Raw genomic sequence first — 115343 nt, 5'->3', positions numbered from 1 at the left:
TCGCGCTGCGCGACCTTCTCGTACAGCTCGCGCAGCGCGGTCAACGCAGCAGCGGCCACGTCGTCGTCGATCCCCCGCTTGTAGCGGGCCAACCTCGGCCGGTAGGCGTCGAAGTCGCCGTTGTTGGCGAACACGAACACCCACAGCTCGGCGAGCGGATCCAGCGCGGCGCCGAGCATGATGACGCGGGCGGCGTTGCTCTTGCCCTGCCCCATGAGGCCGCCGTAGACGAGGTTAGCGCCGGGCAACGCGACAGCGATGATCTCGCCGCGCTGGGACACACCGAGCGGGATGCCGGCGAACACGTCGGCCTTCCCGTTGTTCAGCAGCGGGTAGGGCGGGGCGGGCTTCTCGGTGGAACCCGGGTCCGCCACCCACAGGTCGACGTAGCCGGCCCGTTCCCCTGCAGACGGCCACACCTCCAGCGGGGCGCGCATCAGATTGCGGGCCAACACGTCCCGCCGATCGGCGATCATCGTCGGGGTCACGCCCCAGGGCAGGGAGAACACCGCGTGATAGCCGCAGTTGTTCACCCGCACCGGCGGAGTCAGGAACTCCACCTCCCAGCCCTTCTTGATCGCCTCGTTGAGCTTGCTGATGCCCAGATGCGCCAGTGCCGTCGCGATCCCGCCGGGGGTGACGATCACGTTCTCGTGCTCCTGCGAGCGGACCGGCGCTGCCCAGGCAGGGACGCGGCCGTGGGCCCGGCCGAGTTGCCACAGCACCGCCAGCGCCAACCATGGGGCCGCCAGCATCAGCGGCAGCCATACCACGGTGACCAGCCACACCACCCAGGCGATCAGGTCCACCGCCGCCTGCAACGGCGCAAGCACCCATGAGATGTCGCTGTAGCCGACGGCGAGGGTGATCCCCAACGCCAGCAGCATCCCCGTGACTGTCATCGCCGCGACGGCAACGGCCCTGGCGAGGGCGAATGGGGCGTAGATCCAGTCCATCCGCCGCTTGTGCCGCATGGCGCGCGCCCGCTCCGCGCGCTGTTCCCAGTCGATCAGGCGTTGCATATCGCCCGCCAGTTCGGCCTGGCGCATCATCCGCTCGTAGCGGGACTGGGTGCGTGCCTCCCACACCCGCCGCGCCGCCACCCACATGCCGGTGGCGATGTAGACGATGCCGTTGCGGACCGCCCACCGCAGCGTCGTGCGGGTCCGCTCGTGCGTGGCCGCCACCCGCGCCGTCGTGACCAGGTAGACGGTCGCCCGTCCGGTGCCGCGGCGTACCGACCGTGAGGAGCAGTTCGAGCGGCTGTACCTGTTGCTCGTCGACTCCAACCAGTTCGCGCCCAAGATCACCTGCTACGAGGTAAACGATCGGTATACCGAGGTTGATCTGGAGACTGCGTTTGACGAGATCGTTGAGTTGGCCGCCGAGCGCAATTTTGATACGTACGAATCTGTCGGGGACGGCACAATTCGCAAGATCAAGCGTTCGCCGGGCGAGGACTGACACGTCGTCAGGATGCAGCCGAGGGCCAGATCGGGAGCGCCGCCAACTCAGATCTTCCAGGCCATTAGCCGACGAGCGAGTCGACTGCAGGAGCGAACCACGGATCTACGACCAATCCGACGGATGACGGTCGAGCCTGTGGTCGACGCCGGCGCGAGGCCCAAGAGCCGCCGCCTCGTGGACGCATCATTGTCCTGCTGTCTCCCTAAGTTGGTCCGGGTCCGTTCCAACTTCCCGAGGTGCCGGATGCCGCCCGCTGAGCGGAATCGCCGACGCAGCTGAGCCTGCGTGAGGTCAAGTCCACGGGCGTGGTGTTTGGCGGTTGTCGCGTATCTTCCTGTGGGTTAGGCGCTGAGCGCCGGGATGGTGTCGGTCGTGACCTCCTCGGTGCTGGTGCTGGTACTGGTGCTGGTGTCGGGAACGGGGTGTGAGGCGGGCGCGGGCCAGGACGTCGAGGCCGAGGTAGCGGCAGCCTTCGGCCCATTCGTCGTGTTGCTCGGCCAGGACGGCGCCGACGAGGCGGATCAGGGCGTCGCGGTCGGGGAAGACGCCGACCACGTCGGTGCGGCGGCGGATCTCCCGGTTCAGCCGCTCGGAGGGGTTGTTGGACCAGATCTGGCGCCAGACCTCTCTCGGGGATCCGGTGAAGGCCAACACGTCCGTGCGGGCGGTGTCGAGGTGCTCGGCCACCTTGGGGAGCTTGTGGGCCACCGCGTCCAACACGAACTGCGCGTGGACCGAGGTGGCGTCGGGCTGGTCATAAACCGAGTGCAGCAACGCCCGCACCCACGGCCAGGACGCCTTCGGGGTCGCGGCCATCAGGTTCGCCGCATAGTGCGTGCGGCATCTCTGCCAGCTCGCGCCGGGCAGGGTGGCGCCGATGGCCTCGACCAGCCCGCAGTGCGCATCGGAGGTCACGAGCCGGACCCCGGTCAGGCCGCGGGCGGTCAGGTCACGGAAGAACCCCAGCCAGCCGGCGCCGTCCTCGGCCGAGGTGACCTGCAGACCGAGGATCTCCCGATGTCCATCGGCGTTGACGCCGGTGACGAGCAGGGCGTGCACGCTGACCACCCGCTCGCCCTCGCGGACCTTGAGCACGAGGGCGTCGGCGACGAAGGTGTAAGGGCCTTGGTCGAGTGGGCGGGTGCGGAAGTCTGCGACGTGGGCGTCGAACTCAGCGGCTATGGTTGAGACCTGCGACTTGGACAGCCGGGTGATCCCCAACGAGTCGACCAGCTTCTCCATCCGTCGCGTGGACACGCCGAGCAGGTAGCAGGTGGCCACCACGGTGGTGAGGGCGCGTTCGGCGCGGCGGCGGCGCTCGAGCAACCACTCGGGGAAGTAGGACCCCGAGCGCAGCTTGGGGATCGCGATGTCGAGGGTGCCGGCGCGGGTGTCGAACTCGCGGTGTCGGTAGCCGTTGCGCACGTTGGTCCGGTCCGGACTCGATTCGCCGTAGCTGGCGCCGCAGACGGCGTCGGCCTCGGCGGACATCAGGGTTTTGATGAAGGTGGTCAGCATCTGGCGCAGCAGGTCCGGCAAGGCGGAGGCCAGGTGCTCGCGCAGGAAACGGGCAGGATCGACACTGCTCGGTGCAGTCATCGCGTGAGTCGCTTTTCTGAAGCACCGTGAGAGGTCTTCAGAAGATCACGCGATGGCCGCCCTACACGACGTCTCGCCCGTCACCGGGCCTGCCGCACACCACTCTGGTGGACGCCACTGCCAAGGACGCCCGGCCGCACGAGGTGCTGCTGTGCGTGCAGACCGGCAAGACCCTCGCCGACTCAGCTCTTGGTTCCCACCGGAGGCCGGAGTGGATCGACGGCCGCATCTGGCGGTGAAGGGGTCAGGCTTCGGTCTCCACGATCTGGGCGCCCTCGGCGGCGCGCTGCACCGACCAGCTTCTCCAACCGCCACGTGCCGACGCCGAGCAGGTGGCAGGTGGCGACCACGGTGGTCAGCGCGCGTTCGGCGCGACGACGGCGCTCAAGCGGCGGCCTCCACTGGTCCGGGGTCTGGTCGCCTTGGCCTGGTTCATCGAATGCGCCCGTCACTCTGCTTACTGGAAGATCACAATACGCACAACTGCGCATGGTCCGACGCACTCATTTGTGTGATAATCGTACAACGGCTGCATTTCTATAATGCACCGAGAGGATCCGAAAGGAGCCGCATCGCGAAAGTTGGGTCATGTCAAGCTAGCAAGGGCCAAGGACAATGCCGAGAAGACCATGGGTCAGCCCGGCCATCATCCTGCTGATTCTGTTCGCTTTCGAAATCGGAGTGGCCATCGTGTTCAATCCGGCTTCAAGATCTCCGGACGACCTGCTGTCGAAGTTGTCTGACGCAGGCTTGTCTGTCGCAGTCGTTACTGTCGCAGGCGCTTTCGCCACGGGGTTCTTCAAGGTTCTGGACGAGCGCCAGTTGCGAGACCAGGAGCGCCGCAAGGTTTTTCACGAGCTTATCGACGAGTATAACCAGGTTAAGGGTGTGCGTCGCGGCCTGGCGGCACTCGGCGTTCACAAACAGCGAACACGCTCCCTTAGTTCCGATGAGACCAAAGAGCTGCGCGCAGCGATGGCGAAACTGAATGATGCGCAGCTGAGATTCGAGGCCATCAAGCGCGAAGTGGAGCAATCCAATCTATTCAGAAGGAACGCCGACGTTGCCCGGGAGCTTAGAGAGGTTGAACACTTCATCAACAGATGCGTTCTGGACAAGTGGGAGAACTATGGCGGCGACATCTGGGAGGATGCATCGCCATCAGTGCTCGGAAACCTTGGACTTGCGACCTCCATGACTGCGGGATTCAAGTCTCACGTCAAGCAACCGTTAGACAGATTGACAAATATTCTGCATGAGGAGCTATTCGGCCGCCCAGGCGTCTGGCGCCGACTGGTGGAGCGTCGCCAACACACGGCCGGGTTCAACATCGCTCAACAGACCGGCAATGCACAAGACCAGTGTGATGAAGAGTAAGCAGTCTCGTCCTACTTGACAATCCGGGCAGGCGACACTTTTCTCCAATCAATCGGTCATTTCAATCCATGTCGATGAAGGGGTGCGCTCAAATGCCGCAGTAGCATATTGGCGTAACGTCCACGCAGGTAGCCGAATCATCGTTCGCTGCGCGTCGACGAGGATGGGGGGCGATGGCCGACAAGGAGTCAGGGAAGTTCCAAGTGTCGTTGCCAGGTGCACGTGGGGTCGTAGTCGGCGATCGCAACGTCGTGGTTCAGAACGTCACGGCCGGGCTCGCGGCCTTGGCCACCCACTACGCGATCCGGCAGGCTGGGCAGACGAGCTCGTGGCCGCAGTTCGGACCCTCGTGATCACAAGCCTTGATCAGGTTGGGCACGGCTCAATTTGCCGGCATTCCCGGCGAGGCGTGCCGCGTAGGCTGAGCGCCTTATATCGCTGACCTCGTCCGAGCGATCCACAATCGAGCAGCTCAGAAAGAGCCGGCCTCGCCATAGTTGTGGACATGCGATGGGAGACCAAGCGTGGTAGACATTGTGACCGGCCTGTCGGTCGATCGGGAGCGCCTCTGTCCTCACCAGGAGGCAACCGTCACCGCCCAGACGTCTCCGCCGGATACTCTCGTCACCTGGAAGGTTGACGGCGAGGAGGTGGAGTCGGCTAGTAATACGATCGAGATCGGCGGGCTGGTGCATCCCGTCGGTCCCGGCCATACGGTCATGGTCGAGGCAGTCCTCGCTAATACGCAAAGTGTGCAGATCCGACGAGTCGAGACTCGCGTCGATATCATATTGGATCCCCCTCCGGCGGCGATCGGGCCGTTCCAGAGCGATGCGTACGTGATCACCTCAGAGCCGGCGATGCCGGCGATCCGAGCGATTGCCAGTGGTGGCATTTCAGGAAACTGGACAGTTCGAGTGAATATCGATGCCACGCTCGTCTTCGAGATCTGCCGGAGCATTCCGCCGTCGATGATCAAGTCCATCGAGTTCCCGGCGCCGGCCGGTGGCTCGGCCATCGATATCGATTTTGGCGGTGCGATCGTCGGGGGCAAGCTGGCGGTCGGTGTCAACGGGGTCGTGAACGGCTGCCCGGCAAGCGGAGGTGATGGTGCCTGGGTCATGGGCACCAACCCGAGCCGCAGCGACATACGGGAGAGCTTCCCGAATGACACGATTCGCCGCATCGCCTGTCGCGAGAGCGGCCAACGCCAGTTCGAGGCGCCAGCCGACGGCGGCATCGGCTCCTGTCCGCTCTTTGGCCGCGCGGACCGGGTGGGCATCATGATGACCGCGAATGCCACCGACGAACAGGTGTGGAACTGGCGCGCCAATCTGGATCGCGGAATCGAAGTCTTCGATGAGCGGCTCGACGCCGCTCGTTCGTATCCGGCCCAGGTCGCGCTGTCGGCAGAGTTCCAGGATCTGGTGGCCGGGTTCAACGCCATCCGGCTCCAGGACGGCATGCCAGCGATCACGATCAACGTGCCGGAGTTCACCACCGGTGACCTCGACGACAATCTGCAACAGCTTGAACTGGACGCCATCAGGGGATACGACGGGTGGTTCGGCCAGGACCGCTTCGGGCACGAGCTGCATGAGTTCCGGATCGCGGTCGCCCCGGAGCTGGCCAGGACGTGTTGCGGGTGGGAAACATCGACGAGGTGGCGCGCACCGGTGACGCGGTCTGGGAGCTCGTTCCGGCGGAGGAGCGACCTCAGTCGGAAGGCGATCCGCGCTATGTGGAGAGCGTTCTCGCTTTCGGACCACTCTGCGGCGCGGCCGATGACACTCCGGTGCCGGAACCGTGCGGCGCGGCTCTTCGCGTCCTCGATCACCTCAATCACGTGGTCGATCCGGCTAGCCAGGCGCTGAGCGTCAGCAATCACGTCTCCACCGACGGGAGTCTGGGTCCCGAGGTCGCAGCCTTCGATGCCGTCTCATCCGATCGCGATGCGTTCCGCTTCGAGGTGGAGAACCCGGTGTCGGACGATCCGGTCAGCGTCGCGCTGACCATCGCTGATCGACTTCCGATCCTCTACAACCTGGACGCGAGATCGGGCAACCGGTATCGGAGCCATTTCCTCCGCCTGGTTGGAGACGGGGAGGACGTTTCCGCGCTCGGTGTGCTCAACCAGCAGAACGTGCTGGCGCAGATTGGGGATGACGTGATCATTCGGTACGAGCCGGGCACCGGCTGTGCCGACAGGCATCGGATACGTGTGTGTCGGCCCGCCTCGGAACAGAACAATGATCATCCGAACCAGTCCCGGCACGACGTCCGTTACCTGCCGCTCCGGATCACCGTCTTCAGCAGGCCCGGGCGCGCGACACTGGCTTCCGCGGTGAGTGACAGCGATCAGACGTTGAGGCTGCCGAGTGTTGCCGATATTCAGCCGAGCGGCCACGTGCTGATCGGATCGGGCGACGGCGGCGAGCTGGTCCACTACGCCGGCACGAATGCCGGAGCCGGCGAGTTGACCGGGTGCATCCGCGGGGTCGCAGGGACGGCTCCGATCGCCCATGCGGCGGGTGCGCCCGTGGTGTACTCGTCCACGACACCGTCGGCGTCGAAGACAGATATTGAGGCCGATCTGACGTCCGTCAACGAGCGTTTCGCGCAATCCGGGATAAAGGTTCGCCGACCGGTGACGATCGATCTCGGTGGCGCCGGGTCGAGTGGGCGAGTTCTACCGCCCGCAGTCCTCGCCGGATACCGCTTCCCGTCGGTATTTGATGTGCCCAACCAGGAGCCGCCCACGGATTCCGAGCAGGCGGTGATCGCTCTCCGGTCACTCGAGCCGAATTTGATCGAAATATTCTATGTAGATCACATGTATAAGATCGACGACTCGGCCCAGGCGCCGCAGCACGGATACTCACGCCCGGCCCTGATTAACAATTCTGCGGACCCGCGGGCCCAGAACTTCGCCGTCGTGTCCTCTGCCCGAAAGGTGCTGACCGTGGCGCACGAGATCATGCACCTACTGCTCAACGACGGGCATCGCGTCGGGGATCCACGCACGGCGCTCTTCAACGAGTCGACCACGGACAGCAAGGCGCCCGACTCGACGAAGCGGATCGGGCCCTATCCGGACGCGACCGCGGCCGGAGTCGGCGTCTTCGACACCTCGAAGATCAGGGCGAGCGCGGAGACCCTTCCCGGTTGAGGATGGCCGACTCCGGTGGCCGGGCGCCGGGGAGACAGAACCGCCGCCGTCGACGTGGTTGATCGGCGTGTGAAGCGGTGGAGAGGAGTGTGCCCGAGTGGTTGCCAACAGGCTTGTCGTCCTGAGGGCTCGGTACGCCGGTCGGATCCTGACCGAGCGCCGGGGTCGGGAGGCGGCCGGCATGGCGCGAGTGACGCGCGCGCTGATGACCGAATGGAACCCCGTGCTCGCCTCGGAAGCCGAACTGCGGTCGCTTATGGGCGTGCCGAGCCGGGAGGTGTCCAGCGCCCTCGAATACACGTTCGACAGCGGCTTCGGTGGCGAGCGGTGGCGGTTCGGTATTCGGAGCGGGGTCGTGGTGAGCGTTGAGTGGGACGCGTTGGAGTAAGGCGGTCACGGGTGGCTACGCGGGGGACGGCGGACCGTGAGTGAAGGTCCACGAATGGCCCCGCCGAAGGTGGAGCGCCCATCCAGGTGTCTGGCGGGGCAGGTTCTACTCCTGCGGCGCACTCACCTGCACCGTGGCTGGGGAGCCGCGCACTGGGAGGGGACACGACGTGCGCCGACGCTTGGCGACGGTCGCTGTTCGGCCTGCTCGCGGCGCTGCGCCGCGCCGCGGCCGGACTCGCCGCCGCGGGCCCTGCACGTGCTGGCGGCGCTCGACCGGACGTTGAACCACCTCGTCGGCGACGAAGACCTCGTGCAGGAGGTCACCGCGGTCCTCGACGGTGACGCCTGCGGCCCGTAGTCGCTACGAAACCGCCGGCCCGCAAGGCCGCAGGCGCCCGACGCGGCGGGCACATCGTGCCGGGCGCTGCCTGCGGCGCCGAGGTCGAACCCGAGGGCGCCGACTGCCGATGCAGGACGGCGGCGAGAATTGGACCACGAGCGCGCACGGCATTGGGCCGGCAGCAGGATCTGGCTGGTCCCTGACCTCAGGCGCCGCATGAGGCACGAGTCCTTGCGGTCCGGATCAACTGGCGTGCCAGCGGCTCGACCGGCAGCTCCATGAGCGAAGAGGCCATGAGATCCGCGAGCAGCTCCAGCCACTCCTCCTCCGCCCAACCCCTCATCGCACCCCACCCCTCCCGTGCAGTCGGTGGCCCGAAGAGGACGCCGGCAGCACCGGCGAGACGTTCCGGCCGGGAATTCACCTCGATGGCGCACGAACCCGAGGGATATGCCAACCCTGTCGGCGGCCGGGCTGTTGGCCGAACGAACGTCGGCGAACCAGCCGGTCGGCCGACTGCTGCGCGAACGACGTTCGCGGGCGCCCGCTGGAGGACGCGGCTACGCAGGTCGATCGGCGCGCCGTAGATCTCAAGCAGGTCGCGGACGTCGCGGATGCGGGGCACCTGCCCCGTCTCGAGGCGGCTCAGCTTCGACGTGGAAATCCCCAGCGCCAACGACGGCGGGCGAGAGACCACGCACCCGACCTGCTCGATGCGGCCGGTCGTGAACTGCGGTGGCGGACATCCCCCAAAGTGCCCGCCACCCGAGGGTGAAGATCGCGATCCCTGGCAGGACGTTTCCTGCCCGCACTGATCGGGCTGTGGGAGCCGAGGACCGCAACACGGCAGCGTTCGCCGTATATATACGTTCCCTGTTGCGCTGGGCGCCGAAAGGATCAGCCGCTTGGCGCTCCTCACAAGAACTGGCGCCGGAAGCTCCTGTCCGGACCGGTGCCGTTCCGAAGAGCGGCACGGGAGTAGTGGATGGCGCCCCGCCGCGTCGTCGCGCTGCTGGACCGCCTCGACGGCCCGGATGCCGCGGCCCGGGCCCGGCACCTGGACGCATCCGCGGACGACTGGCGGACCGGCAGCGTCCGCAGAACACCCCGCGACAGCTACAAGGCCGACTGGCGGCGCTGGGAGGACTACACCGCCTGCGCCGGCATCCCGATGCTGTCCGGCGGCCGTGGGGCTCTGGTCGGGTTCGTGGTCTGGCTCGAGCACGGCGGCCCGGCCCCCGGCTCGATGGGCCACTGGCCCGGGTACGCGCCGGCCACGATCAGCCGCCGGGTCACGGGCGTCGTTTACGAGCTGAGCAACCGGTGGCACGTGCCGATCGACCCGCGCCTCGGCCGCGGTCATCGCCGCGGTGAAGGGCTACCGGCGCCGGCTATCCGCGGCCGACCAGCGCCTGGGCCGCGGCCAGGCTCCCCCGATCACCGTCCCGGACCTCCTCGCCATGTGCGGGCCTGCCCGGACACACTGGAAGGCCTGCGCGACCGGGCCGCCCTCACCGTCGGGTTCTACCTCGCCGCCCGCGCCTCCGACCTGGCCTGGCTCAAGGCCGGCGACATCGTCGACGAGCCCAAGGGCCTGGTCATCACCGTCCGGGAGGGCAAGACCACCAGACAGAGCGCCCTGGAAACCCGGGCCCACCCGCTGCTGTGTCCGCGGGAGAACTGGCTGCGCTGGCGCGAGGCCGCCGACCTGCAGGACGGGGCCGCGCTGCGTCGGGTCCGCGGCAACAAGATCCTCGCCCAGGCGGACGAGATCCTCAACCCGCGCGTCGGCCCAGCGGGGCTGTCCCCCGACGGGGTCATCCGGCTACTGCGCCGCGCCGGCAAGCGGGCCGAACTGCCCGACCGGGTCACCGGGGCACCGGCTGCGCCGCGGGTTCGTCACCGCCGCCTACGACGGCGGGAACGGCTGGACACCCCTGCAGATCGCCCGGCACGGCCGGTGGGCCGACAACTCCCCCCGAGCTGTGGGCCTACATCCACGAGGAGAACCGCTGGCACCGACCCAGCGGCGGCCTGGACATCGAGCCCACCGCGGACGAGCCCGCTCGCCGGTGAACCGTCGAGCAGACGCCGCGGCCGCCGCCGGTCGACCCGTGGTGAGGGGGCCCGCGGCGAGCAGCGGGGCGCCGATCAGGTCAGCGGCCCAGCAGGGGTCGCCAGCGCCGCGGCGGTGGTCGTGCACGACAGGTAGCCGGTCGCCTTGTGGGCGTTGAACACCCCCGACCGGGCCGCGGCGATCCCGTCGTGATCAGTAGGTCGACCTTGAGGTCGGGGCACCCACAGCGTCTCGTAGGCGCGCGCGGACTGCACGTCGGAGTCGTCAGCACAGTGGTCGCTGCGGTGAGTGCGACTGCGGTAAGCGCGAACGGCGATGCCGCTGTCCCGCGGGTTACCGGCGGATCGTTGGTTTGCCCATCCTCGCAAACTCTCTGACGCCCACGTCGTTGCCGGTCCCGACGGCCACGCCGTTCACGTGCTCCACCCGAAGACACCCGCGGACGGAACCTACCTTCGCCCGGTACGCGGACCGGACGTGCTCGTGGAAGTTCTCGATCAACGCCTCCGGGCCAAGCCTGCCTGCCTCGGCGCGGATCTCCTTCTCCAGCTCGCCGTTGATCTTCGCGCGGACGGTGGGATCGCTGCGTGCCTCCCGAGCCCGCTCAACGAGTTCCCGGATCCGGGGGTTGGCGAGCAGCTTAGGCGCGTGGAGCGGGCAGCTCCCGATGGTCGTCTGCACGTGCGCGGCAATGGACGCCCGGTCACCGACGACGACTCCGCGGCCCCCCTGCACGTCGATCGGCGCGTTCGGAGCGATGCGGACCGAGTACGACGTCAACGCGCCTGCGGGCTCGGTCCGGCGGCTGGTGTCCTTCGCGTCCCAGCCCTCCGCCCCGTCGAGGAGCTGGGACATCTCGATGGTCGGCTGCTTCACCGTGCACTGGTGTGAGATTCCCACGGTGCCGTTGTTGCCGATCGCGACGCTGGTCGAGTCCAATATCTCCACGCGGGCCGTGACGCTCCCCGGAGCGTGGCCCGGCGGGGCGACAAGCTGTACGCGTGCGCCGGCCCTGAAGGGGATCCACTCGAGTGCCGCGATGCGCTTCTCGACATCGGCCACTCGCTGCTCCGCTGGCAGGGCTGCGGCGGCCCGAAGCTCGGCCACACCCGGATACTTTCGGGCGAGGAGATCCGAGTTCTGGGCGATGTTGCCCGTGATGGCATCGATGTCGGGCCCGTTCGGGTCCGAAGGTAGCTCGACCAGGCCGGAGTGGTCTCCCAGATGGTCCACGCCGAGGTCGTAGAACTCGCAGGCCTTCACCCGGAGCTCCCTCGCCACACCGGCGTCCGAGTTGCGCACGGGCAGTGCGCCGGGGCCGGTGGTCTGGGCGCGAGTGCCCGCGGCGCGTGGCCTTTGATCCGGCGCTGCGACGGGGCGGCCCGTCGTCGGACCCGGCTGTGCAACGGGGCGGCCGGTCGTCGGACCCGGCTGTGCGACGGGGCCGGTGGTCTGGGCGCCAGTGCCCGCGACGCGCGGCTTGGGCAGGGCCTTGGGCGGGATCTTGGGCGTGGTCTTGGCTCGGTGCCTGGGCCCGGGGACGGAGACCATTGCTACAACCCCTCGTTCCTGATGTCGACGGCGATGTTGACGACCGCGTTGTCGCCGTGGACGACACCGGTGCTGTCGCGGATGACGACGTGCGGACCGGCCCTGTCGGCCCGTTTCCAGGGCGCGGGGGTTGGTTCGGGGCCGCCTGAGGATGGGGCGGTCCGGCGTGTGGCCTCCCACAGGGCGCGCCAGGTGGCGAGATCGAGCAGCTGGGCTTCCACGTCGAGGCGATGTGTCTTCATCTGCTGTTCGCAGGCGAGGACGAAGCCGCGGACCGTGCCCCACCGAGGGATCCGGTCCCCGCGCAGGATCGGCGAGAGGGTCTGCGGTGGAAGGCTCAGCCCGAGTCGCTGGGCGTGCCGGCTGAGGTGCTCGAGTGTCGGTTCCCGCACCGACTGTCGAAGCTGCCGCATCCGTGCGACGAGCAGGTCGAGCGGGGTCTCGATCACGCGCCTCTCCCGTCGCAGGCCACCATCGTCCCGAGGGACCGGGCATGCCGGTAGCCGCCGAACGGTCTCGTATCCGGCAGGAATCCCGTTACCGCAAACGGGAGCCGTCTCGCCGGACGCTCGTCGTCGTGTCGAATCCACGGTTGCCGCTCGGCTCGGCCCTCGCGAAGCAGGGGGTGTGAGATGGCCAGGCTCTCGATGCCGGACCTTCCCGACGGACCGCTCCGCGAACTGGTCACCGAGCTGCACCGCCTGCACGCCCGGGCCGGATGGCCGAGCTCCCGGCTGCTCGCCCGGCACGTCGGCGTCAGCCACACAACGGTGCACGCCCTGTTCACCAGAACCGTCGCGCCGCCAAAGGTGACGCTGCTGCTCGACGTCGTCGAGCGCCTCGCGCTGGCCGCCCGCCGCATCGACGTCGAGTCGACGCTCGACCGGTTCGATGCGCTCTGGACAGCGGCCGCGGCCGACATGTCCTCGGTTTAACCAGCCCAGTCGATCATTGGCCGGGCGCTCGGAACGGCTCGCGCCCCTGCGAGGCGCGAGCCGCTCCGGGTTCTCCGGCCGATCACAGCGGCGAAACTCAGAACCTGTCGTTCACCCAGGTGAACGTCACGCGGTCGCCTCCGTTCACGTTCTGGATCCCCGAGATGCTGAATGCATCGATCCAGATCCCGAAGGTCCCGGGCTTGCGGAACGTGAAAGACTGGCCATTGGCCAACTGGTGCGCGTAGAGGCCGTTCTCGGCAGCGCTGTTCCCCGCCGCCGCGACGGCCCACTCCCCACCCTGGCCATCCCGCAGGATGAACGCCTTACCCCAAGGCGGGGTCCCCGGGGGCCACCCGTCAGGCACCTGGTTCTCCAGGCGGAAAACGGCGACACCGGGGTTGATGACCGCGCGCTCGATGCGCCAGGTCACCACATCGCCGCCCGGGCTCACCAGAACCCCTTCGTCCTTCGTGGCCCAGTCGTTGCTCGGGGTGTTCGTCTGGGGGTGCCGCGGCATGGGAATGATTACGCCAGGCAGCAGCCACGGCATCGTCAAGAGCACCCCAGCACCCTGATCGGCGCGGCTGATCAGCTCCCGCTGGACCGCCACGTACGCGGCAACGGCTGCCGCGAAGACGTTGATCGTCGCGGCCGCGACACCAGCCGCGGCCAGCAGGCCACGGATCGGCCCATCGAGATTCGTGGTGGAGCCAGCGTTCACCAGCGTCTGCGTCTCGGCGTGGTCCAGCTCGACCACGATGCGCAAAGAGTCGACATGCACATTCACCATGTCATTCACCTCATCCTGCTTCTCCAGCGGCGGATGAATCGCGAGGAGCGGGTTCGCCCTTCGGACCGCCATGGGAGAACCATACAAAAGCGGATCGACAAATCCACCTGAATAGGACGAACGCGTCCATCGAATGATAAGAGTTTACGGGTTCTTACGAATTTCTACCGTCAGTGACGAACGTTAGCCCGGGCGTGAGAGGCTTCACCGCCGTGAGCACCCTCGTCGTCCTGATCGGCGGAGCTCACGACGGTCGCGAGTTCCGGGTGCCCGACGACGACCCGATCGTTACCTCCGGTGTGCTGAACCTGCCCGAGTTCGACGGTCCGCCACCCGAGGATCCCGTCGCCGAGCTGGCGGGAGCGACGTTCACCGTGCTGCGCTCCCGCTGGGACAGCACCATCCGCGCGGACGGCGTTCGCCCGTCTCGCCCGCCGCTGAACCAGTCGCGGCCCCCGGGGTAGACACTGCGACCGCCGCCGGTCAACAGCGGTGCGCGCCCGCGGCGAGCAGGCGGGCGCTGATCAGGTCAGCGGCCAGCAGGGTCGCCCGCGCTGCGGCGGTGGTCGTGCACGACAGGTAGCCGGTCGCCTTGTGGGCGTTGAACACTCCGACGGGGGTGGTCAGGTCGGGGTCGATGCCGTCGAAGTAGCCGGCCAGCCCGCGCGGGATGGCGATGAGATCGCCCGGGTCGGCGATGTTGATCCACCGCCGCACCCCGGGCGGGTGCCGGCCCTTGCCGCTGATCGGGGCCGGGTCGAGCTTGCCGAACACGACGTCGGGAAGTGCCAGTGGGGAACCCATCGTGATCAGCAGGTCGACCTCGAGGTCGGGGCGCGCCCACAGCGTTTCGTAGGCGACCACCGACCCGAGCGAGTGCGCCAGCACCACCCGGGCGCTGCCGGCAGCAATCGTGTCGCCCACGGTGGCGCGCACCGCGTCCCGCCGGGCCGTGTCGGCCAGGTAGCGGTGCACCTCCCGGCAGAAGGTCGTCACCAACAGCCGCACCACCTGCTGATCGAGGCCGAACCGGCGGGCGATCCAGTCCGCCGCCGCCCGCGCTGGCTGGGTCAACCGGCCTTTGCGACCTCGGCTGGCGCGCCGAGCGCCGCCGCCCACCGCAGCAACATCTCTTGCTCCGGCTCGGGCAGCTGCGCCGGGTCGCCCGTTCCGTGCGCGGCGTCGCCGGCCAGGTGGTGCGCGTAGTAGGCGACCACCGCCTCCACCTCGGAGCCGAGACCGAGGCCGCGCCGCAGGGCGGTGGTCCACCGCCGGCCCAGGACCGCGGCGACCTCGACCGGGGTCTTGCCATCCTGCAGGTTCCAGATCCCGTGCACCCCGACCACGGCATTGCGCCCGGTCACCCACATCCTCCCGTCGGTTCCAGCACGACCACCTCCGAGCCGAACCCGGCCACGATCACGTTCCCCACACCGACATCGATCGCGTGCACCTCGCCCGGTAGATCGATCCGCTCGAGCTCCCGTCCCTCCCGGAGGGCCCACATCCGCACGGCTGCGTCCCGGCCGGCGGTGACCGCGATGGGGCGCCCGTCGACGACGGTGCAGGCCACCGCGTTGACGGGCCCGCCTTGCGACGAGCCTTAGGTAACGCCTCGCTGGCTGCTCCGAGGCGGTGATCCCGTGAGCGGCAGGTATCGGGGGGAGCGGTCCCGCGCTCCTGCCTTCGACGAGGCCTCTGTCTGATGGCGGATGGCGGAAGTGACGGAGGTGCAACATGCATGATCACCACTTGCGCAAGGCCCAGGATCACGACGCCCCAGACCAACACGAGAGGCCGGACCACGAGGCCCCGCACCCGCACGAGGGGCCGGGCGGCCCCGTGGTGGACTACCACGTCTTCTCCACAATTCGCAGCACGCTCCGCGGACCGGTGACCCAAGGTGGGGCCAGCCGATGGGCGTCCGCTGTTGCGGTTCTCGACGAGATCGAGCAACACGTAGTGCGGCTCGACTGGTTGATCGGGCTATCCCGGCGCGCCGTCGTCGGCGAGCACGACGCACGACAACTGCTCGGCCAATGGCTCGGATCCGAACTTGCAGAAAGGCCCATCCCGGCGAGCAACGCCGAAGGCACCCTGGCGGTCGCTCGAGCCACGCTAAAGGAAGAGGGCCGTTCGGTTTCCGACCAGGAGGGCAATCTCCACGGCCACAACGGGCCCGACCACGGCGGCCAAGATGGGCGCGACCCAACGCTCGGGATAAATGTGAAGGCTATTCGCGAGCTTTTCCTCGGCGCCGTCTATGTACTGGGACCGGACAACGCCGACCGGAGACTAGAGCTCCTCCAGGTCGGCCTCCAGCGCTCGATCGGTCTGATGGACTCGCTCCATCACCAGGCGACGCGTGTACTTCAGGGACGCGAGCACCCGGACAGCATGCCCAATCTTCTCAACCAGCTACCCCGCGGGCGCGACCTCGATGTGATTCTCAAGGGATACCCGCGACCGCCAACAGCCCCGAAGCTGCCCCCATTGCCGAAGATCAACCCGATCCTTGAGTGCCTCGGGACGCTCCGAAACGGGACGGTAGGATCAGGCTCCGCAGTGTCGACCTGGATTAACGCCACCACCGACACGCTGAATCTCACCCAGCTCATTACGCGCATTGCTCCGTCCAACGTGTGCGCCGGACGCGACATCGTCATTCACGCTGACAGGTCCGAGCCGGCCAAGCAGTTTCCGCTCCCCCAGCCCGCAGACTACGGCGTCTTCCTCGAACCGTGTGGGACCCCGGCAGCGGTAAGGGAATGGGCGAACGACCACGTGACGGTAACGGTCCCCAACGGGGCACGATCTGGCTGCGTCATTTTCGGTCGCCTGCCAGCCGAGAACACGGGCGCCGGCGTGGTGCAGGCGGAGGTCGCAGCATTGGAGCGATTCAGCACATGCCTAAATAGCATCGGGGTCGGGCGGCCCCAAGTAGGGCCGATCGCACTGAATCCTCGGTCCTTCTGCAGGATAACGGTATGCTCCCCGGACAGCCCGAACCTCATCACCGTCGGCCATGCACCAGACGTTTTCTCCTTCGTCGCACGGGATCCTGCCGGACGTGAGATCGGCGCCGCTGGCGTCGAAGCCGGGACCACGGTCACCGTCGTATGGGAGGTCCGCTCCGACGCGGGCCCGCTGCAAATCGCTACCAGCGGCGCCAAGACGCTGACTGGGCAGCCGGCGATTGGTTCGGTGGTACTCTCCCCGCTGGACATGCGTACCAAGCAGACGCTGACGCTCCAAGCCACGAATTCATGCGGAACCGTGAGCCGGACGGTCGCTATTCCTGTCTTCCGCAAGCTGTACCTCGCGCCCAAGCCGCTCAGCATGATGGTGGACGGGCAAGCGACCCTGACGGTCCGGTCCTCCTGTCCGGTGACGAGTGACCTCACGGTTGCGTTCAGCGCAGCGAACTCCGACGGTACGGCTCCGCTGCGGGTTACCGTTCCACCAACTGCGACCATTCGAACAGGCCAGGATGCCGCAACCGTGTCCGTGGCCCCGGCGCTCACGGGCGGACTGGCCGCCTACATCGCCTCGCTGCGGCCCGGCTTTGCGGCAGCCGTCGTCACGGCCACCGCTGCTGACCATCAGCCGGGGTCGGTCGGCGTGTGGGTCGAGCCACCGCGCGGCCAGAGCAAGGTGGTCTCGCCGACGACCACCGACCTCGTCGCGGTGCACATGGCTCTCCTTCGGACCGGACGAGTCTTGATGTTCTCCGCCGACGACACCGATTTCGGCAACATCGACAAAGTCAAGACTCGCGAATGGAATCCAGTCACAAACTCGGTCACAACCCCCACCTTCCCCTATCCCGCACACAAGAATCTCTTCTGTGCGGGCCATTGCCTTCTGCCCGATGGCCGAGTCCTCGTCGTGGGAGGGCATGCAATATTGGCCGGTGGCTCGGCAGCCAAAGCGGTCCATACGTTCGATCCACAAACAAACACATGGAGCCGCCATGGTTTTATGCAGAAGGATCGCTGGTACCCCACCTGCCTGACGCTCGCCGACGGGAGAGCCTTGATCACGTCTGGCTCTGAGGCGGGTGGCCCGCCAACAGTCTTCAAGGGCATTGTCCGAGACGTCGAGATATTCGACCCCGCCGCCAATTCGTTAACAAACTTCCCCAACATACACGGCGACATCTGCATGTACCCCTACATGTTCGTGTTGCCGGGCGAGTCCCTCTTCTTCCATTCACGCAACGTCTCGTGGTTGTTTCTGCCAGGCTCTGGGACGTGGAGTCCGACGAACGGCACATGGAGTGGGGACATCCGAATGCAGTCCTCCTCCACGCGGACGTACCCAGGGATGGCCGGTTGCGTGCTGTTGCCGCTCCTGCCAGAAGCAGGGTACGCGGTTCGCGTTCTGATGGCGGGCGGTGGAGGTGCAAAAGAAAACGACCTGAATCCGGCCACGGTTGCGACTCGCACCGCAGAGATACTGGACATCGACGTGAGCCAAAATACTGGCACGTGGCGCAACACCGATCGAAGCGGCGCGCCGCTGCTCATGACAACCTCGCGATTCATGTCCGACGGCGTGCTCTTGCCGGACGGCACGGTGCTATTCGTCAACGGGGCAGCGACCGGTAAGGCCGATCACTCGCACGTTTCGGTGGAGTTTGCCGAACTGTTCGATCCCGAGACCGAGTCCTTTCGCCCACTGACTTCGATGACCATTCCTCGACACTACCACGGGACTGCACTTCTGCTGCCCGACGGCCGGGTGGCGGTGGCCGGGCACACGTCGGATTTCAACGAACCACCGGTGAAAGTCAACCGATACGAGGTTGAGATTGTCAGCCCACCATACCTCTTCCGCGGGCCGCAACCAGCTATCAATGGCATCACCTTCATCGGCTCTACCCTGGGCTACGGGCAGGCGCTCATCTTCTCGACGGACCGCCCAGATGACATCGCTCGTGTTGCCCTGCTGCGGCCAGGCTCAGTGACGCACCAACTGAATACGGACCAGCGGTATATCGGGCTGAGGATTACTGCACGCAGTGGCGAGACTCTTTCCGTCACAGCGCCGCCCGGCCCTGGCATAGCGCCGCCAGGTGACTACTTGATATTCCTCGTCGACACCCGAGGCGTGCCTTCGCGTGGACATTTCGTGCGCCTGAGATAGATATTGGGAGAACTATTGCACTCTGTCGATCAGTGCAACTGATCCACAGACCGGTGATGTGGACGTGACCCAAAATCTTCCCACCATGCAGGTCCTACTCGCGTGATACCTCCAAGCATGAGCGGCAGTTACGAGGGGATTCCGTCGAATCGAGCCCGCGGTCGCCGACGAGCCGCGTCGCTGAAGCAGTGTGCTCCTGTACGACCGGCTGGCGGTCCCTGTGCCGCCACGTCCGGACAGGCCAGAGGGGCCAGCCGAGTGGCAGCGCTGGAGCGATCAAGGATGGCAGCCACAACGCCGAGCAGAGTTGATCTCGATACTGGGCGACGCGGCCACGTGGTGCCGGAGGACATCAGGTTGGACATCAACGGGTTGAGGTGCTCCACCGCAGGCTCACGGGCGCAGCGATGCATCCCCACTCCAGGCTCGACCTGGGATATCCCACCCTATTCCGGGAAGCCACCTCCGGTGCCCAAACCGACCATCCTGCGGAAAGAGGAGGTATTACTCGGCTAATTCTTTCGCTACTTTTCGGGAGAGCTCCCCACAGCCGAGCGATATTCGATAATACAGGCGTCGCTCACTGAACATCTAGCGCTGAGCGTATCGCTTGATCGAGCATTGTCGCGCGATCAGCAACACCTCGAAGACTCCCATCCCGCTCCACGAGCATTACAAACTGTCCCTCCTGAAGCAGGATTCGCCGTTTTAGGTCGCTGCTGCTTCCGTTGGATCTACTTGGGCCAAGGACGTTGTGTCTATAGCACGAATAAGAGGTCTGAGTAACGCCCTTGGATCAATCCACCGCGTATGTTCCCAGACAATATCCGAACGCCCATGCTCCGACGCCTCAAACTCTTGCCACTCGCTGACTCCATCGTTCCGGCATCGAAAAGCGCTGGTTATTGCGAACAAAAGCTCGTGCGAGATGCTGCGCCGCCAGCACGTTAGTGTGCAAGTTGAGACCAGCCGCACCCAGAGTCCGAAGAACCTCATCGTGTGCAGCTACGTATGTCTGCTCCAGCCAGGGCTCTTCGACCGCTAAGCTCTTGCAGAGCGCCTCCGGCGACGCCGATCCCAGCACCTGACGAACGCGGTCGCCATCGGTTCGAAGCAGCGCGACGCAGCGAACATCTCGTCGCCGCTCGAGTAGGGCGGAGAAGAGATATAGGCGGGTCGTCAACCATTCTCTCCCGTTGCCCAAGTCTATCTCGAGAACTTCGGTTGGAGCCAGCTTGGCGAGTTGTTCGAATAGCGAATAAGAGTAAGAGTCGAAAGCGAGATCAGTCGTCAGATGCCTTACATCCACCGAGGTTCCTGTCATATCTACCCGTCAATCCGGCGCAAAATCCGGTCGAAACTCTAGAGCGACAACGTGAAGGTCGAGCTTGGTTGTGCGCCGCCCTAGTTCAGTCAAAGCTGCTGCCAACGGCTCGCGCAGTAGCAGCAAGGCGAATATCGCTACAACGGGCCACACCAGCGATCGCGCGAGCTCAAGGAGTTGGTCGGCACTCACAGCGCATACCTCCTGATGGTGATGTAGGGGCGCACAGTGATCAACAATACACTTCTCTGATCAACATGGATCACTCACCAGCGGTTCGGTCTGTCACCAGGCAAGCGTTCCGGTGCAACCCGTTAGAGACCATCACTAGTTCGAGGGACTCCGCGCCAGCTGCCGCCGTCTGCCTAGGCCAGCTCACCTTCTGGGAGCAGGCCCCCTCGGTGGGCCAGTGTTCGCCAACGACCCTTTGATCTTGTGCCCGCCTCCAGGCCACCCAGCACCATTCCTGGAGGTGGGTGCGGGTGTTGACTGAGCGACCAAAGGGCGGCTCACGTCAGCGCGTTCCCCCTCGCCACCAACCGTTCTCGCCGAGGACTCTCAAGCTCCCAATCTCAACGACGCCGATTCGTTCCCACTAACCGAGTGAGCTTCCTGGCGTCTTATTCATCTGGTAGTTTCGCCCAAAGTTGCTATCCCAGTACCACTGCCCGTTGCTGAGATCGTTATAGAAGGCAGCAAAATGAAACCGACCTCCCTGGATGCCGTTCATTCCAGTTCGAAAGCGCCACGCTTCGACTCCTGGAAGCGTCGTCTCGTACAACGACTCGGTGATGGGTCTATCATATGTTGCCGCTATATCCTGCCACGTAATTCCAGAGTCGGCCGACAGCCTGATACCTACGTATTTATGGTACGCAAGCCGGTTTACCCAGACCTCCCCCTCAATATAGGCATCAGATCCCCGACCACCGCGCACCGTGGCATTCTCGAGTGCCACATTTCCACCGACTGTGTTGCCGCCCACGCCCGACTGCCTTAGCGCGTAGTTGCTGCCGCCGTTATTGTCCCAATGCTCCTGCCCATTTACCTGGTATCGAACGGCAAGTTCATAGGTAAACGGAGCGTCACGGCGGTCAAACAAGTCGTAATCGCCGAAGTTTCTGGACCACGACAAACATTCGTCACGCCAGGTTCCGGAAAGGTTCATGCGCAGTCCAACTTGCTTGCTATAACCGAGATTCGCCACCTTCACTCTAGCATGGGTATACGCCCATGTCATACCTGAAACGCCAAAGGCCTGAGCCACTGCATATTTAAGACGCACACCACTCATTTCGCCTGCCCTTCATACGCCACCACCCCAGCGTTGCGCAAGGGGCGTATCTTGACTTGGATCGAATCGATTATAAGACGTTATGGTAGACGGCAATCTGTGTTTGAATGTATTGCACCGACGTCAGTACGGGCTGATCGGTCTCCCGAGATTACAGCTGAATCTTTCGTCGACGTTGATCGTGCCGGCGTTACTTTGGCGCTCAAGCTGCTCAATCAACCTCCCGCGTCGAGCACGGCAGGTTTTCAAATACTCAGACGGCTCCCACGTCGGTGGCTTATTGTCCACGATGGCGCCCCTCCTCGGCGTGCAGACGTTGACAGTCGGAGGAGCGTCTGACACGACTCGTCGATACAACGATCCTCGGTTCGGCTGAGCTAGACCCGACAGATGGGCTCGAACCGGTCTCGATCAAACTCGTTGCGGTCCCTGACTGCCGGATGGACGATCACGCGGTCAAGGACAGCGTGATGACTGAACTGAATCGCCCCGACGTGTCGGGAGACTCGATCTTGTGAGGAGATGGAGTCATGACACGTCGGTTCCAGCACTACCCACCGGAGCTGCGTGAGCGAGCGGTGCGGATGGTCGCCGAGGTCACCCCGAACTACGACTCGCAGTGGGCCGCGATCGGCGCGGTCGCGCAGAAGCTGGGCATCGGTACCGCGGAGACCGTCCGCAAGTGGGTTCGCCAGGCCGAGACTGACGCCGGCCAGCGCCCGGGCACGACCACCGAGGAGTCCGCGGAGTTGAGGCGGCTCAAGCGGGAGAACGCCGAGCTACGCCGAGCGAATGAGATCTTGAAGGCCGCGTCGGCTTCTTCGCGGCCGAGCTCGACCGGCCCTCGACACGCTCGTGAGGTTCATCAACACCCACGCCCGGAAGGTCTGGCTGGTGCTCAACCGCGAGGGCATCCGGGTCGCTCGTTGCACGGTCGAGAGGCTGATGAGCGAGCTGGGGCTTGTCGGTGCCCGGCGTGGTCGCCGCGTCCGTACCACTACTGGCGACCCAGCGGCGGCTCGACCCGCGGATCTACTCGAGCGCAACTTCAACCCACCCGCTCCGAACCGCACGTGGGTCGCGGACGCACACGTTCGTCCCGACCTGGTCGGGCATGGTCTACGTCGCGTTCGTCATCGACGCCTACTCCCGGCGCATCCTGGGCTGGCGAGCAGCGACGACGATGAAGACCACGCTGGTGCTCGACGCGCTGGAGCAGGCGGTCTGGACCCGGCACCAAGCCGGGATCGTCGAGTTCGACGGGTTGATCCATCACAACGACGCCGGCTCCCAGTACACGTCGATCGCGTTCACCGAGCGCCTCGCCGAGGCGGGCGCCGCACCGTCGGTGGGCAGTGTCGGAGACGCCTACGACAACGCGCTGGCCGAGTCGTTGATCGGACTGTTCAAGACTGAGCTGATCAAGCCCGGTGGGCCCTGGAGGACAGTCGAGCAGGTCGAGATCGCCACTCTCGAATACGTGGACTGGTTCAACCACCGCCGGCTGTTCGAAGCCTGCGGCGACATCCCACCAGCCGAACTCGAGGCCGCCCACTACCGTCAACACACCGCCCTCGCCGAGGTCGGCCACTCAACTGCGTAAACCTCCCGACACGCCGGGGCGATTCAGTAGTCCAGCATCGCTTCGACCTCGGCCGGCCCAAGCTGTGGGACGACGGCGCCTGATCCCGTTGGAGACGGGCGGCCATCACCCGGTCCTGGGCGCGGTTGAGCGGATCGATTAGCGCCGGCGGGTCCGCACCCGCCTCGATCGCGGCTTGCAGGCGTCGCAACCTGGTCTCGGCCTCCGCCAATGCGGCACTCCGCGGCTGCCGCCCGCGCGCTCCCTGGTTGCTCGGCAGCAGCTCCGACCATGTGCCGTACCGTCTGGTCCCGCCGGGCCGGATCGAACACCGACGCGATCCACCCGTTGATCGGCTCCAACACGGCAGCTTCCGGCAGGTACACATTCTTCGGACGCGAGTCCAGAATCGGCCTGGCCAGCTCTCGATCCGGCTCCCCGGGCTCGATCGGCAAGATCAATTACTCGGTTGACACTGCGTGTCGAGCCACTAGCTCACAGCTACGAGCTTCACGACCAGGAGGACGCCAAGCAGCATTCCCACTGCACCTAGCAACGGTGCTGCGTGGAGCCCTTCTCGGATCATTCTGCTCCTGGTGACCCTGCGGCGAAGGCGGCGAGCTGCCAAGGGAACAAGAATCGACGGTGAAATCAGCAGCAGCTTCTCTGGGATGATCACCCTTAGCGTCTCCCGCACGGCATCGCCCATAGTAGCTGCGGCGCGCACGTCCGGGTCGAAACTGAGAAGGGCTACGAAGGCCCCGGGGACGACGAACTCCACGATGACGATCAAGAGCAGCAGCAGTGTTTCGACGGAAGTGGACAGGGGGGTAATTGTGGGCTTCGAGCCGTGCCCCTCGACTGGAGGGACCGACCGCTCCGCGACCAGGCTGACCGGCGGGCCGGATGGCCAGTCAGGCGGACGTCCCCGTGGTGCGTCGAACCGCGAGTCGTGCTGGTCGGGTCGGCTCGCCCGACGATCGACTTCGTGCCGCTGCGACAGGCCGGGGCGCCTGGATCCCTCGGTGCCAGGAGACCCTGTATTCCCACTGGGGTGGACCGGCGGGGGCGCCGGGCCGCCGGAGCGCCGCCCCCCGCCGTCGCGCTGCGGCGCCTGGCGCGGCGGCTCGGCAAGGACGCCGGCGCGCGACCGCGGGGGCACGCCACCGAGAAGCTCACGGACCCTTTGAGCGACCGGTGCGTCGACAGTCGAGGATGGTGACTTCACGTACACTCCCAGGTCCTGCAACTTGCTCAGGATCAGCTTGCTGCTGACGCTGAGCTCTTTTGCGAGCTCGTAGACGCGGATCCTGCCCACGGGTGATTGGCCCTCCGCGGTAACGAGCCACAACCGCCACTGGGCGGCCTGTTGCTGGGCTTGCTCCGCGCGCCGTTCGTCGCCTGCGGCGCGTAGCTGCTCGGCCTGAGCCTCGAACTGCGCCGCTCGGGCACGGAGCTGCGCAGTTCGGACCTCCTGCTCCGTGGCGGTGCTCGCGTCGAGGTCGCGCTGGTCGCTGGGGGTGACGTCGCACGCTGCATCTTGTGTCGTCCGCGGGTCCTCTTGCTGGCTCTGCTCGGACTCGCGCGCCTCCCACGTGGCCTCTTCGTCCCGCCGCTTGGCCTCACGCTCCTCCCAGGCGGCCTCTTCCTCCCTCCGCACACGTTCCCGGTCCTGGGGCGATCGAGCGCTGATCGCCTGCGACGAGTTGAGGGCCATGTCCCAAGCGGATGTTGCGCCCGTCGCCACAGGACTCGCCGGTTTGGCGTCACTGTCATTGCGCCCGGATGGTGGACGACTCGATCCCCTCGCATCTCTGGGAACCTTCGAGAACAGAAGGCGGCCTCCGAAATCGGTCCGGACGTACGATTGCGGCCTTTGACGGGCCCCAGTAGCCTCCTTTACGCAGTATTCGATGTATTCGAATAGCTCAGCTATGCTAACCCATCCGTCATCGTCTCGGTCTGCGTCGCCGGTACTGATCCCATAAATTAGCGCTTGGGTGAAATGTGAGGATGCCTTGTTTAGTCCGATAAACGCGCCATCGCCTTCCCAGGACTGAGCAAAGCTGTCCGTCGATGCTATTACCGCGGCCCCCTTGCCAATCAGGCCTTCGAGCGCGTAAATGTTTGAATCACCCTTCGCGCCCTTGAGGTATGCACCACTGTAACAACAATCGAGAAAAATGAAGATGCACCCGGCGCGGCATGCCTCAACGCGCTCCTGCAAGTACTGCTGCGAAAGCGCCGTCGAAGCAAGGAGGTGCTCCACAGTATTACTCGCTACGAAATGCAGTCGTCCATCTTGACTCTTGATGCCATGACACGATATGTGTAGAAGTAGTACGTCATCGGACCGCCTGTCCCGGAAGAAGTGTTCGACGGCAACTAACTGCTCATAGGAAGGCCTGTTCTTGAGTGTCTCAACCTTGAAGTTGGCTATGTCTGGATCAGTAAGAATCTCGGCCAGTCTGCTAGCGTCGCTCACCGGCGATTGAAGATTGGGAAAGTCCTTCCCGTACTCGTCAGTGGCGATCAGCAGGGCTTGCCTGATCGGCTCACGCGGCACCATTAACTAGCACCACCGTGCTTATCAGCGAATATTCTCAGCGCGGACATTCGGTCTGCTCGCGATGCTTGGTCAATCTCTATCTCGTCATCGCCGATCTTGATCCGGATAGTCTTCGCCGGTCGGTTCTTCAACCAAGTTCTTGCCGTCAGGAGGAGGGCCGCAATGACTGGCTGGGCAACCGAAGCTGTGAGGAGTCCGACCGTCATCAGGTCTGCCGACTTCGCTCCGGCTGGAGCGCTTTCAGACCTTCGCGGCCGCACGATGTAGTCCACGTCGAGATTGAGAAGCTCGGCCCGAAGGTTGTCTGTGAGTTCGTCAGCCTCGACGTCGTCGACGTCCTCGATGAAGTCGACGCTCAACCGCACCTCGGTTCGGTCCGACACCTGGCCCCCCTGATGCCCTCGCACGATGCACGATGCTGACGAGCGGAGCTCGCTAGCTGCATGTCGCGGACCGTCACACCGCTGTTACTGGTGGCCAGTGGCACGTTCGACGGTGCGCGTACTCGATGGTGATCTTCGGGTTGTCGGGCAGCCAATGCCCGGCCGAATCAGCCGGTTGATCACGGCGCGCAGCTGGGCGGCGGTCGCCGCGGTGGCGTCGTCGGCCGAGCCGAGCCGCACGCCATCCCGAAGCGTGGTCCAGGAGGGTGCGCCCCGTCTCCAGCGCGGCCACAAGGAGAAGGGCCCCCGCCCGGGGGGCATCTGCGCGTAGTTCTTGGCCCGTTGGACGTAGCAGAACAACCTGTCGGAGCGAGTCGGGTCGTCCGGACGCAGCCACGGGCTGACATCCACGGTGAGCACGATCCTCCCGTCCGCCGTCGGCCGGCGCAGCCGCTTGGGCTCGACTCGGCCGTGGCCCAGCGTCATACATTGCGCCGTGCCCGCGGCGATGCTCAGCCACCCGAGTCAGCTCCACCAACGACGCGACCGGCTCCTCAGCGCACAACACCGCCTCGGTCAGCTCGAACAACGCATCAGCACGGGCGGTTAACAACACCTAGAACTCGTGCCCGGAACCTCGACAGTTCGCGAGCGCCGACGTGTGAGCATCCGAACCCTCGATCGCAGCTCAGCCCGCCTAGTACTGCAACGCCACGGGTAATGTCGGCAGGCGATGACCGCGGCGGCAGTAGTCGCAGGTGCGGGCCTGGTATTGCCGCCGCGGGCACCGGGGCGCCCCAGCGCAGAATCTGCGTCCTGTAGGTCTTCCGGTAGTATTCAGTTTCAAGCGATGTCGGTCATCTCGAGAATGTATGGACCGCGATTGCCAGCTGCGGCAAGTCGGAGCGTCGCAATGTTGGCTACGTGCCCAAGAGGACAACTAACGCGTAGTGATGCCACAGCCGTCCCGGCCCGTGGGTCCCAGATGCGCACCGTACCGTCGTCACCCACCGAAGCGAGCAATGTTCCTTCGGCCAGGGCGGCTAATGCCCTCACCCGGCCATTATGACCGAGGAGAAGAAGAAGGGCTGGCTCGGTCATCAGATCCCAGATGCAGACTCTGCCGTCCTCCCCCGCGGAGGCCAGCCACTGGCCACCCATGTCAACTGCCAACGCGTCCACCGCAGCGGTGTGTCCCTCGAGGACATGCAGCTGCAAACCCGACATTGGGTCCCGCACCCGCACGGTGCCGTCTTCACCCGCCGAAGCAAGCCAAGCTCCATCCGGCCCAACAGCCAACGCCAGCACCGATCCGGTATGACCTCGGAGGACACGCGGCTCCAAGTCCGACATTGGGTCCCGCACCCGCACGGTGCCGTCTTCACCCGCCGAAGCAAGCCAAGCTCCATCCGGCCCAACAGCCAACGCCAGCACCGATCCGGTATGACCTCGGAGGACACGCGGCTCCAAGTCCGACATTGGATCCCACACCCGCACGGTGCCGTCTTCACCCGCCGAAGCAAGCCAAGCTCCATCCGGCCCAACAGCCAACGCCAGCACGCGGCCCTTGTGACCGGCGCCGACCCAGTGGCTTCGAGCGGCTGTCGGATTCGAGATTTGCACGGTGCCGTCCGCTCCGCCGGAGGCAATCCACGATCCATCGGGCGCAACAACCACCGCTAACACGCGCCCCGTATGACCGGCGATTGGCCGCAGGCCATCTCCGGTCGTCGCATCCCAGACTCGCACCGTGCCGTCTGCGCCGCCGGAAGCAAGCGACGACCCACCCGGGCTAACGGCGAGCGCCTCCACACGGTTCGTGTGGCCGATTGTGGTGCGGCGGAATGTATCGGCGGCGGGGTTCCAAATCTGGACGGTGTCGTCATGGCCCGCGGACGCGAGCCAGGTGCCGTCTGGATCGACGACCAACGCAATTGTTGCAGTGATGTTAGCGGTTAGCGTCTGGATGGGTTCGCCGGTGGCGGGGTCCCAGATTCGCACGTCGCCGTTCCAGGCGGCTGAGGCGAGCCATGTGCCGTCCGGGGCCGCTACGAGCGCTTCTACGGGGTCGGCGTGGCCGGCGAGGTTGTGCAGGGCAGAGTGCGTTGTCAGGTCACAGATCCGCACTGTGCCGTCGTCGCCCGCGGAGGCAAGCCATGTTCCGTTGGCCGCGACGGCTAAGGCCATCACCGTGCCCGAGTGGTCAGCGAGCCTCCCGAGCATGCCGCCAGCGGATGGATCCCACATCTGCACGGCGCCGTCATCTCCCGAGGAGGCCAGCCACGCTCCGTTGGGCGCGACGGCAAGGACTCTCACGCGCCCGGTATGGCCTGTTAAAAGATGGATGTCGGTCGCGGTGGCCGGACTTGAGACTCGCACCGTGCCGTCTGCGCCGGCGGAGGCGAGCCACGCACCGCCGGGGTCGACGGCCAGCGCGAGGACCTGGCCGGTATGGCCAGCGAGGGTGCCGAGAGGAGTCCCGGTTGCTGGATCCCAGATTCGCACCGTGCCGTCATGACCCGCGGACGCAAGCCATGCGCTGTTGGGTGCTGCGACTACCGCATTCACGCGGCCCCGATGTCCTTCGAAGGTATGGAGGCAGGTGCCGGTGGTCGGATCCCAGACCCGCACCCTGCCGTCCTCACCTCCGGAGGCGAGCCACCGCCCGTTTGGTGCTGCAATTAGTGCCATCACTCGGCCGGAGTGAGCATCGAGCGTATGAAGGTTGCCTCCGGTGTGTGGATCCCAAAGGCCACGTCCGCGGAGGTGGTGTACAAGATCGCCCCCGCGTGATCTTGGTGAAGGTTATGCGGTGAGCGCCTCGGTTGTCACCGGTGGCTCGCTGGTGGCCGGGTTGGGTTCGGTGGTGATGATGCGGATGCGGGACTTGGCCAGCAGTTCCAGGCCCATGTAGCGGCGGCCTTCGGTCCATTCGTCGCTCTGCTCGGCCAGGACGGCGCCGACCAGGCGGATCAGGGCGTCGCGGCCGGGGAAGATCCCGACCACGTCGGTGCGGCGGCGGATCTCCTTGTTCAGCCGCTCTTGCGGGTTGTTGGACCAGATCTGGCGCCAGATCTCGCGTGGATAGCTGGTGAAGGCCAGTAGCTCGGCGCGGGCCGCTTCGAGGTGTTGGGCCGCGTCGCGGAAGCGGGGCTCGAGGGCGTCGATGACGCGGTCGTACTGGGCGTGCACGGCGTCGGTGTCGGCCTGGTCGAAGATGGTGCGCACCTGGGTGGCCACGTGCGGCTGCGCGCTCTTCGGGACGCGGGTGAGCAGGTTGCGCAGGTAGTGGGTGCGACACCGCTGCCAGGCCGCGCCGGGCAACGCGGAGCCGATCGCCGCGACCAGGCCGGGGTGGGCGTCGGAGATGACCAGCTGCACCCCGGACAGGCCGCGGGCGACCAGTCCGCGCAGGAACGCCAGCCAGCCGGCGCCGTCTTCGGCGCTGGCGACGTCCAGGCCGAGGATCTCCCGATGGCCATCGGCGTTCACCCCGGTCGCCACGAGCGCGTGCACGTTGACCACGCGGCCGTCCTCGCGGACCTTCACCACGAGAGCGTCGACCCAGACGAACGTGTAGGGCCCGTGATCGAGGGGGCGCTGCCGGAACGCGGTGACCTGGGCGTCGAGGTGGGTGGCCATCTCCGACACCTGCGATCGGGACAGCGACTTGACGCCGAGCTGCTCGGCGAGGCGCTCGACTCGGCGGGTGGAGACGCCGAGTAGGTAGGCGGTGGCCACGACGGTGACCAGGGCCTGCTCGGCGCGGCGGCGGTGGGTCAGCAGCCAGTCGGGGAAGTAGGAGCCCTCGCGCAGCTTCGGCACGGCGAGCTCGACGGTGCCGGCGCGGGTGTCCCATTCCCGGGCCCGATACCCGTTGCGCCGGTTGACCCGCTCCTGGCTGCGTTCGCCGTAGTCGGCGCCGCAGGCCTGGTCGGCCTGGGCGGACATCATCGCGTTCGCCAGCGAGGCGATCATCTGCCGGAGTAGATCCGGCGACGCGCCCTGCAGCTGCTGCTCCAACAGTTCGGTGACCTCGATATGGTGCGGTGCGGCCATCGTGGTGATCCTCTCGGTGAGTTCCTTGGTCGGTACTCATCAAGATCACGCGGTGGCCGTCTCACATCACGACGCCACGCCGCTCACCAGCGAGGGACTCGTACACCACCTCTGAGGACGCAGCCATCCCAAACTCGCACCCGGCCGTCATCACCTCCGGAGGCCAGCCACCTCCCGCCGGGCTCGACAGCCAGCGCGTTCACCCAGGTGCAGCGGCAGAGCAGGACGCGGGTGAGAGCCGGATGTGGCAGGTCCGGAGGAGTGTTGATCGTGGCCAGGTGGGGGCCAGTGATCGCGGTGTGCAGCAGTTCGCGGATGCGCATGGTGGGAGCATTGTTCGGCGGAATGCGCGACACAAAGGTTGCAGCTAGAGATCCGGGCGGGTCAAGCGGGGCGAGAACGTTGGCGTTCTGTCGGACTACAGTAGCTAACGCTTGATGTGCGGGGTCGGTCGAAAGGAGCAGATCCGCCTCTAACCCCGCCGGGCCGACATTCTCGAGCTTTCCCAATAGCCAGCCGGGATCATCGAGCAGTGCGCCCAGTTCATCGTACAGTCCGCCGCCCCAAAGATGGGAGGGCAACCAAGACCACAGGTAGTCATGATTCGAGTCGAGTTCCGCCCAGGCGCTACGCCCTGCCCGGCGCGGCACAATACCACGATGCGCCCCGACAATAGCTTGATCCAGCTTGGCCCGCCGTGCCCGTGTCTGCTCTCGCAGATAGCTACGCATCACATCGTGCAGTTGCATGCGGCTCGGGTGATCGCGGTAATCAGCCACGAGCGCCAGTGACGCCAGGCGCCGACAAAACACCCGCGTTTGAAATAATGACCACCCACCAGTATGGGCCCACAGCTGCGCCAGCACGTCACCAGGGATCACGACATCCTCGCCGAACACCGCAAGTTCGAGATAGCGGTCCCTCTCGGCCGGACTCAAGCGCGCCAGCCCCAGCTCGATTGTCCGCGCCACGGCGCGGCCCCGCGCTGCCGCATCGGTGACATCCAGAGCAGTCACCGTGACGCCATCGGTCTGCAGGGCAGTTAGAACATGTTGCAACTCAGCTACCGGATCGCCGCCCGCCGCCACAGCTTCACGGACCGTTCCATGAACGAGCGACAGCAGCACCGGCCATCGGCCACAGACAGCCAGGACCTCATCGACCAGGCCCTGTGGGAGCGATAGCAGGTCTGCGTTGAGCAGTTGCCGCGCCTCCTCAGTAGTCATGCGATCCACGTTCACCGCGACGACCGACGCCGGCAGCACGTCCCGCTGCCGGGTAGTGATCAGCCGCACAACCTGATCGCCACCGAGTAGGAACGGCTCCACCTGGCCGGTCGACCACACGTCGTCGATCACGACCAGCGTCCGCCGCCCGTCAAGCACTCGACCCAGCTCAGTACCGGCGGCAAGCGGATCGGTCAGATCTGGGACGCCTCGATCAAATAGTCGCGCGGTCGACGTGATCAACCCGGCCAGGTCTGGGCCAGCGCTGTCCTGACCAACCGTCACCCACACGACTCCGCCGGTGAAGTGCTGTCGCACGCTAGGATCGTGCGCCACAAGCCGCGCTAGGGTTGTCTTTCCGAATCCGCCGGCCCCGACCAAGCCTGTGGTCATCCCCACCACAAGAGCATCGGGGGACAGCACCGCCTCGACCAAACGCCTCAGGAGCTCCGGGCGTATCACCTCATCACCCCGCAATGGCGGGATCGAGATCGGGACGGTCCCACTTGCGACTGCCTGCGCTGGAGGCTCAGTCACTGTCACCCCGGCCGCCCCTTGTCGATGGCGTCTCGCCCATCCGATCAGAGCTACCAACGCACCCAGCACCGCGAGGATCGAACCAAGGACAGAAGCCTCAGCGTCAGCAGGGCCCGCCCCGTGCAGGACCCACACCAGCACCAGCCGAGCAACTCCAGCCAGCAGCAGCGTCACACCGATGACAACCACCAGGTTCGGCCACCACCGGCCTCGGTCCGTCGACATGGACGCGGATCACTCCAGCCACAACGGTGCGCCTGCTATACCCGCTATCTCGCGAGTGCAGCTATGAACGTAACGCGCATGCCCACGATGGCGGAGGCGCTCGAGCCGGCGCCGGACGATCTCCACGTCGCCGGACGTCGCAGACGACCCGCCCGCACGTTGGCAGGCAGCGCCTCGCGATGCTCGAAGAACGGACAGCGAACCTCGTTCGGGCCGTGACCAGCACGCCCAGCGGTAGCCGCGACGGGGAGCGCCCAGCGCGGGTAAGACCCGGACCGGCGCGCATCATCCTGGAGCCCTGGAACAGAACAGACCGTGACCCCATTCCCCGGCATGTCGTCTCCAGATTTGCTCCACTGGCGTCCGCAGCAACCGCGCAGGCGCCGATATTCACCGGGCGACCGCTTGGCGGCGCTGCCCGCCGGGTCGGATTCGGCAGCTCGCCCGAATGGTGATGTCCGTGCTCAGCCCAGCTCAGGGCAGGACGAGGCGTGTGGTTAGTGCGCAACTCCCCCCCTCGGACACACTTTCGTGGCATCCCTGCCATATCTGACGTACCGGTGCTTGAAGGCACTACGACACCTCGAACGGCCGCCACATGCCACGTTGCGGTGGCTCCGGCGACTGCGGCGGCCATCACCCCGCTGTTCGTCCCGAAGTCGGTTCCGGCGACGCGGCCTCGCCCGCCGTCGCCGCGCCGACCCTGCCCCTGGCAGCGATGCCGGCACTCCGGCGGCCCGACGCCGCCGTGTATGGGATGGCCGCGATGGACGACCGCGGCCGCATAACCGACCGGTCGGTCCTCCGCGCCCTCAGATGGATCCCCGGCACGTCCATCCACAATTCGCGGGTGCCGTCAGCGTCGTCACCCGCCAGGCGAGGTCACGGCACCAGGCCATCTCCGGCTCCCGGCAACGGTCCGGCACCGGCTCCGTCTCCGGCCCGGCGACCGGATGCTCCTCGCCGGCCAACCAGCCGCCTCGCGGTTACTCTCTACCCACCGGCAACGCTCGACGCACTCCTCGCCGACGGTCCCCCATGACGAGCGCGGCTTCTCGCCAGCATGACCACACCCTCACCTACAACGTGCTGGGTGCGTTCCTGCCGCCGGACGTGGAGGCCGGTGCCGCCGCGAACCTCGCCCGCACCCTGCGAGAGATCGATGAGCAAGGCGGCTACCCGCCGTTCTAGCCGGGTAGCGAACGGCCTTGGGGTGCTTGGTCCGCCGGATCACGAGTGTCGGGGCTGCATGCGACCCTTGGAACCGCACACGAACGTCGGGGTTGGCGGGGGCACCGATGGTAGGACAGCAGTCGGGCTGCTTGGACGGCAGCCGGGTGTATCTCGACATGCCCTATTCCGAGAAGGACGAGGCGAAGACTCTCGGGGCACGATGGGATCCGCATGTGAGATGCTGGTACGACCCCGGGGGCGCGATGCCCGAGCTGCAGCGATGGGTCACACGGCCGGACGTGCCGGACCCACTGCCTGGTGAGGACCGCGCGTTCGGTGCTGGGCTGTTCGCCGATCTGGTGCCGTCCTCGCGTTGGTTAACGTGCGCAGCTGCGTCCCGGAGCTGGACTGGGAACGGCTGCGGCGGCCGATCCTCTGAAGAGATAGACCTCCGGGTCTCGCCCACCTCGACGGCGTCAGGCCACCACCGTGAGCACGAGACCGCCCGGGCTCCAGCAGCCTCCATTCCGTCGAAGCACCGGGCGATCTCGCCGCCGTCGCGAGCCCGGATCGGGATGCTTCCCCGTTGGGTCGTCTCCCGCATCACCCGCAGCATCGGTTCCCGTGAATCTCCGCGGTGGAATGGTTCAGCGCCATCATGCTGCCGGGGGCCAGCTCGGAGACCAGCCGCGCCACGCTGGTGTAGGCCTCGGCGTCGTCCATGATGTGGTTGACCACGCCCAGGAGCATCAGCCTCACCGGCTGGTCGAAGTGCAACGTGTGTTTCGCCGCGTCGAGGATCGAGTCGGCTCGGTCCGGGTGCGCTCCAGCTTGGCAAGTTCCCGGAGTCCGCCGGCCGCACGTGAACGCCGCCGCAGCTGGGCCTCGGTTGATGGCTCGACGGACACGATCCCCGGATGCGGTTGGGCAGCATGAGCATCGACCCGATGGCGTCTTCGCGCAGGCCGCACCGCACTTCGACTACCTGCGCACGTGCGATTCGCTGCTGGTCAGCTAAGGGGCTGTGGGTTGCGAAGTTCAGATCCGAGTCATCGAGATCGCTCTCTGTTATTATTCTCGACCTCATCATCTGATTATCAGAAATGTCTCAGTCAACCGTCACATTCCAGAGGGAAGCCGATGTACGAGAACTACCTCCCTCTGCTCGGCGGGATGGCGGGCAGAACTCCTCTGGCGCTGAACGGCATACCAGACGGGCTGGGCGCGGTCACCGTTCCCGTGCGCAGGCAAGGCGAAGACCGCGTCCCGCGGGACACCAAGCGCCGTACTCGTATATCGCAGGCAGACCTGCACACCACCGCCAGAACATCGCTCTTCGCGCCACCAGACGGAATGTCCACAACCGACCTCGCCTGGGTGCTCGATCGACCAAGGCGCAAATGGTCCACTGTGGTCAGCAGGTTCGGCCATCGTGCCGAGGTTGTCACAGATAAGCTGATTCGCGCCGGCGGCATAGTGCTGCGGTGCGACGTCGACGAAGATCGGATGAAGCTGGGCCAGCCCAGAGAATGGCGGCTTTCCAATGCGTGGCAGGAGCAAGCTCCTGATGCCCTCGCCGAGCTGCGTCCGCGCCGGGACCCGGACGTGGTGCGGTCCGAAATGATCGCGCTCCTGGCGGGGCTGACACAGCCTCGGCTGTCCATCGAACGCGAGGCACTCGAGGGCGTTCCTCCGGGCACCGGTTTCGTGGTGCCGGACAGAACCGCGACCACGGCGAAGAGCTGGGCCACGTACGAGGCCGCGCTACGAGCGGCGTGCACGTGGACCCGCATGGACCGCGTGCCCGGTGCGGCCGAACTGGCGGGCCATGCGTGGGGCGACACGCATATCGAGTGGTCGGGCGCCCGCATCCTGGTGTTCAGCCAGCTCGTGGGCGAGGACTTTCCTCTCGCTGTGGACAGGTCCGATGTGGAGATCCGGCTGCGCGGGCCGCTCGTGTGGCAGCATGGCTGCGCGATCGCGGACGCGTCACGGGCGCGCCCGTGGATCGGGCTACCTAAGGACGGCATGCGGCTCCTCGGTGAGATCAAGTGCTCGGCGACCGGTGTGCTCGTGATGGAGAACGCGGAGACCTTCCAAGTGGTCAGCGCGATGCCCGATATCACGGAGTCCTGGCTCTGCGTGTGGGGTAAGGGAAAAGCCGTCGTGAACACAGCCGATCTCATCAACTCCCTGGGCGTCGGGAGGGTGGCGGCCTGGATGGACCTCGACGCCACCGGTCTCGAGATCTTCACCATGCTCGGCAAGACGATCCACCAGCCAGTGCTACCGGTCGCGATGACCCTCGACCTGCTCATGACAGGCCCGGCGCGGCAACGAGCTAATCCGGAACTGCAGGCGAAAGCGGAGCGCGCGGATAAGCTGCTTGCGGCGAAGATCGAGCCCAGGCTCAGCGGCGAGCTGGTCGAGATGGCCCGCTACATCAAGGAAACCGGGAAAGCGGTCGAGCAACAGCTGCTACATGAGCGCGTTCTTCCCCATCTGCTGGACCTTCTCGAGTCGCTCTGAGCGGAGGCCTGGATGAATACGCCGGCGGATCCCGAGCAGAGCTGCGGTGACCAGGGCTCGCTGTTCGTCATACCATCTCCAGACCCTACGGGATCCGACCGCGAGTCGCCTTCTGACGCGATAGTTCTCAAACGCTTGCGGTCCTTCGTCGCGTCCATCGCCAATGACGCGTCAGCCGTCACCGACGACCCCCGCGCTCTCCAGCTGGCGCGCGACCTCTCCGAGGTGTTCGCCGACCACGCCGGGCTGACAGGGCTGACCAAGGCCGAGGCCGAGCAGGCATTGGCCAAATACGGGCACTACGACGAGGCCTTCTTCGAGTCGAGGTTCGAGCTGTTCATCAGGATGGAGCTAATCAGCCCTTTTCTCGCGAAGAAGCATCAGCAGCGCTACGTCCTCGACCCGTCCGGCCTCGCGGGCCTGCTCGTGTTCGAGCGTCTCGGCACACGGGGCGGCGTCGACGAGATGTTGCTGCTCCTCGACCGCACGCGCTGGATGCTCGAACGCGGAGATATCGATCGGGTTGACCTCGTGCGCTATCTGAAGAGGTGCCGCCAGCTGCTGAGCGTGTACGCGGCCAAGCTCGCCCGACTGGTCGACACAGCCTCGATCGCCGTGCTCATCGAGGAGCACCGTAACCACGACGCGGCTCGGGTCCAGCAGGACGTGCACTCCATGAACAAGCTCGTGAGCGACCGGTTTCCGGGTGACCACGAGCTGGGCGACCTCGCCTTTCGACTGGTCGAGGCCGAGCTGCGCTACCGGGAACAGGTGATCGCAGCCGTCAGCCGCGTGCTCGACCAGGGCGGCGCCACCCTCGACTTCAGCGTGCTGCCTGCCGAGCAGTACCGCACCGCGGCTCAGGATTGCACGCTCGACGAGCTCGCCGGTGTGGGTGCGAGCCTCGTTGTCGATCCACCGCAGCCGTGGATCGACCCCGGCGCACTGCTGGACGCGATCGAAGAGTACCGGCCACGGGTGCGCGTTTCCGGTCGGCCGCCCGCCCCCACCGTGAAAGCCGAGGACGATCCAATCGGCGCGATGCGGACTCGGTACGAACGCAAGGCGTACGAGCGTGCGCGTCAGATGGAGGACTACCTGCAAGGCGCGCAGGCCGTCGAACTCACGCTCACGCTGCGCGCACTCGGCTGGCCCCAGGCAGGTGAACAGCTCATGGAGCTGCTGGCCGTCTCCGCTGATCCGGACCAGCCGTTCAGCGTCGAGCTCGGGCAGATGCTTCTCGTCGACCGCGAGGGCGCGGTCACCTACATGCACCCGGTGTTCCTCAAGCGACCTCAGGAACAGGGCCTGCTCGCCGCGGAGGAGGCGTCGTGGTCGGACGACGAACAGGAGGCGGCCAGGTGAGGTCTCCGCGCGATCCTGCAGTGTTGCTCGCGGCTGTCCGTGCCACGGGTGCATTACCGGTGAACGACATCACGCAGGCCGAGCTGGAAGCGATGCGCCGCCGGGCGAAGAGCGCGGGCCGCATGCTCCTGCGGTGCGCGTCGCCATCGGACAGCACCGCGAGACGCGCTTATGGCATCGTCACGCTGGGATGGTCACCGCACGCGACACCATCACCGGAGGACAGCAACGCATACCCGGTCCGGAGACTCTCGCCCACAACACGCCTGACCTGGGCGTGCTGTCTCGGGCTCGCCTGGCCCGATCGGACCGCGGACCCCTTTCCGGGTGAGCCGTTCACGACCTCGCTCGTGATCGACGTCGCCGCGGAACTGGGCCTGGCGGCCTCCTGGGTCAACGGTGCTCTGAAGCACGAGCTGATCCCCGCCCTACTTGTGGAGGTGTCCCGAGGGACGGTGCGGTTGGGCCCTGCGGCAGCGGCGATCCCGCCGGCCTTCATCGACGCCATGAGGCGGTTCCACCACCAGCTTCCCCGGCCGGACGGACTGTCCGCATCCGGCCGCCGGCCATCGGAAGAGGACGACGGCGAGCTGCCGTTCATCACTCCACCGGCCGTTACACCCGAGGAGGACTGGGAGTGGTGAAAAGTGCCCGGCAACATCTGTCCGATGAGGACGAAGGACTCGTTCACGACGCCTGCTGCGCGTTGGAGATCGCCGAGGGCGTCATCCCCGAAGCCGCGCTGCCGGCATTGGCCGACCCGGCCTTACGGGCCGCGGTGGCATACCGGCTGCAGCAGTGCGGTCGGGTGCTCAACCGGGTCGGAGACTGCTGGACGAGCGGACACGACGACGAGGTAGCCGACGCCCTGGTCGAGCAGAACATCGGCACCATCGATGCTCAGGACCGAGCGGTGCTGGCGCTGGTGTTATTGCGGTGCGTCGCGATACCCCGCGCTCAAGGAGCCGCGACCGGCACCACGTGGGCCGATGTCAAGGGAGCGCGTTCGACCACGATCGAAGAGCTCGCGCTGAATAAGAGCCTGTCCAAGAAGGCGATCAAGGAGTCTTTACAACGGTTGCAGACGGCCGCGCTGATCAAGAGAAGCCCTCGAAACGGGATCACTCCAGGCCCCGCGCTGCACCGGCTAACCCCGCAGCGAACCACCGCACTCTGGGAGGACCTGGTTATCCTCGCGGCCCCCGACACCGCCTATGCCCGTGTGTTGCGCGAGCGCCGTGCGAACAGCGCGCAACGCAAATTGTCCACAAAGGATCAGCCATGACCGGCGCGACTCTGTTCGACACGTCCGGGCAACCCAGCCCGGATCACGACGGCGTCCTCGGCATCATCGGCGAACGCCAGCTCGTGGCGGTCCAGTTGTTCAACATCGCCCGGCACACAAGCAGTCCGATCGCGATCACAGCATCCTCGTTCGTAGCGGTGACCGGACGCGGCCCGAGGGACTCGAACGAATCGGGCAAGACGAGCTTCAACGCCGCGGTGTCCCTGCTGCTCGGCGATCCCGAGTGGCGAATGACGGGCGGAGGCGTCGCCACGGTCGCCCAACTGCTGTTCGAACCGGACACCGCGGGGGTGACAGCAACGCATTGTTCTGCCCCGCAGGAGGGATTCATCGTCGGCGTCTTCGCCGACCCCGACGACGTGGCGCGTTCAGCGCACACGGTGTGGCTGCGGATCTCGTCGAACCCGAAGTACCTGAGGGTCCGCCACCAGGCGGGCGTGCACCTCGCCGAAGCGGACACCGACGCTGACCGCCACCGCAAAGCCCCCGAAGTCTGGAAGTCGCTGCCCACAACCGAGTTCGGCGCGGGCTCGTACGTGGACAAGCTGTACGGCCGCAGTCCCCGTTGCCTGGCGTACGTCGCCTCCAGGGGAAAGCAGCGCAGCGGGCCGTCCCTGCTGAAGATGGACACCGGTGCGTTCACCCCGGAGAACATCGGCGCCGCACTGATCCGGCTGACCGGCCGCGCCGAAGCACTGGAGCTGGAGAAGGAGCAGCGCCGCAAGCTAGCAGACAAGGTCGCGGAAGTGAATGACAAGAGACGTGGCGGTGAGCGGGCATGGGATGAGGAGGAGAAGACGCTCCAAGCCGTGCGCACACGGGCGACCATCCGGGCCAAGCTCGCGGACGGAAACCACCTGTGGCGCAAACACCTCGCCCGCGGCCTGCTGGACACCGTCGCCCACACCGACTGGCTGACCGCTGTGCTCGAGGGAATCAAGGCGGAGCAAGATCGTGAGCGCGAACGCCTGCTTGGGCTCGAGGAGACGGAGAAACGACTCAGCGATTTTGGCACACTCAAAACCGAGGCGGACGCAGCCGAGCGGGCGTTCAGAATCGCTGACGACAAGCATCGGGAGGCGCAGCTCGCAGAGAGCATGCTGATCGCAGAGGTCAACGCACTCCACGAGCGTATGAGGCTGTTGGAGGCTCAGGGCGCTCGCGATGTCCGGATGACCATCAGCGAAGCCGAAGCTCGGCTCACGCGCCGGCGCGAAGCACGGGCGATCGCCATGTCCGAGGCCCGGCAAGCGGACGAGAAGATCGACGCGCTGACCGAGGACCTCGATCGGGCCGAACGCGGCGCCTCGGGAGCTGCCGCTCATGCGCTTTCTGTACTCGCTGAGCACGGCCTGGAAGCCACCGGCTTGATGGACGCCGTCGAGATCGCCGACGACCACCGAGATGAGTGGGAACCACGGCTACACCCGTGGCGCGCAGCGGTCTGCGTCGCCGAAGAGCAAGCCCGTCAAGCACTCCAAGTCCTCTCAAGGGTGCCGGGCGCCATCCTGGTCGCAGGTTCGCCGGCGGCTTCAGGTCCGCTGCCCGCCGGCGTGCTGAACGCACCCGGTCAAGCGCTCACGTTCCTGGGCGAACTCGCTACGCGAATGCTGCCCGTGGATTCCGCCGAGATTCGCGGAGCATTCGATCCCGTGCTCGGCGTCACCGTCGTCGCCGGGTTCCCCCATCCGACCGCAGGGCGCAGGCACATCATCGCGTCGCTTCGCGAACGCCTTACCACAGCGCAGAAGACCCAGACGCAACGACATGTCGCCGCCGACATCGCCGAGAGGACGGAACGCGATGCCGAGCGCGACCTCGCCGCCGCCCGTGCCGCCGCCGAGCATCGTGACCTGGTCACCAAGATTCGCGCCATCGAGACGGACCAGCTGCCCCCTGTACGCCGTCTGTTGGACGAACGATTCAATTTAAGATCAACGAGTCTGGACGCACATACCAATGCACAGACGAACCTGAAGAACGCCGAGAACACCCTCGCTCAAGCGACCATCGCCAGGAAGGAGTGCGACGTCCGCCTCGCCGACCTGGACATCGACCAGAAAAAGACGCAACGGTCCCTCGACTCATCGGGTCTGCAATACTGGCGAACCGAGTTCGGCGGCGACGACATCACCGCCCGCACCCTGCTCAACTGGTCGGACGGGCCACTCGACTACGATAACTCAAACAATGTGTGCCGCCCGCCAGGCCCAAGAGACCCAGCCGCCCCGGCGGAACGGCGCAAGCAGGACACGCTGAGCATGAAGGCCAACGAGATCCTCGTCGAAATCCTCACGCTGCTGAAAGTGGATCGCGATACCGGAGCGGGAGCACCTGTTCCAGCCATCTCAGAAGCGGTGCGGCGCAAGGAGACCCTGGTCCGGAGCGGGGCATCGGGCCGTGACACAGGCTACGCAGGAGTAGCGAGCGCCTTGCGGGACTGGCTCACCCCGTTCGAGGAGCGGGACGGGATCGCAACCGAACAGATCAATGCCGCGCGCGCCCTGCGGGAGCGAGAGATGAACTACGCGATGTCCACCTTGGCCGGATTGGAGGCGACCGTCACCAATGTCCAGGACAACCTCGAACGCCGAGTCGAGGCGAACCTCGACGCAATCAGCGCGGCATTGGACGACCTCAACCAGTCGGCCCCTGACGGCTACGGTGCCAAGTTGCAGTACATGGTCGAACGGCCGGTCGGGCCGGACGACCCGTGGATCTGGTCGGTCGTGCCCATGTGGCGCCGCTCCCCCGGCGGCCGCATGTTGCCGTACGACAACGCCACCAATTCCGCGCAGGAGAAGCTCTTCAGCATCCACCTGGTGCTCGCCGCGTTGCTTGCAAGCCCGCACCCCCGCGGCCGGGTCCTGATCCTCGACGAACTCGGCGACTCGCTCGGCGAGGAGCACCGCCGCGACGTGCTGTCTGCGGTTGCGCGGGTCGCCAGGGAGAAAGGCATCACGGTACTCGGCACGTGCCAGGACGCCGTCATGCCCGACGCTGCGTCCTTCTGCAACGAGATCCTGTACTTCTGCTACCCGTCGAAGGTCGAGGCGCTGAACCTGCCCACCCGCATGTTCGGTTTCGACGAGAACGGGGAACGGGTCGAACTCACCGCTTCCGCGATCCTCCGCGGCCGCCCGATCCCGTAACGGTCAACGAAGCTCGTATACTCAGGCAATCTCATTCCGCCCATGCTGTACGAGTTGGGCGACCTGGTCAGTCTGCTCGCCTGACCCCAAACAAGGAGTCTCTACCGAACCAGGGGCGGTTCAAGCATCGCACTGGACCGGCGGTTGAGGTTCGGGCGACACCCTCAACTGCCGCCGATCGCCCCTTTGTGCTGGCGCTTTGGAGCGTGACGAGCGGGCCAGCGGGCGCCCGGCTCCGCGTCCCATACCGGCGAGCGGTTCCCGACGCCGCCCCTCGCGGCGACGTCATCCGCGTCGTCCACGCGACCGGCGCTCGCTCAAGCCGCACCCGCCCGTTGATCATCGAGGCATCAGCGCCTGCCGGCTTCCGCCCAGTCAGCCCAACTGGAGCCGAGCTCGACCGCCACGCCATCACCCCCGAGGAAGAAGGTTGCGCTCTCCTCCTCCGGCCGTGACCGCAGGTCCGCCGACTCGGCGTCCAGCGAAAGTGCAAGCTCGTATAGCGGGCCAGCAGTCGCCTTTCCGAGCATCGCGCTGTCGCCGCCTGCAGTAACCGATCTGTTAGACGACACCCGCGCTGCGATATCACCGCGCACCGCAACGTAGATGTCCGTCTCCGCGAAGTAGGCTCGCAGATACATGACGTCGTCGCCTACGAGAGACACCAGTTCGGTCTGACGCGCCCTTATCGCGTCGACGATCGGCAGGTAGTACGCAAGAGTCAGCGCCGCCGGATCCACGAGCTGCCCTTGACGCGCCGACGGCGGATCCTCCAGGTAGGCGCACCACTCATCGCGGTCGAAGTAAGCAACATGCACGTACGTCGCAGACGCTGGATGGCCAGCTATCACGGGCAGACTGCGAGCCTGCCGCTTGGCTGCCGCAACCAGGGTGGGCGCGAAGCCGCGAGACCTACCCTTGGCCTCAACCCCGATAGCAACCTGCCGCCCGTAGAACCCGATGAAGTCCGGCCGGGTTTTCCGGCGCGGCCGACCACAATAGGTCAGATACGTGTCGTAGTGGACGAATCGAGAAACTCGAAAGAAGTCATGAGCGAACACTTTTGCCTGGGCCTGGCCAAGAAAGAAGCTCAGCGCACCTTTCTCCGATGGATCGAGCCGAGCATATCCTTCTGAGCGGAAGTGCCCCTTAGCGTCCTGCTCGATTGATGCGCACATCATCGCCGCGCGCCATTGCAACTCCAGGACTGGCATGCGATGGGGACGCGGCCCGAAAGGGGTTGTACCGATTGTGGAGGCAGCCCACACAAGTCGCGCCGGGGATACTCGATGATAACCACCATATGGACCGGTGAGCCCATTCGGCAATGGTGCAGGAAAGCCCACAATGCGGTAGTAGATTGACGCCATTCTGGCAGCATCGGCTGTAGCGCCGACGTCCCTCCTTCCCAAGGCGCCCACACAGGCACGAGTAGGCTAAGCGACCTGGGGCGCGCATCGATGTGTGTGGGTGTGAGGGCATCCTGCCCGACATGCGTCAGCGGCGGCCTCGAGGGGCGCTGCGTGGTTGAAACGAGCGAGCCGACCGCTCCAAGACCGTCCCTGCCGCAGTTCGCCACCCTGCGCACTGCCCAGTCGACTAACGCCGGCGCTGGCAGGCCGAACCCGGCGGAGGCAACGGCCCCGCCCGCTCGGTGTTGGTCTTAGCTGAGCAGGACGCGTGTGGTTAGTGCGCAACTCCCCCCTCGGACACAAGATCATGCACCTGACGAGCAGGTTTCATGGCGGCCATTCGACCGTTGCCGTGTATGACCTGGTCACAGGCGTGGCGGTTGACGTACCGCTGGGACACGCCCGTCCGAGCGCACACAAGTCCGGCGCAGCTGCTTCTCGGCCGTTGGTCGCGCACGAGTTGCTCTATACCCTGGGCCGCTTCGACCGGGTCCTCGTGTTCCCAAACCCTGACGGCGGGCCAGCCCGCTGTGGCGAGCTGCGTGTCGGTGTCGCGATCGCGACGGGCGATGCCACGAAACTTCAGACGCCACCAGCTGGTGTTGGTCTTGGGGAGATGGCTGTGGTCGGGGCAGGAGTGCCAGAAGCAACCGTCGACGAACACGGCGACCCGCGCGCCGCGCAACAGGATGTCGACGCGCCGACGCCGGTTCCCACCCGGCACGGGCCGATCGACGACGAACCGCAAGCCGCGCCGGTGCAAAGCACGCCGCAGCGCCATCTCCGGCCGCGTGCCGGATCTCCTGGTTCGGCGCATCACCCGTGAAGTCGCCGGGGACGATGCCGGTGGGACCGGGCCGGGGTCGAGATGCTGGTACACGGCATCAGCGTCTCGGGACGCACCGACACCCTGGGAGCTCACCTCCCCGAGTTTCGGGCCACGTCGACGACCTGCAGCCTCGAACCTCACCGTTGTGGGTCTCCAGCAGGGCCGTTGTCCTCGTCGTCCGCCTGGTCCGTCGCCGAACCGGGGTTATCGCTGCATGGAGCGCTGGTGCGGGACGAGCTGGCCGACGAACGCGTCCCACCAGATCTCGTCGCTCCCTGCGCCCGGCGTCTCCTCGATACAGCGTCCCTGCTCGCTGCGCAGCAGGTACTTGATGTTGCGGCTCGGTTCGATCCGCAGGAGCAGCTTGTTCGACTCGCGGACGACCGGCGGTCCGCCCGGATCGGCGGCCGCCAGGCTCACCCCGACCTCGTACATCCCCGGGCGGAACGGCGCGTCGAAGACAATCGGGTCATTCGTCGGAACGGGAACGTCAACCATGTCCCCGCAGGAACGGCCGTCTCCCGACGTTCCACAAGGGGAGACACCCGATCTCGGAACGGGTTGCGCTCGTCGCCCTGAGCCACCCGCGCGACAGTTCTCGTTGCCGACATACGGAACCGCAGCCAACACCGCAATCCACATCTGTCCGAGACCGCGCCGGTGCAGTCATCCGACGGTCAGCCGCTCAGGAGCCCGTGCCGCGATCCGCCGGTATGTCTTCTTCCCGGTCGAGAGTGCGAGAGCGCCTGCTCGACGGCGCCGCCGAGAAATCGCGCGCCTGGCAGCGAGGCGGTCCCACGTCGCCGGGCCACTCACGCCGTCAGCAAGCGGGTGAGGAGCACCAGCTGGGCGTCCGCCTCGTCGGGCCGGATGAGCACGGTGTACGGCGGGAGCGGTGGGAAGTACAGCGCTGTGATCGTCCCGGCCAGAGGCTGCAGCTGCACCGATCGCCCTTGCGGGCCTTGCGCCAGGTGCAGGTCCTTCAACTCGGCCCGCGCGAGGAGCGGCCGGAGGTCGGGGTCGGCGTTGAGCGCCTCCGCGACGACGCCGGCCCGCTCGCTCCTGGTCTTCGCCACGAAACGGCCGCTCCGTCCGAATCGGTAGCCGATGACGGCCGGGGGCAGCCGGATGCCCTCGCGCTTCCCGGTCCACAGGGTGTCGATGAGGGCGCCGAAGACACGGAAGGAGCTGGCGAAACCGACCTCGACGGCGATGTCGTCCCCGATCCGGCTCCTGGCGTGTCGGGACCGGGGGTCGGTGACGGGGTGGAGCCCGGCCCGGCGCATGGCGTCGACGGGTTCTTCGAGGACGGCGCTGCGGCGTCCCTCGTAGAGCAGCGACGCGCGATGCCGGAGCGACAGCGGCGCCAGGCGCTCCGACCTCATCGCTTCGTCACGTCCCCCTGCTCGTCCGAGGCCCGGACCGGCTGTCTCGCCCGCGCCAGCGCGTACGACACGAGCGCAGCGACCATGGCCCCGGCGAAGATCGCGAGCGCCGGCAGGCCGTACGTGCTGTGCGCGCCCTGGAACGCGAAGTAGAGCGCGAACACGGTGCCCAGCGCACCGATGATCGGCACCGCGAGAGGGAGCCGGAAGGGCCGGGCGACGTCCGGGTCGGTGAACCGGGAGACGACGACGAGGAGGTGCCAGAGGATGTAGATGATCACCCAGGCGTACGAGCCGGCGTAGATGAGGGTGACGACGTCGTTGAAGAAGATCGCGACGACGCTGTACGCGACCGCGGTGACGAAGACGGCGACCCAGGGCGTCCGGAAGCGGGGGTGCAGGTAGGCGAACACCCGCGACAGCCGGGCACCGAAGAAGTTGCCGTCACGGGCGATCCCGTAGAGGATCCGCGGCATCGCTGCGAGCACGATCACCATGGACGTGTACGTCGCGGCCGCGGTGGCGAGCGCCATGAGGCCATGTCCCCAGCCACCGAACATCGCCTCCCCCACCACCAGCTGCGGACAGCTCCCGTCACAGCCGGCCGGCCCCATGGCCGACTCCTCCCATTCGGCGAGGGGACGGGTCCCACCGACGCCGGTTCCCATGAACGCCGAGGTGGCGAGGATGGCCAGCAGCCCGAGGACGATCCCGGCCGGGAGGTTGCGCCGGGGGTTGCGGGTCTCCTCCGCCAGCGGCGCGACGAACTCGATTCCGACGAAGCTCCAGTAGGCCAGGGCCAGGGCACCGGCGACCGCGGACCACTCGAAGACGCCGATCTCGCCCACCCAGTTGCCGGCCGACCACGCACCGGTGTTCGAGAAGCCTGCCCATCCAGCGACGCCGAAGAACCAGCGGATGGCGAGCATGCCGACGAGGACGACGGCCTCGATGATCGCCATCGTCCGCACGTGCACGAGGTTGGGCAGCGTGGCGAGGACCGTCATCGCGATGATCCACGGGGCGAGCGCGCCGGTGGCGCCGAAGAGCGCCTGGAGGCCGAACGACCCCGCGGCGATCTCCAGCGCTCCCACGATGCCGAACATCCCGTAGAACGCGAAGGCCAGGAAGAGCCCGGCGACGACGGAGGCGCCTCGCCACGGGACCGCTCGCGCCCCGTACTCGTAGAGCGCCCCGGCCTTCGGGTACGTCGTGGACAGCTCCGCGCAGGACAGGCCGAGGAAGAGGTTGATCAGGAAGCCGATCACGAGAGCGACCAGGAACGCCAGCCCGATCGTGAAGTAGCCGACGAAGTCGCTGACCAGCGTGCTGGCCGCCACGACGAGGCCCACCCCGGCGACGAAGATCGACCAGGTGCCCAGCGTCTTCTCCAGCCCGCTGTCCTGCGGGCCCACCACTCGCTCGCTCATCGCTCGGCCTCGCTGCGCTCGGCCGGCGCTTCGCGCGGGCGCTGTGACATTGATTCGCTCGCAAGCTCGCTCATCGAGGCCTCCCCCGACTCCTCAGCCGCAGTGCCCGTTCACGGAGCGCGGCACGTCCAGCGCGGGGCTCTGGTCGAAGAACCCGGTCGGCTGCAGCGAGAACCCGGCGTACTGCACGGGCATCACCGGCCAGTCCTCGAGGCGCGCGGCGTGGTGCTCGCCGAACGAGTACCAGACCACCACGTCGGTGTCGGCCACCCGACGGTCCGCGGCGGTCCAGCGGGGCAGCCCGTCGCCGCCCTGGTGCTGGTTCGGGTAGTCGCCCGCAGCGTGCCGCTCCTGCTCCTCGTACGGCGTGACCCACAGGTGGTGGGCCATGAACCCGGCACGGTTGAGCACGCTCGCCTCCGGCCGCACGAACGGCACGACGTTGCCGTGCGGCTTGAGCGCGTAAGCGGTGGGCTCGCCGACGGCGTTGCGCGCGTCCGGGCTGACGATCTTCCAGTACCGGGCTCGGTCCGGACTCACGCTCCGCTGCGCGCCGCGCTCGGTCTCCAGCAGCGTGTCGACGGTGCGGAAGGCGTTGCCCAGCGGGTTGTCCGGGCCCGGCGGGTCGGTCATCGTGTCGACCTCGTAGACCGAGTTGGCGGTGCCGTCGACGTCGAAGTCCAGCCGCATGTTGAACCAGTGCTGGTGGATCGGGGCGTAGAGGCCGTCGGCGTTGAGGAGCTGGCCGTGCGTCGGCCGGGTGCCCGGCGGGACAGCACCGGTCGACATGATGCCGGTGAGCTTGACCTCGAACTGGATCGTGCCGTCCTGGTAGAGGTACCAGAAGAAGCCGTACTCGTAGTTGCCGACGGTGGCGATGAACGAGACCACCAACCGCCGCGACCGGCGGACCTCGGTCTTCTCGGTGCGGAAGTCGGTGTGCTTCCAGAGCAGGCCGTAGTCCTCCTCGTGCAGGCACACGGCGTTCGGGATGGTCAGCGGGTTTCCGTCGGCGTCGGCGAACACGGCGTCGAAGTAGTGGATCTCACCGAGGCAGTCGCAGCCGAGCTCGAGCGGGTTGGCCAGGGTGCCGATGTTGTACTCGCCTGCGTCGAAGGCGTTCTTGCGCCGGTGCGTCGGTGCCGGGTCGCCGTAGGGCACGACCATCTCCGACAGCGACGCGCGGTGGAGGACGGGGCGCTCGCGGTCGCCGTCGGTGTAGCGGACCGTGTGCAGAACGAGCCCTTCGCGCGGGGTGAACCCGACCCGGAAACGCCACTTCTGCCAGCGCACCTCGTGCCCGTCCACGGTGAACGAGGTGCCCTGGGGCTGGGTGATCTCGATCGGCCGCAGGTCGGTGCGCGGCGCGACCGCGTCCGGGGTGTAGTTGCCGGGCCGCTGCGGGACCGGCACGACGCCGTGGTCCTCTATCTTCACCACGCGCTTGGCCTGCGTGTCGACGTAGACGACGAGGTTCTCGACCGGGTGGGCGTAACCGTTGTCGTCGGGCCCGCCCATCTTCATCCAGATCAGGCCGCGCAGCAGCCGGCCCTGCTCCTCGTCGCCGTAGTGCCCGGCCGACCACGGGTCCACCATGACGCCGTCGAACTCGGTGATGTCGCGCTTGCGTAGCGCCTCATGGACCCCGGGATCGCTCTTGACGATCTCCTCGCACTGGAAGAACTCCTCCAGCATCACCTGCGGCTGCACACCGGGCACGTGCTCCCAGCGGGACACGGCCCCGTCGGTGAGCGAGACGACCGCCTCGTAGGTCTTCCCGTCCGCCGTGTCGAGCACGATCGCGTCCGCTTCCCGTGCGGTCGCGGTCCCGTCGGCGTCGAACGCGAGCACAGCGGACTTCTCCGGCTCCCGCAGGACTATCGAGACGAAGCGGCACGCGTCACCCACATGGCCGGAGCCGCGGAGCAGATCGACAGCTCGAGTGACCTCCGCCGCCGTCAGCGGCTCGAGCGGATGGACGGTTGGCGCGCTGGTCAGGCGGTGCCGGGTGGTCGTCACACCCCTCCCCTTCCCTGCTGAGACGCCGATCACACCATTCACGACCAGTGGCGACACAATCGTTAGCTCCGAACAGCTACAGCTCGATCACGGTAAGTTCACGCGACGACCTTCGGCAGTTGGCGAAGAGTTGACCAATTTCGTTCGGGGACCAGTGGAACACGCCTTCTTGATCATTGAAGGGCGATGCGTGTGGTTAATGCGCAACTCCCCCTCGGACACAGAAAATGCGCACACCTGCGTCAAGTCAGGTGACTGTGGTCGCAGCCGTGGATCGGTGCGGCCGGATCGCGGAGCGATCGGTGATGCGCGCCCTGGGCTGGTCACCTGCCCTGCGCCTCGACATAGCCGAGACGGCCGGCGCCTTGATCGTCCGTGCCGACCCGGCAGGGGCGTTTCGCACCACCGGCCACGGTCACCTGGCCTTGCCGACCCGGGTGCGCAACTGGTGCGGCCTGCGCGTCGGCGACCGGTCCTGCTCGCCGCCGACCCGATGCGCCAGGAGCTGCTGGTGTGCCCACCCGCGCTTCCCGACGCGATGATCGCCGCACGACATATCCGATCAGGAGACACAGTCCGACCTGTGGATCGCGGCCATCCGATGGGCGGTGAGCCCGCATGACGGCCGAAGAGACCAACACGGCCACCGCACACCACGTCGAGCTCGCTGCGGCGAGACTGCTGCTGTCCCGGATGGGCGTCTCGCCCGCCAACCTGCTTGCCGCACCAGACCGGGCTTCGTCGTTGAGAACGTCCTCCAGCTTGTCCGGCGAGAACTTGCCGCCGATCATGCTCTGGCGCGTCTGCAGGACCTGGTACTCGAAACGTTGCATGCGCCGAAGGTGGCTCGTCCTCCGGGCAGTCGCCTCGCCTCGATCAGGTGGTCGAAGGCTCAGCCGCAGGCCGCCGAGTAGATCTGCAGGAACAGCGCCTCTGTGAGAGCCATGTCCGCGATCTCCTCGGGATCGACGCTCTCGTTGGGCGCGTGGATCAGGGTCAGCGGCTCCTCCACCCCGATCAGGACGATCTCCGCTTCGGGGTAGGTGTTCGCGAACACGGTGCAGAGCGGGATGGAGCCTCCCTGTCCGAGCTCGGTCATCGGTGTGCCGTACGCGGCCTCCATCGCGTCGCTCATCGCCCGGTAGGCGGGCCCGGTCGTCGCCGCAAGGAAGGGATGGCCGGCCGTCTCGACGTCCACCGTCACCCGGACCTGCCATGGCGCCACCTCCTTCAGGTGGCGGGCGAGCGCCGCAGTTGCCTGCTCGGGTGTGACGCCCGGCGGGATGCGCAGGTTCAGGCGTGCCCGGGCCCGCGGCGCGATGGCGGCAGCCGACCCGACGACGCGTGGACAGTCGATCCCGAGGATGGTGAGTGCCGAACGCGCCCAGAGCATGTCGGCGACGGTGCCGTCGCCCAGCAGCATCGCTTCCTCCGGCAGGCCGGCGTCGTGCCTGAACTGCTCCGGGGGGTAGGCAGCGCCCGGCCAGACCTGCGTGTTCGGCAGGCCCTGCACGGACGTGTTGCCCTGTTCGTCGCGCAGCGTCGCCAGCATCGCAACGAGCGCGGCAAGGGCGTCGGGTGCGGCGCCACCGAAGACACCGGAGTGCAGTTCCGAGGTGAGCGCCTCCACTGCCACGACGACGTTGACCATTCCGCGCAGGCTCACCGTGACGGCGGGCCGGCCAACCGCCGCGTTGCCGGTGTCGCAGACGAGGATCGTGTCGGCGCGGAGGAGGTCGGGGTGCTCGGGGACGAACGACTCGAGCCCGCCGGTGCCCTGCTCCTCGGATCCTTCGACGACCAGCTTCAGGTTGACGGGAACGCCTTCCCCGAGCGCCCGCAGCGCCGTCAGGTGCACCAGGATGTTGCCCTTGCAGTCGGCCGCCCCGCGTCCGTACCAGCGGCCGTTCACCTCGGTCAGTCGGAACGGCGGCGTGTGCCATGCCCCTTCGTCTAGCGGGGGCTGCACGTCGTAGTGCGCGTACAGCAGCACGGTCGGGGCGTCCGCGTTCGCACATGCTCGCGACCCGATGACCGCGTTGCTCCCGTCCGCCGTCTCGACGAGTCGTACGTCGTCGAAGCCGACGCAGGCGAACCGGTCGGCCACCCACTCCGCGGCGTGCAGGCACTCCTCCGGAGGGAACTGGCGCGGGTCGGCGACCGACCGGATGGCGACGAGCTCGGACAGCTCTTCACGGGCCTGCGGCATCAGGGCGGCGATGCGTTCGCGCAGTTCGACGTCGATCACCGAGTGCTCACCCACCCCCGGTCAGCCGCCCTGGACCGGCTCGAAGGGATGGATCTCCTGCTTGCCCCTGCGCACCAACCCCCACGAGCCGTCCGGGACCTCCTTCCACGCTCCGGGCAGGTCACGCAGCGGTTCGGAGACGATCAAGCGGGTATCGGGTCCCAGGCGGTCGAGGATGTCCAGCTCCGGATACAGCTGCCGGAGCTGGGCGACATCGGTCGAGTGGTACAGCGAGCTCGTGTTTCCCTCGCTCGAGTAGCGGAACGCCCAGATCGACTCGCCGTCGGTGGTGGCAACCGTCATATGGACCGGGAATTCCACTCCGCGGCGCCGGCCGATCTCTTCGACGAGACCGACCGCGCGGGCGACCGCGCCCGGCGGGTCCTCGGTCAGGCCGAAGGTGAGAGCCAGGAAGAACAGGGCTTCGGTGTCGGTCGATCCTTCGATCTTCGGATACAGCGCCGGGTCGACCGCCATCATCATGTCGTGCTTGAGCTCAGGGAATCTCGCGAGTGAGCCGTTGTGCATCCACAGCCAGCGGCCATACCGGAAGGGGTGGCAGTTGCTGCGCTGTACGGGCGTTCCGCTCGAGGCGCGGACGTGTGCGAACAGCAGCGGGGTGTTGATCTGTACGGCGATCTCGTGCAGATTCTCGTCGCTCCAGGCGGGATGGGTGCTCTTGAACACGGCAGGCACCGAGCCGGTGCCGTACCACCCGATGCCGAAGCCGTCACCGTTCGTGGTGAAGCCCCCGAGCTTGGCATGCAGGCTCTGGTCGATGATCGAGTGTTCCGGCCGGAACAGCAGATCCTCGACGGGGACCGGGTCTCCGAAGTAGGCCATCCACCTGCACATCGCAACCTCGCCTGGCTCTGAACCGACCCAACCCCCGGGCCGCCAATGAACCACGCCCGGCCTACCGAACCTTCACCCGTCGAGGGTGAGCCCGGCGTGCCGCCTACTCGGTCGTGCTCTGATGGCCATACCTGAGGCGCAGGTCGGCGAGGACCTCGAGATCGAACAGGCCGCCGTTGTCGATGCGGTTGTCGTAGTTCTCGCTGCCCAGAAACAGCTCCAGCTGCCTTTGGTTGGACGCGTCCCAGCTGTCATCCAGTTCCCCTCGGTAGTAGCCGTGGGCTGCCATCAGGCTCTTCAGTTCGAGAGCGAGTTCAGGGTCGATCGGAACCAGGTTCGTCGGGTCGCTCGGAAAGTAGGAGAGTCGGTGCAACTGGTAGCACCGCAGCAGTTCCTGGATCGGCTGCTCGTGGTCGTATATGGAGATCACCACGTGCCGGTCGTCGAGTGATCCATAGCCGCCGTTGCGTCGAACCACCAGCAGCGCGGCGGATTGCTGACCTCGTATGTCACCGCCGGCCCGTTCGCCCGCCTGGAGGGCCAACATGAGGCGTTCCGCGAGAGATGCGCGAGAGTCCTCGAACGTTGTGATCATACGATCGACCACAGCGCTGCCTGCGAGGCCGTTCCCCAGCGCGACGCAGTCGTGACTCGCAGCGCTACCTGACCATCCGTTCCAGCTGCGAAGATCGGTCCCGGTGTACGCGGCGACGCGGCCGCGCCCGTCGACCAGGGCGAACTGCCGCTTGTGACGCCGGCTGTCGTCATTGAGCAGCACTTCGAGCGCTTGCTGCGGGGCGGCGCCGGATTTCAGCAGCATCAAGCCGACAGATCCATGTCGTGGGTTTCCGAACCCTTGTGTCGCGACGACTCCGACGTCGGCCTCGCCGTAGGGGACGAGACTCCCGACCCCGGGAAACTTGGATTGAACGGCAACGCCCAGGTCGCCGTTGGACGCATCGCGGCCGAGAATGGAGTACGTCATCGAAGCCCCTCTGTCACCGGACCAGTGTGTGCGGCGGGCGTGGGCAGCGCTTCACCCGATCATGGTGATCCGGCCTGGCGAGTCGGCAATGCCGACGGTCTCACCCTCTGCGGGTGGCTCCCAACGGCTGTTCGCACAATTGCGGTCGTTATGTGACGGGGCTCACACGCCGAAGGCAGGCCGCAGGACGCAGGACAACCTCCGCGGTGGGGCATGCGCGCAGCGCCCCTCTGGGCCCTGCCACGGGGCCTGATCGTCCTGCTCGGGCTCCCGGCGGGCGTCATTGCCGCAGCGGGCATACAGGTGATGGCGTGGCTCGTCGGCCGCGGCCAGGGCCGCCGACCACCCTCAGCGAGGATTCCCAAGCCCGCCGTCCCCGTCGTTCGGCCAGACGCACGGCCCGTAGAACGGCCTGTCCCTCCGCGAGGCCGCGGGCCGGTCGTCAGCCACGCTGGGCCTCCTCGAGGACGGCCGCGATGGCAGCGTCGACGTCGATGCAGTCCATCTCGGTGTCACGGGGGACCACCGCGTAGGTGCGCTGCAGGAAGGCGTCCAGCTCGTCGGACGACACCGCGAAGTGGACCACGCCGGATGGGGGACGACAGGGCCACCTGGATGCAGCCCGGGTGGCCGACCCTCGGGCCGAGACGGAAGTCGCCGACCCCGCTCTGGACGCGCAGACCCTCGGCAAGGAGCTCACGCGACACAACCCACGCGATCCGCTTCCCCCCGCCAAGGAAGAAGAACAGCCGGACTGCGTACGGGTCGCATGCGGTGTAGGTGATGCGGGTCGCCACCGGCCGCGTCGGGATGGCCGCGTCGCCAGTATCAGGTCGAACTGAGTCACGCCGATGATCGGTTCGTCAGCCACGACCGGCTCCCTCCGTCTAGCCCCGATGCCCCGGGTTGATCTTGCTGGTCTTGGGCTGCGCCCGGTCTTGGAGGGCGGGGTGATCAGGATCGAGGTGCGCGGTGCCCGGTGCCCAGGTCGGCGGGTGCCGCCAGGGGCGCGGTCGCGGGTGACGGCCGCAGCGCGGAGACATCTCCTTCCGAGTTCGATCTGCACGGGAGCGGCGTGCTGAGGCCGCCGCCGTCGGGCTGCACCTCGACTACGCGTTCGCCGGTGCGGTGTCGGCGACGGGGGCGGCGTCACTCACCCGCCCCGTCGCCTACACCGAGCGGCAAGCCTCCTGCACGCCGCCGGCTACCGGCCCGACCCTGGGCGGTGGCGGTCCAGCTCGAGCTCGCCGAGCCCGCAGAGCGAGTTGACGTCGCGCGGGTCACGCCGGAGCGCCTCTGCGTAGGCCGCCAGGGCCCCGTCGACATCGCCGAGGGCGGCCATAGCGGCGGCTCGCGATGCCGCCACCCAGCGGAGCTCGTCGGCAGGGTCGAGCTCGGCGAAGAGCGCGAGGGCGTCATCCGGGTGCCCGCTCACTCGGAGAACTTCCGCGCGCAGAGCCGTGAGCCACGAGTCGGTGCCGGACCGGGCAGCACGTTCCAGGTCGGAGTTGGCGGCTGTATAGACACCAAGGATCGCGTTCGCGAAACCGCGGGTCCGGTAGACCTCGACATCGTCATCGACCAGGTCCTGCGCACGATCCAGCAGTGCACGGGCGTCAGCCGGCCGATCGGCGTCGAGCAGAGCACGGGCGACATTGATCAGCAGCCACGCGTCGACACCACTCCCCACGTCGTCCGGCCGCAGGTTCTCCGGCCAGTTCGCAACGACCGCGTCGATCAGTCCTGGATCCTCGGCGAGGCGCCCGGCCTCGAACAGGGCAACGGTGAGCAGTGCCCGCCCGATCTACGGATTGCTGGCTATCAGTCGCCGAGCAGGCCCGACAGCTTGCTCGGGGTGGCCCTCCTCCAACTCGAACCGGGCCAGTCGCATCAGCAAGTCGGGATGGTGCGACGCATTTCCACTTGCGCCCCTGAGAGTGTGCGGTGGGTGGTGGCCGCCGCTTTCCGCCACCGGGCGTACGGATTGGCCCCCGACATCCTCCATTCGGGAACGGAAACGCCGCTCCTGCTCCTGGTCGCTCACGGAGAACCAGTACTTGCGCAACAGGAGGCCGTCCTCGATGAGCTGCTCTTCGAAGACCGGGCACTGTCGCAGGAAGCGCTCGTACTCCTCTGGCGTGCAGAAACCCATGGCGCGATAGAGCCGAGAACTCAGCCGGCAGATCGTCGTCGTTGTGGAGCGCGTTCTGGCACGAGCCCACGATCACGACGAACCTGAAGACGCCGATCCACGCCTTCGCCTGCCGCCCACATCACACTTGCCCGGTGAAGATGGCCGGCCCGCCAAGGAAACCGGGGGTGACCTCGAGCTGCAGCTCGCCCACGGCTTCCGCGAGCGACAACGCGAAGGCGAACGTGGTCGACTTGCCGGGCAGCACCGTCCCAACGGGGTTCTCGCTGCCACCGTTCGCGCTGTCGAAGATCCGCGACACCTGGCGCCCACCGTGCGTAGCGTCCACCAGCGGCTGAACAGGTGAACCTGCCCGCGGCTGTGGCAACGGTCACGCAGTTCCGGTACGCCCGAAGCAGCGGTAGCGCATCGGAGGCGGGCTTTGGGGTTCGTGCTGGGGTTCCTGCCGTGGGTCCTGTACTGGGTGCTGATCGGCAACGTGGTGTTCCGCCTGGTGGTGTGCCTCGTGCTCGCCGTTGCGGTTGGGACGCAGGTGGTGTCCAGGCTGCGCCGCCAGCCCTGGCGCCTCTTCGACCTCGGTAGCCTCGTGGTGTTCGCGATCCTGACGCTTGCCGCCTTCGTGTTCGCCGACGCCGTCCTCGAACGCTGGCTCCAGCCGCTGGGCAACCTTGGTCTCTTCCTGATCGCGCTCGTCGGGCTGCTGGTCGGGCGGCCGTTCGTCTGGGAGTACACCGCCGACCTCGTTGACGCCACGACCGCTCGCAGCGACAGGTTTCGCGGCGTGACCACCACGATGACGTGGTTGTGGGTCGCGGTCTTCGCCGCCATGACGGCTGTCACGATGATCCCGCCACTCGTCGACGAGGCCGCCACGATCCACGACACCGGGTTGCTGTCCGTCATCTGCTACTGGGTGCTTCCCTGCGTGCTGCTCGGGCTGGCCGCGTCGGCATCGGGCCTTGCCCCGCCTTGGTTCGAGAGCCGCTGCGCGCCTGTCGAGCAGCGTGAGACCGACGAGACGCCGGCCGTTGCGACGCAGTCGTCGGCGCCGCCTGACCTCGCGTCCGACACACTTGTGCTCGACGTGCCGCAGGACTCCCGCCACGACGAGCCGTTCGCCGTGACACTCCACGGGGCGCCAGCCGGTTCCGCGGTCGAGCTGACGGCGACCGGTAACGATCTGCACGGGCGCTTGTGGCGGTCTGCTGCCGAGTTCGCCGCGCCGCTGTCGGGCCCCGTCGACATCGCCGTACTCGACCCGCTGTCGGGGGACTGGGAGCGCGCCGATGGCGACGCGCCGTTGTGGGCTATGCGGTTCGCCGCCGACGGCGTGACGCCCGACCTGTTCATTCCGCCGACCGATCCGTGGCTGGTGACCGTGACTGCCCGTGTGGAGCGGGTCGGCGAGGTTCGGCGCACGGTCCGTCGACACCCCGCGGCGGCGGGTGTGCGTTGCTCCACCGTGGAGATCGACGGCAGGCCGGGGCTGCTGGCGTTGCCCCCGGGCACGGCGCCGGATGACAGCTGGCCGGCGGTTGCCTGCTTCGGTGGTTCGGAGGGCGGCTTCGAGTCGCAGGTCGGTCACGCGATGCTGCTCGCGTCCCGCGGCTTCGCGGCCCTTGCCGCGAGCTGGGTGGACAAGGGCGCACCCATCGTCGCGGTGCCCTTGGAGCGGTTCGGCACGGCCGTCCGGTTCCTGGCAGATCACTCCGAAGTGGACTCAGAGCGGGTGGCGGGCATGGCGGTGTCACGCGGTGCGGAGGGCCTGCTGTCCACTGTCTGCACATCCGGGGGGCCCCGTTGTCGCGGCTTGGTGTTGATCAGCCCCAGCAGCGTTACGTGGCAGGCGATCGGACCCGAAGGCGAGATCCCCGACGCTCCATCGTGGACAGTTGCGGGTCGGGACGTACCGTGGTTGCCGGTGCGCAGTGGCGCGCTGACGTCGCAGCTGGTGCGCAACGCGTGGTGGGTGAGCCGCCACACCGCGGCGCACCGTCCGACGCTGATTCGCCTGCGACCCGCTTACGAGGCCGGATTGCGTGGGCCGGCAACGGGGGCGGCCGATGCGCGCATCCCGGCTGAGCAGGCTGGCGGCCCCCTGCTGCTGGTCACCGGAACCGAGGATGCTGTGTGGCCGTCGGGACCGATGGCGCAGGAGGTACTCGGCCGCAGACTCCGCTCGTCCGACGAGCATCTGAGCTGCCGGGGGGCCGGGCATCTCGTCCGGCTCGGCGTGCTGCCTACCGACGCCCAGTGGACGGACGGCATCGCCCTTGGCGGCACCAGGACGGCCCAGGCCGTGGCTCAGCGCAGGGCAACGACGAGGATCACGAAGTTCCTGTCCGCGGTGACGGCGGCCTCCGGCGACCGTCGTCGCGCGGTAAGGACCCGCAGGCGCTAGCCATAGCTAGCCCCGGAACTGGAGGCGGCTGAGGCATGTCCTGCTGACGGCACCTGGGAAACGCGTCCTGGACGCCGCGGGGGTCAAGGACGACTCGGCCGGCGCCGTGGAACGGATCCTCAGTGTCGACTCCAGTGATGTCCAGGCCCATCAGCACGCTGCCGGGGCCCGGAGAAAGCCGGCTGTGCCGCCGACCGGATCGAACAGCTCGCGGTCGACGGTGAAGCGCTCGGCCGGTCCAGAAGCGGGCTGACTAGCAAGATCCACCTCGCAGTGGATGGGCGTTGTTGCCGATGTCGATCATCGACGCCTGTCCTCACCTTTCGCGTGGGGAGTGCGATGGCCCCTCCAGAACTCACGGCAGCACGAGGCGTGTGGTTAGTGCGCAACTCCCCCTCGGACACGCGCACTGTCCACACGGGGCCGGGCCGTGACATCCACGGCCCGCTCGTCTGGTGGTAGACCGCACTCACGTTCAGCTCCTTGTAGAGCCGTGCCAGAGCTGTCGGCCTCGCATCCGGCAGGGTGGCGCCGACGTCGCCGAGCGAGTCGATCATGGCGTAGATCTCAGCGCTGTCCAGCGGCTTCGCCTGCTTCAACGCGGCGTCGATCTCCGCCTGAGCTGCGGCCTTGTCGGCTTGCGCCAGGTTCATGGGCTCGACGAGCGCCATCGGATCGACACTGGCCGCGATCGCATCCTGGAAGCGCTGCAGGCGCTGTTCGGCCTCTCGGCGACGCGCCTTCGCCGCGCTCACGTCGATCGACGCCGCAGCCGTCGGTTGCGAGCCGAGAGTCGCTACTACGCTCGTCTTGCTTGACGACAGCGAACTAGCGCGACACTTCGATCTCCCTAGAAGAGCATGCGATCCGCCGTTGTATGAAGACCGCGTGATGCGGCAGTCGCGCATCGCATACTTTGGCTGCAATCTCGCCTTACAGCCAAAGCATTTTTCCACTTCTGCCGACGCCGGCGCGTCACTCCATGGGCATCATTCTGCCCGTCTAGACGTGCCAGACTTTCATTCCGAACAGTTTTTCCGCATTTCGGAACGCAATTTTTTCCTTGGCTTCGCGCGGCAAATCGACTGCCCGGAACCAGTCGGTTTGATCTTTCATATTTGCAAACGGGTAGTCGGTTGCGAACATCACTCGATCCACACTTATGTACTTCAGCAGGAGATCGAGCAGTTCAGTCTGGGGGAATGCGCTGGTTGTGAACCAGAAATTGTCATGGAAGTACTGTTCGAACGGCTTGTCCAGGCTTTTCTCGGTCACTTCGCTCATCTTCTCCAGGATGCGCTTGTAGAAGAACGGAAGGCCCTCTCCCATATGGCCGATGATAATCTGGAGATTGGGATGCCTGTCGAATACTCCTGAGGTGATCATTCGGATGCACTGAGTAACGACTTCCTGGTGCCAGCCATATGCAGAGATGCTGAGAACCTGGTCCTGGAACTCCTCCTGATATTCCGGCCGCATATTGCTGTAGTAGATTTCAAAAACCTCGTCAGGCGGCAGGCCCGGATGGATGTATATCGGCTTACCAAGGGCTTCGGCGCGCGCCAGCACGGGCTCGAAGTCGGGATGGTCGAGGAATTTCTTCCCGATGATTCCATTGGTCAGACATCCCAGGAAGCCATCTTCCCGAACTGCGCGTTCCAGTTCGTCTGCCGAGGCCTCCGGATTCTGCAGCGGCAAGGTTGCAAATGCCTGAAACCGCCCCGGATAGGTGGCCATCGGTCCATCGACGAGCATCTTGTTGAGACGATACGCAAAATCGATGCCCTCCCGACCTGGGACGTTCTGCACACCTGGCGTATGCGCGGAGAGGATTTGAACATTTAGCCCCGCCTCATCCATTGCACCGATGCGGCGCGGGCCGATCTCGGCAAGACCAGTATCCTCGAGGAACAGCCTGTCGTTCAGCACCATCAACTCATGGGTGGAAAAGGTCTCTTCCGCGCCGATGAAGGGCAGGTCCTGGTCTCGCAGTGAAATATCCGAAGTCTCGTTCGCTGTCGCGCACGAGACGATGGCAGGCGTGGACAAGCCGGCAGCAATGCCAAGTGCCGTGGCGCCGCTCAGGAAGCTGCGGCGCCCCATCATGGGGTGCTTCAGAGGGTTTGCGATGGACTTCATGTCAGCCTCTCTTCAGGTTTTGTATCCATGCGGCATCCGTCTGCGAGATACTTCAGATCGGCCCGTCGTCATTACCAGGCGAAGTCATTGAAGTAGACAGAGGAGGTCCGAGCCGGGGCGCCGCCGTTATGCTGTTGACGCCGACGCGAGCTTCGTCGTCGGCACCCCCTCATGAGGGACCAAGATTGCGCGAAGGTTGTGCGTAGATGCTCACTGGGTAAAGGGTCGAAGCGTCATGATGCCCGAGCCGCCAGACCAGCATCGAGGTGCGCTGCGCACCGCCCGGCGCTCGGTACTGCTTGAGAGGCGAAGGCCGGTCGTCAGGTCGTCGGAGCAGCCTGAGCCTTCAATTGCAGGGGAAGCCTGATCTCGAACAAGGCGCCGCCGCCGAGAGCGTCACCGACCGTGACACGACCGTTGTAGCGCTCGATGATGTCTTCGACCAGCGACAGGCCCAGCCCGGATGTCATCCGAGCCAGGGCGCGCGGCGTAGGCATAACGGAACCGAGCAGAGTACCCAGCCCGACAGCGCCTCGCCGAAGGCGGGCGGCGCTTTCCCTGACGGCGCTGCGTTGACTGCCACCACTAGCCTCCTACACACGGGTTACTTCCCTTATCTGACGCCGACTTCAGGTTACCGAGCGAATCTGAGACGACCGTTAATACGGCCGCTCAGGCCGGTTGGCCGAACCAGGTGCCCAGCGAACGCACCAGCGTGGTGGCGTCGAGGTCCTGCCCGGTAGGCAAGGCCCAGGCGACACAGCCGTCGAGCCGGATCAGCAAGGCGTCGACGTCCACCCGGTCCGTGCGGGCGGTGACGGAGCTGACCCGTCCGGTCCACGCGGCCGCGGCGTCGCGGACCTCCGCGCGGTCGACGAGGTCCAGCAGGAGCTCACGACCCTCACGCAGCAGGTCCGCCGACCGGGTCACCGCAGTGACGGTGAGCGCGGCGGCACGGATGGGATCCGGGACGGGCTCAGGCCCGTCCCGGATCTTTCATGGGCCCGATGGCCGCCGCCCCCTGCTCCTGCGCCGTGCGGCCGGGGCTGGGGTCGGCGCACCGCGGTGTCCTGCCCCGACGGTGAGCCGCACGGGGCCATGCCCGAGGGCCGCCGTCCCTTATCCTGCACCGCGCCGCTGACGCGGGTCAGCGCACTGCGGTGTCCTCCCCGGCGGTGAGCCGCGTGATCGGGGCGGGCGGGGCCGCAGCCGGAAGGTCGACCCGAAGCAGCGCGCCACCGCGTGCGGACCGGGCGACGGTGACCCGGCCGCCGTGGGCGTCGACGACCCGCTGCACGATCGACAGCCCCAGACCGGATCCCGGCAACGCCCGGGCGCTGTCGGCACGGTAGAACCGGTCGAACACCCGCGGCACGTCGGCGGCGTCGATGCCCGGCCCGGCGTCGTCGACCTCGAGCACCGCCGACGCGCCCTCGGCACGGAGCCGGACCTGGACCGACTGGCCCGCGGGGGACCACTTGCCGGCGTTGTCGATGAGGTTGAGCACCGCCCGCTGGAGCGCAGCGGGACGCCCGCTCACCCACACGGAGGTGAGGCCGAGCGCGATCTCGATGTCGGGCACGCGGGAACGCGCGCGGGTCGCGGCGGCCACCACGACGTCGGCGAGGTCGAGCAGCTCGGTGGTCTCGTCGTTGACGTCACCGCGCGCCAGGTCGGTCAGCTCGGCGGCAAGGGCGCTCAACTCGGCCACCTGGGCGCCGAGGTCGTTGAGCAGCCGGGTCCGGCTCTCCGCCGGCAGTGCGCTGTCCAGCGTGCCGCGCCGATCGAGCCGGATCAGCAGTTCGACGTTGAGGCGCAGGCTGGTGAGCGGGGTCTTGAGCTCGTGGGCGGCGTCCTCGGCGAGCAGCCGCTGGGCCTGACGGGAGTCCCGGAGCGCGGCGAGCATGTCGTTGATCGACCGGATCAGCCGCCGGATCTCCCCACCGCCCTCGTCCGGGATGTCGGCGTCGAGATCCTGGGTGTGCGCGACACGGACCGCGGCGGCGGTCAGCCGGTCGATCGGTGCCAGCCCGGTCCGCGCCACGGTCCGCCCGACAAGGGCGCCGCCGACCACGCAGAGCAGCCCGATCAGCAGCATGCCCAACCCGAACCGGTCGATCGGGCTGTCGTCGGCGACGCGGGCGCCCACCTGGACCGCGCCGTCGCCGGCCCGCAGCGTGTAGATGAGGTAGCCATCCTCGTCGCTGTCGTTCGACTCCACCAGGTCGGCCGACGCACCCTGCGCCACGCGCCCGGCGTGCTCGCTGACCGGGGGCAGCGCGGGTTGGCCGGCCGGCGTCCGGGTCGAGCCGTTGGGCAGGATGACCCGCACCAGCCGACCGGATCCGGGGTACGGCGGTAGCTGGACCTGCGCCAGACCGGCGCGCTCCGCGTTCGTCGCCAGGACGTGGGAGTCGGCGCGCAGCTGCTCCTCGGCGGTGTCCTGCAGCTCCGACTCCAGCAGCTCGATGGCCACCTGCAAGGCCACGAACACGCTGACCGCGATGGCCGTCGCCGCGATCACCGTCAGCCTGGTCCGCAGGGACCGCCTGCGCCACCATCGGGCCAGCCGTCGCAAGCCCCAGCCGGCGGCGCCCCCGCTCACGGAGGAGTCTCCCGCAACGTGTACCCCAGGCCGCGCAGCGTGTAGATCAATCGCGGCTCACCCTCGGCCTCCATCTTGCGGCGCAGGTAGCTCACGTACACCTGGAGGTTGTTGGCGGTGGTACTCATGTCGAAGCCCCAGACCGCCTCGAACAGCGCGCCGCGGGTCAACACCCGGGTCGCGTCGCGCATCAGGACCTGCAGCAGGGCGAACTCGGTCCGGGTCAGGTGCAGTGGCCGCGCGCCCCGCCACGCCTCGAACCTGTCGGGATCGACCCGGACGTCGGCGAACGAGAGGATCTGCGACTCGTCGTCGCCCGGCGTGCGCCGGCGCAGCAGGGCCCGCACCCGGGCCAGCAACTCCTCGGTGGCGAACGGCTTGGGCAAGTAGTCGTCGGCGCCCGCGTCCAGCCCCGCGACCCGGTCGGAGACCTGATCCCGGGCGGTCAGCATCAGCACCGGCAGATCCCGACCCGCCGCCCGCAACCGTCGGCAAGTCTCCAACCCGCCGAGGCGGGGCATCATCACGTCGAGGATCAGCAGATCCGGCGCGTCGCCACCGACCCCGTCGAGCACGGCGAGACCGTTGGCGACGGTGCTGGTCTCGTAACCCTCGACCTGGAGCACCCGCTCCAGCGACTCACGAATGGCCGCCTCGTCATCGGCGATCATGATCCGCACGCTGGCCCGCCCCCTCCAGTCGATGCTTTTGCCGCTCATCGTCCCCGATCAACCTGAGGCCAGGATTAAAGCTCGACGCTGTGGTGCCCGCGGGCCGTGCTCTCACGGATGCCCAAGTGGTCCGCGCCGTTGATTCGTCGGGGGTAGGGACCAGCCGGTGGGGTCGTTGAGGTAGAGGCCGCAGACGCAGTCGAGGGCTTCTTCGAGGCTGCCGGCCTTCAAAACCGTGCCGACGTCGCCCAATGAGTTGATCATGGCGTAGACCTCGGCTTCTGCGACGACGGCCGGTGCGGGAGCATCCAGCTTGTGCGGCAGTCCGTTGAGCTTGCGCCTCGTTGATCGCGTTGACCAGACCGCTCGGCTCGATCCCCGCCGCGATCGCGTCCTGGAACCGCTTCAGGCGCTTCTCGGCCTCAGTAAGCCTCTTCTTCGCCGCATCGCGCTTGCCATCAGCTGGTTCCGGTACGGCTCGCCGGCGAAGCGGGGCACCATCTGGAACTCCGCGGCCAGCCGGCGGCGACCGGTTGCCTCGACGGCGTCGGCGAAGGTCGGGTCGAGGAAGGCGTTGAAGGCGGTCGCGGCCGAACGCACGATCACGGGCCGGTCGCCGATCACCTCAAGCAACTCGGGATAGAGCGGGCCGGACGGCCTGGACTCCTCGCCGTTGGTCACCACCACTGGCGCGCCGTTCGGGGCGGTCCGACCCAGCGTTTGCTTGAACAATCGGAAGGTGTGCTCGATATCGAACCGGCGCAGGATGCTTGCCATAGCCGATCCACATCGGGGAATGTTTGATTGATGCGGGAGTACCACAGCCACCGCAGTTCGGACCCGCCTGATCGCCGGCGCATGACCAGGTTGGCAAAGGCTCGTTGACGCCCTGAAGTCGTCCTCGCGTCTGTCCACTGTGGTGTCGGCCCCGAAACGTCGAGTCGGAGCCCAACCCGCGGTCACCAGCGCCGAGCCCGTCGGTAGGTCAGTTCGTGGCGGGTTCGAGCAGGACCAGCGGTACTTCGCGGTTGCCGGTCTCCGCGGCGCGGTCGCGCATGTCGCTGAAGAACGGGTAGAGCTCGTCGGCGTAGGCGAGCCAGTCCTCCCGCTCGGCGCCGTTGGCGGTGCGTGCGGTCATCAGCGATCGGTGGGGGCCGTCTTGCAGCTGGACCGTCGGATTGGCCACCAGGTTGTGGTACCAGCTCGGGTTGTGGACCTGGCCGCCGGCAGAGGCGCCGACGGCATAGACGCCGCCGCGCTCGATGCGCATCAGGGCGACCTTGCGCAGCTTGCCCGAACGCGCTCCGCGCGTGGTCAGGATGATGACGGGGGCGCCCTGCATCGTCGCGCCTTCTCGGCCGTCGGTGCGCTCGTAGAGCTCGACCTGCTCGCGGGTCATCGGATCGGAGCTGGGGACGAACTCGCCGTCGAGCAGATTCCGTGTCATGTCGGGTGGTTCCTTTTGTCACTGGGAGTCTCAGGTCCGGCCGGGCCGGAGAGACGCGGAGTTGGCGAGGCGACGGCTCAGAGGGTGATCACGGTCTTGCCGATGGTCCGGCGGGTCTCGACGAGCGTGTGCGCCGTCCTCATGGTCTCGGGGGTCAGTCCCCGGAGCGTGGTCGTGACGATCGGACGCAGGCGGCCCGCGACTACATCGTCGGCCGAGCGAGCGAGGATCCGGCCCTGGCTGCTGGCGTCGCGGCCGGCGACGATCTTGCTGAACACCATCTCGCTGTGCAGCGACAGCGACTTGCCGACGAACGTCTCCACGTCCAACTGGCCGGGGGAGTCGATGAAGGCCAGGTGTCCGAAGGGGCGCAGCACCTCGACGATCGATGCCAAGCGGCGGCCGGTGTCCGAGGTGGAGAACACCAGATCGACGTCGTCGATCCCGGCTCCGCGCAGCTGCGTGGCCAGGTCGACGTGGTGATCGACGACGAGGTCGGCCCCCATCGCGGTGGCCCACTCCCGTGACTCGGGCCGGGAGGCCGTGCTGATCACGAACGCCGACGTCCACGCCTTCAGCAGCTGCGTGGCCATCGAGCCCACACCGCCGGCGCCGCCTATGACCAGGACGTTCTCGACACCGGCGGGCAGGGTGTCCTGGTCGCGGAAGAGTGCCTCCCAGGCGGTGAGCACGCCGATGGGCAGGGACGCGGCGTCGGCGAAGGTGAGTTCGTCGGCGATCGTGGCGACGACCCGGTGGTCGACTGCGACGCGCTCGGCCCAGCCGCCGTCGCGAGTGATGTCGCCGGTGCCCATCACCCGGTCCCCGACCGCGAACCCGGCGGTCGCGGGCCCGGTTGCGACGACGACCCCGGCGAACTCCCACCCGAGGACGACGCGGCCGCCGGGGTCGGCGCTGCGGGTCTGCCGGATCGCGGTCTCGCCCGGGTTGATGCCGATCGCGCGTACCTCGACCAGCAGGTCACCGTCACGCGGCTCTGGTTCGGCAATATCGTCCAGGCTTATGGCGAAGGCGTCGAGCGGGTGCGCCTTCTCGTAGGCGAGTGCTTTCATGCCGTGCCCGTTCCCTCCGGGTCAGTCCTGCTTCAGGGCGTGCAGGGCCGAGAGCGGGCCACCGATCTGCATCAGCCGGCCGCCCTCGCGCAGCGATCCCGCATCGACCGGCGCGAACCCCATGCTGTCGGCGACGTCGTGGAACGTGGCCTTGGCGACGGTGTCGTCGCCGGCGTAGAACAGCAGTTGCCGTCCTGCCGGGTGCCGGGGGTCGTCGGCGATGTACCGGGCGTAGAGGGTGTTGAACGCCTTGACCACGTGTGCGCCCGGGGCCCGCTTCGCGACGAACTCACTCGGTGTCGCCACACCGAGATCGGCGACGCTCGGCGACGTCGGTATCTGGTTGGTCGTGTCCACCAGGATGCGGCCGTCCCACGGTGGAAGCCCGGCCAATGCTTCGCCGACCTGCGGCCACCTCACGGTCAGGAACACCATGTCGGCGGTGGCGGCTTCCTCGACCGTGGCCGCGCCCGCCGATGGTCCCAGCTGCGCCACGACGTCGAGCAGCGTGTCCGGGCCGCGGCTGTTGCTCAGGGTCACCGTGTGCCCTGCCGTCACGAGATGACCGGCGATGGCCTGCGCGACCGCCCCGGCGCCGATGGTCCCGAACCTCACGACGACTCCCTACGTTTGATGATAAACAACATTAATAGGGTCACCGGCTACCGCTGTCAAGCCAGACGTCCTCAGGGTCGCCCTGTTTGATGGTGGCCATCATCGGAACCGGCTAGACTTCGCCTGCGTCCAGGAGGATCTCCGTCCGGGGAGGTGGTCGACGTGCCCCGCGTCACACGGGAGCAGAAGCGGCTCAACCGCGAGAGGATCCTGGCCGCGGCCGGCGAGGGATTTCGGCTGCGCGGCATCGACGGCATGGGCATCGAAGGGTTGATGAAATCGGCCGGCATGACCCACGGCGGCTTCTACAACCACTTCGCCTCCAAGGACGACCTCGCCATCGAGGTCCTGCGCCAGGGCTTCACCGACTCGCTGGCGGCGCTCGCCGCCATCCGCGCGGCACACCCCCGCTCGGCTCGCGCGGCCCTGCACGACATGATCGATCAATACGTCGACGCCGAGCATCGCGACCACCCCGAGATCGGATGCCCCTCGGCCGCCCTCGTCTCCGACGCCGGCCGCCACGGCGCCGCCGCTCAAGCCGAGTACCGCCGGGGCCTGGACGGCTACTTCGACGCCATCGCGGCCATGTTGATCGAATACGGCTGCGAGTCCGGTACCGAGATCAGTCCTGCCGAGGCCAGGGAGCAGGCGGTGGCGCTGTTCAGTCAGATGGTCGGCGCACTGCTCCTCTCCCGTGCCATCGTCGACGTCGCCCCGGACCTGTCGGACGAGGTTCTGGTGGCCAACCGGAATCGACTCAAGGCCAGGTGAACAGGTGCAGCGGTAGGCGAGCAGGAACCGGCTGTGCGTTTCGTCGATGACATCGAGTTCCTGCCGGCCGGCTGCGCCGGCAGCACCAGGGTCTGCATCAGGGAGTTAGGAACCCGGCGGCCAGCAGCACCGCCCGGATCCCGGCCGGCGAGTGGGGCCGGCCGGGCCGCCGCGGCGCCGGTCAGGGCCGGCTCACCGTGGGAAACTCCACCAGCACCAGCGGGCTGCCGGTCATCCACTCATCCAGCGGCGCCACCGGCTGCGGCAGACCGGCGGGGTTGGCGGGCTGGTTGAGGTCGTCGATGAACGACTGGAACACCGCAGCACGCTGCTCCGGGTCACGCACCGGCGTTGCGACGGCCGGCAGGTCGGCGCGCACCCCGTTCTTGAGGTGGAAGGTGAAGTTCGGGTTGGCGAGGAGGTTGGCGAACCAGCTGCGCCGGACCGGCGGGTTCGAGCTGAGGTAGATGCGGCCGTGGGCGCGCCAGAACCAGATCTCGATCCGGCGCGACCGGCCCGTGCGGGCCCCGGTCGTGGTGATGTCGACGGTGCGGGCCCGGGCGGACGAGGCCGGGGTGATGGCCAGAGCCGCTGCTACGGCAGGGACCATGATGGTTCTCCGATGGGTTCACGGGTGACCGTCAGCGCTGCGCAGCGAGCAGACCGGGCAGGAGCTTGTCGGGGGTGGCGGGCAGGTCGCGGACCCGGATCCCGGTCGCGTGGTGGATGGCGTTGGTGATGGCGGCGGTGACCCCGACGATGCCGATCTCCCCGACCCCCTTGCCCGCGACCGGACCGATCTGGCCGTCCCGCTCGGGAAGGAAGACGACCTCGAACTCGCCGATGTCGGCGTGTGCCGGTACGTGGTAGCCGGCCAGATCCCGGGTGGTCCAACCACCGAAGCGGTGATCGGCTTCGGCGGCCTCCATCAGGGCCATGCCCAGCCCCATGGTCATCGCACCGACGATCTGCGAGCGCGCAGTCGCCGGGTTGATGATGCGTCCGGCGCCGAACATCCCGAGCACGCGGTCGACCCGCACCTCGCCGGTGTCCTGGTCGACCCGGACCTGCGCGAAGTGGGCACCGTAGCTGTGCCGCGAGTAGGCACCCATGGCGCCGATGGCCTCGGTGGTGTCGAAGTGGGCCGACAACCCCTCCTGGGGGACGGCACCGCCCGCGGCGGCGATCGCCTTGGTCAGCTCCTCGCAGGCGCCCTGGATGGCCCACCCCCAGGAACCGGTGCCCATCGATCCACCGGCGAACGGCGCCTCGGGCAGCGACGAACGGCCGATACGCAGCTCGACCTCGTCCATCGACACGTCGAGCGCCTCGGCAGCGAGCTGGTGCAGGACCGTGCGGGCCCCGGTGCCGATGTCGGCGGCGCCGATCTCCACGACCGCCGGACCGGACGACCCGATCGACGCCGTCGCCGTCGCCGGGAACGTCATGACCGGGTAGACGGCCGAGGCCACCCCGACCCCGTGCAGCCACCGGCCGGTGCGTCGGACACGGTCCGGGCCGGTCCGCTGCGCCCAGCCGAACCTCTCGGCGCCCGCGCGCAGGCACTCCACCAGCCGGCGGCTGCTGAACGGGTGCCCGGTCGCCGGATCGACCGCCGGCTCGTTGCGGACCCGCAGTTCGACGGGGTCGATGCCCAGTTGCCCGGCCAGCTCGTCGACGGCCGACTCCAGAGCGAACATGCCGGGGGCCTCGCCGGGCGCGCGAACCCAGCCGGGCGTGCTGACGTCCAGCGGCACGGCCGAGGTCGTCGTGCGGCAGTCGGGCACGTCGTAGAGCAGCCGGGACGGGGTGACCGTCTGGTCGGCGTAGGTGACGAGCCGGGAGGTCTGCCCGGTGGCCTCGTGGATCAGCGCAGTGATGTCGCCGTCCCGGCTCGCCCCGAGGCGCAGCCGCTGCCGCGAGGGGCTGCGGTAGGTGGTCAGGTCGACGGACTGGGGTCGATCGAGCGCCACCTTGACCGGCCGGCCCACGTGCCGGGCCGCCAGCGCGGCCAGCATGATCGGTGGGCGGGGCGCGGCCTTGGACCCGAAACCGCCGCCGACGTACTCGGCGACGACCTCGACGTCGTCGACCGGGACGCCCAGCAGGCTGGCGAGGGTCGTCGCGGTCCAGCTGGGCCCCTGGTCGGAGCAGTAGATGGTCAGCCGGTCGCCGTCCCAGGTGGCCGCGGCGGCGTGCGGCTCCATCGGCATCGCGAACTGGCCTGCCGTCCCGTAGGTCTCGTCGACCTGCACCTCGGCCGCGGCGAATGCGGTGTCAGCGTCCCCGCGGGACACCTGGCCCGGGCTGAGGTCGTTCGTCATCTCGACGACGACCGCGGCCGGGTCGTCCGCGGCGAAGGTGAGTGCGGGAGCAGCGTCGGGCTCCTCGGTGACCCGCACCCGGGTAGCGCCTTCCTGGGCCTGTTCGAGCGTCTCGGCAACCACGGCGGCGACGATCTGACCGCGGAAGGCGATCCGGTGGTCCTGCAGGACCATCAGGTCCGGGACGGCGGCGCCGTGCGCCGGGGAGATCTGGCCAGCCGGGTCGAGCCGGGACACGTTGTCCGGGGTCAGCACGGCAAGGACGCCGGGCAGGGCGAGCGCGGGCTCCGGGTCGACGTCGGCCACCCGGCCCGCGGGGACGGTGGCGGTGACCGGCCAGGCCCAGGCGGCGCCGGGCAGGGGGTGCTCCACGGCATAGCGAGCGCGGCCGGACGCCTTCTCGGGCCCGTCGACGCGGGCGACCGACGGAACGGTGGAGGTCATGACTGCTCCTGTACGGGGTGCGCCAGATCGGACAGCAACGTCGTCGCCGTGGATACGGTGAGGTCACTCTTGAACGCGTTGTGCGGCAGCGGACGGGCGTCGGAGAACTCCGCCCGTACGGCCACCTCGAACGCCGCCCGGGTCGCCGGGCCGCCACGAAGTCGCGCCTCGGCCCGTCGGGCGCGCCAGGGTCGCGGCGCGATGCCGCCGAATGCCAGACGCACGTCGGTGACGGTGTCGCCGTCGGTCTCGAGGACGCCTGCCACGCTGATGAGGGCGAACGCGTAGGACGCCCTGTCACGGACCTTCCGGTAGCGCATCCGGGCCGGTCGTGGCGCCGGCAGCTCGACCGCCGTGATCAGGTCGCCGGGCTCGAGGGTGTGGTCGAGGTGCGGCTCGTCGCCGGGCAGCCGGTACAGCTCGTCGAGGGTCAGGGCCCGCGCCTCCCCGGTCGCCGAACGGACGTGCACGACGGCGTCCAGCGCGACGAGGGCGACGCCCATGTCGCTGGGGTGGGTCGCCACGCAGTGGTCGGAGGTGCCGATGATGCCCAGATCGCGGTGCGCGCCTTCGACCGCCGGGCACCCCGACCCCGGTCGGCGCTTGTTGCAGGGCTTGGTGACGTCCTGGAAGTACCCGCACCGGGTGCGCTGCAGGAGGTTCCCACCGACCGTGGCCACGTTGCGGATCTGGCCCGACGCCCCGGCCAGCACGGCCTGGGCCAGGACCGGGTGGTCCCGGCGGACGTCCGGGTGCGCGGCGAGCTCGGCGTTGGACACCGCCGCCCCGATCAGCAGCCCGCCATCAGGTCGGCGAACCACGTCGGCGGAGGTGGCCGCACGGACGTCGACCAGCAGCTCCGGCTCGGTGACCCCGTTCTTCATCAGATCCACCAGGTTGGTGCCGCCCGCGATGTAGGTCGCGGCCGGGGAGCGACCGACCAGCGTCGACGCCTCTGCGGGGGACGAGGCCCTGACGTACTCGAAGGGCCTCATCGGGCCACCTCCGACTCGGCCGCGCCGGCCACCTGGCGTATGGCGTCGACGATGCGCGGGTACGCGCCGCAGCGGCACAGGTTGCCGCTCATGCGTTCCCGGACCTCCTCGGTGCTCAGGTCCGCGCGCAGCTGGGAGTCGTCGGCCACGTCGGCGGAGACCACACTGGGCCATCCGCGGTCCGCCTCGGCAAGCATGCCGAGCGCGGAGCAGATCTGGCCCGGGGTGCAGTACCCGCACTGGAGGGCGTCGTTCTCGGTGAAGGCGTCCTGCAGCCGGCCGCCCTCGGGCAGCCCGCCGTCGACACCCTCGATCGTCGTCACCTCGGCGCCGGCCGCGGACACGGCCAACCGGAGACAGCTCAGCTCGCGCCGACCGTCGACGAGCACGGTGCAGGCACCGCATTGTCCGTGGTCGCAGCCCTTCTTGGTGCCGGTGAGGGCGAGCGCTTCACGGAGCAGGTCGAGCAGAGTGCGCCGGTTGTCGACCGGCACCTCCCGGGGTGTCCCGTTCACCCGGAGGGACACCGTGGTCGTGGTCTGGGGCAACGGAAGCTCCTGTCCGGACCGGTGCCGTTACGGAGAGCGGCACGGGAGTACTGGATGGCACCCCGCCGGGTTGTCGTCGACCACGGAAAGGGGCGTGTGCCTGGAAGGGGGAGGGTTCGTTCGGACCGCACGATTTCGCGGACCTGTGACCGACAGCCGGATCAGCCGTGCTCGGCGAACTCGGTCACAGCCGCCGCCAAGATCCGCGCCCTCGTCGCCGCGGCGTCGCGCGCTGAAGAGCGGTGCACGCGAGAGCACGAGCTGCCCGTCACTTCCTGGCCGAGGCGGAGCTCGTGATGCACGCGCGCGCCGTAGCTTTCGGCGTCGATCATCGGGCCACCTCGGCGCGCCGGGCTCCGGTGAGCAGCTCCGCTGCATCCTCCGGCGTGGCCACCTCACGTCCGGCGGTGCGGGCCATGTCGATCACGCGCTGCACGAGTTCGGCGTTGCTCGGAGCACCGTCCTCGGTGTGGTGGTAGTCGCCCAGGCCGATGGCGACGTGCCCGCCGCGCTCGATGATGTGCGGAGCGAGATCGAGGATGCTCGCCCCCACCAGACGCACGGCCCAGCTCAGCGGGAGACCTTCCGGGAGCAGGGTGAGGTAGGCCTCCAAGCCGGCGCGGGTGCCGGGGTGGCAGCTGAAGGCCCGTCCCTCGGAGAGGGCGAGGTGCAGCCAGCACGGCGCGTCGAAGTGCCCCATCCCGTGCAGGATCTCGACGAAGCGCAGTTGCGCGGCGTTCCAGATCGTGAGGTTCGGCTTGACTCCGAGCTCACGCATCCCGTCGGCCAGGTAACGCAGGGTGCCGGTGGAGTTGACGTAGACGGCCTCGGTCGTCTCGAAGTCACGACCGTCGCGGGTGAGCAGATCCATGTTGCTGCTGCCCATGTCCAGCGGAGCGAAGTCGGGGCGGAGACCGTCGTCGCCCAACCGCCGGAGGGGGTCGAGGCGCACGGCGCGGTCCGTCCCCTGTCGGTTGGCGCTCAACGACGTGTGGACCAGGATGTCGGATCCGTCCCGGATGTTGCGCACCGCTGACCGCAGGGTCTCGTGAGTCAGGTCGGCGGCGCCGTCGGCGGCGCGCGGGTGGAAGTGGTAAACCGCAGCACCCGCGGCACGGCAGGCCGCAGCGTCGGCGCCTAGCTCCTCGGGGGTCCACGGGACGTGCGGGTTGTCGTCGCGCATCTCGTACTCGTTGGCGCAGACTTCGATGATCAGTTTTTCCACGGGAGGGCTCTCCTGCGTCTCGGTGGGTTCAGTTCGCTCGGGCCGCGGTCCTGGTCGGCGGCGAGATGTTCTCCAGGGACTGGCGCGTGGTGCGCGGACCCCACAAGGCCACCGCCACACCCATCCCCACCAGTCCGGTGCCCAGTACGAGGTAGAGCTGGGTGGCTCCCCACGCGCTGTACAGGGCGGCCACGGCCAGTCCGGACATCACCCCGGCGATCCGGCCGACGCCGTTCACGCAGCCGGCACCGACGCCGCGTACCTCGGTCGGGAACACTTCTGGGATGTAGGTGTAGAAGCTGGTGCTCGCCGCGGACAGCGCGATCTGGGCCACCATGCCCGTCACCACGGTCAGTACGGGATCGGTCGTCGCGCCGAAGGCGATCAGGGCCGCGCCCGCCACGCTCCCGGAGACCAGCAGTGCGGTCCGGCGTTCGATCCGGTCCGCGAACGCGAAGAGGAACAGCGGTGCGGCGAGCGGACCGAGCGCGATCAGGGCGGCGATCCGCAGAACGGCATCCTGCTCCATCCCCCGGTCGGCCAGCACGGTGGGGAACCAGGACAGGAACCCGTAGAGGCAGAAGATGAGCAGCGCAAAGGTGCCGCCGAGGACGACGAGGCGCCGTCGGTAGGTCTGCTGGAGCAGGTCGCGGAACGATCCGAGGCGGACCGGGGGCGGCTCGGGCGCCGCCACCGGCAGTGGGCGGCGGGTCGCGGCGGCGCGCTCGAGGCGCTCCACGACCGCCAGCGCGTCGTCCGTCCGCCCGTTCATCGCCAGCCAGCGCACCGTCTCCGGGAGGGCGGCGGCGACCAGGCCCGCCACGATCAGCCCGGCCGCCCCGAGGACGAACACCCAGCGCCAGGCTCCCACACCCTGCGGGGCGATGACGAGCACCGAGAAGGCGGTCAACGGCGAGGCCACGAAACCGAAGAAGGTCATGACCGTGAAGAACCGGCCGCGGGAGATCCGCGGGTACATCTCGCTCAGGTACACCATGATCACGCCGGTCGCCGCCTGCACGCCGACCCCGGTGAGGATGCGTCCGACGACCAGGACCTCGAAGTTCGGCGCCATCGCCGAGACGAGCGAGGCGAGGGAGTAGAAGACGGAGCTCCAGATCAGCAGCGTCTTGCGACCCCACCGATCGGACAGCCTGCCGCCGAGGACCGCCCCGATGAGCATGCCGAGGAAGACCGCCGACGTCACCGATCCCACCTGGCCCAGGCTCAGGCCCCACTCGGCGCGGATGGAGGGGGCGAGGTAGGAGAACGCGATGTTGTCGAAGTTCTCGACCAGGTAGCCGGAACCGAGCACACTGATCCAGACCAGGTGCCACTTGGTGATGGGGATTCGTTCGAGCCGGCTGATCGGGCCGGCAGGCGCCGCCGATGTCGCGGCGAACTCGTCTTCCGTGCTGCTGGACGCGCTCATCGTGTCCTCCAGTTGCTCACGCGCGGTTCCCGATGGGCAGCGCTGTCACTTGCGTGCGGAGCGGGGAGCGGACGGTGCGACCGACCCCTGCGGGTCGTCCCGGCAGGAGCGGCGCCGCCCCCGAGCAGCTCATCGACCAGCGGCGTGCTCCCGCAGCCTGCGGGCCAGGTCCTCGTCCCAGGCGGGGATCGCCATGAAGTCGAACCCCTCGTCGATCGCGGCGAACGGGTCCGCGGCCCCGGCCGCACCGACCGCGACACCGGCCGCCCGCGCAGCCGCGACCACCTTCTCGCGGTGGGAGCGCAGCTGCGGGTGGTCGATGTCCCAGTCCCGCAGCCCGAGGCTGAGGCCCCCGTCCCCGGGGCCCCAGAGCACGGCACTGAGCCCCGGTGCCCGTACGAGGTCGTCGATGGCGTTCCACGCGTCGTGGCTCTCGGCGAGCACGGTCAGGGCGAGCTCGCCGTCGGACGCCGCCGGCCACAGGTCCGCCCGGGCGAAGTACTCGCCGATGTCAGGCACTCCCCAGTAGCGCATCGCGCGAGCCGGCAGAGCGCCACGAACACCACCGCCGTCGGAGCTGCCCGCCGCCGGCGGGTAACGCATGGACCGTGCCGCCGCCGCGATGTGGTCGGGCGCGGTGACGTGCGGAACGAGCAGGCCGAAGGCGCCGTGGTCGAGGACCTGCTTGGCCATCCACGAGCTGAACTCGGCCCCCGTGGACGGGATCCGCACGATCGGGGTCGCCACCGTCGGCCGCTGGGCGGCGTTGCGGCGGCTCAACAGCCACTGCAGAGTCTGCTCCAGCTCCGGGAAGGAGAATCCGAGGTGCTCCATGTCCAGGATGACGAAGTCGGCGCTCGAGTCGCCCACCCGGCGGGCCTCCTCGTGGTCCCCGACCTGGACCCACGACCCGACGGCGAAGGTCCCGCGGTGCAGGGCGGCGGTCAGGCCGTTGAGCTGCGGCCCTGCAGAACGCTCCGGTTCACGCCCTGGTGCGGCGTCGTCGAGCACGAGGTCTCCTCGTCGAGGTGGTACGTCGGACTGGCCAGAACGGTAGGCCTGCCAATGCGGTGGGTTCGAGCAACAGGTGTCGCGGAACTGGGCGCCGAGCCCCTACACGTGTAGTGGCGGCTGCCTGCGTCTGGCAGTGTTCGTGCGGTTCTGGGTCGCGTCGGCGTGCGCCCGGAGACGGCGTCGGACGGGGCACGCTATGGAGTACCTGTTCCAGGAACTGGTCGACGATCTGTTCCGCACCTTCGGCACGCCTGCCACGTTGCTCGACGCACAGGACCGGGTCCTGGCGTTCTCGGACCAACCGCCCGAGCTGGCGGACCCGTTGCGGCGACGAGTCCTGCTCGTGAGCGACACCGAGACCGAGATCGGCCGGGCGGTGCTGCACCACGTGAACGACGCGGCGCGCCGTGCGTCGGGCATCGTGCGCATCCCGGCGGCGCCACATCTCGAGCTCTACGAGCGACTGGTGATCCCGCTGCGCATCCGGACGTCGGCCACCGCCTTCGTCTACCTCATCGACCCGGACCGGAGGGTGACGCCGGAAGCACTCGAGCCCTTCTCAACCGCCTTCGACGCAGTTGCCAAACAAGTCGAGTTGCACCGGTTGGCGCGACACCAGGTGCGCGCCGCCGTCGCCGGCCTCGCCAGCAGCGACGAGGACGAGCGGCGCCTCGCTGTCAGCACGCTCGACGAACGCAGCAACGTCCGTTGGCACGCCCCGCTGTGCTCGGTGGTCATCACGGGAGACGCCCCGGTGCGGAACGTCCCGGACGGGTACTGGACCAGGCTGCTCGGCGACGACGGCGAGTGGACCGAGCTGGCGGGACGCATCGTCGCGTTCCTCGGCAACGCCACGCCTGCCCGGCTCGCGGAACTCGCCGCCGATATCGCGTCGGCGCCCCTCGCTGCAGGCCGGCCCGTGCTCGCGGCGGGCGTCGGAGAGGGTGTGGATCGCCTCCCCGAGCTCTCCCGTTCCTACCGTCAGGCCGTGCGAGCGCTCAGGTTCGCGCAGTCGACGGTGACCGACTCGCCGGTTGCGAGCTGGTCGACACTGGGCGCTTGGCGAACCGTGCTGGCCCTCGAGCCGGACGACGCGCGGGAGTCCGTCGATCCGCGGGTGCGGCGGATGACCACCAGCGAGCCCGCGGCGACGCTCGGCATGCTACGCAGCTACCTCGAGCGGGAAGCCGATGTCGAGGAGATCGCGGCGGCCCACCACCTGCACCGCACGACCCTTTACACCCGGTTTCGACGGTTGCAGGAGCGCTACGGCCTGCGCTGGGAGCACGGGGAGGACCGGTTCGCCGCCGCCCTCGGCATCCGGGTCGCCCAGCTCTACGACCCCGTGGGTAAGCAGGAACTGGCCCCCGCAAACCACCCGGCGGAACTGTGAGGCCGGGGTAGCCGCCGTGCCGGAGAGCGCCGGACCGGGGCGTCCCTTCGTCCCTTCTGCGCGGGCTTTCCGGTCTGCTTCCCGGTCCTCGCCGCGCCCGCTGCGTTCACCGGCGTTGGCCGGGCAGGGCCGTGGCATCCGCTCCGGATCGCTGGTGAGGATGGGGTGGCGGTGCGGTCAGGATCCGCGTGCCGTCAAGGCGAGGATGCTCCGCGCAGTCGCGAGCACGGCCTCCTCCGGCGAGCGCGGCGCCCATCCGAGCACGCGCTGCGCTTTGGCGCTCGTTGCGTCGCGCGGGGTCCCGAGCATCGACAGGCTCAGACGGAGCTTGACGTCGAACAAGGCGACGATCCGCACGACCCAGTCCGGGATGGTCCTGGTGGGGACCTTGCGCGCCGCATCGCCCAGCCCGTCCCGGAGCGTCCGCGCCATGTCGGGCAGGGTCATCAGCCCGGCCGTTGCGACGAAGCGTTCGCCCGCAGCGGCGGGGTGCGTCATCGCGCGCACGTGGAGATCGGCGACATCGCGGGCATCGACGATCCCGACCGTCGCCCGCGGGAGTACGGGGGTGCCTCCCTCGAGCAGGAGCGCGATCGCCCCCACGGAGGTGCCGTAGTCGCTGCTGAGGACCGGGCCGAGTATGCCGGTCGGGTTCACGACCGTCAGCTCGAGGCCTTCGCGCTCCGAGAAGTCCCACGCGGCGCGCTCGGCGAGCGTCTTGGACTTGGCGTACGCAGTCACGCCGGGTCCGGTGAGGTCGGTCCAGGTCCTCTCGTCGTAGGGCGTGGTCATCGGGGGGTGCCCGTAGTCGATCGCTGCCAACGACGAGGTCAGGACGACCCGCTCGACATCGCCGCGACGTGCGGCGCGCAGAACGCGCAGCGCGCCGTCGCGTGCCGGCACGATCAGGTCGTCCTCGTGCGCGGGGGGTGCGGCCGGGAAGGGAGAGGCGACGTGCAGCACGTGATCGCAGCCGGCGACAGCGGCGTCCCACCCATCGTCCGCGGTGAGATCCGCCTGCACGACCTCGACGTCGGCTGCGGCCGTGCTGCCGCCTGCGGCGACCATGGAGCGGACGCGGTCGGCGCCGCGCTCGGAGCGCACGGTGGTGCGGACGGGGAAGCCGCCCTCCAGCAGGCGCAGGATGCAGTGCGCGGCGAGGAAGCCGCTGCCGCCTGTCACGAGCACTCGGGGATTCGTCATGACCGGCTCCTCCTCTCGTCCGTGTCGGTATCGGAAGACCGGCCGCTCCTCCCGACCGCTCCCCACATCGCGGTGAAGCCCGCGCGGCAGCGGCCCTCGAACTCTTCGGGCTCGCGCGACGCCGCTTCCATGGTCGTGGCGGCCAGGGCGGCCACCGTGGCCACGAGGAACTCGAGCGGCTGGTCGGCGAAGGGTCCGCCGGCCTGTGCTTGCGCGAAGAGCGAGTCCGCGCCCCGCATCGCGGCGACACCGTCACGACGGGTCTGGCCGGTCAGCTCGTGGGAGGCCTCGATCAGCATCAGCACGCGCTGCTTGTCGGGGTCGGCGGCACCCCAACGGACCCACCGCCGCCAACCCTCCCAGGCACGCTCCCGCAAGGGGCCGTCGGGAATGGGGGGCTCGACCACCGCGGCAGCGAGGTCGCGCTTGAGGTGGAGGTACAGCTCGTTGAGCAGCGCCGTCTTCGTCGGGAAGTAGTTGAACAACGATCCGACCGAGAGCCCCGCCTCGGCCGCGATCGACGCGGTCGGCGCCGCCAATCCGTCGCGCGCGATTGCCCGTGTCGCAGCCTCCAACACCGCCGCTCGGCGCTGGTCGCTCAATGTCCGTGGCATCTCCACCCCTATAAACGACTGAGTACTCAGTCAGGTATAGCACGGCATGCGGAGAGCCGGCACGAGATGGTGACCCCGATGTCGGATGCCGAGCAGAGTGCTCGCGGCGGCACGGAAGCCTTCCACGTGCTCTCGAGCCACCGTCGCCACGCACACGGGCAGGGTCACGCCCGTATCCGGCCAACTCGAGGGCATCGGCAACCGCAGTCGGCGCGGGAGCGCCGTCCAGCTCGGCCTGCGCGGCGGCCCGCTGGGCCTGCGCCTCGTTGATCGCGTCGACCATGGCGTTCGGGTCGATCCCCGCTGCGATCGCATCCTGGAACCGCCTGAGCCGCTTCTCGGCGTCCGCGAGCCGCTTCTTCGCCGGCCGGCGCGGGCCTACGACGGAGGACAGCCCGGGGCAATCACACACTGCGCGCAGGCACCACCGCGGTGCGCAGCGGGAGCAGCGCACCGTGGAAAGAGGCGAGCTCGCCGATCATGGCGTCGGCGGCTTGCTCCATCGCCTCGGTCGCGAGGAAGCAGCCCTGGTCGTCGATCCGTTCGGCAACGAACGGGATCCGCACCGCCGTCGGCGCCGACACCATCTGCAGCGCTGCCGCGACCTGTTGGAGCTGCTGGACCGCTCGGGTCCCGGCCGCGATGCCGCCGTAGGAGACGAACCCGACGGGCTTGTGCCGCCACTCGTGGAACAGGTAGTCGAGGGCGTTCTTCAGCGACGCGGGGTACCCGTGGTTGTACTCGGGGGTGACGATGACGATCGCGTCGGCCGCCTCGACGATCGCGCTCCACGCCCGGGTGTGGTCCTTGGTGTACCGCCGCAGGATCGCCGGCGCGGGTTCGTCGAGCATCGGCAGCGCCAGATCGGCGAGGTCGACGAGCTGCACCGTGAAGCGGTCGTCCGTGATCGCGCGGGCGGCGCACCAGTCGGCCACGGAGAGGCCGACCCGCCCGGGCCGTGTGCTGCCGACCAGCACCAGGAGCGTCGGCATTCCGTTCTCCGTTCGTGTCGATCCGGGGATGCGCAGGCGCTCAGGTGCGCGCCGGTGCCCGGGTGACGCCGGCCGGGTCGGCGAGGTCGGAACCGGTGGTCTCGTCCAGCGTGAGGACGCACGCGATCGTGAGTGCGCACCCGGCAGCGATGATCACCGAGAGCAGGACGGTGCCCCCACCGGCCGCGAGGATCGACGCGAACGCGACGGGCGCGGCGCCGCCGGCCACGCCGGCGAGCTGGTAGGCCAGCGAGGCCCCGGTGTAGCGGACGCGCGTGGGGAACAGCTCGGAGAAGAACGCGGCCAGCGGGCCGGTCGCGCACGCGCACACGACGCCGAGCCCGACGACGATCGCGACCGTCAGCAGCGCCGGCGACCCGGTGTCGATGAGCGGGAAGAGAACGAAGAGCCACACCGCCAGCCCGATCGTGCCGGCGATCACGAGCGGGCGGCGACCGTAGCGGTCCGACAGCGCGGAGAAGCCGACGATGCCGACCACCGCCACGATCGACGCGGCCGTCATCGCGTTGAGCACGGTCTGGCGCGGGAAGCCGACCTGGACCGCGTAGGTGAGGACGAACGTCGTCAGCGTGGTCTGCGCGACGAACAGGCCGACGGCCACGCCGATGGCCTGGAGCAGGCGCACCCGGTGCTCCCGCAGCACCTCGACCAGCGGCATCGCCCGCGCCGGGCCCGCCTCGGCGAACACCGGGGTCTCCGCGACGCGGGCCCGGACGACCAGCCCGACCACGAGCAGCACGACGCTGGCGAGGAACGGGATGCGCCAGGCCCACGCCAGGAACTCCTGCTCGCCGACGGCGCCCGCGGAGAGGGTCATCATCAGGGTGGCCACGACCAGCCCGCTCGGGGCGCCGGCGTTGGTGAAGCTCGCCCACAGGCCGCGCCGCGTGACGGCGTGCTCCGCGCTCATCAGGACGGCCCCGCCCCACTCGCCGCCGACGGCCACGCCCTGCAGCACGCGCAGCAGGACGAGCAGGATGGGCGCCCAGGCGCCGATCTGCGCCGACGTGGGCAGGAGCCCGATGAGGGTGCTGCTCAGGCCCATCAGGGTCATGCTCGTCACGAGCATGCTCTTGCGGCCGATCCGGTCGCCGAAGTGGCCGAAGACGATCCCGCCGAGGGGGCGGGCGAGGTACCCGGTCGCGAGCGTGCCGAGGCTGGCGATCGTGCCGCTCAGCGGGTCGAGGTCGGCGAAGAAGACCCGGTTGAAGACGACCGCGGAGGCCGCCGCGTAGAGCGTGAAGTCGTAGTACTCGATCAGGCTGCCGACGTAGCTCGACAGCACGGCGCGCCGCAGCTGGGGGGACGGGGCAGTTCTCGGTGCCGTCATTGGCATCCTCATCTGCTGAGGGGTGGCTGGCGAAGGACGAGCGGGGCAGAGCGGGGTCGAACGACGTGCACGGCGCCGCTGCACCGCCTGAGAGCAGCGCGTCAGGCGGCGGACGGGCGGGCGGTGAGCCGCTCCCAGTTGCCGTGCGCGATCAGGTGCCGCTCCTGCTCGGTCAGCAGGTCCGCCTTCTCCAGGAAGTCCCGGGACGCTCCGCCGCCGATGTCGGGCAGGTACGGGTAGTCGGTCGAGAACATGATCCGGTCGGCGCCGACGATGTCGAGCGCCCAGGCCAGGTAGCGCTGCGAGTACATGCCGCTGGGCGTGTAGAACACGTTCTGCCGCAGGTACTCCGGGAGCGAGCGGTCCAGCGCCGGGTGCATCGCGCTGTCGAGCAGCTGCACGCGCTCGGCGTAGAAGAGCACGACCTCGCCCCAGTGCCCGACCACGACCTGCAGGTCGGGGTGGCGGTCGAAGACGCGACCGTAGATCATCCGCAGCAGCTGGACGCCGGCGTCGTAGTGCCAGCCGATGGCGCCGGTGGAGAACGCGAAGTCCGCCGCCGGGTTGCCGAGGCCGCTGTAGTACGCGTCGCGGACGGCCTGCGGGGGCTGGGCGGGGTGCAGGTAGACGGGGACGCGCAGCTCCGCGGCCGTCGCCCACAGCTCGTCGAAGGCGGGGTGGTCGACGTTGCGGTCGCCGACGCGGCCGAACATGAAGCCCGCGCGGAACCCGAGCTCCTCGACGCCGCGGCGCAGCTCGACGGCCGCACCGGCCGGGTCCGGGGTCGGGAGGTTGACGAAGCCCTGCAGGCGATCGGGGTGTGCCGCCACGGCGGCCGCGATGCGGTCGTTGGCATCGCGGGCGAGCGCGACCGCCTCGGCCGCGGGCAGCTGCTCGAGCCCGGGACCCGACACCGAGAGCACGTGCACGTCGACGCCGGCGTCGTCCATGGCGGCCAGCCGGCCCTCGGCCAGGTCGGCCAGCCGGTCGAGCAGCGGCCCGCGGCCGAAGGGCAGGGAGCGGGCGGTCCAGGCCGCCACCAGCCCGGGGGTGCTCATGTGCTCCTCGAGGCAGACGATCCGCAGGCGGTCGGCGGATCCGGGGAGCGCTGCGGCGGTCGGATCCTCGCCGCTCGGCGTGCCCGACTCGGTCATGGTGCCTCCATCTCCGTCGATGCCGGCGCACGGTGCGCAGGAGCATTTGCGGCGGTCCGCGCCGCCGGGAAATACGGTGTCGCCACCGGGTCATCGGGCTTGCGGACCCGCCGCTCGAGCAGGGCGTCGAGGGTCCCGCGGGCCGCGGCGAGCTGCCCTCCGCACGTTCTCGGCGTCGAGCGCTTCAGGCGGGCCTGCTGCCGATGGCCGTGATGCCAGCCGCGGGGCGCACGGTGCGCCGGGCGATCAGCCATGCGTCGCCGACGTTCCGGAACTCGTCCACGGAGTGCCCGATCGTGACGTAATCAGCGGGCCGGAGCTCGCCGCCGTGAGCGTTGGCCACGAACCACTGCCACACGGTGACGTACGTGATGAGGCGCGGGGTTCCGCCGTCCCAGACGAAACGATGTTGCCCGACCACGTGCGCGACCATCTCCTGCGTCGCCGCCGCGCCTTCGAGGAAGTCCGCGTACTCGGCGCGACTGGTGAACTCCAGAGCGCCGCCCTTCATGCCGTACGTGATCGTGGCGTCTTCGGTGAAGCACGCGCACGCTTCGAGGTGGGATCGCTTGTCGTCCAGGACCTCGAAGTAGGTGAGATACGTTTCCCAACACGCACGTTCGGCCGCCAGCGTGCGGATGGCCGCCTCTGGAATCGACAGATCACCGAGCATGGTCACTGCTCCGTCGGTCATTTCCGTCACCCTTCCGTCGATCCATCTGCGTCACCGGCTGAACGACGGTCGGGGCAGCTGCAGGCTGCGTTCCGCCTGCGCCACGTCGGCCACGGTCCGGCCCACGCCGCCCACCAGCGCGACGGCGCGCTCCACGAGCGGGAGGTTGCCGGCGGCCGGCTCGCCCTTGGCGACGTGGAGGGTGTCCTCGAGACCTGCGCGGGCGTTGCCGCCCAGCGCCAGCCCGATCGCGGTGAGCTGGAGGTTCGCCCGGCCGATCGCGATGACCTGCCACACGCTGCCGGCCGGCAGCCTGCGCACCGTGGCGAGCAGGTTGTCGGCGGTGGCCGCCATTCCGCCGCGCACGCCCAGCACGATGCTGAACTGCAGCGGCTCCTCGAGCAGGCCCTCGTCACGCAGCCGCAGGCACGCGTCCAGGTGCCCGGTGTCGTAGATCTCCAGCTCGGGCTTGACGCCGAGCTCGCGCATGCGGGCGGCGAGGCGGCGCACGTCCTTGGGCGGGTTGCGGAACTCCCCCTCCCCGAAGCTCATGCTGCACGGGTTGAGCGTCGCCATCCGTGGCCGTAGCTCGACGAGCCGTTCCCGCTCCTCGAACGGCACGTCGAGGCCGACCCCGGTGGACAGCTGCACGATGATCGGGCACCGCTCCTCGATCAGGTCGATCGTCCGGCGGGCGATGTCCGGATCGGCGGTCGGCCGGTCGTGCTCGTCGCGCAGGTGCAGGTGGGCGACGGCGGCCCCGGCCGCGTACGCCTCGGCCACCGCGTCCGCGATCTCGTGCGGCCGGGTCGGCAGGTTCGGGTTGTCGGCCTTCGTCGCGATCGGCCCGGTCGGGGCGACCGTGACGACGGCGCTCACGCGTCACTCCCGGGCGCGCGCTCCAGCGGGTGGAACAGGCTCGTCTCCATCAGCTCCGCTGCGGCGAGCCCTTCCGGGGTCAGCCGGATCGTGCCGCCGCTCTCGACGAGCCAGGCCAGGTACCCGCCCTCGGGATCCTCCCGCGGACCCCAGTGCGCGACGGCCTTCGGGATCCAGATCCCGCTACCGGCCGTGTCGAGCCCGCCGTAGGGAGCGGGCCCGCGGAAGTAGAAGACCAGCTCGTCGTAGTCCGCGTTGTGGTGCTGGGGCGGCCGCCCACCCGGGCGGGAACTCAGCGTGTACAGCAGGAGGTCCTTGGTCGGCGTCTCGGCGAAGTGCGACGGCGGCCCGCCGGCCGGCAGGTAGGCCACCGGCTGGATGTCGGCCAGGTTCACCTTCCACACCGGCGCCTGGCCGTAGACGATCTCCGTCATCGCGAGCGGGTCGTTCGCCATCGTGAACCGCGTGATGCCGTCGGTCGTCCTGATCAGCAGCGTCGTCACGCCGCTCTCCTGCGAGACCTTCGCAGGATCGGGACGGCGGACCGAGCGCGCCGCGTTGATCATCCCGGGCTGGGCCTGCGGATTCATCGAGACCGCCTCGGGGGCCTCGATGATCACGCGCAACGTGCTCGGGGTCGCCGGCACCACCCGATAGGACACCGCGCGCGGGAGGAACACGAAATCACCGGGCTGCACCGCGAGCGTGCCCCAGTCGGTGACGTACTCCAGCTCGCCCTCCTGGACGAAGTGCACCTCGTCGAACTCCGCGTTGCGCCAGACGAACGGGGTCGGCTCCGACCGGGCCGACACCGACAGCACCAGATCGTTGCGGGACCGGGCGAACACGGTGGGCAACTCGGCAGGATCCGTCGCGTCGACCGCCTTGACGGCCGTGAGATCGATGCGGTGCGGCGCGTGCGGCCCGACCACCTCGGTGTACTCGTTGATGGGATGCGGCCGCAGCGCCACGACGAAGTCGCCGAGGAACCCCTCCCGACTCCAATTGTGCGGATAAACGCTCTCGTCCATCTTTTCCTCGATTCCTTCCGAACGTCGGGGGCCGGTCAGCGCAGCCGCAGTGCCGCGACCGGGCACACCTGGACGGCCTGGTTCGCCGCACCCACGAGGGGCGCCGGAACCTCGGCCCGATCGATCACGAGCGCGCCGTCGTCGTCGAGGTGCACGAGCTCGGCGGCGGCGCCTCGCACAGGCCGTGCCCTCCGCAGCGGTCGAGGTCGACCCCGAGCCGCACGGGCCGTGCCTCCGCGGTGTCGGGCGCAGGCGGTTCGAGGTCGACGACCAGGCCGCGGAGCAGGCGCATCCGCGCGGCGGCCAGGTGGTCGGGGGTGTGGTTGGCCGCCAGGCGCAGCCGCGGGAAGTGCTCGGCGAGCACCTCGATCGTCACGCGCGCCTCGATCAGGCCGATGGGCGCGCCGAGGCAGGTGTGGATCCCGGAGCCGAACGAGAGTGGGCCGTGGCCGCTCCCGGCCGGGCCGGGAGCGGCCGGACACCCCGTGGCAGCGCCCGCGCCGGCAGATCAGGCGGTGGCGCTCGCTGCTGCGTCGGAGGGCGCGAACACCGGTGTCATGTCGACGTAGATGCGTTGTTCGAGGAAGCGCCGGTCGTCGATCCGGCAGACCGCGGCGCCCGGCACGACCACGTGCCGACCGTCGTGGCGGTCGAACGCCACGTCCATCTCGAACGCGACGAGATCGTCGGCGAGGAGCCAGAAGTGGTGCAGGGAGTGGGTTTCCTTGATCCAGTTGTGGACGATCTGGGCCAGCGTCTCGTGGATCGCGTCGCGCCCGATCACGGGTTCGAAGTTGGCGAAGGTGAGCTTTCCGTCGGGCGCCCAGAACTCCATGGCGCCGTCGATGTCCTTCGCCCCGCAGAGCTGGTAGTAGCGCCTGATCCAGGTTTCTGCTCCGGTTGCCGAGTCGACCGTCATGTTGACTCCATCCCCATCGATGTGGCGCGACTTCCGACGGAATCGTATGGCGGTTTCACCAGTGCCCGGAAATACGAGTCCCCCGCGGAGTCATCGGTGAACGGCGATGGCGGACGGTGTGGTCGGACGCTGGATCGGGCGCCGTGATCGGTGCCGACACATGGCGGTGGGGCGCGGCGAGGGCGGGCGCCGGAACAGGGTGGGAGGTCGGCGTCTCGGATCCTCTCGTCAGGGTCGTGCGACGGCCGGCACGGCGAAGTGCGCCGCGTCGTCGAGATCGTCGAGGAGGCCGGGCCCGGCCGGTGCCCAGCCGAGCGTGGCCTGCGTGAACCGGCTGGACGTGGGGTTGTCCGCGCCGACGAACATCGCGAGGTGGCCGAAGTGCTGCCGGGCGGCGTCCGCCGCGACGCGAGCGACGGGCACGCCGAGCCGGCGGCCGATCACCGCGGAGACGGAGCGCACGGGGACGCCCTCCTCGGCCACGGCGTGCGGCCGGGTCCCGGCGGGCGCGGATTCCAGCGCCAACCGGTAGAGCCGGCCGACGTCGTCGATGTGGGCGGCCGGCCAGCGGTTCGTCCCCTCGCCCAGGTAGTGGGCGATCCCGGTGGCCCGGGCGACGGCGATGAGCCCCGAGGCGAATCCCAGGTTGCCGCGGCCGTGCACGTTGGACAGCCGCACGACCGCCGACCGCACCCCGTGCTCGGCGAGGGCGATCACGGCGTTCTCCGCGTCGACGCGCATGCCCGTCGGCCGCGTGTCTTGCTCGGTGAGTTCGCCCCGGAACCCGGCGAGGGCCAGCGAGAACGTCGCCCCGGTGGCGACGAGCGGCTTGCCCGTGCCGGCCAACGCCGCGCCGAGCGCCTCGACGGCCCGCAGGTCGGCGGCGACCGCGGCGGGCAGATCGGCCCAGTCGGGGTCGTCGCGGGCGAACCCGAGGTGGACGACGCCGTCGGCCTCGCGGGCCGCGGCGGCGAGGCCGGCCGGGTCGGCGAGGTCGCCCCGGCGGACCGCCGCGCCCAGCGCAGCGACGGCCGCGGCTGCACGGTCCGAGCGGGCCAGCCCGGTGACGGTGTGCCCTGCGGCGAGCAGCTCGGGGACGACGGCGGAGCCGATGTACCCCGAGCCGCCCGTGACGAACACGTGCATGGCTGTCTCTCCTCGGTGCTGATTTCAGTCTGTGAAATCACCGCACATCGCTGACTGCAGTCTGTGCAGTCGCTACCCTCGGGCCATGCCGCGATGGGAGCCGGACGGGGCCGAGCGGCTCGAGACGGCCGCGTTCGACCTCTTCGCCGAGCAGGGGTTCGACCGCACCACGGTCGCCGAGATCGCCGAGCGCGCCGGGCTCACGCCGCGGACGTTCTTCAACCACTTCGCCGACAAGCGCGAGGTCCTGTTCGGCCTGAGCGCCGAGTTCCGGCAGCGGGTCGTCCGCGGGATCGCCGAGTGCCCGCCCGCGACGCCGCCGCTCGACGCCGCCGTGCACGCCCTGCAGGCCGCGCTCGACGCGATGTTCGAGCACCGCCGGGCCGCCGTGACGCGCCGGTTCGCGATCGTCGAGGCCAATCCCGAGCTGCGGGAGCGCGAGCTCAGCAAGATCGCCGATCTCGCCGACGCCGTCGAGGCCGCGCTGCGCGCGCGGGGCCACGACACCGACACCGCCGGGTTCGCCGCCGACGCCGCCACCGCGGTCCAGCGGCGCGCGATGCAGAAGTGGACCCGGACCGCCGACGGTCCGCCGCTGCGGGAGCTGGTCGCAGACGCGCTGGGGGCGCTGCGCGCCGCCGTCGCCCCCGCCGCGCCGTAGCCGGGCCGGCCCGGCGCGATCGCCGCCCGCCGATGGCGGCGGGGCCAAGACCTATTGGCCTGCGGTCCGATCGCGAACCTACCGTCGGACGGGTGAAGGTCGAACCCGCGTCCCCGGCCGGACACCGGTCGCGCACCGGCGACGCCGGCCCGGACCTCGTCGTCAACGGCGTGCCGGCACCGCCGCCCGCCGATCCCCGGGTGTCCCTGCTCGACTTCCTCCGCGAGCACCTCGGGCTCCACGGCACCAAGAAGGGGTGCGACCAGGGCGCGTGCGGAGCCTGCACCGTGCTCGTCGACGGCGAGCGGATCGTGTCCTGCCTGGCACTGGCTGTCCAGTACGCCGGCCACGAGGTGACCACCGTCGAGGGGCTCGGCGGCACGCACCCGCTGCAGGACGCGTTCGTGCGGCACGAGGGGCTGCAGTGCGGCTACTGCACGCCCGGGCAGATCTGCTCGGCCATCGGGATGGCCCGGGAGACCGCGGCCGGCGTGCCCAGCCACGTGACGCGGGACCTCACGGCCGACGACATCGCGCTCACCCCCGACGAGCTGCGGGAGCGGATGAGCGGCAACCTCTGCCGCTGCGGCGCCCACAACGGCATCGTCGCGGCGATCGCGGAGGTGTACGGAGGCGCGGACACGTGATCGAGTTCGAGTACACCCGCGCCACCGACGTCGCCGACGCGGTCCGGCTCGGCCGCAGCGGGCGGGCGCGCTACCTCGGCGGCGGGACGAACCTCGTCGACCTGATGCGGCAGGGCGTGGAGGGGCCGACGCAGCTGGTCGACGTCAGCGGGCTCCCCGGCGACGTCGTCGAGGCACCGGACGGCCGGCTGGTGATCGGCGCGGCGGTCCGCACCACCGCGCTGGCGACCCACCGCACGGTGCGGGAGCGCTACCCGGTGCTCACGCGCGCGATCGTCGCGGGGGCGTCGGGGCAGATCCGCAACATGGCGACCGTCGGCGGCAACCTGCTGCAGCGCACCCGCTGCCCCTACTTCTACGACCCCGCCGGCTCGCCCTGCAACAAGCGGTCGCCGGGGCAGGGCTGCGCCGCGATCGGGGGCCACACCCGCGACCTCGCGATCCTCGGCGCGTCCCCGAGCTGCGCGGCCACGCACCCGTCGGACATGGCGGTCGCGCTCGTGGCGCTGGACGCCGTCGTGCACGTGTCCGGCGCGGCCGGGGACCGCCGCGTCCCGCTGGCCGATCTGCACCGGCTGCCCGGCGACCGGCCCGACGTCGAGACCGTGCTCGAACCCGGCGAGCTCATCACCGCGGTGGAGCTGCCGGCCGGGGTGAACGCTGCCCGGTCGACCTACCGCAAGGTGCGCGACCGCGCCAGCTTCGCGTTCGCGCTGGTCTCGGTGGCCGCCGCGGTCGAGCTCGACGGGGAGACGATCGTCCGGGCCCGCCTCGCGCTCGGCGGGGTCGCGCCGAAGCCGTGGCGGGCCGCGCGCGCCGAGGCCGTGCTGGCGGGCGGGCCGGCGACCACCGCCGCCTTCGTCGCCGCCGCGGACGCCGAGCTCGCCGACGCCGCCCCGCTCGCGGGGAACGCGTTCAAGGTGGAGCTCGCCCGCCGCACGATCGTCGCCGTGTTGGAGCAGCTGACCGGAGGCCGGGCATGACCGCCGCAGCGGACCGGCCCGCCGTCGGCGTCGTGCCCGACGGCTGGACGCCGCGCACCGGCTCCGATCCGGTGCTGGAGATCGAGCACGGGCTCATCGGCACCGCGCGACCGCGCCTGGACGGACCGGCGAAGGTGCGCGGCGAGGCGCGCTACGCCGCCGAGCACGTGCTGAAGGGCATGGTCCACGCGGCGCTGCGCTGCAGCACGATCGCGCGGGGACGCATCACGCGGCTGGACACGTCGGCTGCCGAGACCGCCCCCGGCGTGGTGCTCGTCATGACCCACCGCACGGCGCCCCGGATGCGCCCGGTCCGGCCGATGTTCACCGCCCCGCGGGCGTTCGGCGGCACGGACCTCCCCGTGATGCAGGACGACAGCATCCACTGGAACGGCGAGCCGGTCGCGGTCGTGCTGGCCGAGACGCGGGAGCAGGCCGACCACGCGGCGTCCCTCATCGAGGTCGAGTACGCGGCCGCGGCGCCACGCACCTTCGCGGAGGCGGCGGCCGACGCGCGCCGGCCCGATCACCTGTTCTTCCAGCCGGTCGAGGTCGCCGTCGGCGACGCCGAGGCCGCGCTGGCCGCCGCGCCGCACGCGGTCGACCACGTCTACCGGACCCCTGGCCACAACCACAACGCGATCGAGCCGCACGCGGTGACGGTCGGCTGGGTGGGCGACGACCTCGTCGTGCACGACGCCAGCCAGTCCGTCGCCGGCCACGCGTGGACGATCGCGCACGCGCTGGGCATCGACGAGCACCGGGTGCACGTGACCTCCCCGCACGTGGGCGGCGGCTTCGGCGGCAAGACGGCGTGGTCGCACCACGTGCTGGCGGCCGCCGCTTCGAAGCTGGCCGGCCGGCCCGTGCGCATGGCGCTATCCCGCGGGGACGTCTACCGGCTCGTCGGCGGGCGGGCGAACACCGAGCAGCGGGTCGCGATCGGGGCCGACGAGGACGGTCGCTTCACCTTGATCGTCCACACCGGCACCTCGGCGATCACGCCGTGGAACCACGTCGTCGAGCCGTTCACGTTCCCCGCGCGCCACATGTACGCGACCGGGGCGCTGCACACCGACCAGCACGTCGTCGACGTCGACATGATCGCGAACTCGTTCATGCGCGCCCCCGGCGAGGCGGTCGGCACGTTCGCGCTGGAGTCGGCGATCGACGAGCTCGCCGAACAGCTCGACATCGACCCGGTGGAGCTGCGCCTGCGCAACGAGCCGGCCGCCGATCCCGCGTCGGGCGCGCCGTTCTCGGCTCGCCACCTCGAGCAGGCGTGGCGAGCGGGCGCCGAGCGCTTCGGCTGGACGCGCACGGCGCCGCGCAGCCGCCGTGACGGCGAGTGGCTGATCGGCACGGGGTGCGCCGCCGCGACCTACCCCCACCAGCGCTTCCCCGGCGGCGCCGCGCGGATCACGCTCACCGCGGACGGGCACGCGACGGTCGCCGTGGCCGCGAACGACATGGGGATGGGGACGACGACGGCGCAGGCGATCGTCTCCGCCGAGCGGCTGGGCCTGCCGGTGGAACGGGTCACGATCGACTACGGCGATTCGTCGCTGCCCGGCGTGTTCCAGGCGGGCGCCTCCGCGCAGACGGTCGGCGTCGCGGCCGCGGTGATCGCCGCGCACCGCGCGCTCGTCGCGCAGCTGCTGGCGCTGGTGCCACCCGACTCGCCGCTGGCCGGCCGCACCGTCGACGAGGTCGGCTCGGTGGCCGCCGGGCTGGGCGCGCTCGCCGACCGGGACCGGTGGGAGAGCTACGCGCAGATCCTGCGCCGCGCGGGGCGCCACGAGGTCACCGCGGTGGCCGACGCCGCCGATCGCGACGAGCTGCAGGCCTGGTCCATGCACTCCTTCGGCGCCGTGTTCTGCCAGGTCCGGGTCAGCTCCGTCACCGGGGAGGCCCGGGTCGACCGGGTCGTCGGGTCCTACGACTGCGGGCGGATCATCAACCCGGTGACCGCGGCGAGCCAGCTGCGCGGCGGCATCGTCATGGGCATCGGGCTGGCGCTGATGGAGCGGACCGTCGTCGACGAGCGGACCGCCCGCATCGTCAACGCGAACCTCACCGACTACCACGTCCCGGTGCACGCCGACGTGCCCGAGATCGACGTCCTGTGGACAGACGTGCCCGACCCGCGGGCCCCCGTCGGCGCCCGCGGCGTCGGCGAGATCGGCATCACCGGGGTCGCCGCCGCGATCGCCGGCGCGGTCCACAACGCCACCGGGCGGCGCGTGCGCGACCTGCCGATCACCCTCGACGCGCTGCTCTGACGCGCGCGCTCCCCCACTCCCCTCCTGCGACAGGAGTCCCACAACCATGAGCACCCCTTCGCGATCACCGCGCCTCGCGGACCGCGTCCTGCCGGAGATGATCTGGATGCCCGGGCTCGACCCGGCCACCGGCGGGCATCCCGGCCTGCGCACGGGCGAGGTCGTCGAGGAGGACGGCGTCCGCATCGAGCGCGACGTCCCCGTCGTCCTGCGCGACGGCGTGACCGTCTACGTCGACGTCTTCCGGCCCGCCGCGGCCACCGCACCCGTCCCGGCGATCCTCACGCTGAACCCCTACGGCAAGCACGCGCCGAAAGGCTTCCACCTCTTCCCGGGGGCCGGGGTCGCCGACGGGACGATCTCCCGGCACACGGTGTGGGAGGGGCCGGACCCGATGTGGTGGGCGCAGCGCGGTTATGCCGTCGTCAACGCCGACTCGCGCGGGTCCTGGATGTCGGAGGGCGATCTCGTCGTCCTCAGCGAGCAGGAGGGCGAGGACGGCCACGACCTCGTCGAGTGGGCGGCGGAACAGCCGTGGTGCACCGGCAAGGTCGGGATGAGCGGCGTCTCGTACCTGGCGGTCGTCCAGTGGCGCGTCGCCGCGACCCGGCCCCCGCACCTGGCCGCCATCAACCCGTGGGAGGGCTGGAGCGACTGCTACCGCGAGTACTTCTTCCACGGCGGCATCCCCGAGACCAAGTTCGTCACGTTCACCCAGTGGTCGTGCCGGTGCGGGCCGGGGCGGGTCGAGGACCTGCCGGCGATGCACGCTGCCCATCCTCTGCTCGACGACTACAACCGCAGCAAGTCGGTGCCGGACCTGTCGGTCATCGACGTCCCGGCCTACTGCGTGACCGACTGGGGCGACCACGGGCTGCACACGCGCGGCACCATCGAGGCGTGGCGCGAGCTGGGCTCCGCGCACAAGTGGCTCGAGGTGCACGGCCGCAAGAAGTGGCAGTACTACTACCGGCCGGAGAGCCTGCGCCGGCTCCGCGCCTTCTTCGACCACTTCCTCATGAGCACCGACGACGAGGTGCTGACCTGGCCGCCGGTGCGCATCGAGGTCCGCGAGCGCTACTACGAGGGCGTCGAGCGCGCGGAGCAGGAGTGGCCGCTCGCCCGCACCAGCTACCGCCCGTTCGCCCTCGACGCCGTCGCCGGCACGCTGCTGGCCGAGCAGCCGGCCGCCGCGGCGGCGGTCGAGTACGACCCGGCGGCCGACGAGGGGCGGGCGGTCTTCGATCTCCGGTTCGACACCCGCACCGAGATCACCGGCTACGCGAAGCTGCGGCTGTGGGTCGAGATCGACGAGGGCGACGACATGGACCTCTTCGTCGGCCTGCAGAAGCTCGACCGCGCCGGCCGGCAGGTGCACTTCCCCTACTGGTCGATGATGGACGACGGCCAGGTCGCGCTCGGCTGGCTGCGGGCGAGCCACCGCGAGCTCGACGAGGAGCGCTCCACGCCGTGGCAGCCGCGGCTGCGCCACGAGCGGCAGCTGCCGCTGCGCCCCGGCGAGCCCACGGCCGTCGAGATCGAGATCTGGCCGTCGTCGACGCTGTTCGAGGCCGGTGAGGTGCTGCGACTCATCGTGCAGGGCCGGGACCTGCACCGTTACGACATCGGACCGGCTCAGGCGCACGAGCAGTCGGTCAACCGCGGGCGGCACCGCATCCGCACCGGTGGCGCGTTCGACAGCCACCTGCTGCTGCCGATGATCCCGGACTGACCGGTCACCCGCGGCCGAGCCGCGCGGCGTCGTGGGCGTCCAGCACCCGCTCCAGCAACCCGACCAGCTGGTCCAGCTCGGCCGGGGAGAGCGCCGCGAACAGGGCGGGCTGGAGCTCCTGCGCGGCCTCGGTGACCCGGCGCTCGGCCGCGGCGCCCGCCTCGGTCATCGAGACCAGCATGCGGCGGCGGTCGCGCGGATCGCGGGTGCGGGTGACGAAGCCGTGCCGTTCGAGGGCGTCGACGAACCCGACGACCTGGCTGCGGTCGAGATCGAGCCGGTCGGCGATCTCGACCTGGGCCAGCGGCCCGAAGTCGTGGATGGCGACGAGCACGGCGTGCTGGCTGAGCCCCAGGCCGTGCTCGGCGAGGCTGCGCCACAGCGTGCGCGTCGCCGCGCGCGCGACGTTGCCCGCCAGGTACGACGGGATGCCGAGCAGGGTCGGGGGGCGCACGCTGATCGCCCGCGGCGGCGCATCGGCGCGCTCTCCCTCGCCCCGGTCGGTCACCACGCGGCCAGGTACGCGCGGGTGCGCTCGATGAGCTGGGTGGACCGGACCGACAGCTCGCGGTCGGCGCGCACGATGCTGAGCACGGGCAGCGACAGGTCGGCGTCCACGATCGGGATCTCACGCAGGCTGCCGTCGGCCAGCTCGTCCTGGACGCAGGCGCGGAACAGCAGGCACGCGGCCGCGCCCCGCCGGATGACGCGCTTCATCGCCTCCGGGTGCCCCAGCTCCATCGTCACGTTCTGCGGCGCGGCGCCGAGCTCGACGAGGTAGCGGTCGATGGCGTCGCGCGCCCGCACCCCGGCCGCCGGGGCGACGACCGGGATCGAGCGCAGGTCGGCCAGCGCCAGCTCGTCGATCTCCGGGAGGCTCTCGCTGCCGGCGACGAGGGCGATCTCCTCGCGGCCGATCTCCGTGCAGCGCACGTGCGGGTGCTCGTACTCCGTCCCGGCGATGACGATGCCCAGGTCGCAGTCACCGGAGGCGACCGCGTCGAACGCCGCCTCCGGCTCGGAGACGTTCATGGAGATGACCGCCCCCGGCCACTCGCGGCCGAACTCGGCCAGCACGGGCGGGATGAGGTAGCTGCCTACCGTCTGGCTCGTCGCCAGCACGATCCGCTCGTTCTCGACGGTGGTGAGCTCGTCGAGGTGCCGCATGAGCTCGCGGGTCTCGGCGAGGGTCGTGCACGCCCACCGGTACACCCGCTCACCGGCCGGCGTCAGCTTCATCTTCTGCCCGTCGCGGTAGAGCATGCGGACGCCGAGCCGCTCCTGCAGCGACCGCAGGTGCCCCGACACCACCGACTGCGCGACCCAGAGGTGGTCCGCCGCTCGCGAGACGCCCCCGAGCTCGACCACCGAGCACAGGACCTCCAGCTTCTGGAGGGTGATCCGGTTGTCGTAGCGCAGCGGGGTTCGCACCGGTGCGGCCTCGCCGACCCGAGGCCCGGACTCCTGCGACATCACGCTCATCTGGGGATCCTCACAACCGTTGACACCCACAATCGTTGTGGTTCTCAACGATTTAACAGCGCGCGTCCCCGCAGCGCAACAATCGGGGCCGCCCCGAGCTCAGCCGTACACGGAGCACCGCGGCCACCCGGTGCACCTCCTGCCTCGCCGATCGGAGGAGGGTTAGCATTCCGCGTACGGACGATCGGCCGACGCGTCGGGCGGGCCGGCACGGAAGGTGCGGAGCCGATGGCGGAGCAGGCAGGCAGGCACTCCGCCGTGCTGGCCCTGCGCGAGGCTCCCGGCCACCTGATCCGGTGCGCCCAGCAGCGCCACACGCTGCTGTGGACCCAGGAGTTCGGTGGCGACCTGACCGGCCCGCAGTACGCGGTGATCAGCGCGATCGGCAGCGACCACGGTCTGGACCAGCGCGCCGTTGGCCGGCGGGCCTCGCTGGACAAGTCCAGCACCGCGAACGTCGTCGCGCGGCTGGAGGGTCAGGGCTGGCTCCGGCTCGCCAAGGATCCCGCCGACCGGCGCCGCACGTCGCTGAGCCTGACCCCGGTCGCGCGGGCCGCGCTGAGCGAGGTGACCCGCCGCGCCGGAGCCGTGCAGGAGCGCCTGCTGGCCCCCGTGCCCGAGGCCCGGCGGGAGCCCTTCGTGGCCGCGCTGCGGCGCGTCGCGTTCGAGGGGGACCCTCCGCCGCCGGGCAGCGCGCACGCGCAGGTACTGGACCTCGGTGACACGCCCGGCCACCTCATCCGGCGCGCGCAGCAGGTCCACACGACGGCGTGGGGCGCGGAGGTCGGCCGCACGATGACGGCGCCCCAGTACGCCGTGCTGAGCGCCCTGTGGGACCACCCGGACGGGATCGACCAGGGCGCCGCGGCCGAACTGGCCTCGATCGACACGTCGAGCATGGTCGACATCGTGCGCCGGCTGGCCACCCGCGACCGGGTGACGAGCACGCGCGCTCCCGCGGACGCGCGCCGCCGCCGTCTCCACCTCACCGACACCGCGCGCCACGAGCTGGCCGGACTCACCCCCGCCGTGCAGCGGGTCCAGGAGCTCCTCCTCCGGCCCCTGGACTCCGCCGACCAGCGCCGGACGCTGCTGGACGGACTGCGCGCGCTGGCCTTCGCGACCGCGGACGCCACGCCCTGACCGGCGCGCGTCGGAACGGTGCGTCCGCAGCTGTGGACGTACACGCAGGATCGCCATCGGTTTTCGGCACGCACGTATCGGCACTTGGCTGGCTTGACGGCCTCGGGATTCCGGCATAGCGTCCGTCAATAGTCCGTATACGTATTAATCGCAGCCGTGGATCGGAGCGGAGATGACGACCCTGCGCTACAGCGCGACCGACCCCGACCTGGACCTGCTCTACGCCCGGCTCGCCGATCGGTCCCTCCAGCCGCTGTGGGAGATGACCGGTCTCCTGACCGCCGAGCCGCGTGTGCGCGGCGTCCCGTTCCGGTGGTCCGGGGCGGACCTGCGCGAGCTCGGCAACGCGGCGGGCGAGCTCGTCCCCGTCGACCGCGGCGGCGACCGCCGCGTGCTGGCCTGCTGCAACCCCGGCCTGGACGGCGCGCCGTACGCGGTCTCGACGCTGTGGGCGGCCGTCCAGTACCTGCGCGGTCACGAGATCGCGCCCGCGCACCGGCACACCCCCGCCGCGTTGCGGTTCGTCGTCGAGGGGTCCGGCGTCTGGACGCTGGTCGACGGCGATCCCCTGCAGATGGGCGCGGGCGACCTCGTGCTGACCCCCAGCTGGACCTTCCACCAGCACCACAACCCGGGCGCCGAACCGATGGTGTGGATGGACGTGCTGGACCTGCCGGTGGTCGCGGCGCTCGACGCCGTCTTCTTCGAGACCGGCCCGTCCGCGGAGCCCGACACCCGCACGGCGGCCCGGTCGACATCCGAGCAGTGGTTCGGCGGCGGACCCGGGCTGGTCCCGGTCGACGGGCCGCTGCTGCCCCCGCGCCACTCGCCCCTGCTGGCGTACCGCTGGGCCGACACCGACCGCGCCCTCGCCTCGCTGGTGGCGACCTCCGGGACGGGCCACGCCACCCTCCGTTACAGCGACCCGGTCCGCGGCGGCGACGTCATGCCCACCATGCGGTGCGAGATCGCGCGGGTCCTCCCGGGGACGACCACCGACGCAGTCCGGCAGACCGGCGGCCGGGTGTGCTGCGTGCTGCACGGCACCGGGCACGTCACCATCGGCGACCAGCAGTTCGCCGTCTCCCCCGGCGACATCCTCGCCGTACCGTCCTGGACTCCGTGGTCGGTCGCGGCGACCACCGAGATCGACCTGTTCAGCACGAGCGACGCGCCCGTGCTGGAGGCGCTCGGCCTCATGCGCGCCGAGAACCTCACCACCGGGCAGCGCACGATCGGAGCCCGGTCGTGAGCGCCCGCACCGGGATCGGCGTGCTCGTCGTCGGCGGCGGGATCGGCGGGCTCGCGACCGCGCTGTCACTGGCCCGCAACGGGCATCGGGTGCACCTGCTCGAGCGGGCGGCGGAGTTCGCCGAGATCGGCGCCGGCCTGCAGTTCGGGCCCAACGCCAGCCGCGCGCTCGACGCGCTCGGCGTGCTCGACGACATCCGTCCCCTCGCGACGCGGCCCCGGCAGGCCGTGATGCGCGACGCGCGCACGGGCGCGCCGCTGACGGCGCTGGACCTCGGACCCGCCTTCGTCCGCTGCTACGGCTACCCCTACCTGGTGCTGCACCGCCACGACCTGCTCGCGACGCTGGTCGAGCACTGCCGCCGGCATCCCCTGATCTCGCTGGAGAACCGGCGCGAGGTCACCGGCGTCGCCCTGCGCACCGACGGCGCCGAGGTGGAGTGCGCCGACGGCGCCACCTACCGGGCGCGCGCCGTGATCGCCGCCGACGGCCTGCACTCGACGCTGCGCCCCCACGTCGTCGACGACGCCCCGGAGTGCAGCGGGTACGTGGCCTACCGGGGCACCGTCCCCGGCCACGAGGCCACCCACGCGGCCGCGCCGGACGACGTGGTGCTGTGGATCGGGCCGGGCATCCACCTCATGCAGTACCCGCTGCGCGGCGGCGAGCTCTACAACCAGGTGGCCGTGTTCCGCAGCCCCCGCTACGCGGCCGGGCACACGACGCCGGGCGAGTGGGGCGGCCCGGAGGAGCTCGACGCCGCCTTCGCGACGGCGGCGGAGCCCGTGCGCGCCGCGGTGGCGCGGGTCGAGCGCGCCCGCAACTGGCCCATGTACGACCGCCCGCCCGCCCCGACCTGGATCAACGGCCCGCTCCTGCTCACCGGCGACGCCGCGCACCCGATGCTGCAGTACCTCGGGCAGGGCGCGTGCCAGGCGCTGGAGGACGCCGTCGAGCTGGGGCACCGGGCCGCGCGCCACACCGTCGACGGGGTGCTCGACGTCGCCCGGGCCTACCGCGAGTTCGAGGAAGTCCGCCTTCCCCGCACGACGCGCTGCCAGACCAGCGCGCGCCCGTGGGGCGAGCTCTGGCACACCGACGATCCCATGGTGCTCGCCCTGCGCGACCGCGTCTTCGGCCAGCGCGCTGCGGACGACTACCGCGAACTGGACTGGCTCTACGCCCCCGCGCCGCCCGGCTCGGCCGCGCCAAGGCTGACGGCCACGGCCGCGCGCTGACCTCGCACCCTCCCCACCGACGTCTGGAGCAACGATGCGGTTCCTCTCCTTCCTCGACCCGACCGGCCGGGAGCGGGTCGGCGTGGTCGATGCCGGATCCCCGCGCACGGCCCGCGACCTGACCGACCTCCTGCCTACGGGCGACACCAGCCCGATGCGCAGGCTCATCGCCGCGGACCTGGACGCCGTGGCGCTGGTCGCCGAGGCACCCGAGGTCGACGTCGCCGGCGTGCTGCCCGCGCTCCCCGATCCGAGCAAGATCATCGCGGCGCCGGTGAACTACCGGGCCCACCAGGCCGAGATGAACGAGTCGAGCCACATCGACGCGCTCGGGGTGTTCCTGAAGGCGCCCAGCTCGGTCGTCGGCCACCAGGGCATCGTCCGACTGCCCTACACCGACCGGCGCTTCGACCAGGAGGGCGAGTTCGCCGCCGTGATCGGCCGGCCCACGCGCGACGTCCCCGAGGAACGCGCACTCGAGTCGGTCTTCGGCTACACGAGCCTGCTGGACATGACCATGCGCGGCGGCGAGGACCGCTCGGTGCGCAAATCGTTCGACACCTTCACCCCGCTCGGCCCGACCGTCGTCACTCCGGACGAAGTGCCGCCGATCGAGGAGCTGGAGCTGCGCCTGTGGGTCAACGACGCGCTGCGGCAGCGCGCCGACCTGCGGGACCTGATCTGGGGGCTGCCGCGACTGATCGCGTACGTGTCGAGCGTGATGACGCTGCTCCCCGGCGACGTCGTCACGACGGGCACCCCGGAGGGCGTCGGCGAGGTCCACGAGGGCGACCGCATCGACCTGGAGATCACGGGGCTGGACCGGCTCACCGTCGGGGTCAGCAGCGCCGGCGCGGTGCCGTGCCCCACGCGCGGCGCGCTCCGGGGTCCGGTGCCGCCGCCCGCGCTGACCCCCGTCGCCGAGCGCAGCTCCTGAGGCCATCGGGACTACGAACGCGTGTTGGATGCGGTGGTCCGTCCGTGAGGCCCGTGGACCGGTCAGATCACGGAGGACAAGCCGCCATCCAGCACGAAGTCGGCGCCTGTGACCCAGCTCGCCTCATCCGACACCAGGTAGAGCGCGCAGTGGGCGATGTCTTCCGGTCGGCCTGCCCGCCCGAGCGGATGAACCTGCTCCATGTGAGCACGTTGCTCAGGCGTGAGCGCCGCGATCAGGCCGGGCGTGATGACCGTCGCGGGTGAGATGCAGTTGGAACGGATGCCGAAGGGTGCGCCCTCTGCAGCGAGCTGCTTGGTGAGCGCGAGGATGCCCCCTTTCGCCGCGGCATGCGCAGCGGCGCCGATACCGGCATTGCCCAGATGACCGGAAACCGATGCGGTCGTGAGGATCACACCGTGCCGCTGCTCCTCGAAATATGGCCAGGCGGCACGTGTGACGTAGTAGATCAGATCGAGTTCGTTCTCGAGCGTGAAAGACCAGACATCATCCGTCATGGCGCTCATGGGCGCGAACCGGACGGCGCTCGCGTTGTTGTAGAGGATGTCGATCCGGCCCGCCTTCGCGATACCGTCCTCGATCCACCTCCTGGCCGCTGCGGAGTTCGAGAGATCGACCGGACAGAAGGAGTCCATCGTGCCGCCCGCGGCGCGAACGAGCTCAACCGTCTCCTCGGCATCGCCCTGCTTGACGTCGCACCCGATGACATGCCCACCCTCCTTCGCGAAGAGGAGCGCGGCCGCGCGTCCCTGGCCACCCGCCGTACCGGTAATGAAGACGGTCTTCCCGTCAAGGCGTCCCATCACATCTCCCCGTATCATCTGTCATACCGGCAGTCCGGTCTCAGGTCCATCTCCATCGAATCGGCGCGAACTGCCCTGGAACCGTATTACCTGTTGACCAGCTCCGGGAAATACGAGTCGTCCACGGAGTCATCGGTCAGGGGCGATGGCGGACGCGACAGGTGGATGGCGACAGGGGGCCGGTCAGCGGAGCTCGAGCCCGTGGACCGGGAGCCGTTCCAGGCCACGGACGACGTTGTTCAGGTGGCGGACCGGCTCGCCGATGTGGAACCGGCGCACCCGCTCGGCCAGCGCCGCGATCACGGATTGAGCCTCGATCCGCGCAAGCGCCTGACCGGCGCAGGCGTGGGTGCCGTAGCCGAAGCTGAGGTGATCGACGGGGTTTCTGGTCACGTCGAAGCGATCGGGGTCGACGTAGTGCCGTTCGTCGCGGTTGCCCGAGCCGTAGAGCAGCAGGACCTGGGAGCCGGCGGCGATCGTGGTGCCGTCGATCTCGACGTCCGCCGTGACCCGGCGGCCGAACCCCTGGGCGGGGGCGTCGTAGCGGAGGACCTCGTTGAGCATGCTCGGCACGAGGCCGGGATCGGCGCAGACGAGGTCCCACTGGTCCGGGTGCCTGGCTGCGAGGTGGACCGCGTTCGCGATGGCGTTGATGGTGGTGTCGAGCCCGGCCGCGGTGTAGGCGGACAGGAGAGGAATGCACGACTCGTGCGCGATGCGCCCCTGGCCGGCAGCCGTGAAGACGGCCCGGCCCATGCTGCCTTCCTCCAGGTCCTCCGCCCGCAGCGTGCCGAGCCAGTCGAACATCTCGGCGAGCGGGCTCAGCCCTGCGACCGTGCGGTCGTTCATGGGACCGAAGGCGGTGAAGGTCGCGTCCGCCCAGCCGAGCATCTTCGGGCGCACCTCGTCGGGGATGCCGATGAGCTCGAACACCACGGAGAACGGGAATGTCACGGCAAGGTCCGTGACCGCGTCGAAGGATCCCTGCTCGATCAGCGCGTCGACGAGCCGGTCGGCCCGGTCGGCGATCTCGGCCCGCAACGGCCGGACCGCGCGCGGGCCGAGCCGCTCGGACAGCACCGCGCGCAGCGTGTCGTGCAGCGGTGGGTCGCTGGCCAGCACGGAGCCGACGAGCATCTCGTTGACCGGTTCGTTGAGGGCGATCCCGCTGGAGGAGAAGGTCACCCAGTCACCGAGCGCCCGCCGGACGTCGGCGTACCGCGGGATCGCCCAGACGTCGAGCGCGCTCAGGTGGACGGCGCCTCCGCGATCGCGCAGGTCGCGGTAGACGGGGTACGGGTCGACGAGGACTTCGTCGCTGAACAGGTCCACGTGCGAGTTGGGAGTGCGGGTGAGCGTCATCGGTCGGCCTCCGGGTCAGGTGCCGGCGGGCTCGAGCTGCGCCAGGGCGCGGAGCCGGCCGATCGGGATTCGTCGGTTGACGGCCGCGGCGACACCGCGGCCGGGCCAGCGGAGGAGGGCGCTGCCGGCCCAGGGTTCGTCGTCCGGGAGGGACCCGTCGACGACGGCGGGCCGGCCGGCGGCGGGGAGCAGGCCGGCCACCCGGACGCGCATGCCGAACTGATCGGTCCAGAAGTACGGCGACGGAGTCAGCGGCGGTGCGTCGTCGCCGTGCAGCAGCGCGCGGGCCGCGGTCCGCGCCTGCTCGAGCGCGCTGTGCCACCACGGTGTCCGACGCGGCCCGGCGGCGCTGGGGAAGGCGACCACGTCTCCGGCGGCCACGATCCCCGGCGCCACCCGGCACCGCGTGTCGACGACGAGCCCGTGCGCGCCGGCCAGCCCGGACGAGGCCAGCCAGCCGGTCTCCGCCGCGCAGCCGACGGCGCTCAGCACGTGGTCGCCCGCGAACCGGCGGCCGTCCGCGAGCTCGACCGCGGGTGGCCCGGACGTCCCCCGCAGCCGGACCCCGCCGGGGTGGTGGGCGAACCGCACCCGGCGCCGCGCCGCCGCCGTGATCAGCAGATCGGCCAGGTAGGGACCGAGCTGCCCGAGGAGGGGCGGCTGCCGGTCGACGACGGTCACCGTCGCGCCGCGGTCGACGCACGCCGACGCGAGCTCCATCCCGAGGATCCCGGCCCCGACGATGACGACGTGCGGGCGGGTGGCCAGCAGCGCGGACAAGCGGTGCGCGTCGTCGAGGTCGCGGAAGGTCGTCTCCTGCACGCCGGGATCGGCGGCACCGAGGTCGGCGAGCCGGCGCGCCCGGGCCCCCGTGGCGATGACCAGCCCGTCGTAGCGGATGCGGTCACCGCCGGCGAGCACGACCTCCTTGCGGTCGGCGTGGAGTGCGACCGCCGGGGTCCCGATCAGCTGGTCCACCTCGCCGGACGGCGGCGGCAACACGATGTCGTCCAGGCCGTCCGTGCCGGCGACGACGCCCTTCGACAGGGCGGGCCGGTTGTAGGCGGGATGACGTTCCGCGCCGATCAGCGTGACCGAGCCGGCGTACCCGAGCCTGCGCAGGGTGTCGACGACGGTCGTGCCCGCCAGCGACGCACCGACCACCACGACGCGCTCGAGCTCGTTCATCAGCTCACCTTGAGCGCGGCCACGGGGCACACGCGGACCGCGGCCTCCACCGCGTCGGACGACTCCGGCGGCACCTCGGCTCGGTCCAGGACCAGCTCGCCGTCGTCGTCGAGGTGCATCAGGTGCGACGCCTCCTCGGCGCAGAGCCCGTAGCCCTCGCACCGGTCCCGGTCAACGGACACCCTCACGGCAGCTCCCTCGCTGGTCGACCGAGCGTAAAGACCCGAATCTTTCGGGTCGATGACCGGTATCGTCAGCGAGCAGCCCCGCACTGTCAACCGTGCGGACCGAAAATATCCGGGTGTTTTCCCCCGGTCACCTCGACGAGGTCGGTCAGGCCCGCGAGGGGGCGGCCTCGACCTTCGGCGAGGTCAGCGCGCGGTGCGCACCGACGGCGCGCGACGTCCGGAGTGCGTCGCCCGCGGCGATGGCCGCGACGAGCTCGGCATGGATGTCGACCCGGGCGCTCAGGTAGGCCGCATCGTCGGCGGTGTCGGCGTCCGGCCGACCGGGCAGGCTTTCGACCTGAGCCATGGTGCCCAGGTAGACGTCCCGGGCGAGCTCGTTCGGGGTGATCTCGGCGATGCGGCGGTGCAGGGCCCAGTTGGCCTGCAGGAAGTCGCTGCGAGTGGAGGATTGCTCTCGCATCGTCGTCACGATCGACTCGAGGTCGCGGACGTCGCGATCGGTGCGGTGGAGAGCTGCGTCGACGTCGATCAGCTCCTCGAGGGCGTCGCGGACCGCGAGCGCGTCCCTGACCCGCGCGGGATCCTGGGAGACCGACAGCAGGGTGTGCCGCAGGCGGACCACCGCCGCGGGCTGCGCGACGAAGAGCCCACCGCTGCGGCCGAGCTTGACGTCGACGGTGCCGCGCTCGGCGAGCAGCCGGGTCGCCTCGCTGATAGTCGCCCGACCGAGGCCGGTCTGCTCGCGCAGTTCATCCATCGTCGCGATGCGGCTTCCCGGGGCCAGCTCGCGCTCGACGATCCACCGCTCGATCTCGGTGGCCAGCGACTGGGCCCGCGTCTGCGGCACGGAAAACACCCGACCACTTTACGACGCGGGGCTTGACATCGGAGGGTGCACCGCCGAAGGATCCTCAAAAGACCCGAAGGATTCGTAGGTTTCATGCGATGGCGCGTGAACGGAGCAGCATGAGTGACACCATCGACGTCGTCGTCGTCGGCTTCGGTCCGGCCGGGGAGATGCTCGCGTCTCTGCTGGGCCGGCACGGCCACCGCATCGTCGTGTTCGAGAAGTTCCCGGAGCCCTACGGGCTCCCCCGGATGAGCACCCTCGACGGCGAGGTCGCGCGGCTGCTCCAGCACGCGGCGGACCCGGCGGAGGCGCTCGCGGAGTCGCTGCCGGTGCGCACGGTCGAGATCTGGGGGTCGGACGGGAAGCAGAAGGGCCGGTTCGACTGGGACTACAAGCGCGGCGGCCACTGGTCGCACCTGACACTGCACCAGCCGAACATCGAGGCGGCGATGGAGCGGCGCATCGCGACGCTCCCGAACGTCGAGGTCCGGTGGGGCACGAGCGTCGTGGACCTGCGCGCCGACGGCGCCGGGTACACCACCGTCACGACGTCCGGCGGGGACAGCGTGACCGCGCGCTACGTGATCGGCATGGACGGCGCGAGCAGCTTCGTGCGCGACGCCGTCGGGATCGACGTCGAGGTGATCCACCACCACGACGACCGCTGGATCCTCACCGACTACGACGTGGTCGAACCCCTGCCCCGGGACCTGGAGACCCGGTGCTACTTCGACCTCGACTTCGACCAGCCGTACTTCTGGGGCCCGAACGGGACCGGCCGGGTCCGGTCGGACGTGCGGATGCTCCCGGGTGACGACGAGGAGGTCGAGGCCGCCGAGGAGCGCGGGCTGGAGTTCCTGGAGCGGCGGGTGGGCATCCCGCGCCGGCACGTCCGGCAGACCCGGCGGAAGCTCTACACCTTCCGCAGCCAGATCGCGGGCGCGATGCGGAAGGGCAACGTGTTCATCGGCGGCGACTCGGCCCACGCGATGACCCCGTACATGGGGCAGGGCGCGTGCACCGCCATGCGCGATGCGGCCAACCTGGCCTGGAAGCTCGATCTCGTGCTGCGCGGCGTCGCGCGGGGCGCGCTGCTCGACACGTACGAAGCGGAGCGGCTCGCGCACGCCCGCTTCTTCGTGGAAGGCTCGCTGGCCGCTTACAAGATGGTCAACCCCACCACCCCCGAGGAGGCCGCGGCCCGCGACGCGTACCTGGAGGCCACCGGCGGCGACGTCACGCCCCCGATCCCGCCGCTGCGCCAGGGCGTCCAGCACCGCCTGCCCGACGGGGAGTACGGCGCGCAGGCCGGGGAGGTCGCGATCCAGGGCGTGGTGCGCATCGGCGAGCGCCAGGGCCTGCTGGACGACCTCGTCGGCCACGGCTTCCAGCTGATCTCCACGCTCCCGCTCGCGGACCTCGTGGGCCCGGCGCGCCGCGACCGCCTCGCCGATCTCGGCGTGCGGGTGATCCACCTCGGCGACGGTCACGTGGCGGACGTCGAGGGCACCTACCGCGACTTCCTCGCCGAGCACGGCGCCACGACCCTGCTCTCCCGGCCCGACGTCTACCTCTTCGGACTGGCGGACGGCCCGGACCGGTCGCTGGCGCTGATCGACGACCTCCTCGCACAGGTCCTGGCTCCGACCCGGGTGCCAGCGTGACCGTGGCCGTCGACGCGGTGCGCACCCACGAGTTCGCCCCCGGCCTACGGCTGGACGTGCACCGGGCACCCGGCGAGTCCCCCGGCGCCGTCGTCTACCTGCACGGCGGCGGGTTCGTCACCGGCGACCGGGCGATGGACCGGGAGCGGATCCGGGCACTGGTCGCGCACGGGCTGACCGTCGTGGCGCCGGACTACCGCCTCTCCCCCGCCGCGACGTTCCCCGCCCCCGTCGACGACGTGCGGGCCGCCGTCGACTGGGTCCGCGCCCACCCGGACGAGACGGGCGCCGCCACCGGCGCGGTCGCGCTCTGGGGCGCGTCCGCGGGCGCCGTGCTCGCCGCCCTCGCCGCGCTGTCCGGCCCCACCGACGTGCAGGCGGTCGTGTCCTGGTTCGGCTTCAGCGACATCGCGACGTACTCCGCACGCAGCCCGCTGGAGGCGGCGGTGCTGCCTCCCACGGGTCCCGCGCACGCGCTGCTCGGCGCCGCCGATCTCGCCGCAGCGCCGGACCTGCTCCGGGAGGCGAGCCCAGTCAGCCACGTCCATGCCGCCGCCCCGCCGTTCCTCATCGCGCACGGCGACCGGGACCGCATGGTCGACATCGCCGAGAGCCGGCGGCTGCACGACGAGCTGACCCGGGCCGGGGCCCGCACCACGCTGCTGGTGCTCGGCGGGGCGGGGCACGAGGATCCTGCCTTCGACGAACCGAGCAGCATCGCCGTGACCGCGGCGTTCCTGCGCAGCCACCTCCAGGCCGCGACGACGCGAGGAGAGCGACATGAGTGACCACAGCCTGGCCGACGCCCGCGTCGAGGACCGCGCGCTGATCACGGCGGTGATGCACCGCTACGCCGCGATGGCGAAGGAGGAGGCCGACTTCGCGGGCATGGCCGTCCTCTACACCGAGGACGCCACGATCCGCTTCCCCGACGGGCTCGAGGTCGGGCCGCACGAGATGGCCAAGGTCGTCCGGGGCAACGAGCCGAAGGCGATCAGGCACCACGCCACCACGATCGACATCGCGTTCACGGGCGACACCGAGGCGCAGGTCAGCACGATGTACCTCGCCGTCACCGACGAGGCCGCGCCCGACCACTGGGGCCGGTGGGAGGACCGTTTCGTCCGGCAGCCCGACGGCCGCTGGCTGATCAGCGACCGCTCGATCGTCGTCGACGGCGCCGCCCCGGGCGGCTGGCTCGCCCGCCACTACGGGGGCGGCTGATGCGGATCGTCGGGTACGAGCACGCCGGCGCGGTCCACGTGGCCGCGCGCGACGGCGAGGAGCTCATCGCGCTGGGCCCGGTCGAGGTCTTCTGGCAGGACCCCGACCGGGCGATCGAGGACGGCCTGCGAGCGGACACCCGCATCCCGGCGGCGGGCGTGCGGCTCGCGCCCCCGGTCAAACCGTCGGCCCGCGTCCTGTGCGTCGGCCTGAACTACCGGGAGCACGCGGCAGAGGGACCGTTCGACGTCCCCGAGCACCCGACGATCTTCGGGCGCTGGACGCCGTCGCTGGCCGTGGGCGACACCCCGGTGGAGGTCCCCGTCGACGAGGCGGGGCTCGACTGGGAGGCGGAGCTGATGGTCGCGGTCGGTCGCCCGCTGAGCTGCGCCGAGCCGAACGACGCCGAGGCCGCCGTATTCGGCTACGCCGCGTTCAACGACATCACCGCGCGGCGGGCCCAGAAGCTCACCACGCAGTGGACGCTCGGCAAGAACGCCGACCGCAGCGGGCCCATGTCGGACCTCGTCACCCGCGACGAGGTCGGCGAGCTGGGGCGGCGCAAGGTGATCAGCCGGGTCAACGGCGAGGTCATGCAGGAGTCCACCACCGATCAGATGATCTTCAGCGTCGCGGACGTCCTCTCCTTCATCAGCCGGACCTTCACCCTCACGCCCGGGGACCTGATCGCGACCGGTACCCCGGCCGGGGTGGGGTACGCGCGCACGCCCCCGAGGCTGCTGCAGCCCGGCGACGTCGTCGAGGTCGAGGTCGAGGGCATCGGCGCCGTCAGCACCCCCGTCAGCCACCACCGCTTCACGTGAGAGGCACCATCGTGCGAGTCACCGCTCTGTCCGACGCCGAGCCGTTCGAGTCCCCCGGTCACGACGGGGTCGCACCGCTGTGGGTGCAGGGCGGGCCGGCGACGCCCGTCGACCGGTTCACGGTCGTCCTCTCCCGCTACGAGCCCGGCGGCCGGGCCGCACCGGCGGTCCAGCCCGCCGAGACGGTCTACGTGCTGCTATCCGGCGGGCTGACGTTCGAGAGCGCAGGTCGCCGCGTCGTGGCCGGGCCGCACGACACCGTGCACTTCGCGAAGGGCGAGACCCGCGCCGTGACGAACGAGGGCGACGTCCCGGCCAGCATGCTCGTGATCAGGGCGACGTCGTGACGCCGGACGACGTGCTGCACCACCAGCCCCGCAACCGGCCCGTCGACGGCGACTTCGACCCGACCGCGGTCACCTTCGCCGCGATGGCGCTGTTCGACCACCTCACCGCCGAGCAGCGCGCCCGGATCGTCGTGCCGATGAGCGACGAGAACCGGATGCACTGGAACTTCCTGCCCGAGTCGGGCCGCGCCGGGCTCCCGCTCCGCGACATGACCGACGCCCAGCGCTACCTCGCCCACCGGCTCGTCGCCCAGAGCACCTCGCTGACCGGCTACGCCAAGGCCATCCAGGTGATGAGCCTCGAGAACGTGCTGCGCGAGCTGAACGTCGGCGTCTTCGGGCACGTCGCGGCGCACTTCCGCGACCCGAACGGCTACTACCTCACGTTCTTCGACCAGCCGCAGCCGGACACCCACTGGGGATGGCGGCTCGTCGGGCACCACCTCTCGCTCAACGTCACGATCATCGGCCAGGACCGCATGGCCGTGACGCCCTTCCTGCTCGGGGCCGAGCCCGCGCGCATCGGCCCGTTCCGGATACTCGGCGAGGAGGAGGACCGGGCGTTCCGCCTGCTCGACGCGCTCGACCCGGCCCAGCGCGCGACCGCCACGATCCACCCGGTGCCGCCGCCGGACTTCGCCACCCGGTGCGTCCCGGTGATCGGCGCCGAGGAATGGCCCGACGTGCACGGCGTCGGCCGCCGCGACGCGATGATCACCGACGAGGACCGAGCCGCGCTGCGCTACGTCCGCGGCGCGCCCCGGGGCCTGCCCCGATCGGCGATGACCCCGAGTCAGGCACGAGCGTTCGACGAGCTGCTCGCCTCCTTCCTGGGCAACGTCCGGCCGGCGCAGGTGGGCCGCGAGATGGACCGGATCCGCGCAGCCGGGCTCGACGAGCTGCACTTCGTCTGGGCGGGCGGCCACACGATCGACGTCCCCCACTACTTCCGCATCGAGGGGCCGGTCACCCTCGTCGAGTTCGACAACACCGAGGACGACGCGAACCACGTCCACGCGGTGTGGCGGGACCCCACCAACGACTTCGGCATCGACGTCCTGACCGAGCACCGGGCGGCCCAGCACCGAGGCCCCTCGCGATCCGAGGCATCCACGCCCCACGAGGGCAGCCGCGATGAGTGAGCCGGGTTCCGGCCCTTTGGCCGGGATGCTCGTCCTCGACTTCTCCCGCGCACTTGCTGGACCGCACGCGGCCATGATCATGGGCGATCTCGGCGCCCGCGTGATCAAGGTCGAGGTGCCCGGCCGTGGGGACGACAGCAGGGGATGGGGTCCACCATTCATCGGGCGTGAGAACGCTGCGGAGCGGGTCGCCACCTACTTCCTCGCGGCGAACCGCAACAAGGAATCGATCGCCCTCGACCTCAAGGACGCAGCCGACCGCGCGGTCTTCGAGGCGCTCCTGCCCAAGGCCGACGTCCTGGTGGAGAGCTTCCGGCCCGGCGTCCTCGACCGGCTCGGCCTGGCTCCGGAGACCCTGCTCGCCCACCATCCCCGGCTGGTCGTGCTGTCCATCACCGGCTTCGGCCACGACGGGCCGGACGCCCACCGGCCGGGCTACGACCAGATCGCCCAGGGCGAGACCGGGCTGATGTCGCTGACCGGCTCCGGCCCGGACGCCCCCCAGCGGATCGGGGTCCCGATCTGCGACCTCACCGCGGGCCTCAACGGGGCTACGGGTGTCCTCGCCGCCCTGCTCGAACGAACCCGGACCGGCCGCGGCCAGATCGTCCGGACCTCGCTGCTCGCCGCCGGTGTCAGCCTCCACGCCTTCCAGGGCACCCGATGGACGGTGGGCGCCGAGCTCGGTCGGGCGAGCGGCAACCACCACCCGACGATCGCGCCGTACGGGCTGTTCGCCTGCAAGGACGGTGCTGTCCAGATCGCGGTGGGCAGCGAGGCACTCTGGCGACGACTCTCGGACGGTTTCGGCCTCCCCGGCGACGACCCGCGCTTCGACCGCAACGCCCACCGGGTCGCCCACCGGGAGGAGCTCGCCCGTCTGATCGAGGCGGCGTTCACCGACCGGACGAAGGCTGAGCTCCTCGACGAGCTCGACCGGCTCGGGGTGCCCGCGGGCGCCGTCCGCACCCTGGACGAGGTCTACGCGTGGGACCAAGTGGCCAGCCAGCGCCTCGTGGTGACGGTCGACCACCCGGCCGCCGGGCCGATCACGCTCCCGGGCCCGGCCGTCCGGTTCTTCGACGCCGACGGCAGCGAGCGCACCCGGATCCATCACACGCCGCCGCCCGGGCTCGACCAGGACCGTCCGCTCGTCCTCGCCGAGTGCGGCGGCAGGGGGCGGGAGGATGGGCCGTCGGGCCGGCCGGGCTGAACACGGCCTCACCGCGTCGCCCCGTTCCACCTTCGGTCGCGCACGAGTTGTTCGATCGCCCGGGCCGCTTCGCCGGGATCCTCGTGCTCCCGAACCCCTGACCCAGCGCGCGATCCGCATCGGTCGCCGGGGTCGGTGCCGGAGCCCCTTCCAACTCGGCCTGCGCATAGGCCCACTAGGCGTTCGCACCACGGTTGGCTCCACGTCGGCGAGTTCGAAGGAGTGCGCCAGCCGCAACCGAGCTGGGGAGACACCCAGTCCAGTCGGACTGCGGTGCAAGACTCCAGGCATGCCTCCCTGGCCCCCGATCACACGCGATGATCTGAGGGAAGCGGCTGGTCGCGGTGGCTTCAACACCACCTTCCCGTTACTCGTTCGACGGCTCATCGAGCGGGATACCGCCACAGACGGGTAGGGCAAGCCCTCCGCGGCGGCGGGCTCACCCCATGGTTCGTGCGGCGCGCGCTCGCCAGGCTGGCGTTGATGGCACAGCAGCCGGAACGGCAGGTAGCGGGCGCAGCGGGGTACGCGCGTCCAGCGCACGGCCAACCGGTGTTCGACTCGAACCTCGGGAGGTACCCCTGTGGCGCCGAAACTGGAACGACGAGATGAACCGTCGACGGCCGTCTTGACCGGCGGAGGCTCGGCGGTCACCGGCCGTAGACCGCGTGTGATCGGCGTGGACGTTGCGCGAGGACTCGCGTTGATCGGGATGATGGCGACCCACGCGTTCGGGACGCTCGCCGACGATGGCGCCCCGACCGTGGCGCAGTTCGTTGCCGGTGGGCGAGCGGCCACGACGTTCGTCCTGGTCGCCGGGGTGAGCCTGGCGTTCCTGTCCGGCGGGAGCAAAGGCGTCCGCGGACGCGAGCGGGTCGCGGCGGCAGCAGGCCTCGCGGCCCGGGCGGCTCTGGTCGGCGCGATCGGCCTCGGTCTCGGATACCTCGCGCCCCTCAACGGGATCGACGGGATCCTGCCGTTCTACGGTCTGTTCTTCCTGCTTGCGATCCCGCTGCTCTGGTGCACGCCACTCGTTTTGATCTTCGTTGCCGCACTGGCGACCGCTGTCGGGCCGGTGCTCGTCGTGACAGCGCTTGCCAGCCGCCCCGACTTCGATTCCGCCGTAGACCCGACCTTCGGCACGCTCTTCCAGGACCCTCTCGGGCTGCTTGACCAACTGTTCCTCACCGGCGAGTACCCCGCCCTGGTCTATCTCGCCTACCTCTGCATCGGGTTGGCGATCGGGCGGCTTGACCTGCGCTCTCGCGGCCTCGCATGGTGGCTGCTGGCCGGCGGGCTCGCACTGGCCGCGACAGCCCGCGCGGTGTCCGACATCCTGCTTTACCGGATGGGCGGGCTCGACCGGCTCATCGAGGCGACCGGACTGCGCGACGACCCGGGTGCCGTCACGGCGTTGCTGTGGGAGCCCGAGCAACCGACGTCACCGTGGTACCTCGCGCTACCCACCCCGCACTCGCACACCCCGGTGGACGTCCTGCACACAGCGGGCTCGGCCGCCGCCGTGCTCGGGGCCGCCCTGCTGCTGACCCGGATCCCCGCAGTCGCTCGGGCGTTGGCGCCGATCGCCGCCGCAGGCAGCATGTCGCTCACGATGTACTCCGCGCACCTCATCCTGCTCGCGACGGGCTTTCTGGGCGACGACCCGGTGCTGCTCTTCCTCGCGATGGTCGTCGGCGCTCTGGCGCTGGCCGCGGCCTGGAGGTCGCGGTTCAAGCAAGGCCCGCTCGAGGCGCTCGTGGCGGATTCGGCCACCGCGGTACGACGGATGGCCGCGCGGGACGCCGCGTCGGGCGCAGCCTCTCGGACAACAGCCAAGATCCTCCGATCGGTTGTGTGCGTCGCGGTGCTCGCATTGACCTGCTGGGCCGGCGCCGCGTACGCCACACCACTGGACGACGAATCCGCCGACATCGCCGGCAGTGCCGCGTCGGAGGACGACGCGAAAGGCCCGGACGAGCCCGACACCCAGACACCGCCATTGGTTTCCGCGCCCGAACCGGCCCAGGAACCGGCGTCCCCGCCCGCGGTCGAACCAGCCGCAAGCGCCGACCGATACTGCGAGCTGGCGGATCAGCTGTACACCCTCGACGACGCGCACCCCGATCAGCCCGAACTGGTGGCCGAGAAGGGTGCCTCAGCGCTGAGCGAACTCCCGCAGGCCGCTCCTGCCCAGATCCGGGACGCCGTAACAACCCTCGTCGCCGACTACAGGGCGGCGGGTGTGCCGGGGGTGACCGCACCCAACGGCAGCACCCTCTCCCAGGCCGAGGCCACCGTAGACGCCTTCGAGGACGAGAACTGCTGACCGATGCTCGCCGGCCCCGGTCACTCGTCAGGACACCCGGGCCCAGCGAGCCAGCGCATAGAAGGGGATGCTGGTCAGCAGGAACGCGGCGGCCAGCAGAAGCAGGTCGTTCGCGTCGCCGAGGACGATCGTGCCGAGCGCCCCGAGCAGCGCGACCAGCACGATCGCCCGGGTGGCGTGGGTGAGGGTGTGTCAACGGCGTAGCTCGTGCCGAACACGACCTCGTCGGGACGGGGTCGCGGCCAACGCGGTGGCCTCGGTGCGAATTCGGCGCGGAAGCTGGCGGCGCTACTGAGCGACGCCTCGCAGTAGCCAGCGGGATGTTGCTACCTCGATCAGGGCTCGGGCGCCTGCTCCGTCGTCCGCCTGGATGTCCCAGCCGTCGTACTTGCGCGCGAAGGCGTCGACGATGTGTTTGGGGAAGCCTGTTGCCCGCACCATCGCCCGACCCTCCGCAACGACAGGCACACGGCCATCCTCCAGCGCCAGGGACACCGCCGCGCGCAGCCGACAGTTCCGGGCCTTCACCGAGTTCGCGTTGCACCCGATCCACCACGTGCCGCCCTCGAACACGAACCACACGGGGGTCACGTGTGGCGTCCCGTCCGCACGCACCGTCGCCAGCCAGGCGATCGACTCGCCGGTGAGCCGGCGCTCGATCTCCGGTTCGAAGGTGGTCATCGCGTCATCCTCCGTGACTCTCGCACCGGCGGGGGTTGAGGGGGACGTCGCGCACCACCGCGACCTTTTGGAAGCGGATCGAGAAGCACTGGGGCGAGCGTCGGATCGGATAGCCGCCAGTTCCTGCCCGTGCAGCGGCGGGCAGGCGTCCCGCGTCGTGACCAGTTGCACGGCATCCTCGGTCAGCTCCTGCGGGACTAGCGTCAGCCAGGGCGGCTGCTCATTGAGTGAGCTCGCCATCATGAGCAACACTGTGCAGGTCGCGGTGCTCGACTGCGGCCGTGTCCGGAGGCCGTGCGGGGCCAGCGGGCAGTGCGCGGGGCGGATCGCCCTGCGTCCGCCACGCGCCCACCAGGCGCGGTACGACCTCGGCTCCGACCGTCGCCGTCCCGGCCCAGCCGAGGACGACCAGCCAGGAGAGCGGGTCGAGCGGTCTACAGCCGAAGAACCGGCTCACCCCGGGCGTCTGTACGACGGCGGCGAGCGCAGCGAGCGATCCGGCGGCGGTCATCACGACCAGCGGGCTGCGCCGCCCGGCCCACGCGGTCTGGCCGAGCTGGCTGGCGATCAGTGCGGCCAACCCCATCGTGCTGGCCCGGGCGGTGGTGCCGGTGACCCGGCCGACGGCCCACGCTCCGCCGGCCCCGGCCGCCGTCGCCGCGCCGCGCACGAGCACCATCTGCCGGACCGAGTGGGTGAAGCCGCGGTGCGGGCCGGCGAGCAGGACGTCCCTGAGCGGATGTGCGGCCAGCGGCCCGTCGTCCTCACCGCCGGCGGCTGCGCGACGAGGCGCGGCCACCGCGACTGCCAGCGCCGGGAACATGTCCGTGAGCATGTTGACCAGCAGCAGCTGCCGGGTCGTGAGCGGGGACCGCCCTCCGAACGCGGTGCCGAGGACCGTGAACGCGATCTCTCCGGCGTTACCGCCGACGAGCACCGACACCGCGTCGCGCACCCTCGCCCACATGGCCCGCCCTTCGGCGATGGCGTCGACCAGGCGGGTCAGGTCGATGTCGGTGAGCACCACGTCCGCGGCCTTGCGCGCGGCCGGCGACTCGGTACTCGTCACCGCGACGCCGACGTCGGCCAGCCGGATCGCGGCCGCGTCGTTGATCCCGTCACCGGTCATCGCGAGTGTGGCCCCGGCCCGCCGCAGCGCCGCCACCAGCGTGACCTTCTGCTCCGGCGACAGCCGGGCGAAGACGGCCGCACCGCGCACCAGCTCGGTCCGTTCGGCCTCGGAGGCCCGGGCGAGCTGGGCGCCGGTCACGACGCGCTCGGCATCGGGAACGCCGGCCTGGGCTGCGATCGCGCTCGCCGTCTCCGGGTGGTCCCCGGTCGCGACCAGCACCCGGACTCCGGCAGCGCGCAACTGCTCCACAGCCGCAACCGTCGACCCGCGGACGGTGTCGGCGAGGGCGACGAACCCGCGCAGCCGCAGCTTGCGCGCCGCTTCGTCGAGGTCGTCCGGGCACCGACCGATCTCACGGTCGGCCACCGCCAGCACCCGCAACCCCTCTGCGGCGAGCTCCGTGGCCCGCTTCCGAGCGGCACCCACTCGGCCGCAGCGCCGCAGCACGACCTCCGGGGCACCCTTCACGACGAGCCGCCCGTCCCGCACGGCGGCGGAGAAGGCGCGCCCGGTTGCGAACGAGAGGGCCCGGTCCGGCTCGCCCGCCGCCCGCATCCCGCGTTCCGACGCCGCCTCCAGCACCGCTCGGTCCGTCTCGTGCGCCTGGTCGTCTCCGCTGCCGACGGCCGCGGCGGCGAGCCCGAGCAGCTCGTCCTCGCCGATCGCGTCGTCGAGTTCGGCCGGCACCAAGCGGACCACGCGCAACCGGTTCTCGGTCAGCGTTCCGGTCTTGTCGAAGCACACGGTGTCCACCCGGCCGAGGGCCTCCAGCACCCGGGCGCTCCGCACGACCGCGCCGCGGCCGGACAGCCGACGCGCGGCAGCCAACTGCGCGACGGTCGCCACGAGTGGCAGTCCCTCGGGCACCGCGGCGACCGCGATGGCCACGCCGGCCCCGATCGCCTCGCGCAGCGGACGACCCCACAGCACGCCGAGCGCGGCCACGACGGCGCCCCCGGCGAGGGTCACCGGCAGCACGGCCCTGGTGAGCTCACCGAGCCGCGCCTGCACGCCGACCGCGGGTGGCGCCGTTCCGGCCGCGGTGGCGGCCCGCCCGGCCTGCGTCGCCTCCCCGGTCGCCACCACGACGGCCCGCCCGGTGCCGGCGACCACTGTCGTTCCGTCGAAGAGCATGCACGTGCGGTCCGCGACGTCGGCCCCCGGCGTGGCCGTGGACGACTTGGCGACCGAGAGCGACTCGCCGGTCAAGCTGGACTCGTCGACCTCCAGATCGGATGCCTCCAGCAGCCGGGCGTCGGCGGCTACCACGTCCCCGGCTTCGACGAGGATGACGTCCCCGATCCGCAGGTCACCGCTGGGGACGTCCTCGCGGCCCCCGTCGCCCTCCCGGTGGGCGACCGTCTCCTGCTGCAGCAGCAGGGACTCGAGCGCCGTCTCCGTGCGCAGCCGCTGCAGGCTGCTGATCAGCGCATTGCCGGCCATCACCCCACCGACGAGCACGGCGTCGGTGAACTCGCCCAGGATCGCAGTGGCCCCGGCCCCCGTACCGAGGATCGGCGTGAGCGGGTCGGACAGCTCGGCCGTGACCGTGCGGGCGAAGCGGACGGGCCATCCGACGGGCCAGTGGGCGACGGGGAGCGTGGACACGAACGGCCACGGCGGGTGCTGCACCTCGTCGGGTTCCGGGCGCCCATCGGCGATCCGGCGGAGGACCTGCTCGGGTTCGAGGGCATGCCAGGGCGTGTGCACGGTCGCCGGGGGCGGGGGCTGGGCGTCGAGCCGCAGCGCAGCCCACGTCCCGTGCGCCATCATCACGACGGTCGCGATCTTGCCCGGCGTGGGGGCTTCCTTCTGTCCGCGGCGCGGATCGCCGACCGCGGCGAGCAGCGTTCCGAGCACGTTGCCCGTGATCGCCCCGCTCACGGCCCGGCGGCTGATGTCGCGGGCCACCTCGGTTGCGGCGACGATGCGGCACGCGTCCACGAGACCGGCCCCGGTCACCAGGTCCGCAGCCCACGCAGGGGCGCACTCGGGCCGGACCGGCGCGACGGCGACGTCGGCCGCCATCAGCGCCGGACCGTCCACTGCGGACACGACGAGTACGCCCCGACCG

General features: G+C 69.4%; 103 protein-coding genes and 6 pseudogenes (2 of these 109 only partly in view). 38 read left to right on the top strand and 71 right to left on the bottom strand.

Going from position 1 to position 115343, the window contains the following annotated elements:
* Positions 1-1187 carry the 5' portion of a cell division protein FtsK gene (locus FB388_RS06360; protein WP_142098181.1) on the bottom strand. The gene continues 811 nt to the left of window position 1, outside the view, so only the first 1187 of its 1998 coding nucleotides appear in the window; its start codon is at positions 1185-1187; its stop codon lies off the left edge, out of view.
* A gap of 37 nt (positions 1188-1224) precedes the next feature.
* On the opposite strand from FB388_RS06360, the gene FB388_RS06355 reads away from it, so the two are divergent.
* The gene (locus FB388_RS06355; protein WP_142098178.1) at positions 1225-1464 is read left to right on the top strand and encodes a hypothetical protein; all 240 of its coding nucleotides are present in this window, start codon (positions 1225-1227) and stop codon (positions 1462-1464) included.
* Between the two features lie 294 nt (positions 1465-1758).
* Here FB388_RS06355 and FB388_RS39810 read toward each other — a convergent pair whose 3' ends face one another.
* Complete coding sequence (locus FB388_RS39810; RefSeq protein WP_425468529.1) at positions 1759-3066, bottom strand: IS256 family transposase; 1308 nt, start codon at positions 3064-3066, stop codon at positions 1759-1761.
* A 107-nt stretch (positions 3067-3173) separates the two neighbouring features.
* Here FB388_RS39810 and FB388_RS40820 point away from each other — a divergent pair, with 107 nt between their 5' ends.
* The 4 genes from FB388_RS40820 to FB388_RS06325 all read left to right on the top strand — a co-directional run bounded on the left by FB388_RS40820 (position 3174) and on the right by FB388_RS06325 (position 8000).
* On the top strand, positions 3174-3305 hold the full coding sequence (locus FB388_RS40820; protein ID WP_281290423.1) for a hypothetical protein: 132 nt from the start codon (positions 3174-3176) through the stop codon (positions 3303-3305).
* A 442-nt stretch (positions 3306-3747) separates the two neighbouring features.
* Positions 3748-4443 (top strand): hypothetical protein, encoded by a 696-nt coding sequence (locus FB388_RS06340; RefSeq protein WP_142098172.1) that lies wholly within the window; start codon positions 3748-3750, stop codon positions 4441-4443.
* Positions 4444-6088: 1645 nt separating this feature from the next.
* Positions 6089-7612 carry a hypothetical protein gene (locus FB388_RS06330; RefSeq protein ID WP_170225499.1) on the top strand — a complete coding sequence of 508 codons (1524 nt, stop codon included), beginning with the start codon at positions 6089-6091 and terminating at the stop codon, positions 7610-7612.
* Between the two features lie 181 nt (positions 7613-7793).
* On the top strand, positions 7794-8000 hold the full coding sequence (locus tag FB388_RS06325; protein ID WP_142098163.1) for a hypothetical protein: 207 nt from the start codon (positions 7794-7796) through the stop codon (positions 7998-8000).
* A 547-nt stretch (positions 8001-8547) separates the two neighbouring features.
* Here FB388_RS06325 and FB388_RS41165 read toward each other — a convergent pair.
* The gene (locus FB388_RS41165) at positions 8548-9039 is read right to left on the bottom strand and encodes a helix-turn-helix domain-containing protein (protein ID WP_425468528.1); all 492 of its coding nucleotides are present in this window, start codon (positions 9037-9039) and stop codon (positions 8548-8550) included.
* Between the two features lie 288 nt (positions 9040-9327).
* On the opposite strand from FB388_RS41165, the gene FB388_RS06315 reads away from it, so the two are divergent.
* The gene (locus tag FB388_RS06315; protein WP_142098160.1) at positions 9328-10554 is read left to right on the top strand and encodes a site-specific integrase; all 1227 of its coding nucleotides are present in this window, start codon (positions 9328-9330) and stop codon (positions 10552-10554) included.
* 198 nt (positions 10555-10752) lie between these two features.
* Here the strand turns inward: FB388_RS06315 and FB388_RS06310 are convergent, their stop codons facing one another.
* Both FB388_RS06310 and FB388_RS06305 read right to left on the bottom strand, forming a co-directional pair.
* Positions 10753-11700 (bottom strand): hypothetical protein, encoded by a 948-nt coding sequence (locus tag FB388_RS06310; protein ID WP_142098158.1) that lies wholly within the window; start codon positions 11698-11700, stop codon positions 10753-10755.
* A 272-nt stretch (positions 11701-11972) separates the two neighbouring features.
* On the bottom strand, positions 11973-12419 hold the full coding sequence (locus tag FB388_RS06305) for a hypothetical protein (RefSeq protein WP_142098155.1): 447 nt from the start codon (positions 12417-12419) through the stop codon (positions 11973-11975).
* 183 nt (positions 12420-12602) lie between these two features.
* Between FB388_RS06305 and FB388_RS06300 the strand changes: the two genes are divergently transcribed.
* Positions 12603-12905, top strand: a complete 303-nt coding sequence (locus FB388_RS06300; protein WP_142098152.1) for a hypothetical protein — start codon at positions 12603-12605, stop codon at positions 12903-12905.
* 97 nt (positions 12906-13002) lie between these two features.
* Here the strand turns inward: FB388_RS06300 and FB388_RS06295 are convergent, their stop codons facing one another.
* Positions 13003-13770, bottom strand: a complete 768-nt coding sequence (locus FB388_RS06295) for a hypothetical protein (RefSeq protein ID WP_142098150.1) — start codon at positions 13768-13770, stop codon at positions 13003-13005.
* A gap of 140 nt (positions 13771-13910) precedes the next feature.
* Between FB388_RS06295 and FB388_RS06290 the strand changes: the two genes are divergently transcribed.
* A complete protein-coding gene (locus FB388_RS06290) occupies positions 13911-14162 on the top strand; it encodes a hypothetical protein (protein WP_142098147.1) in 252 nt (83 codons plus the stop codon).
* A gap of 19 nt (positions 14163-14181) precedes the next feature.
* Here FB388_RS06290 and FB388_RS06285 read toward each other — a convergent pair whose 3' ends face one another.
* The 3 genes from FB388_RS06285 to FB388_RS06275 are packed head-to-tail and all read right to left on the bottom strand — an operon-like array spanning position 14182 to position 15271.
* The gene (locus tag FB388_RS06285; protein ID WP_142098144.1) at positions 14182-14772 is read right to left on the bottom strand and encodes a serine peptidase; all 591 of its coding nucleotides are present in this window, start codon (positions 14770-14772) and stop codon (positions 14182-14184) included.
* Positions 14769-15062 (bottom strand): hypothetical protein, encoded by a 294-nt coding sequence (locus FB388_RS06280; protein ID WP_142098141.1) that lies wholly within the window; start codon positions 15060-15062, stop codon positions 14769-14771. The genes FB388_RS06285 and FB388_RS06280 overlap by 4 nt, the downstream gene beginning before the upstream one ends.
* Complete coding sequence (locus tag FB388_RS06275; RefSeq protein WP_142098138.1) at positions 15059-15271, bottom strand: hypothetical protein; 213 nt, start codon at positions 15269-15271, stop codon at positions 15059-15061. The genes FB388_RS06280 and FB388_RS06275 overlap by 4 nt, the downstream gene beginning before the upstream one ends.
* A gap of 164 nt (positions 15272-15435) precedes the next feature.
* On the opposite strand from FB388_RS06275, the gene FB388_RS06270 reads away from it, so the two are divergent.
* Positions 15436-18846: a galactose oxidase early set domain-containing protein gene (locus FB388_RS06270; protein ID WP_142098135.1), complete on the top strand. Its 3411-nt coding sequence runs from the start codon at positions 15436-15438 to the stop codon at positions 18844-18846.
* Between the two features lie 1919 nt (positions 18847-20765).
* On the opposite strand, the gene FB388_RS06265 is transcribed toward FB388_RS06270, so the two are convergent.
* Positions 20766-21383, bottom strand: a complete 618-nt coding sequence (locus FB388_RS06265) for a hypothetical protein (RefSeq protein ID WP_211361792.1) — start codon at positions 21381-21383, stop codon at positions 20766-20768.
* 611 nt (positions 21384-21994) lie between these two features.
* On the opposite strand from FB388_RS06265, the pseudogene FB388_RS06260 reads away from it, so the two are divergent.
* Positions 21995-23067, top strand: a pseudogene (locus tag FB388_RS06260) (IS3 family transposase).
* Positions 23068-23536: 469 nt separating this feature from the next.
* Here FB388_RS06260 and FB388_RS06255 read toward each other — a convergent pair.
* The 7 genes and pseudogenes from FB388_RS06255 to FB388_RS06235 form a co-directional block, all read right to left on the bottom strand.
* Positions 23537-25615: a translation initiation factor IF-2 N-terminal domain-containing protein gene (locus FB388_RS06255; RefSeq protein WP_142098129.1), complete on the bottom strand. Its 2079-nt coding sequence runs from the start codon at positions 25613-25615 to the stop codon at positions 23537-23539.
* Positions 25615-25974: an effector-associated constant component EACC1 gene (locus tag FB388_RS06250; RefSeq protein ID WP_170225496.1), complete on the bottom strand. Its 360-nt coding sequence runs from the start codon at positions 25972-25974 to the stop codon at positions 25615-25617. Before FB388_RS06250 ends, FB388_RS06255 begins: the two co-directional genes overlap by 1 nt.
* A gap of 108 nt (positions 25975-26082) precedes the next feature.
* Entirely contained in the window at positions 26083-26484 is a 402-nt protein-coding gene (locus FB388_RS41160) for a transposase (protein ID WP_425468527.1), read from the bottom strand.
* A gap of 357 nt (positions 26485-26841) precedes the next feature.
* Entirely contained in the window at positions 26842-28221 is a 1380-nt protein-coding gene (locus FB388_RS06245) for a WD40 repeat domain-containing protein (protein WP_425468556.1), read from the bottom strand.
* A 27-nt stretch (positions 28222-28248) separates the two neighbouring features.
* Positions 28249-28713: pseudogene (locus tag FB388_RS41155) on the bottom strand (WD40 repeat domain-containing protein); the annotation flags it as partial.
* Between the two features lie 90 nt (positions 28714-28803).
* Positions 28804-30057 carry an IS256 family transposase gene (locus FB388_RS06240; RefSeq protein WP_142098121.1) on the bottom strand — a complete coding sequence of 418 codons (1254 nt, stop codon included), beginning with the start codon at positions 30055-30057 and terminating at the stop codon, positions 28804-28806.
* Positions 30058-30140: 83 nt separating this feature from the next.
* Complete coding sequence (locus FB388_RS06235; protein ID WP_246122065.1) at positions 30141-31676, bottom strand: NB-ARC domain-containing protein; 1536 nt, start codon at positions 31674-31676, stop codon at positions 30141-30143.
* Positions 31677-33083: 1407 nt separating this feature from the next.
* Between FB388_RS06235 and FB388_RS39255 the strand changes: the two genes are divergently transcribed.
* Entirely contained in the window at positions 33084-33236 is a 153-nt protein-coding gene (locus tag FB388_RS39255) for a hypothetical protein (protein ID WP_170225494.1), read from the top strand.
* Between the two features lie 107 nt (positions 33237-33343).
* A pseudogene (locus FB388_RS41150) lies at positions 33344-33493 on the top strand (DUF5710 domain-containing protein); the annotation flags it as partial.
* 328 nt (positions 33494-33821) lie between these two features.
* Here the strand turns inward: FB388_RS41150 and FB388_RS39250 are convergent.
* Positions 33822-34019, bottom strand: coding sequence for an SAM-dependent methyltransferase (locus tag FB388_RS39250; protein ID WP_281290406.1), 198 nt, complete (start codon positions 34017-34019; stop codon positions 33822-33824).
* Positions 34020-34358: 339 nt separating this feature from the next.
* Here FB388_RS39250 and FB388_RS06220 point away from each other — a divergent pair, with 339 nt between their 5' ends.
* From FB388_RS06220 to FB388_RS06200, 5 genes are read left to right on the top strand one after another with little or no spacing between them, the layout of a single operon-like run.
* Positions 34359-35747 (top strand): Wadjet anti-phage system protein JetD domain-containing protein, encoded by a 1389-nt coding sequence (locus FB388_RS06220; RefSeq protein ID WP_142098110.1) that lies wholly within the window; start codon positions 34359-34361, stop codon positions 35745-35747.
* Positions 35748-35759: 12 nt separating this feature from the next.
* On the top strand, positions 35760-37112 hold the full coding sequence (locus FB388_RS06215; protein ID WP_142098107.1) for a hypothetical protein: 1353 nt from the start codon (positions 35760-35762) through the stop codon (positions 37110-37112).
* A 59-nt stretch (positions 37113-37171) separates the two neighbouring features.
* Complete coding sequence (locus FB388_RS06210) at positions 37172-37756, top strand: hypothetical protein (RefSeq protein ID WP_142098104.1); 585 nt, start codon at positions 37172-37174, stop codon at positions 37754-37756.
* Positions 37750-38397, top strand: a complete 648-nt coding sequence (locus FB388_RS06205) for a hypothetical protein (protein WP_142098101.1) — start codon at positions 37750-37752, stop codon at positions 38395-38397. The genes FB388_RS06210 and FB388_RS06205 overlap by 7 nt, the downstream gene beginning before the upstream one ends.
* A complete protein-coding gene (locus tag FB388_RS06200) occupies positions 38394-41570 on the top strand; it encodes a hypothetical protein (protein WP_142098098.1) in 3177 nt (1058 codons plus the stop codon). The genes FB388_RS06205 and FB388_RS06200 overlap by 4 nt, the downstream gene beginning before the upstream one ends.
* Before the next feature lie 350 nt (positions 41571-41920).
* Here FB388_RS06200 and FB388_RS06195 read toward each other — a convergent pair whose 3' ends face one another.
* The 15 genes and pseudogenes from FB388_RS06195 to FB388_RS06130 all read right to left on the bottom strand — a co-directional run bounded on the left by FB388_RS06195 (position 41921) and on the right by FB388_RS06130 (position 55186).
* Complete coding sequence (locus FB388_RS06195; protein WP_142098095.1) at positions 41921-42784, bottom strand: hypothetical protein; 864 nt, start codon at positions 42782-42784, stop codon at positions 41921-41923.
* Positions 42785-43256: 472 nt separating this feature from the next.
* On the bottom strand, positions 43257-43763 hold the full coding sequence (locus FB388_RS06190) for a very short patch repair endonuclease (RefSeq protein WP_246122061.1): 507 nt from the start codon (positions 43761-43763) through the stop codon (positions 43257-43259).
* A gap of 252 nt (positions 43764-44015) precedes the next feature.
* Complete coding sequence (locus FB388_RS06185) at positions 44016-44231, bottom strand: hypothetical protein (protein ID WP_142098092.1); 216 nt, start codon at positions 44229-44231, stop codon at positions 44016-44018.
* A gap of 392 nt (positions 44232-44623) precedes the next feature.
* Positions 44624-45196 (bottom strand): DUF3156 family protein, encoded by a 573-nt coding sequence (locus tag FB388_RS06180; protein WP_142098089.1) that lies wholly within the window; start codon positions 45194-45196, stop codon positions 44624-44626.
* Positions 45193-46626: an APC family permease gene (locus FB388_RS06175; RefSeq protein ID WP_142098086.1), complete on the bottom strand. Its 1434-nt coding sequence runs from the start codon at positions 46624-46626 to the stop codon at positions 45193-45195. Before FB388_RS06175 ends, FB388_RS06180 begins: the two co-directional genes overlap by 4 nt.
* Before the next feature lie 93 nt (positions 46627-46719).
* A complete protein-coding gene (locus tag FB388_RS06170) occupies positions 46720-48645 on the bottom strand; it encodes a primary-amine oxidase (protein ID WP_142098083.1) in 1926 nt (641 codons plus the stop codon).
* 323 nt (positions 48646-48968) lie between these two features.
* Positions 48969-49478, bottom strand: coding sequence for a DUF4177 domain-containing protein (locus FB388_RS06165; RefSeq protein WP_142098080.1), 510 nt, complete (start codon positions 49476-49478; stop codon positions 48969-48971).
* Between the two features lie 59 nt (positions 49479-49537).
* Positions 49538-50893: a dipeptidase gene (locus FB388_RS06160; protein WP_211361790.1), complete on the bottom strand. Its 1356-nt coding sequence runs from the start codon at positions 50891-50893 to the stop codon at positions 49538-49540.
* A gap of 21 nt (positions 50894-50914) precedes the next feature.
* A complete protein-coding gene (locus FB388_RS06155) occupies positions 50915-51736 on the bottom strand; it encodes a class II glutamine amidotransferase (protein WP_142098077.1) in 822 nt (273 codons plus the stop codon).
* Positions 51737-51851: 115 nt separating this feature from the next.
* Entirely contained in the window at positions 51852-52733 is an 882-nt protein-coding gene (locus tag FB388_RS06150; protein WP_142098074.1) for a DUF1028 domain-containing protein, read from the bottom strand.
* Positions 52734-53175: 442 nt separating this feature from the next.
* Positions 53176-53319 (bottom strand): SsgA family sporulation/cell division regulator, encoded by a 144-nt coding sequence (locus FB388_RS40230; protein ID WP_246121667.1) that lies wholly within the window; start codon positions 53317-53319, stop codon positions 53176-53178.
* Positions 53320-53338: 19 nt separating this feature from the next.
* A pseudogene (locus FB388_RS41145) lies at positions 53339-53530 on the bottom strand (SsgA family sporulation/cell division regulator); the annotation flags it as partial.
* Positions 53531-53937: 407 nt separating this feature from the next.
* A complete protein-coding gene (locus FB388_RS41140) occupies positions 53938-54075 on the bottom strand; it encodes a tetratricopeptide repeat protein (RefSeq protein ID WP_425468555.1) in 138 nt (45 codons plus the stop codon).
* 654 nt (positions 54076-54729) lie between these two features.
* A pseudogene (locus FB388_RS40225) lies at positions 54730-54891 on the bottom strand (polyphosphate kinase 2); the annotation flags it as partial.
* 115 nt (positions 54892-55006) lie between these two features.
* Positions 55007-55186, bottom strand: coding sequence for a hypothetical protein (locus FB388_RS06130; protein ID WP_142098069.1), 180 nt, complete (start codon positions 55184-55186; stop codon positions 55007-55009).
* A gap of 129 nt (positions 55187-55315) precedes the next feature.
* On the opposite strand from FB388_RS06130, the gene FB388_RS06125 reads away from it, so the two are divergent.
* Both FB388_RS06125 and FB388_RS40220 read left to right on the top strand, forming a co-directional pair.
* Positions 55316-57286, top strand: coding sequence for an acyl-CoA thioesterase/bile acid-CoA:amino acid N-acyltransferase family protein (locus tag FB388_RS06125; protein WP_246122059.1), 1971 nt, complete (start codon positions 55316-55318; stop codon positions 57284-57286).
* A 42-nt stretch (positions 57287-57328) separates the two neighbouring features.
* A pseudogene (locus FB388_RS40220) lies at positions 57329-57568 on the top strand (IS5/IS1182 family transposase); the annotation flags it as partial.
* Positions 57569-58288: 720 nt separating this feature from the next.
* Here FB388_RS40220 and FB388_RS06115 read toward each other — a convergent pair.
* The 9 genes from FB388_RS06115 to FB388_RS06085 all read right to left on the bottom strand — a co-directional run bounded on the left by FB388_RS06115 (position 58289) and on the right by FB388_RS06085 (position 65836).
* A complete protein-coding gene (locus FB388_RS06115; protein ID WP_142098061.1) occupies positions 58289-59425 on the bottom strand; it encodes an amidohydrolase family protein in 1137 nt (378 codons plus the stop codon).
* Positions 59426-59745: 320 nt separating this feature from the next.
* Entirely contained in the window at positions 59746-59895 is a 150-nt protein-coding gene (locus FB388_RS39245) for an ATP-binding protein (RefSeq protein ID WP_170225491.1), read from the bottom strand.
* A 202-nt stretch (positions 59896-60097) separates the two neighbouring features.
* Complete coding sequence (locus FB388_RS06110; protein WP_142098058.1) at positions 60098-60355, bottom strand: aromatic-ring hydroxylase C-terminal domain-containing protein; 258 nt, start codon at positions 60353-60355, stop codon at positions 60098-60100.
* Between the two features lie 217 nt (positions 60356-60572).
* Entirely contained in the window at positions 60573-62030 is a 1458-nt protein-coding gene (locus FB388_RS06105) for a HAMP domain-containing sensor histidine kinase (protein ID WP_142098054.1), read from the bottom strand.
* Positions 62027-62710: a response regulator transcription factor gene (locus FB388_RS06100; RefSeq protein ID WP_142102643.1), complete on the bottom strand. Its 684-nt coding sequence runs from the start codon at positions 62708-62710 to the stop codon at positions 62027-62029. Before FB388_RS06100 ends, FB388_RS06105 begins: the two co-directional genes overlap by 4 nt.
* A gap of 396 nt (positions 62711-63106) precedes the next feature.
* A complete protein-coding gene (locus FB388_RS39240) occupies positions 63107-63478 on the bottom strand; it encodes a cysteine hydrolase family protein (RefSeq protein ID WP_170225405.1) in 372 nt (123 codons plus the stop codon).
* Positions 63479-63686: 208 nt separating this feature from the next.
* Positions 63687-64148, bottom strand: coding sequence for a nitroreductase family deazaflavin-dependent oxidoreductase (locus FB388_RS06095; RefSeq protein WP_142098051.1), 462 nt, complete (start codon positions 64146-64148; stop codon positions 63687-63689).
* A 77-nt stretch (positions 64149-64225) separates the two neighbouring features.
* Positions 64226-65221: a zinc-binding alcohol dehydrogenase family protein gene (locus FB388_RS06090; RefSeq protein WP_142098048.1), complete on the bottom strand. Its 996-nt coding sequence runs from the start codon at positions 65219-65221 to the stop codon at positions 64226-64228.
* A gap of 21 nt (positions 65222-65242) precedes the next feature.
* Positions 65243-65836, bottom strand: coding sequence for an NADPH-dependent F420 reductase (locus FB388_RS06085; protein ID WP_142098045.1), 594 nt, complete (start codon positions 65834-65836; stop codon positions 65243-65245).
* Positions 65837-65989: 153 nt separating this feature from the next.
* Here FB388_RS06085 and FB388_RS06080 point away from each other — a divergent pair, with 153 nt between their 5' ends.
* Positions 65990-66610 carry a TetR/AcrR family transcriptional regulator gene (locus FB388_RS06080; RefSeq protein WP_142098039.1) on the top strand — a complete coding sequence of 207 codons (621 nt, stop codon included), beginning with the start codon at positions 65990-65992 and terminating at the stop codon, positions 66608-66610.
* 181 nt (positions 66611-66791) lie between these two features.
* Here the strand turns inward: FB388_RS06080 and FB388_RS06075 are convergent, their stop codons facing one another.
* The 8 genes from FB388_RS06075 to FB388_RS06040 all read right to left on the bottom strand — a co-directional run bounded on the left by FB388_RS06075 (position 66792) and on the right by FB388_RS06040 (position 74589).
* Complete coding sequence (locus FB388_RS06075) at positions 66792-67220, bottom strand: nitroreductase/quinone reductase family protein (RefSeq protein ID WP_142098035.1); 429 nt, start codon at positions 67218-67220, stop codon at positions 66792-66794.
* 31 nt (positions 67221-67251) lie between these two features.
* Positions 67252-69378 carry a xanthine dehydrogenase family protein molybdopterin-binding subunit gene (locus FB388_RS06070; protein WP_142098032.1) on the bottom strand — a complete coding sequence of 709 codons (2127 nt, stop codon included), beginning with the start codon at positions 69376-69378 and terminating at the stop codon, positions 67252-67254.
* Complete coding sequence (locus tag FB388_RS06065; RefSeq protein WP_142098029.1) at positions 69375-70373, bottom strand: FAD binding domain-containing protein; 999 nt, start codon at positions 70371-70373, stop codon at positions 69375-69377. The genes FB388_RS06070 and FB388_RS06065 overlap by 4 nt, the downstream gene beginning before the upstream one ends.
* Positions 70370-70921 carry a (2Fe-2S)-binding protein gene (locus FB388_RS06060; RefSeq protein ID WP_142098026.1) on the bottom strand — a complete coding sequence of 184 codons (552 nt, stop codon included), beginning with the start codon at positions 70919-70921 and terminating at the stop codon, positions 70370-70372. Before FB388_RS06060 ends, FB388_RS06065 begins: the two co-directional genes overlap by 4 nt.
* Before the next feature lie 161 nt (positions 70922-71082).
* Positions 71083-71253 (bottom strand): hypothetical protein, encoded by a 171-nt coding sequence (locus FB388_RS39800; RefSeq protein ID WP_211361787.1) that lies wholly within the window; start codon positions 71251-71253, stop codon positions 71083-71085.
* Positions 71250-72146, bottom strand: a complete 897-nt coding sequence (locus tag FB388_RS06050) for a beta-keto acid cleavage family enzyme (protein ID WP_142098024.1) — start codon at positions 72144-72146, stop codon at positions 71250-71252. The genes FB388_RS39800 and FB388_RS06050 overlap by 4 nt, the downstream gene beginning before the upstream one ends.
* A gap of 28 nt (positions 72147-72174) precedes the next feature.
* Entirely contained in the window at positions 72175-73578 is a 1404-nt protein-coding gene (locus tag FB388_RS06045) for an MFS transporter (RefSeq protein ID WP_142098021.1), read from the bottom strand.
* A 129-nt stretch (positions 73579-73707) separates the two neighbouring features.
* Positions 73708-74589 carry an aldolase/citrate lyase family protein gene (locus tag FB388_RS06040; RefSeq protein WP_142098018.1) on the bottom strand — a complete coding sequence of 294 codons (882 nt, stop codon included), beginning with the start codon at positions 74587-74589 and terminating at the stop codon, positions 73708-73710.
* 199 nt (positions 74590-74788) lie between these two features.
* Between FB388_RS06040 and FB388_RS06035 the strand changes: the two genes are divergently transcribed.
* Positions 74789-75985, top strand: coding sequence for a PucR family transcriptional regulator (locus FB388_RS06035; RefSeq protein WP_142098015.1), 1197 nt, complete (start codon positions 74789-74791; stop codon positions 75983-75985).
* A 177-nt stretch (positions 75986-76162) separates the two neighbouring features.
* Here FB388_RS06035 and FB388_RS06030 read toward each other — a convergent pair whose 3' ends face one another.
* The 11 genes from FB388_RS06030 to FB388_RS05980 form a co-directional block, all read right to left on the bottom strand.
* Complete coding sequence (locus tag FB388_RS06030; RefSeq protein ID WP_142098012.1) at positions 76163-77188, bottom strand: NAD-dependent epimerase/dehydratase family protein; 1026 nt, start codon at positions 77186-77188, stop codon at positions 76163-76165.
* Positions 77185-77790: a TetR/AcrR family transcriptional regulator gene (locus FB388_RS06025; protein WP_170225490.1), complete on the bottom strand. Its 606-nt coding sequence runs from the start codon at positions 77788-77790 to the stop codon at positions 77185-77187. Before FB388_RS06025 ends, FB388_RS06030 begins: the two co-directional genes overlap by 4 nt.
* 416 nt (positions 77791-78206) lie before the next feature.
* Positions 78207-78794, bottom strand: coding sequence for an NADPH-dependent FMN reductase (locus tag FB388_RS06020; RefSeq protein ID WP_142098006.1), 588 nt, complete (start codon positions 78792-78794; stop codon positions 78207-78209).
* A gap of 40 nt (positions 78795-78834) precedes the next feature.
* Positions 78835-80151 carry an MFS transporter gene (locus tag FB388_RS06015; RefSeq protein ID WP_142098003.1) on the bottom strand — a complete coding sequence of 439 codons (1317 nt, stop codon included), beginning with the start codon at positions 80149-80151 and terminating at the stop codon, positions 78835-78837.
* Positions 80152-80246: 95 nt separating this feature from the next.
* A complete protein-coding gene (locus tag FB388_RS06010; protein ID WP_211361786.1) occupies positions 80247-81299 on the bottom strand; it encodes an amidohydrolase family protein in 1053 nt (350 codons plus the stop codon).
* A 184-nt stretch (positions 81300-81483) separates the two neighbouring features.
* Complete coding sequence (locus FB388_RS06005; protein ID WP_142098001.1) at positions 81484-81993, bottom strand: nuclear transport factor 2 family protein; 510 nt, start codon at positions 81991-81993, stop codon at positions 81484-81486.
* A gap of 30 nt (positions 81994-82023) precedes the next feature.
* Positions 82024-82851 (bottom strand): beta-keto acid cleavage family enzyme, encoded by an 828-nt coding sequence (locus tag FB388_RS06000; protein WP_142097998.1) that lies wholly within the window; start codon positions 82849-82851, stop codon positions 82024-82026.
* Entirely contained in the window at positions 82848-83882 is a 1035-nt protein-coding gene (locus tag FB388_RS05995) for a homogentisate 1,2-dioxygenase (RefSeq protein ID WP_142097995.1), read from the bottom strand. Before FB388_RS05995 ends, FB388_RS06000 begins: the two co-directional genes overlap by 4 nt.
* A 124-nt stretch (positions 83883-84006) precedes the next feature.
* Positions 84007-84258 (bottom strand): hypothetical protein, encoded by a 252-nt coding sequence (locus FB388_RS40215; RefSeq protein ID WP_246121665.1) that lies wholly within the window; start codon positions 84256-84258, stop codon positions 84007-84009.
* Positions 84259-84390: 132 nt separating this feature from the next.
* On the bottom strand, positions 84391-84801 hold the full coding sequence (locus FB388_RS05985; protein ID WP_142097992.1) for a nuclear transport factor 2 family protein: 411 nt from the start codon (positions 84799-84801) through the stop codon (positions 84391-84393).
* Between the two features lie 228 nt (positions 84802-85029).
* The gene (locus FB388_RS05980; protein ID WP_142097989.1) at positions 85030-85947 is read right to left on the bottom strand and encodes an NAD-dependent epimerase/dehydratase family protein; all 918 of its coding nucleotides are present in this window, start codon (positions 85945-85947) and stop codon (positions 85030-85032) included.
* Positions 85948-86032: 85 nt separating this feature from the next.
* On the opposite strand from FB388_RS05980, the gene FB388_RS05975 reads away from it, so the two are divergent.
* The 5 genes from FB388_RS05975 to FB388_RS05955 all read left to right on the top strand — a co-directional run bounded on the left by FB388_RS05975 (position 86033) and on the right by FB388_RS05955 (position 92252).
* The gene (locus FB388_RS05975; protein WP_142097986.1) at positions 86033-86608 is read left to right on the top strand and encodes a TetR/AcrR family transcriptional regulator; all 576 of its coding nucleotides are present in this window, start codon (positions 86033-86035) and stop codon (positions 86606-86608) included.
* Positions 86609-86700: 92 nt separating this feature from the next.
* Complete coding sequence (locus FB388_RS05970) at positions 86701-87255, top strand: 2Fe-2S iron-sulfur cluster-binding protein (RefSeq protein WP_425468526.1); 555 nt, start codon at positions 86701-86703, stop codon at positions 87253-87255.
* Complete coding sequence (locus tag FB388_RS05965; protein ID WP_142097980.1) at positions 87252-88238, top strand: FAD binding domain-containing protein; 987 nt, start codon at positions 87252-87254, stop codon at positions 88236-88238. The genes FB388_RS05970 and FB388_RS05965 overlap by 4 nt, the downstream gene beginning before the upstream one ends.
* Positions 88235-90520, top strand: coding sequence for a xanthine dehydrogenase family protein molybdopterin-binding subunit (locus FB388_RS05960; protein ID WP_142097977.1), 2286 nt, complete (start codon positions 88235-88237; stop codon positions 90518-90520). The genes FB388_RS05965 and FB388_RS05960 overlap by 4 nt, the downstream gene beginning before the upstream one ends.
* A gap of 46 nt (positions 90521-90566) precedes the next feature.
* Positions 90567-92252: a CocE/NonD family hydrolase gene (locus FB388_RS05955; protein ID WP_142097974.1), complete on the top strand. Its 1686-nt coding sequence runs from the start codon at positions 90567-90569 to the stop codon at positions 92250-92252.
* Positions 92253-92256: 4 nt separating this feature from the next.
* Here the strand turns inward: FB388_RS05955 and FB388_RS05950 are convergent, their stop codons facing one another.
* Together FB388_RS05950 and FB388_RS05945 are read right to left on the bottom strand one after the other, a co-directional pair.
* On the bottom strand, positions 92257-92763 hold the full coding sequence (locus tag FB388_RS05950; RefSeq protein ID WP_246121663.1) for a MarR family winged helix-turn-helix transcriptional regulator: 507 nt from the start codon (positions 92761-92763) through the stop codon (positions 92257-92259).
* A complete protein-coding gene (locus FB388_RS05945) occupies positions 92757-93734 on the bottom strand; it encodes a LysR family transcriptional regulator (protein ID WP_142097971.1) in 978 nt (325 codons plus the stop codon). The genes FB388_RS05950 and FB388_RS05945 overlap by 7 nt, the downstream gene beginning before the upstream one ends.
* 228 nt (positions 93735-93962) lie before the next feature.
* On the opposite strand from FB388_RS05945, the gene FB388_RS05940 reads away from it, so the two are divergent.
* The 4 genes from FB388_RS05940 to FB388_RS05925 all read left to right on the top strand — a co-directional run bounded on the left by FB388_RS05940 (position 93963) and on the right by FB388_RS05925 (position 98304).
* Complete coding sequence (locus FB388_RS05940) at positions 93963-94877, top strand: MarR family winged helix-turn-helix transcriptional regulator (protein ID WP_142097968.1); 915 nt, start codon at positions 93963-93965, stop codon at positions 94875-94877.
* Positions 94878-95049: 172 nt separating this feature from the next.
* On the top strand, positions 95050-96129 hold the full coding sequence (locus FB388_RS05935; protein ID WP_142097966.1) for a cupin domain-containing protein: 1080 nt from the start codon (positions 95050-95052) through the stop codon (positions 96127-96129).
* Positions 96126-97367 carry an FAD-dependent oxidoreductase gene (locus FB388_RS05930; protein WP_142097963.1) on the top strand — a complete coding sequence of 414 codons (1242 nt, stop codon included), beginning with the start codon at positions 96126-96128 and terminating at the stop codon, positions 97365-97367. The genes FB388_RS05935 and FB388_RS05930 overlap by 4 nt, the downstream gene beginning before the upstream one ends.
* A gap of 34 nt (positions 97368-97401) precedes the next feature.
* Entirely contained in the window at positions 97402-98304 is a 903-nt protein-coding gene (locus tag FB388_RS05925) for a fumarylacetoacetate hydrolase family protein (protein ID WP_142097960.1), read from the top strand.
* Positions 98305-98366: 62 nt separating this feature from the next.
* Here the strand turns inward: FB388_RS05925 and FB388_RS05920 are convergent, their stop codons facing one another.
* From FB388_RS05920 to FB388_RS05900, 5 genes are all read right to left on the bottom strand, one after another.
* Positions 98367-99128, bottom strand: a complete 762-nt coding sequence (locus FB388_RS05920; RefSeq protein WP_142097957.1) for an SDR family NAD(P)-dependent oxidoreductase — start codon at positions 99126-99128, stop codon at positions 98367-98369.
* Positions 99129-99311: 183 nt separating this feature from the next.
* Positions 99312-100490: a cytochrome P450 gene (locus FB388_RS05915; protein ID WP_142097954.1), complete on the bottom strand. Its 1179-nt coding sequence runs from the start codon at positions 100488-100490 to the stop codon at positions 99312-99314.
* 15 nt (positions 100491-100505) lie between these two features.
* Positions 100506-101678 carry an NAD(P)/FAD-dependent oxidoreductase gene (locus tag FB388_RS05910; RefSeq protein WP_142097951.1) on the bottom strand — a complete coding sequence of 391 codons (1173 nt, stop codon included), beginning with the start codon at positions 101676-101678 and terminating at the stop codon, positions 100506-100508.
* Complete coding sequence (locus FB388_RS05905) at positions 101678-101866, bottom strand: ferredoxin (RefSeq protein ID WP_142097948.1); 189 nt, start codon at positions 101864-101866, stop codon at positions 101678-101680. The genes FB388_RS05910 and FB388_RS05905 overlap by 1 nt, the downstream gene beginning before the upstream one ends.
* 145 nt (positions 101867-102011) lie before the next feature.
* Entirely contained in the window at positions 102012-102722 is a 711-nt protein-coding gene (locus FB388_RS05900) for a FadR/GntR family transcriptional regulator (protein ID WP_211361785.1), read from the bottom strand.
* Between the two features lie 110 nt (positions 102723-102832).
* Between FB388_RS05900 and FB388_RS05895 the strand changes: the two genes are divergently transcribed.
* From FB388_RS05895 to FB388_RS05860, 8 genes are all read left to right on the top strand, one after another.
* Complete coding sequence (locus tag FB388_RS05895; RefSeq protein ID WP_170225489.1) at positions 102833-104380, top strand: FAD-dependent monooxygenase; 1548 nt, start codon at positions 102833-102835, stop codon at positions 104378-104380.
* Positions 104377-105168: an alpha/beta hydrolase gene (locus tag FB388_RS05890; protein WP_142097943.1), complete on the top strand. Its 792-nt coding sequence runs from the start codon at positions 104377-104379 to the stop codon at positions 105166-105168. The genes FB388_RS05895 and FB388_RS05890 overlap by 4 nt, the downstream gene beginning before the upstream one ends.
* A complete protein-coding gene (locus FB388_RS05885; protein ID WP_142097940.1) occupies positions 105161-105604 on the top strand; it encodes a nuclear transport factor 2 family protein in 444 nt (147 codons plus the stop codon). The genes FB388_RS05890 and FB388_RS05885 overlap by 8 nt, the downstream gene beginning before the upstream one ends.
* Complete coding sequence (locus FB388_RS05880) at positions 105604-106428, top strand: fumarylacetoacetate hydrolase family protein (RefSeq protein WP_142097938.1); 825 nt, start codon at positions 105604-105606, stop codon at positions 106426-106428. Before FB388_RS05885 ends, FB388_RS05880 begins: the two co-directional genes overlap by 1 nt.
* A gap of 11 nt (positions 106429-106439) precedes the next feature.
* Positions 106440-106775, top strand: coding sequence for a cupin domain-containing protein (locus FB388_RS05875; protein WP_170225488.1), 336 nt, complete (start codon positions 106440-106442; stop codon positions 106773-106775).
* Positions 106772-107917 carry a DUF3500 domain-containing protein gene (locus tag FB388_RS05870; protein ID WP_142097932.1) on the top strand — a complete coding sequence of 382 codons (1146 nt, stop codon included), beginning with the start codon at positions 106772-106774 and terminating at the stop codon, positions 107915-107917. The genes FB388_RS05875 and FB388_RS05870 overlap by 4 nt, the downstream gene beginning before the upstream one ends.
* Positions 107910-109130 carry a CaiB/BaiF CoA transferase family protein gene (locus FB388_RS05865; protein ID WP_142097929.1) on the top strand — a complete coding sequence of 407 codons (1221 nt, stop codon included), beginning with the start codon at positions 107910-107912 and terminating at the stop codon, positions 109128-109130. The genes FB388_RS05870 and FB388_RS05865 overlap by 8 nt, the downstream gene beginning before the upstream one ends.
* Positions 109131-109713: 583 nt before the next feature.
* The gene (locus FB388_RS05860; protein ID WP_211361784.1) at positions 109714-111456 is read left to right on the top strand and encodes a heparan-alpha-glucosaminide N-acetyltransferase domain-containing protein; all 1743 of its coding nucleotides are present in this window, start codon (positions 109714-109716) and stop codon (positions 111454-111456) included.
* 27 nt (positions 111457-111483) lie between these two features.
* On the opposite strand, the gene FB388_RS40815 is transcribed toward FB388_RS05860, so the two are convergent.
* From FB388_RS40815 to FB388_RS05845, 3 genes are all read right to left on the bottom strand, one after another.
* The gene (locus tag FB388_RS40815) at positions 111484-111618 is read right to left on the bottom strand and encodes a hypothetical protein (RefSeq protein WP_281290380.1); all 135 of its coding nucleotides are present in this window, start codon (positions 111616-111618) and stop codon (positions 111484-111486) included.
* Between the two features lie 126 nt (positions 111619-111744).
* On the bottom strand, positions 111745-112137 hold the full coding sequence (locus FB388_RS05850; protein WP_142097926.1) for a pyridoxamine 5'-phosphate oxidase family protein: 393 nt from the start codon (positions 112135-112137) through the stop codon (positions 111745-111747).
* Between the two features lie 220 nt (positions 112138-112357).
* A protein-coding gene (locus FB388_RS05845; RefSeq protein WP_211361783.1) for an HAD-IC family P-type ATPase crosses the window boundary here: on the bottom strand, positions 112358-115343 show its 3' portion. Its footprint extends 1637 nt past the window's final position; 2986 of the gene's 4623 nt are visible here — the last part of the coding sequence; its start codon lies off the right edge, out of view; its stop codon occupies positions 112358-112360.

Source organism: Pseudonocardia cypriaca (genome assembly GCF_006717045.1).
GTDB lineage: Bacteria > Actinomycetota > Actinomycetes > Mycobacteriales > Pseudonocardiaceae > Pseudonocardia > Pseudonocardia cypriaca.
This window is presented reverse-complemented; position numbering and strand designations above follow the sequence as displayed.

Coding starts and splice junctions, on each gene's coding strand:
- FB388_RS06070 (WP_142098032.1), bottom strand. CDS start 69,378: ATGACCTCCACCGTTCCGTCGGTCGCCCGCGTCGACGGGCCCGAGAAG.
- FB388_RS06020 (WP_142098006.1), bottom strand. CDS start 78,794: ATGCCGACGCTCCTGGTGCTGGTCGGCAGCACACGGCCCGGGCGGGTC.
- FB388_RS06090 (WP_142098048.1), bottom strand. CDS start 65,221: ATGAAAGCACTCGCCTACGAGAAGGCGCACCCGCTCGACGCCTTCGCC.
- FB388_RS06015 (WP_142098003.1), bottom strand. CDS start 80,151: ATGCCAATGACGGCACCGAGAACTGCCCCGTCCCCCCAGCTGCGGCGC.
- FB388_RS05935 (WP_142097966.1), top strand. CDS start 95,050: ATGACGACCCTGCGCTACAGCGCGACCGACCCCGACCTGGACCTGCTC.
- FB388_RS39240 (WP_170225405.1), bottom strand. CDS start 63,478: ATGGCAAGCATCCTGCGCCGGTTCGATATCGAGCACACCTTCCGATTG.
- FB388_RS06240 (WP_142098121.1), bottom strand. CDS start 30,057: ATGGCCGCACCGCACCATATCGAGGTCACCGAACTGTTGGAGCAGCAG.
- FB388_RS06035 (WP_142098015.1), top strand. CDS start 74,789: ATGGAGTACCTGTTCCAGGAACTGGTCGACGATCTGTTCCGCACCTTC.
- FB388_RS05940 (WP_142097968.1), top strand. CDS start 93,963: ATGGCGGAGCAGGCAGGCAGGCACTCCGCCGTGCTGGCCCTGCGCGAG.
- FB388_RS05885 (WP_142097940.1), top strand. CDS start 105,161: ATGAGTGACCACAGCCTGGCCGACGCCCGCGTCGAGGACCGCGCGCTG.
- FB388_RS05865 (WP_142097929.1), top strand. CDS start 107,910: ATGAGTGAGCCGGGTTCCGGCCCTTTGGCCGGGATGCTCGTCCTCGAC.
- FB388_RS41160 (WP_425468527.1), bottom strand. CDS start 26,484: ATGACGCTGGGCCACGGCCGAGTCGAGCCCAAGCGGCTGCGCCGGCCG.
- FB388_RS05850 (WP_142097926.1), bottom strand. CDS start 112,137: ATGACCACCTTCGAACCGGAGATCGAGCGCCGGCTCACCGGCGAGTCG.
- FB388_RS39255 (WP_170225494.1), top strand. CDS start 33,084: ATGACGAGCGCGGCTTCTCGCCAGCATGACCACACCCTCACCTACAAC.
- FB388_RS39800 (WP_211361787.1), bottom strand. CDS start 71,253: ATGATCGACGCCGAAAGCTACGGCGCGCGCGTGCATCACGAGCTCCGC.
- FB388_RS06165 (WP_142098080.1), bottom strand. CDS start 49,478: ATGCAACGTTTCGAGTACCAGGTCCTGCAGACGCGCCAGAGCATGATC.
- FB388_RS06300 (WP_142098152.1), top strand. CDS start 12,603: ATGGCCAGGCTCTCGATGCCGGACCTTCCCGACGGACCGCTCCGCGAA.
- FB388_RS06215 (WP_142098107.1), top strand. CDS start 35,760: ATGAATACGCCGGCGGATCCCGAGCAGAGCTGCGGTGACCAGGGCTCG.
- FB388_RS06150 (WP_142098074.1), bottom strand. CDS start 52,733: ATGACGTACTCCATTCTCGGCCGCGATGCGTCCAACGGCGACCTGGGC.
- FB388_RS05895 (WP_170225489.1), top strand. CDS start 102,833: ATGAGTGACACCATCGACGTCGTCGTCGTCGGCTTCGGTCCGGCCGGG.
- FB388_RS06295 (WP_142098150.1), bottom strand. CDS start 13,770: ATGGCGGTCCGAAGGGCGAACCCGCTCCTCGCGATTCATCCGCCGCTG.
- FB388_RS06065 (WP_142098029.1), bottom strand. CDS start 70,373: ATGAGGCCCTTCGAGTACGTCAGGGCCTCGTCCCCCGCAGAGGCGTCG.
- FB388_RS06045 (WP_142098021.1), bottom strand. CDS start 73,578: ATGAGCGCGTCCAGCAGCACGGAAGACGAGTTCGCCGCGACATCGGCG.
- FB388_RS06325 (WP_142098163.1), top strand. CDS start 7,794: ATGGCGCGAGTGACGCGCGCGCTGATGACCGAATGGAACCCCGTGCTC.
- FB388_RS05945 (WP_142097971.1), bottom strand. CDS start 93,734: ATGAGCGTGATGTCGCAGGAGTCCGGGCCTCGGGTCGGCGAGGCCGCA.
- FB388_RS06255 (WP_142098129.1), bottom strand. CDS start 25,615: ATGGTGCCGCGTGAGCCGATCAGGCAAGCCCTGCTGATCGCCACTGAC.
- FB388_RS06155 (WP_142098077.1), bottom strand. CDS start 51,736: ATGGCCTACTTCGGAGACCCGGTCCCCGTCGAGGATCTGCTGTTCCGG.
- FB388_RS06010 (WP_211361786.1), bottom strand. CDS start 81,299: ATGACCGAGTCGGGCACGCCGAGCGGCGAGGATCCGACCGCCGCAGCG.
- FB388_RS05985 (WP_142097992.1), bottom strand. CDS start 84,801: ATGACGGTCGACTCGGCAACCGGAGCAGAAACCTGGATCAGGCGCTAC.
- FB388_RS06075 (WP_142098035.1), bottom strand. CDS start 67,220: ATGGTCCCTGCCGTAGCAGCGGCTCTGGCCATCACCCCGGCCTCGTCC.
- FB388_RS05920 (WP_142097957.1), bottom strand. CDS start 99,128: ATGGGACGCCTTGACGGGAAGACCGTCTTCATTACCGGTACGGCGGGT.
- FB388_RS06030 (WP_142098012.1), bottom strand. CDS start 77,188: ATGACGAATCCCCGAGTGCTCGTGACAGGCGGCAGCGGCTTCCTCGCC.
- FB388_RS06245 (WP_425468556.1), bottom strand. CDS start 28,221: ATGCTCGGGAGGCTCGCTGACCACTCGGGCACGGTGATGGCCTTAGCC.
- FB388_RS05975 (WP_142097986.1), top strand. CDS start 86,033: ATGCCGCGATGGGAGCCGGACGGGGCCGAGCGGCTCGAGACGGCCGCG.
- FB388_RS06200 (WP_142098098.1), top strand. CDS start 38,394: ATGACCGGCGCGACTCTGTTCGACACGTCCGGGCAACCCAGCCCGGAT.
- FB388_RS41140 (WP_425468555.1), bottom strand. CDS start 54,075: ATGGCCGCCCTCGGCGATGTCGACGGGGCCCTGGCGGCCTACGCAGAG.
- FB388_RS05925 (WP_142097960.1), top strand. CDS start 97,402: ATGCGGTTCCTCTCCTTCCTCGACCCGACCGGCCGGGAGCGGGTCGGC.
- FB388_RS06115 (WP_142098061.1), bottom strand. CDS start 59,425: ATGAAGTCCATCGCAAACCCTCTGAAGCACCCCATGATGGGGCGCCGC.
- FB388_RS06195 (WP_142098095.1), bottom strand. CDS start 42,784: ATGCCAGTCCTGGAGTTGCAATGGCGCGCGGCGATGATGTGCGCATCA.
- FB388_RS05980 (WP_142097989.1), bottom strand. CDS start 85,947: ATGCACGTGTTCGTCACGGGCGGCTCGGGGTACATCGGCTCCGCCGTC.
- FB388_RS06235 (WP_246122065.1), bottom strand. CDS start 31,676: ATGACCACAGGCTTGGTCGGGGCCGGCGGATTCGGAAAGACAACCCTA.
- FB388_RS06315 (WP_142098160.1), top strand. CDS start 9,328: ATGGCGCCCCGCCGCGTCGTCGCGCTGCTGGACCGCCTCGACGGCCCG.
- FB388_RS39245 (WP_170225491.1), bottom strand. CDS start 59,895: ATGACATCCGGGCTGGGCCTGTCGCTGGTCGAAGACATCATCGAGCGC.
- FB388_RS05955 (WP_142097974.1), top strand. CDS start 90,567: ATGAGCACCCCTTCGCGATCACCGCGCCTCGCGGACCGCGTCCTGCCG.
- FB388_RS05960 (WP_142097977.1), top strand. CDS start 88,235: ATGACCGCCGCAGCGGACCGGCCCGCCGTCGGCGTCGTGCCCGACGGC.
- FB388_RS06270 (WP_142098135.1), top strand. CDS start 15,436: ATGCATGATCACCACTTGCGCAAGGCCCAGGATCACGACGCCCCAGAC.
- FB388_RS05910 (WP_142097951.1), bottom strand. CDS start 101,678: ATGAACGAGCTCGAGCGCGTCGTGGTGGTCGGTGCGTCGCTGGCGGGC.
- FB388_RS05915 (WP_142097954.1), bottom strand. CDS start 100,490: ATGACGCTCACCCGCACTCCCAACTCGCACGTGGACCTGTTCAGCGAC.
- FB388_RS06180 (WP_142098089.1), bottom strand. CDS start 45,196: ATGAGGTCGGAGCGCCTGGCGCCGCTGTCGCTCCGGCATCGCGCGTCG.
- FB388_RS05995 (WP_142097995.1), bottom strand. CDS start 83,882: ATGGACGAGAGCGTTTATCCGCACAATTGGAGTCGGGAGGGGTTCCTC.
- FB388_RS06175 (WP_142098086.1), bottom strand. CDS start 46,626: ATGAGCGAGCGAGTGGTGGGCCCGCAGGACAGCGGGCTGGAGAAGACG.
- FB388_RS06220 (WP_142098110.1), top strand. CDS start 34,359: ATGTACGAGAACTACCTCCCTCTGCTCGGCGGGATGGCGGGCAGAACT.
- FB388_RS06005 (WP_142098001.1), bottom strand. CDS start 81,993: ATGACCGACGGAGCAGTGACCATGCTCGGTGATCTGTCGATTCCAGAG.
- FB388_RS06095 (WP_142098051.1), bottom strand. CDS start 64,148: ATGACACGGAATCTGCTCGACGGCGAGTTCGTCCCCAGCTCCGATCCG.
- FB388_RS39810 (WP_425468529.1), bottom strand. CDS start 3,066: ATGACTGCACCGAGCAGTGTCGATCCTGCCCGTTTCCTGCGCGAGCAC.
- FB388_RS05880 (WP_142097938.1), top strand. CDS start 105,604: ATGCGGATCGTCGGGTACGAGCACGCCGGCGCGGTCCACGTGGCCGCG.
- FB388_RS06190 (WP_246122061.1), bottom strand. CDS start 43,763: ATGGCGCTGCGGCGTGCTTTGCACCGGCGCGGCTTGCGGTTCGTCGTC.